This is a genomic window from Bacteroidota bacterium (assembly GCA_016711505.1).
In the GTDB taxonomy this organism is placed as follows: domain Bacteria; phylum Bacteroidota; class Bacteroidia; order AKYH767-A; family 2013-40CM-41-45; genus JADKIH01.
In genome coordinates this window covers 403,700-519,042 of record JADJSV010000003.1, presented here as the reverse complement: position 1 = coordinate 519,042, position 115,343 = coordinate 403,700, and the positions used below count along the sequence as shown (strand labels likewise).

The window sequence follows — 115,343 nt, the reverse complement described above, 5'->3', positions numbered from 1 at the left end:
AGTTTCACGAAGTCAGAAGACTTACTTGATCACATTTACAATGAGCTGATGAAGAAGGAAAGTCCGGACTATTTTAAATTTATAGATGCGTTGGACGCTACGGATTTGGAATAAATACTATGTACGAGTTAACGTTAATGATAATATTATGCCAACCCAAAAAAAGACAAACGACCTTACTGAGTGTGAGCGATTAAAGCTTAAATTGGCTTATTCACATTTATATTATTATCGGAACCTAATAAAAGGCACCAACTTGTTTGAGGAGGATGGGTCCATTATACTCCAAAGCAAGGACGGCACAAATGAGACTAAACACGAGGGCCGTACGCTGATAACAGATACACTCAATTACTTCGCGGATAAAGACAATTCGTACTTCTACATGAAATGCGCTAGTCTAAAGAAAGTGCTGGTCGATTATGACATACGATATAGTAATATCAGGACGATGAGCTAAAACACACGAGTAAGAAATTAAATATAAAAAAAGTGATGTTCCGCAGAGGCTGAACTTGAGTTGTTCTACGTGCACAAATATAATTACCGTATCAAAATTCGAGAGAAAAGGATACATGTAAAAGCTTCTGATCAGAAGTCTGCGTCGCAACATATTTCCACATGCGTGTATAAAGAACAAACTTTACGGTATGCTAGAGGATAAAATGGTTCAGATTAATATACCGGTTACATTATACGATCAGATAGAAATGTGGCGATCGGAACTGACTTATGATTACCAGTTAGTAAACCTCGATACGGAGACATTTATTAATTTGTTGTTGGCACGGGCTCACATGGATGTAGCTATTATGCTGTGGAATCCGACAGAGGGCGTAATTGCGTTAAAAGATTTTAAAAGGATGGATTAAATAAAAGAATGTTGGATTGAAGTTTTGGTTTTGTTTTTATTAAGACCTGGATGGTATGTTCAGGTCTTTTTAAACTCTCCCTGCATATTAAATTACACCTTCATAAATTACCTCTACAAAGATTTGGCAATACTTGATAACTATACTTCAACAATTGACTTATTGATTTTAAAATTGAGGAAGGTTCTTGTCCCTCTTTAACATTGATATTGCCAACTTTGCAACATGAATTTCTGTTTCCAATGTCTTTTCTTTGTCTGATAGAAATGTTATTATTTCGTCTTTGCTCCAAATGAAACCAGTGATTAATATTTCATTGAATAATTTAGTTGAAATCAATTCTACTTTTTCCCCCGCAGCAAAACCAAGAATTGTTTCCTTAAAATATTTTCAGCAATGTTTTCATCTATTTCAGTAAACTCTTTTTCAAAAGCAATAAAGTCAAATTTTTTCTTGCACTATTTGATATTGTTTTTAATATTAAATATTCTGCGCCTTCCATGTTAGTGATATTATTAATGAACATTCTTTGTAAATAATAGAGATTGCTTATAAAGTTATCTTTAATATTAGTTGATCAATGGTGAAACTCCGTTTGGCATCAACTAACGATAAAAAAGACAGCGTTTTTTCATCAGTTATAAAATGTAATCGTTTTCATCATTAAAGTATACATTAAAGTGTAATCCATTATAATCATTTTTTCTTAATGTTTTGGCACGTACCCTTCTTGGAAATATTTTCATAAGTAATTTTTTATAGGACTCTTGAAAATATTTAACTCATCTATAATAATCCCTAGTTTTTCTTATCGATAGATAAAAGTAAAAGTGTCCGACTTGTTAAAATTGTTTCAATTGATTTTGCCAACTATCAGTTGCCAAAAATTTCTGAAACTCAATAATTTTATCTTTTGGTAATCTAATAGCTTTTTGTTTAATAATTTATTTTCATAATCATGAATAATAGTTTTCAATGTTATCCCCATATCAGCAACATAGAATCTTTCATACATAACTCTAAAATTGTATATGTAAGATAAGTTCACCGATCTTCTTGTATGTGTTATAAAATCATCAAATCCATTTTTCTAATTCTTGTAACATTTGGAGCAATCGAAATAGTAAAAAAACTTCTTTCAATGGTAAATTGTTTTCCATCAATTTACACAAATGAAATATAACTGAAGTTGTTGCTCTGGATAAAAATATTTCCGGATTTAACAATAAAAGTTTTTTAACCGCATTTTGAACCATATTGAAATCTGCCGGGTTTTCCTTTAATCTTGATGACATTTCAATAACCGTTAGTGGAGAAATAAAAACCTTTAACTTCTTTTTATCTAATTGTTCAACAATCAAGTCGAAAGATGATTTCAAAATTTTACCACCAAAATATAACGCCTTGGATTCCAATAAAGATTGTTCATGGCTTTTAAGTTAATACGGGGTAAACAAAATTTAAAAAAAGTATTCCACACCAATATTGGTACCCAATTCATCCCCTTAAAATAGGGAAACGTAAACTGAAAAAAAAAACGCCTGAAAGCCTTATCAATCAAGGCCTCCAGCGTTGTACTCCGGGCGGGAATCGAACCCGCACTCCCTCAACGGGAACAGGATTTTAAGTCCTGCGTGTCTACCAGTTCCACCACCAGAGCATACTCAAACTAAAGATAGAACTATTCTTAAAAACAAAAAACTCTCTCAAAAGAGAGAGTTTTGGAGCAGAAGACCGGGCTCGAACCGGCCACCCCGACCTTGGCAAGGTCGTGCTCTACCAAATGAGCTACTTCTGCTGGTTTTCCAATATTTTACTATTGGGAGGGCAAAGGTAAAGATTTTTCTTTTTTTACAAAATTTTCAAACTAATTTCTGACTCTAAAAATCAAACAGTTGACTAAAAATCCATGGTTTTTGAATGAAATTTTAAGATTTTAAGATTCCTTCCTGCTTTCTACCATAATCCAATCCTGGACTTGAGTCTTTTATATATTTATATAAGTCAATCCTTATGCCCGGTCAGGATTTTATAGACGCAAAAACCATATCCTCCAAAAACTTTATCACTTTCCTGTCATCCTTCACATTGCCAAAATCAGTCAGCATGGGAAGGTTGCGCATAAAAAAGTTCTGATAATGTGCCATCTCAATGATACTGCTTGCAAGTGAACGCGGATATTTATATTTAGGGTTATACTCAAGAATAGCTGCAGCTACCGTCCCACAAAGATCTTTGTAAGGTTTAAATAATTGCTGCTTATTATCGTCAGTTACATTTCTTGTGAGGTATGCTTTTGATCCTTCCATTCTGACGATCTGGTGCAATAAACGTTCGTCAATATGCTTGGTCTCTATTTCATCCTTGACATCAGTTGCAAGTATCTCAATTATTTTTTTTAGTTTAACTTCAGGTGATTCAATGTTATTAGTGTGAACCATTACCTTAAACTCCAGCCAGCTCCAATACCAGGAAACAATATAAATAAGCAACCTGTGTTTATTTTCAAAATACCTGTATATACCAGCCTCTGTTGTACCTATTTTTTCTGCAAGTTTTTTAAATGTGAACGACTCAAAGCCTGTTTTATGGATCAGTATTATACTATTTTTTATGATCTCCCTGCCGAGTTCTGTTTCTTCCGGATCACGTAGAAACAAGTTATTATTCATTTTTATATTCAATGACAGTTCCATGAATTCAATTGTCTTAGTCTGATTTTCCTAGCGCCCCAAAGATAAAAATATTTTATGATAGTATTACTATCTTTTATAATATTATTACTATCTTTGGCGCAAAATCAGTTTACAGCAATAGTACAAAAAGCAATAAAAGGTAAATGAAATAGGTTTCGTCTTCATGTCATTGGGAGAAGCATATTAAATGTATTGGTGTAGATCATTGCAGGAATAATCATAATAAGTACATATGGAGTTAGCAGAAAAATTTCTTGACTTTTTTTTACACCTCGATAAGCATTTGCTTACCATAGTGACTGATTACAAAAACTGGACTTACCTGATACTATTTTTGATTATTTTTTGCGAAACAGGTTTTGTGATCACACCATTTCTGCCGGGAGATTCACTTCTCTTTACTGCAGGCGCAATTGCTGCATTGGGAGTATTGAACATCTGGTTATTAGTCGTTTTACTTTGTGTAGCTGCGATCTTAGGGGACAGTGTTAATTATGGCATTGGGAAATTTCTTGGATCAAAAGTTTTTGAAAAGAACTTCCGGTTCATTAATCAGAAACATTTGCTCAAAGCAAGATCATTTTATGAAAAGCATGGCGGTAAAACGATAATAATCGCGCGGTTTGTTCCAATTGTCAGAACCTTTGCTCCGTTTGTAGCAGGTGTTACACGAATGAACTATTCAAGTTTTATCCTCTACAACATTGTAGGTGGAATCGTCTGGGTTTTGACTTGCTCTTTTGCCGGATATTTTTTTGGCAACATACCTGTAGTCAAGGAGAATTTTTCAATCGTAATAATTTCCATCATCATTGTTTCCATTGTGCCTATTATAATTGAGTTCATCAGAAACCGATATTCAAAAAATAAGCAATGACAACTGAAATTTACTTCTGGATTGGATTTGTAGTCTTCCTGGCATTGATGCTTGCAATTGATCTGGGAATTTTCCATCGAAAATCGCATACAGTTACATTCAAGGAATCACTTGGCTGGACACTTGTCTGGATAATGCTTGCGATGATGTTTGCCGCAATTGTATATTTCTGGAAAGGATCAGAAAAAGCAATCGAGTTCATTACAGGTTATGTAATTGAATTATCATTGAGTGTAGATAATCTGTTCATCTTCATTCTGGTTTTTTCTTACTTCCATGTACCTCAACAATATCAGCACAAGATATTGTTTTGGGGAATATTGGGAGCCCTCGTCATGAGAGTAATTTTTATTTTCGCCGGAGTAGCCCTAATCAGCAAATTTCACTGGATCATTTATGTATTTGGCGCAATCATCATCATTTCCGGAATTAAAATGCTCTTTCAGAAAGATAAAAAGATTGAACCGGAGAAAAACCCTCTCATCCGCTTTGTCAAGAAAATGATACCTGTAACACATGAATATCATGGCGACAGTTTCTTTATTAAACTCAAGAATGGAGCTTGGGCGGCAACACCACTTTTCATTGTCTTAGTATTTATCGAAATAACTGATTTGATTTTTGCAATTGACTCAATACCTGCCATCTTAGCGATCACTACAGACACATTCATTGTTTTCACTTCAAATGCCTTTGCCATTCTAGGATTACGTTCTCTTTACTTTGCACTGGCAGGCATGCTAAACCTCTTTCGTTTTCTTCACATCGGATTATCCCTGGTACTAATATTCATCGGACTGAAAATGGTTCTATCAGATATTTATAAGGTTCCAATTGAATACGCTTTACTAATAGTACTAAGCATACTTCTCACAAGTATTAGTGCATCACTCATCTTAAAAAAGAAAAAAGTAGCTTAATGGAAAATATCAGAGAATTTTTTGAAATACTTCTCGATTCAGAAAGACTGATTGCATATGGAGGATTAACACTTCTGTTATTGATCATCTTTGCTGAAACTGGCCTGTTTTTCGGATTCATTTTTCCGGGCGATGCGCTATTGATCACAGCGGGATTGTTATGCAGCACTGATTCTTTTGATGTAAATATTTTCCTATTGCTTACCAGTGTATCCGTAGTTGCTATTCTGGGAAATATGACCGGTTATGCAACCGGCAGATATTTTGGCAAAAAACTATTTGCAAAAGAAGACTCTCTGTTCTTTAAAAAGAAGCATTTAGAAATTACAAAAAACTATTTTATGAAATATGGAGGAGCTGCATTGATCATGGGACGTTTTTTGCCTATTGTCAGAACCTTCGCCCCAATAATGGCAGGTGCTTCAGAAATTAGTTTTATAAAATTTACTTTTTACAATATCATAGGCGGGGTAATATGGGTATGGTCTCTGATTCCAATTGGATTTCTACTTGGCAGAAAATTCCCCCTGCTTGTGAATGAAGTTGAATATATTTTTCTGTTTGTTGCCGTCATAACTTCTGTCATTTTTCTATTAGGCTACTTTAAACAAAAAAGAAGTATTAAGACTGCAGAAAATCATGAGCCTGAAAATCCGGAAATAAAATATACAGAACAGGCAAAACAAAAATCGAAACTTGATCACAATAAAACAAAAGAGAAACAAATTATTGTGGAATTCACTTGGTTTTACTTCAGTTGCCTTAGGCATAATAGGATATCTAATTCCGTTAATGCCGGGAATTGTTTTTTTTCTGATTTCAATTTATTGTTTCTCCCGTGGAAGTAAAAAATTTCTGTTTCGTCTGGCTCGTCATAAACACGTGGGACAACCAATCCGGGATTTCAGTAAAAAGAGAGGTATTACACTCCGTCATAAAGGTATACTTACCGTTTCTGTAATTCCTGCAATTCTATTCAGCGCAATTGTTGTTGCCAATGCTTTATGGCTAAAAATTTCAATCTGCGCTATTGCAATTTTGGCACTACTCATTATCTGGAGTTTCAAAACGAAAGAACATATGGATAAAATTAAAACGAACTGAGTAAAAAATCAATAAATAAATTAATAATGTGGAATCTCCACATGAAACTCAGTTCCTTTTCCGACTTCACTGACGATATTAATAGTTCCCATCAGTTTGGTAACACACTCCTTTACTATATATAATCCGAGACCGGAGCCAATAGAATCTTTTTGATACCCGGTAAAACATATCGAAAACTTTTGTCTGCGATGCTTTATCAATTCCGATCCCATTATCCTTCACAACAATTCTTGTCTTTTTCGAATCCGAAACTGCTTCCACTAAAACATATGGATCAGATGATTTCGGATCAGAATATCTGATAGCATTTGAAATAAGGTTATTCAGGATTATACTTAAACGACTTTTATCTGTATTTAAAATGTCAGGACAATTTACTTTCATTTCCAGCCTTACTTCCCTCCTGTCTTTGCCCATGTATTTCAGATTCTTTTTGATTTCATTCAAAATGGAATTCAAATCGATAGGTTCTTTAGAAACTTCAACCCGTGAATTTCTGGAATAGTCGAGTATGTCCAATATAAATCCATCCAGTTTTTTAATACTGCCTTGAATCATACTTACATTTTCAATAACAAATTCGTCTTTCGATTCGTCAATAACAATTTCTGCAACACCTGCCATTGAACTTAATGGAGCTCTCAGATCATGCGATACACTATAAACAAATTTATCCAGCTCTGAATTTGTCTTAAGTAATTCCTTATTCTGAAAAATAAGTTTATTTTGTGCTTCATTCAAATGCTGATCACTTGATCGTAATTTGTCCCTCATTGCAATAAGTGCCTTGCCCAAATTATCATCATCACTGAGTGGAACGAATGCTGAATCAAAGTTCCTTTTTCCTATGTCTTCAGCAAACAATGCTGCAGAGTTTAACTTTACAGAAAGGGCATTTACTGAATTGATCATCGCTCCTATTTCATCCTTACTATTATGTGATAAAACATTTTTCACAATACCTTTTCCCAGTAGATCTACAATCTTTATAATTCCATTTATAGGTCTGATAATACTTCTCATCATAAAAGCAGAAAGAAATATTGATAGGCTAACAATGATTACTGCCAGAATAATCATCAATGTGCCCATCATCATGATAGCATCTGACTGTTCATTTTCTGCAACCGACTTTATTTGATTATTACTAGCGATTACACCATCCAGTTTTTCTAAGATCGTATCAATTGGAGGAATGATCTCATTTTCTACCAAGCTTTCAGCTGTAAACTTTTTCACAGGATCATCATAGTCTTCAAACTTGCTCAGAAGATTCATGATCTTGTATTGATCGATCAAAACTTTTTCAAATTGAATGAACACCTGATCCAGATCAGATTTACCTCTTTTTTCATCCCATAAAATCGATTCAAGCTTCAATTTTTTACGGATCAATGGGTAGTCCTTCGATTGAATAATTGAAAGTTCTTTCTTGTAATCTTCATTTGACCTTAGATAGACCCAGTTGATAGAAAATTCCCGTGAAAGAATAATCATCAATTTAAAATTATTCAATTCTTCAATGGACGGGTCAATGTTTTCGGAGATCAATGTGGAAAGTTTCCTGTTGTGATCCACAGTCCAGAAAATGATAATTCCATTGACGAGAAAAATAGAAACAAGTAAATAAAAGGACAGATTAATTTTTTTCTTAATACTACTTCGCATTTAAATTTCCTTTAAACTAAAATTTGAAATTAACACCTGCCATAATCCTTAACAAATCTTCCGGTTGTCCATAAAACAGATCCGAGTCCGGCTTTTTAAGATCCATTAGAAACCCTACACTTCGATAGTGCACATTCAGTACATTTGAAGCATTTGCAAAAAATGAAAATTGCCTGCTTACATTATACCTGGCTGATATATTGAGTAAAGTATATCCGGGAATACTTTGTCTTTGCAACAAACCGTTAACTGTGTCAGCAATTCCATTTATTGATTGTTCAGTCATGAAAATTGCTCTGGGCGCAATTGTGAATTTCCCTAAACTACACTCTATCCCTGCGTGAACAATAAATTTCGAAACAAAATCTACTTTCGCATCCGGTGTTAATTCATCCTCTTCCCTCAAAGCACTTTGAATAATGCCATCTGTATAACTGACACTTGCAAATGAATTCAACTTGGCTTTAGAGACTGTAGTTTTCCAGTTCAGCTGTATACTTCCACCATAGTTTTCTTGTCGTCCCTGATTAACATATACTTCAATATAATCGACAGGAAAAGCAAAAAACTGATTATTGTAAAGGTGAGTGCTCGAATTATCATCGGCAAATCCAAGAAGATTATACAATGCGGTATAATAACCATCCACTGTTAAACTTAAATTATTCGTAAAATACTGTTTGATGCTTAATTCATATGTTCGCGATGTGATCGGTTTAAGATTAGGGTTTGGCAGATGCAAAAAATAGGATGAATAAGTCTTTCCCGAATCTGCAGTTACAAAAGATCCCCATTGCGCGTAACTGGAAGATACGGAAGGTGCCAGATAAGCAGATCCGAACATTACTTTAATTGTTGTTTTATTAAATGGTTTGTAAACACCACTAATTCTTGGGTTTAAAGTATTTCCATATCTGGTGTTATAATCATATCTCGCTCCGAGGGAGAAAATGAGTTTTTTAACAGGTGAATATTGTGCCTGTAAAAAAGAGCCTGTATTTGAATAACGAAGGAAGAAAAAATGTGCAGGTATACCATTAGGGCTATAGTAATTCTTTGTACCCAGATAACTTGATTGAATTGCAGCATTTGGATTTACAGGGTCTTGAAGGTCTCCACTATAGGGCACAACAGAAAACAATTCATAACTTATTCCACCGGTTAAATTAATTCTTGGAGAAATTTCAAAATTAAGTTGCTCTTCTCCTTTTATTGAAGTGGATGATTCATATTTATAAGCCGGCTCAAATCCTGTATACAGATTTCTATAATTTGACTTGGGATCAAGCACAAAATTACTGGCAGTTAAAGATGAAACAGTATTCAATTGTCCAAAACTTTTCTTGTATGATGCATTGACTACATCGATTCCTTGCTTAATTGCTGCTTCTTTGTTGTAAAGAGCGTTATTGACATTACTCCCATATGCAGAAGGCGTCGTAGTTGAATTCCTGAAATAAGATAATGTAAAATCAGAACTATGAATTGCAGCATAAATATTGTATGCTGACATCGGAGCTTCAAAATTTGCTGAAACCGGAGCAATCGGAGTTACCGGACCAAACACAGTATTTATAGTACCGCTTTCATATGATGATGAATTGGTTTGCGGGTCATTGTTAAATGTTTTATTGAGATCCGGTTGTTTATCATAATAGTACTGTCCGGATATGATCATACTTACCTCATCAGATAATTTTTTTGTGATCATTAACTGATTATTGGTATAGCCATAATTTCCATTCAAAGATGAACCTTCAACAGAAATTTCATCTTTAGCGCTTTTTTGGGTAATGATATTGATAACACCTGAAACAGCATTTGCTCCATACAGAGCAGAAGCCGGCCCATAAACGATTTCAATTTGTTCAACCAGGTTTACAGGATAATTTTCCATGATAGGTAAAGCTTCATCAATTGGAGAAGATATTCGTACACCGTCAAGCAGGATAATGAATTTGTCCTGTCCTTGAACGCCCCTGACTGTAAAACTACTTCTGATACCGGAATATACTTTATCATCGATCTTTATATCAGGCAGATCATACAGTACATCTAACAATGATTGATATCCTCGAATTTTTATTTGCGCTTTGGTGACAACCACAATCGTTGCTGCAGCCATTTCAAGTTCTTCCGATGCTTTACTCACAGTAGTAACTTTTATACTTAGCAATTCTTTCAGGCTGAGATTCTCCAACACATGCGAACTATCTGATTGAGCTGAACAAACAGAATTACCTGCAGTCAATATTAAGACACAGCCACTACAGATCATTGTGCCAATCATTTTCAAAATTCCTTCCATCTTTATTTTCATTTAACTATAGTACCCAGTGCAAGCAATTCGTTTGCAATTTTCAGATTTCGTTTAATTATATTCCCGGTATTAAATTCAAGTTTTGTCTTATCATCTTCCACGACAAAATTTATACATGCTCCTTTTGATGACAATCCTTCTTCCTCTGTAACTATCAATACCGATAAACTCTCAGTCATTGCCAAAACTCTTTTCAATGAAGAACTTTTTGCTTCAGAAATGAAAAGTAAATTACACACATAAGAAGATTCGGATGAAGTAAATGGTTTGACAACAATTTTATGGTAACCTAAAGATTTACCTGCTGTTACTTTTTTAAGTTCATCCACAATAGTAGAATTACCCAATACTCCAATAACAAAATCTGAATTGCTGTTAAATTCAGGCCAGTTAACATACTTAGTAAAATGATATATAATATTTGCACGAACGGAATAGCCGACATCTTGTGCCATTCCATTATAAAGAGGAAAAATACCAATAAAGAAAATCATGAATAATCTAAAGATTATCCGATAAAAAGAACACACCATATTTCACACACAGTTATTGTCTGTTATGAAACTTATACCATGTCCATTGCATTTAGTTTGTAGCAATTCAACTTGAAGAATCGTAGTCGTTACACCTACAAATTTTCAAAAATTACATTTGATCTGACAAATCTTACAATAAAGCTGTAATGATATGACCATAGTCATCTCTGATGTCCATTACCGAAAACAAACGATTCAGTAACCACTAAAAAAAAGCAGGAATTATAAGATCAATTCCACCGGATCATCTCCGAAAATATCTCATTCAGATTCTCCTCAAGTTGCTTTGCACGGGGAATAAGTACGCGGTCTTCAACTAGTCCGTGAACGAGCAGGTCTTTTTCAAATGATTCAAGTTGGGTAATAAGAATGCGATAAAGAGTTTTGCTGGTCTCGTGAGTTTCTGTGCTGACGAGTGTTTCGCGCATTTTAGCAAGATCAAGTTCAACGTCGTCGTGAGCATTAAGGATCTTGTCCATGGAGTTGTCTTTAGTAGTCACAAAATAATCCTGAACGTTGATCTCGTGCTTTTCAAATTTCAACAAAGATTTAATGTATGGAAGCATAAAACTTTCCTCTGCTTTGATGTGAGTTGCCAGACGGGATTTGTATTCCAGAAAGAAGCTATTTAAAGCGAGTAATAGCGGATGACTTTTATCGTACGACTTAATAAGTAAGTCGATTGTCTGCTCAATTTCATGCAGGCGTTTCGATAGATAATAAGTATGTGTTCGTTCAATATAGTCAAGGATTGTAACCAATGAGAACTGATCATAATCTCTGGAATTAAAATTTGATTCATCTTCAAATGTGCGCAGTAAAACGAAAATGAAATCAAGGTCGATGTTCAGACTTTTCAGTTCACCATATGAATGAAGCAGACCTGTTTTGTCGCTGGATTTATAGCGCGCAAGAATTTGTTGAATCGGTAAATTAGAATCCATTGATGCATTTTTTATCAGACGTCAAATCGATTACGTCATTCTGTGAAGAAATAAAGGTATTGCATTTTGGGTATTGGAATCAAGGGGTTTCCAGAAAAGATTTTAACATAATTTTCAAAATTTTTAAATGTTAATGTTTTGAAATAGCCCAAATCCTAAAATCGAAGCGCAAATCCGCAATCCGAATTCCGCAATCCGAAATAATTTTAATTTCGGATTGCGGATTTCGGATTGCGGATTTCGGATTTCGGATTGCGGATTTAATGCCTTGTAGGAAACTTTCCTGCTGTTTTGAAAGATCAATACGACTTAGAAACTAAAATCAGAACGCTTTTCGAAGCATCTCAGCATATTCATTTGGCAGTGGACTATCCTCAATTGCATTTGCAGCTTTTTCAATATCGTAATCGAAGCGGCAAAATTCGACGTGAATTGAATCACTTTTATTAACTGAAGAATTCTCGTCAATCGTTAGCATAACATAACAACCTTTCGTATTCTCATCTTTCGGTTTTCCGACAGAACCGATGTTGATCGCATGTCTGAATCTGCTTTTATTTTCAATCTCAGTGGATAGTATCCGATGATATGGTTTATGCGTGTGACCAAAGCACATAATGTCAGCATCTGCCTGCTCCATGATACGGTTTAAACTTTTTTCATCGCGATCTTCGAAAAGATATTCATTGATCTTACGCGGACTTCCGTGCACAAGCAGTAAATTAAGCTTGTCGTTGTTCAATTGAAATTCTAATCTGATATGTGCGGGTAATTCTCTTAAATACTGCCGTTGTTCATTCTTGACGATCTCATTAGTGTAAGCAATAGACACCTTTCCCAATTCTTTTTCTGAATCTGTTTTGTAAGCACATCCACAATCATCACTAGATCTTCCAATACCAAAATCATAATTTCCGGCTATCGTTGGAATTTTTCGTTGCCTGATAATATCGATCACTTCATTGGGCCAGATATTGTAACCTACCAGATCGCCCAGACAATAAATTGCATCAGGTTTCTTGGCATCAATGTTTTGCAAACAAGCTTCCAATGCAGGGAGATTAGCATGTACATCGATGAAGAGTGCTATTTTCATTCTATCCTATTTGAGTTATCATTTTTCTGACAATTGCTTTTGCTCAGCAAACATTTTTACCTGAGCTTTGATCTTTTCCCGTACTTCTCTGACCTTTACCATTTTTTCCTCATGACTACCTGTAAAGGTTGAAGGATCATCGAAAGACCAATCGATCATTTCGGCCATACTTGGAAAGATAGGACATTGTTCCTGAGCTGCAATATTACAAACACGGATCACATAATGAAAGATTTGTCCGGCTTTAAAAAGATCAAATACTGCTTTTGTTGGATTAGAAGAGATGTCAATTCCATCCTCATGCAATGCTTCTATTACAAGAGGATTAATAGGCGCAGGTTTAAAGCCTGCGCTTTCAACTTCAAAATTGTCACCTCCGAACTTTTTCAGATAAGCTTCTGCCATCTGACTGCGAGCGGAATTGTGCATACACAGAAACAATACTCTTTTCTTCATCTGATTCGATTTAAATTATCTGCTTTATTTAATTCAAAAGATCAATTACAACAACCGGGTGGACAACATGGTTGATCTTTTTTTTCTTTCTCACCATAAACTGTTATGCTGAATATCCCTACACCACTTTCTTTGTAGGTTTTAATATCAGATTCCGATAAATATTCTTTAAGGATATCATCAGGAAGTAAGATTGCTTTTTGCTTTTGAATAGTTACATTTTTAAAACCTGCATCATGTATAGCTTTGAGGTATACATCTTTCTGAATTGCTCCGGAAATACAACCGGCGTACATTTCTGCAACATTCATCAGAGTCTTTGGCAAAGCACCTTCAAGCACTACATCAGAGATACTGAAATGTCCGCCAGGTTTAAGTACACGGAATACTTCGCTGTAGGCTTTTACCTTATCAGGAACCAGATTCAAAACACAATTACTAACCACGACATCAGCAACATTAGAAGTTACCGGTAAGTTTTCAATATCACCCTGACGGAATTCAATGTTATGATATCCGAGTTTCTCTGCATTAATCCGTGCTTTATCGATCATAGCCGGAGTGAAATCGATACCAATAACTTTTCCGGTATCACCTGTTTCCTGACGAGCAACAAAGCAATCGTTTCCTGCTCCTGAACCCAGATCGATGACCACATTTCCTTTAGCGATCTTTGCAAACTGAGTAGGCAATCCACATCCAAGTCCAAGATCTGCTTCCGGATTATAACCTTCCAATTTTGAATAGTCATCGGACATAATATTATATACATCCGTTGAGCAGCATGTAGAACCACAACATGATGATTCATTCTGATCCTTCTCTTGCAGTGCGATCTGTGAATACTGTTGTTTCACAAGTTCTTTAATTTGTTCGGGGGTTTTGTTTTCCATAGCTAACGTAATATTACGATTAATAAAGTTAAATTTTTTTAGCAACAATTTTTCTTAACAACTAACTTATCAAACAGTGCATTCAGATATTGCTTAGCCTGAAGCCACTCTTTTTCATTTATACAATAACAAGTTTTTACTCCTTCAATATCTCCCTGGATCAATCCGGCAGACTTCAATTCTTTCAAGTGCTGAGACACGGTTGACTGAGACAAAGGTAATTCATCCACTATATCACCACAGATACATGAGTTCTTTTTTAAAAGAACTTCAATGATCGCTACACGGGCAGGATGTGCCAGTGCTTTGGCATATTGAGCAACTTTGTTGTCTCTTACCGTAAATTCTTCTGTTTTTGAAATTCCCATTACATCGCAATATTACGATTTATATTAACTTCATCCAAAAATTTTTTTCATTATTTCTAAGCACTTCATTTCCTCTAAATAAGTCATTAAAACATGTTATTTAAACTCGGGCAATATTTACCCCATCAAAAATCTGACAGATTTTCCCTTATTATTTATGCTTAAAGATTCGCATTTCATAAACAAAACGATCAAAATAACGTATAAAAGAGGTGGGCAATTGTATGCTATAAATCATCTTATAAAAAAGAATTTTCCAAATGAAACTACCTAAAATAAAAAACACTATGACTTCATTTCAGTTAACCCAACTAAACAATGAGTTGGAAAAACAGAATGAAATGCAGACAAAGCGTGAATATGAATTACTCATTCTGAATAGTGAACTAGCTTACCAAAACGAACAAAAAGAAAAACGTGCAGCAGAATTAGTTATCGCCAACATAGAATTAGCATACCAGAATTCTGAGAAAGAAAAACGAGCTGCAGAATTAATTCTGGCAAATATCGAACTAGCCTACCAAAATAAAGAAAAAGAGGCGCGTGCCGCTGAGCTATTTCTTGCAAATGAGGAGTTACTTTTTCAGAACAATGAAAAAGAAAAGAGAGCAGCAGAATTGATTATAGCAAATAAAAAATTAGAATTCGAAAATAGCGAAAAAGTAAAACGCAGTTCCGAATTGCAATTAGCAAATGATGAACTGGCAGTCCAGAATAAAGAAAGAACACTTAAGGCTATAGAATTATCTGAGTTAAATTTAAAGCTTCAAAAAGCTGAAGTTCAACGTGAGAAATTAATCAAGGAAATGATAAATCGTAATTGCGATCTGGAGCAGTTTACATTTATGGTTTCGCACAATTTGCGGGCACCAACTGCAAATATTATTGGTATCGCTGATTTTTTAAATGAGGACGGAATTTCTGAGACTGATCAAAAAGAATACTTAAATCACCTCACTACTTCTGTAATACAATTAGACAATATAATCCGGGATTTAAATAAAATTCTACAAATCAAACGAAATTCCGGAAATAGAAATGAACGGATCAATTTAACAACACTGGTCAATGAAATATTTCTGAGTATTGGGGAATTAATTGACAGTAATCAGGTGAGAATTAAGCCTGACTTCTCAGAAGCAGAAAATATTATGTCTGTAAAACCATATATTCATAGTATCTTTTTCAACCTTATAATTAATAGTATTAAGTATAAAAAAACCAATGAACCACCACTAATTCATATTAAAAGCCATATCGTAGAAAATAAAATAATTATTTCATTTTTAGACAATGGTATCGGAATTGATTTGAAAAAACATGGAAAATATTTGTTTGGATTATATAAGAGGTTTCATACACAGGTAGAGGGAAAAGGAATGGGACTTTTCATGGTAAAAACACAGGTAGAATTACTTGGAGGGAATATTAAAGTGCTGAGTAAAATCAATGAAGGAACAGAATTCTTAATAGAATTAGACTATAAGCCTTGAAAATGAAAAAAATCATTTTAATCGACGATGACGTACAAAACATATCACTTTCAAAACTGATCCTATCAAGGTTGTTAGGCAAAGAGATAGAGATTATTGATTTTACCGATCCTGAAATTGGAATTAAGTTCTTACATGATCATTTCAGCAATACTCAAACTAATAATCCTGCAACTCTATTTCTGGACATAAATATGGGTTCTATGGATGCCTGGCAGTTCCTTGAAAAATTTGAAACATTTTCTCAAAGAATTAAAGAACAAATAAATATTTATATTCTTTCCTCATCAATAAATCAGGAAGAAATTGATTTATCCAAGACTAATAGAAACGTTATTGATTTTATTGAAAAACCTCTTAATAAAAAATCCATTAGCAAAGTCTTCGCTTAGAATGCAAAAAACGAAACACCTTTTTCAAAGTGCTTCGCTTCCTAATTATGCCTAAAAACTGATACTATTATTTGAGAGGTGTTCGACTTTGAGTTTTTTAAAACATAGAGCGCATCGAGGGAAAAAAGGGAGGAAAAGGAGATCTTTTGTTTCTCCCTTTTTTTCTTTGTGGACTCTGCGTTAATTTTTCAGAAATAATCAATTTATCCTATAATCATTTTATTTTTTTCTGGAATACCGAATACTCCAGACAACATTCCAGGTCTTCCCTTCATCTCTTGTCAGTTCCCAGCTCCAGTCAAAGCTATCAGGAGTAATATTATAGAACCGCATCTTATTATAACCTACTCCACCTTTCTTTAAAATCTGTGGTGCTGTAAAGAGCAGCATTTCATTGTTCTCAAACTTTCCTGTTAATGCAAAGTATGAACCTTGATTGTCAACCCATGTTTGCTGCCATAATTTTAAAACAGGGTTATACATTGACCAGCTTTCGCCTCTGTATTTCTGATTCGGGTCATAAAACTTTTCATGAATAACACAGCCATCAAAATCATGTTCGATCTTGTTGGTAGCATGCATTGTATCACTGTACGTCAAATCCCATTCGCCTACCCAGAAATCAAACTGCTTACTTTCAGGTGTTGAACACGGTTTTACATTTTGTGCATTCATTGCAGCAACAAGAAGAAAAAGAAATATTGTAACAACATTTTTCTTCATTAGAAATTATTGTTGCGTTAATGTTCTCGGACGCGGTTGTCCATCACGGGTCAGTCCATAGAAATCCAGAACATAACTTCCGGCAGTTCCTGTTTTCTCGCCTTCACCATGTACTTCAACACCAAGAGATGGATGAATTTTCTGAGATGGAATATATAAGCCCGTTCCAAAATCAACAAAATACAATGGAATTGGAATTGTAAACGTTCCGTACAGATCATCGCATGTAAATAACCGGTCTGCGACTTTTGCCACATTTACAACTCTTCCATTTGCCTGCGAATAGGTACCGGTATAATCTTCTAAAGGAACAGCAGCATCATAAACTACAATGACTCTGTTCTTAGTCGTTTCAAAACCGTTTGAATTACTTGCAGAAAATGTTACATAATAAACTCCCGGAGTTGAAAGATCAACTTCAGCAGTGCTACCGATAAGATCGGATTGTGCTCCTGTAATATCATCTGTCAGAGTTGCACCTGCATCGGTATAGGTAGAACCGGTTGCCAGAAAAATTACGGTATCACCCGGAGCGCCTTTTAAAGTGATCATCGGATAACTTACGCTTACTACTTTTGAAACTTCAGCAGTATCCTCCTTTTTACAGGCACCAAGGATTGAAATCACCGCAATTGTGAGAATTAATATATTTTTTTTCATAGTGTTTATCTGGTTAAAATCGTTAGTTGACATCCCACCATACTTTCGCAGTGATGTCAGGTTGAGCCGGTGTATTCTGATTTGTCTGTATTTCTGAATTCGGATAAGGCAATCTCTGCGGATAACTTCCCGGAGCGATAAGACTGGTAAGAGATACAGTAAAGAAATCAGGATATCCTGTTCTCCTCCAATCATTCCATCCTTCTATCGATTGATTTCCGCAATTAGCAACCCACTTCTCAGTGATGATTGCTTTTACTTTATCGTCCTGACTACCTGCTGCAGGAAAAGCAATCTGCGGCAATGCATAATAATCAGATGCATCTGTCTCAGAAAATTCCCAACGTAGAAATGAAGAAGTAATACCTGCTTCATACAAAGCCTGAGCATCATCTGCTATCCATCCGCGTGCTGCTGCTTCACTAAGCAGAAAATATGTTTCAGACGCAGACATGAAAACTGCAGCGGCATCACCACCGGCAATTAAATCACTTGGCTGAGAGAAATCATTAGGAGTAGCATCAGAAGGGAAAGTTGGAGTCTTTCCATCTCCCTGATCGATGCCTGCATGTGAGCCGGCATTAGGACCTGTCGTTGCGGGAGTAAAAAAAGCATCGATACGAAGATCACCATTAGCAATCATGTAATTCAAAATTGTATTACTGGCCATAATATTTTGTCTGCCCAGATTTATGAATTCAGTATACAATGGATGTTCATATCCTACGGAATTAACGAAATGCATTTCTGCATCCATACCGTCTTCCAGAAATATTGCTCCATTAGTATACAGAGAGCTAATACCTGCCTGCGCTACGCCGGGACGAACCTCTGATTGGCGCATATAGATTCTTAGCTTAAGTGAATTTGCAAAACGCTCCCACAATTCCATATCGCCATGATAAATAAAATCATCAGCTCCCGGAACAAATGCGCTTGCATCATAATCTATATTTGAAATTCCTTTATCGATCATTACGATCAATCCATCATAAATAGATTGCTGTGAATCGAAATGCGGGGCAATGTTATTCAAGCCTTGCAATGCTTCTGAATATGGAATGTCACCATGCAGATCGGTTAGTACATGGAATACATACGCTTCCATTATATATGCAATGGCTGTGTAATTAGGTTTATTCTCAGAGATACCTTTTTCGCTGAGTACTTTGAAGTCTTCAAGTACATCAGAATACAATTCCACCCACTGTCTGTCAAAAGTCGTATTCGGAATCTGATACTGATCATAGATGTTATATTGATTTCCGGTTGAACCTTGCGTCCAGTATTGAGCCCAGAATCCAGTGATAACCTGATAAGTTCCACCCGTTATAAATGCGGTGTGAGCGATTGCCGGTGGAAGGATCAATTCACTTGTTACATCAATAGGATTATTCGGATCGGTATTTACGTCGAGAAAATCCTTCTTGCATGAATTCATCGTAAGCATTGCTGCAATGACGATCAAACCTGTATATATTTTAATGTTTTTCATAGTTTTCATTTTTGATTTGATTAAAAAGTAAATCTTACCATGCCACCAAAACTTCTTACAGAAGGTAAAGCGCCATAATCATAGCCCTGAACATTTCCTGTACCGAATGAACTAACTTCAGGATCCAGATAGATATTCTCTTCAGGAGTACTGATCCAGAGATTTCTTCCGTACGCTGTTAAAGTGATTTCACCGAAAGGAGTTTTGCTCATCCAACGTTTCGGTAAGACATAAGATATATTTAACTCACGAAGTTTAACATAAGAACCATCCAATAAATTCTCACCATGCACATTTGTAAGTGCAGCACCGGAGTTAGCAAAGTATGTAAATGGATCTGCTTCTACCGTGTTCTCACCATAGGAACCATCAGGATTCAAAACAACACTGTTTGGAATAATAAAAGGTTCTCTGTTATTATAAGTTGTAGCCGGATCAGTACCGGTAAAGATCATCGTACTGCGGGTTCTTGAATAAAGTAATCCGCCTTGTTTGATATCAAATGTGAAAGAGAAGCTCCAGCTCTTATAAGTAAAAGCATTGTTGATACCCATTGTATAGTCAGGCAGAACAGTTCCTGCTAGCTGATCATTCGGATCTGTAATTGGAAGTCCGGTATTCGGATCACAAACGACATGACCTTCAGGATCACGCATGAAAGATGTTACCAACAACTGTCCCCATGGTTTATCAATAGCAGCAACCAGATCGGCACCGACAAATGTGGTTCCATTTCCAATTGAGATCTGACTTAAACCACCGTATAACTTTTCAACATTATTCGTATTCTTAGAATAGTTAACTGACAATGTCCATTTAAAATTCTTATTCACAACAGGAACAACTTTCAAAAGCATTTCAATTCCTTTGTTGGTCATTGTTGCAGCATTCACAAATTGAGCACGGTATCCAATTGTTGCAGGAAGCTGAATTGGGATGATCTGATCTTCGCTTCTGTTGGTATAATAATTAAAATTGAATCCCACTCGGTCATTCAAGAATGAAAGCTCTGTTCCGATCTCGAATGCAGTTGTAAATTCAGGTGTCAGATTTGGATTGGCAAGTGTGTTTCCTTTTGTAAATCCCGGAATTCCATCGTAAGGAAATTCAATCTGCACACCCTGGTGTCCGTCTGTAATTGTATAAGCTGGATTACTTGTATTTGGAGCTGTAAAGACTTCACTCAAACTGTAAGCCGGAGCATCTTTCCCAACCCGTGCATAACTCAAAGCTATCTTTCCGAATGATAAAACTTTATTGCTTAGCTTAAATGCATCTGTAAAGACAAATGACAAATTTGCGCTTGGATAAAAATAACTATTGTTATCAATCGGAAGAGTTGATGAATGATCGTTCCTTCCCGTTAATTCCAGAAATAAGAAATTCTTATAGTCAAAAGCAAGAGAACCATACACTCCCCACAGTCTGCGAATATTTAAAGCATTTGCAGTTGTAGTATTTCCATTTACACCACTAAGATTATAAAAATTAGGAATGATCAATTGTGGCGCAGTTGAGATCAAGGAAGTATTTCTTCTCTCATTTACGTTTTGCCCCAGGATAAAACTAAATTTCAAATCTTTGTTAATAGACCGTTTGATAGTTGCAGTGAGATCCGAGTTAATTTCCCGTCCGGTCAATTCTGATGCCTGATAAAAGCCGGGGTAATCAATACTACCATCTGCGAATCGTGGTGATGCCGGATTTGTCTTAGCTATTGCGTGGATCTCTTCTCTGTTGTCTGCATAAAAATCTGTCCCTAGTCTGTAATCGAACGTAAGCCATTCAAGCGGCTTGTAATTCAACTGTACATTTCCGATCAGGTGATCAACAGCATTTTCATATGAGTTCTCATTCAGAGTATACCATGGATTGTTTGTATACGGACTATAATAACCATCAAGGTCATTGAATTTATTTTTATAATCTTTTAATTCTAGCAAACTGATATCGCGTGGAGTTTGTATGATATTCTCCCATGGCGACAAGGCAGTATTCTGTCCCTGAATCGAAAGGTCTCCATTTGATTTGGAATAGATCACCGATGCAGAACTGGAAACATGATTTGATAATTCAGTGCTGGCAGAAACTTTAAAACTATAGCGGTTGTATTCCGTTCCGGGAATGATACCGGTTTGTTTTACATTTCCGAATGAAAAATAGTAAGCAGTTTTATCCTGATTTCCTGCAAGAGAAAAATTGTTTGTATAAGTATGTCCAATGTCGAAGAATTCTCTGACATTATCTTCCAGTCCAACATAAGGCTTTACTCTTTGTTCGCCATCAATAGCATAACCCCACGGACGAACGACACCATCAAATGGTGCACCCCAGCTTGTATTCTCACGAAGGTCATGTAAGAAGAATGGTAAACCTTGACCGAACTGATTTTGGAATTCCGGTAACTTCAGTGGTGTTTCGAAAGTCATTCCGCTTGAGAATGTCATCGACAGATTTTTTCCGGAACCTTTTAATGCTTTTCCGGATTTAGTAGTGATCATGACTGCACCATTCGATGCACGAGATCCGTATAATGCTGCAGCAGCCGGACCTTTTAATATAGAAATTGATTCAATGTCTTCCGGATTGATATCATTGGCACGATTCCCGGCATCTACTTGTCTGTTCAGTTCATCGCCTGTTTGAAAGTTATCATCCTGAATAGGAATTCCATCAACAACCATGAGTGGTCTGTTGTCTCCTAATAAAGAAGAACCACCTCGAATGATAATTCGTGATGAAGACCCTACTCCACCTGAAGCACTGGTAATTTGTACACCTGCTACTTTTCCTTGTAAAGAATTTACCAGACTGCGTTCTTCACCTTTGGTAAGATCACTTCCTGTAACAGTAGAGACACCATATCCAACGCTTCGCTTTTCTCTTTCGATTGCATTAGCGGTGACGACGATCTCATTCAGCTTTTTAATATCTGTTTCCAGAACAGGATTAATGGAAGTTGAAGTTCCGATAACAATTTCCTGCGAAGTAAATCCCACACCTGAAAAGACAAGTGTAGTTCCACTTGCCGGGACAGTGATGGAATAATTTCCGTCAATATCAGAAATGGCACCGGTCGAAGTTCCTTTTACAATAACAGAAACACCGGGCAAGTGTCTGTCCATCGTCTTTAGAAGTAATTTTCCCTGTTATGACCCGGTCCTGTGCAAAAAGAATTCCGGTAGCCATTAAGAGGGCAAAAAGTAGTGAAGTAAATTTCCTGCTCATATCTTTTCTATTATTTTTAAAGTGAAATAATGATTGATAGAGATTTCTTTAAGCGAACAGTTCAGGTATCAACAACATCAAAATTCTGTAACAATAATTTAAGGAATTCTTGTTTAACCAAAACTATGAGAAGTAAGATACGATCATCCGGTGATGTTGTTTATGAATGACGAACTGTCCGCTCAAATGAAATCTTTGTTTACCAAATCATACACTCAGTATGATGGTATAAAAGAATAAAATTTTGATGAAATCTTTCACCACATGTAAATGTGGTTTGATGTAGTAAATTAAAAGTGAATGCTACATCAATATGTAGTAAGATAAAATTTGAAAATAGAAATAAATGATTTGAAGGTGGTGCAATAATTTCTCTTTTGGCAGGAGCAATAAATATTTTCCAGAAAATAAATTCTCACCCAAACTTTTTCACCTTAGCAAACGCCTCCGGAAGAGAATGCACTTCAAGTTTCTTGTAAATATTTTTTATATGAAATCGCACAGTATCGTGAGAGATAAAAAGTAATTCGGCAACCATTTTGTAACTGTTGCCTTTGCTCAATAATGTGAGTACCTCCTGCTCTCTTTCGGTAAGAGAAGAGACAATGAAATTCCTGAATGAGCCAACAACCATTCTTGCAATACGCGGGCTCATTGGTGAGCCACCTTTGCTAACATCACGGATTGCATCAAGGATCTGTTCAGGAGTAGTGTTTTTTGTTATGTATCCACAAGCTCCGGCACAAAGTGAATCGAAAACGGTTTTGTCTTCAGCAAATACTGTGAGCATAATGATGTCAGTTTTTGGAAGGGATCGCTTTATCTTTTTCACAGCTTCAATCCCTGAAATCCCGGGCAGATTGATGTCCATCAGAATCACATCCGGTAAAAGTGTTTCAACATTCTTCACAGCACTTTCAGCATCTGAAAATGCACCGATGCAGATAAATTCATCGTCATGTTCTTTAAGTGCGATCTGAAGACCTTCTCTCAAGTCTGAACTATCATCTACGATTACAACCTTTATCATCTTCTTATTAATTTGTGAGTGGCACTGATAATTCTATAATTGTTCCTTTGCCGGTTGAACTTATTTTCAGATCTCCGTTAATTAATCCGGACCGTTTATACACATTCTTTAAACCATTTCCATACTGACTGGCTTCAGTTGTTATACCAGATCCGTCGTCTGTTACAATCAATGTATAATGGTTATTCTCTCTGATAGCATTCAAAGAAACTGTCGTTGCTTTCGAATGCTTAAAACTATTGTTCATCACTTCCTTGAAAATAAGAAGTACGTGACGCTTTTGTTCAAATGGAATAGTATCGTTTTTAAATGCAGGGTTATCATCCATAGAAATAAAGCGGAAATCAGTCTGATCAAATAATGACTCGCCGAATTCCCGGAGTTGCTTATAAAGATCATATAACGAATCTTTCTCAGGGTCCATTGCCCATAGAAGATCACGCATAGTATGATACAAAGCTCCTGTTGTGCCGGTGATCTTATCAAGATAGCCTTTCAACTCAGACTGGTCAGGATTCAATTTTCGTTTCATGATCTCACTGAACCATGAAATGGTAGTGAGTTTGTGTCCCAATTCATCATGGAAATCCGCTGCCGTATCTGTCCTGATCTTTTCAATGGCGGCAAGTTGTTTCATTTTGAATTTTAACCGATACACATGCATCAGCCACAATATTGATCCTACGACAAATACTAAAGCCAGATAAAACCAGATGGTTTTGTAAAATGGCGGACTTATACAAATAATAATTTTTTCTCCTGTTGAATTGAATATTCCATCTTCATTTGACCCAATCACGCGGAATACAAATTCTCCGGGAGGTAAATTAGAAAAAATAACTTTATTCGTTGTACCAAGATTCGTCCACTCTTTCTGATACCCTTCAAGCATATATGCATATTGGTTCTTTGCGGGATTAGAAAATTGCAAGGCAACAAATTCTATGCTGAATGAATTGTTATAATGCTTCAGTTCCACTTTTCCATCAAGACTCAGAGCTTGCTGAGCATCACTTCCCAGGATCTGAAATTTTGTAATTGCTAAATGCGGCTTAACTGTATCTGTCCTGATTTCCCATGGCTTGAATGAAGTATAACCATTCACTCCGCCGAAGAACAGTTCACCCGACTCAGAAATGAAACCGGCGCCCGCATTGAATTCATTACTTTGTAAACCATCATGCAGATCATAGTTAAAAAATCTATTCGACACTTTATCGAATTTTGTCAATCCCCCATTAGTACTGAACCAGATAGAATTCCGGATGCTATCGACCTGCACGGTATAAATAGCATTGTTTTTCATTCCATTTTTTCTGGAAAAATTTCTTAACGTATAATTACTTTCAGAAATGAATTTAAGATTCGTCAATCCATTTGCTGTTGCAATCCATATAGAATTATCCGGATCTGATGTCAGATTGTAAACATTATCACATCTCATTGAGGTAGTATCATCAGGCTGGTAACGAATTATAAAAGGATTCAGATAGTTGTACTTATTGTTGCTGTATTTAAAGACTAATAATCCCTGTGAAGTTCCAACAAATAAATTATTGTTGTTGTCTTTCACCATTGATGAGATGACCACCTTATCGCTCAATTTCAATTCATCAAGTGAAATGATCAATTTCGATTCATCTGATTGCGGATCAAATTGAAAAACTTTTCTTGGCACTACAACAAACATTTGCCCATTTACATCCATGTACAGGTCACGAACACCAACAGTTGGAACACTTTTATTTACAACTACCTTCCGGAAACCAGGTTTTAATGAATATGGTTTTTCTATTTTAAATAATCCGGAAGAAGTCCCGGTCCAGAGATTTCCTGATCTGTCTTTCAAAAGATGATTAATATAATCACTGGCCCATATATCATCTGAAGAAGTATTAACTGAAAACAACTGACTTTTTCCTGAAGAAAGATTTTTCCGGATCAATCCTGAAGTTGTACCAATCCATAAGATAGACGAATCCTTCAGGAGACTATAAACAAAAGGCACATCTAATTGATCTTTCAAATCGTCGGAATAGAAATTTTTTGTAACAGGCACAAGTTTGGTCAGACCGTTTGCTTCACTTCCCAACCAGGCTATTCCCTTATTGATCTTGTCTTCTTTCAAAGAGATGATCGCTCCAACTGAAAATGAATTTCGTGAAATGATATTTTCCGGGTGAATAATATTTCCTTTATCAGGAATCATCTTATCAGTATTCAGTCTGAAAACTCCTTCGGAGCAACCTAACCATAAGTAATTATCAGAAAACAAAGTCGCACAATTCACATAAATTTGTTTTTCCTTGCTGTCAGATAATTTATACGAAATAAATTTTTCGTGAACAGGATCAAAGATTGAAATTCCGGTTTTTGTAACTGCTATTAAGTTGCCATTTTTATCTTTAACAATATCACAGATGTAATTATTTCCTATTCCGTTTTCAGAAGTAAAAACTTTTATCGAATTGTTTTGCTGATTGCCATTTGAGACAGTAGTAAGTCTGCACAATCCCTTCTTCGTTCCAATCCACAATACACCGGGCTTTTCAGAAAAAATTACAGAAGTATTCCTCAGCAAACTATCGTTACCTACATTAATTGATTCAAAAAAGAGTGAATCATTTCCTTGTGCATTTTTAGTCTCAAACAAACGATTCAACCCAAGAGAAGTTCCAACCCAGATCGTACCATCAGCATCTTCACAAATTGTAAAAACAGAGTTATCGTTGATCGAACCTTTCCTTGCACTTTCGGAAAAAGTAGTAAATGATTTAGTCGTTCTGTTGAAAAGGCTCAGACCGGAATTCATTGTACCGACCCAAAGTCTGTTCTTCGAATCACAGAAAACTGTCATGACATTACTGGAAGGAATCGACGCCGAATCGAACGGTTGATTATAATAAGTCTCGAAAGAATTTCCATCATACTTATTCAATCCATCCTGTGTGGCTACCCATAAAAATCCGGGCGAATCCTGCGCAATTCCATAAACTGTACTTTGGGAGAGTCCTTGAGCCAGTGAAATTCTGACCGAACGATAGATCTGACCATCAGATCCGGAAGACATAAATAGCAGGAACAAAACTAAAAAAGGCTTCAAAACAGCTAAAATCCATTCTTTAGATGGTATTCTACTCCTCGATATTCCGAGCTGACAGTTCATTGATGTTCATTATCTATTTTAAGCAAGATAATAAAATCAAAGATAGAATTTACTACATCAAAATGTGGGCAATTCGATAGTTCAAAGTTTAAAGTTCAAAGTTGGTTGGCTTCGTAGGTAGCTACGAAGTCAACTTTGAACTTTGAACTTTGAACATTGAACTTATTTAGAAACTATTTGATCACGGATACTTTTTTTGTAACAAACTTTTTATCAGAAGTACTAAGTATAAATGAATAAAGTCCCGGAGACAGTTCAACTGTTTTAATTTCATTTGATGGAACAAAACTATTTTTCACGATCGCTCTTCCTGTCATATCATAAACATCCAGAAAATAACTTACAGGTAATTTACTGATGTTAACTTTTCCGGTTGAAGGAACAGGATAAACGCTTACAAGAGTACCGCCGATCTGATCAACAGAATTACAAACATCAACAACATACGTTACAGAATCATTTCCTGTCATTCCACTTCCATCGACAACTGTTACACCTACAGTGAAGGTATCAGCAGCAGTAGTTGGAATGATGAGATATTGTCCGACAGAACCATCTGTCCATACATAACTCTGATACCCTGCACCTGCATCAATAATAACCACATCATTCACACATACTAAAGAATCATTGCCAAGATTATATGCAAGTTGCAATGAATCATAAGTTGCAAAGTATGTCGAATCATTGATTGGTGTTGTAATAGTCTGAGTCAATGGACCGTTATTGTTCCACGAAGTGAATAAAAGCTGATTACCACTATATTGTTGTGCGTATGGAGCTGAGATCATTCTATACATACCTTCTACACTTAATACAGAGTAAGGAGTTGTGAAGGGTTGTCCATCGAGTTGAAGGGAAAGTCCGGAAGGTTGAGAATTTAGTGTGATCATAGATGTTCTAGGCAATAGATCAACAAAAGAAGAATCGATCATTCCTTCTGAATCCTGAACTATCATATATAACCTATAGAATACATTAGCAGATTTTTCTCCGGTGTTAGGAATTGTAAATGATCCTGAACCTGTACCACCTGAAACTGTTGGTCCCGGATGAATGTGCGTATCATGATGAAAAACCAAGAGCCATTGAAAAGTAGAGGCTGCGAGAGTTCCATCTTCAGGATCGCTTGCAGTTCCACTGAAATTAATTACTTCACCGGCTGAATAAAAAGAATTTGTAAGTGGGGAGATGATAGTAGCTGAAGGAGGTTGATTAGCAGTTACAGTTAAATGAGCGATGACGCTGGTATCAGATCCGAATGTATTTGAAACAACTAACCGATAGTCTCCCGAATCTGCGAAAGCAACATTCGAAATTGTGTAATCAGGTAATATTGCTCCAACAACAGGAACATTATTATGCAACCATTGATAATTTAATGTTGCAGCACCACTAGCAGTAGCAGAAAAAGTGACAGGATAATTCAGTGAAATCGTTCTGCTCTGTGGCTGATTTAAAACTGCCGGAGCCTGATTTACAGAATAATCTATTTTATATAACGCTTCGTCATTACGTGATAAGTAATAAAGATTTCCATCGATTCCTGTAGCAATTCCAACAGAGTATGCAGCGATATTTGAGGCGAAAGTAGTTCGTGTTGGCGGATTGGTAAGTGAGATCATATCGATCCAGTTACCGCAATAATCAATATAATAATATTTATCCTGATACAATGCCGGATAATCAGTAGACACCGGATTGAAAAAGGTACCGCCTGTTATAGCGCAGCCTTGTCCGGATGCTGTACCATGGATATAATTATAATATGGATTAACGAAATTGGTATCAGTGCTGACACCTTCTGCAGCAGGCCATCCGAAATTATTGCCACCTGTTGTTGCATCGTTTATTTCTTCATAGGTGATCTCACCTACATCGTTGATAAATAATTTTCCAGTACCGGGTTGAAATGAAAATGTAAATGGATTTCTTAAACCATATGACCAGACGCGTTGTCTTTTTCCTGGACCGGTAAAAGGATTATTTACAGGAACAGAACCATCGGGATTTACACGAAGTATTTTTCCAAGATAACTGTCCAGATCCTGCGACTTATATGAACGACCATTTTCGCCGGCTGCTATATACAAAGTTCCATCCGGTCCAAAATCCAGGTGACCACCACCATGATAATTGGCAATTAGAGTATCTAATTCAATAACTGTTACTTCGCTTCCGGGAATTACAGTGTCACCGCTTGCAGTAAATCTGCTGACACGATTAAATAAACCGCTGGCAATAGTATAGCAAACGTATATATATTGGTTAGAAGCAAAATTTGGGTCTAAAGCCACACCCAGTAATCCTCTTTCTCCGTCAATATTTACACTTAATGACAGAAAGGGTTGGGTTAATAAAGTATCATTTTTCACCACACGTAACAATCCATTTTGCTGGGCAACGAAGAATCTTCCATCAGGAGCAATTGCCATTGTGGTTGGGGCAGTAATTCCGCCTGCGACCAATACCTGACTGAAACCAACAGGTAATGTCACTACTGCCTGAGCAGGGTTTGAACATAAGAATAGGGATAGTATCGCAGTTACTATCATTTGTTTTGTAAATTTCATGAGAAGTTGAAGGGATTTTAAACCGTACTATATTTAGGTAATACTATTAATTAATTTCCATATGATCTTTAAAATCCTATGCCAATCCACGGGAAATAGGTTTAAAGCCACCATTTTGAGGCGAAATTAAGAAAACGTCTTTAAATGAATTTGGTAGTTCTGATTAAGATTTTAATAAATTAGCAAGTAAAAAATATTTTAGCCCTCAGGCAACGTTTTTTTGATGAGATGCATTATATAAGTACATGACCACATTCGACGAAAATTTTGTTCTCCAATGCAAATCGGGTGACAAGAAAGCACAGAAGATGCTTTTTGAAAGAATGTATGCACCTATGTTCAGAGTCTGTATGCGATACTTATCACAACATGCGGATGCAGAGGATTGCCTGATGTTGGGTTTTATGAAAGTCTTTAAAAATATTGAGTTGTTTCAATTTAATGGAGAAAGCAGTTTGTCGGTATGGATCAGAAAGATCATGGTAAATGAAGCACTGATGTTTATCCGACAAAAAAAGAATCTGATGTTTGTTGTAGAAGAAACTACAACCGATGTACCAATGGAAGCAGAGATCATAAACTCAATGGAAGCTGAAGAATTAAACTATCATATTATGCAATTACCTTCCGGATACCGGACAGTTTTCAATCTGAATGTTATTGAAGGTTATGATCATAAGGAAATTGCATCATTACTAAACATCAGTGAAGTTACCAGTCGTTCGCAGTTGGCAAAAGCAAAAAGAAAATTACGAATCATGATCAGTCAAACAACAAGCAGCTATGGAGAACAAGGAGAATAAACTTATTGCAGACAAGATCAATTCACTTGATAAACTACCGCAAGGATATAACCCCAATCTGGATGCGAAATGGGCTTTGCTTCAGTCAGAAGAAAAGGAACAACCGGTACTTACATTGTTTCTGAAACAAAACTGGCGCACGATAGCTGCCGTAATTCTGATTCTGTTCCTGAGTTCTGCACTCTGGATATCAAAATTCAGTAGTTCCACCAACGAAATTTCTACGCAACCAATACATGAAATTGCACTTCCGGCACCGGTTCATCAAAATTTGCCTTTGGCAGAATCTCAAAAGCCAATTGAAAAACAAATTGTTGAAATTAAAAATCTTCAGAAACGACCAGGAAAAAAAATAAATTCAAAGGTTAGGCAGGAAGAGATCAGTATCGAAAAACAAATTCCGGTTCAGGATAAAAATATAGAAATCCAATTGCCGGTAGAAGAAAAGGCTTTAGCTACGTCAGAGATCAAAAGATCAAAACAAAGATATGTTCAAATGGATTTTGATGATGCAGTTGTAAAGGATAGCAATAAAAATACTTTTGCTCAAGGGTTTCAGTTCCGCTTAGGAATAAAAAACCTTCAGCCAACCAATCAAAACTCAGACAACAATACGAATTTCAAATTGAAACGTAATTTCTAAATAATCAAAATAAAATCTTACTATGAAAAAAATACTGCTGATCGCTTTATGGGCTTGCCTTGCCAATTTACAGGATTCAAAAGCGCAATATTATCTGGATGAAGATAAAGCTGAATGGAACAGCAAAGAAAAAGATACTATAAGAATCAATCCGTCAGAAGAAATAACTATTATTCTTATTGGTAAAAATAAGACCGGCTTGCTCAGATACGAAAACGCAGATTCTTTGATACAATTATTTCTTGCAGATATGGATAAAGCAATTAAAAGTTCAGTTTATCCTGCCGGATCCAGACTTACATATTACTTTGTAAGTGCCAATGGCAAACGAAGGTTAAAGGCTGAAAGTACAGACTATGCAGAACAGTCTGTTGACATACAAAAAGAAAAATGGTCATTGACGAACGAACTTCAACCATATGAATATATTATTTACGCTTTTGAAAATAATTACGAGATGCATATTTATCTCAAAGACCCGGCATTACTTCCTTCACTTTCACAGATCAAAATCAGTGATGCATTAGCAGCAGCAATAGAGAACAAAAAAATCATCAAGCAAAGTACACGTATAGAAGTTGAGAAAAAAAATGAACACTGGACGATCAAAGATCATGGTCGCGACAAGACTGACTTTCTTGAGTTGTCGCCATCATTCGGCTTAAGTTTAATTGGCAGCAGATGGAGCCCGATGGCAGCATTTAATTTAAGTCTGATATTTGACAACAAATATGCAATTCCATTCCTCAAGACGGGAGTCAGTTATAGTATCAATTCATTCGCAGACTGGTCGTCGGAAAAATTTACAAATCTGAATATGGTAGCATCTTATGATTTCAAGATCATGACCAATATCTCCGGCTCCCGGGCAAAATGGGTTGGCTTACAGGCTGGTTTTACGAAATCCTATGAAAAGTCAGGACCATTACACAACAAATTTAAAACCGGATTTGTTGTCGAAGATTCGGGATCATTCGGATTTAGTCTGGATGTTATTTACCTGAAGAATCAGAAATCTATATATGGGTTGACGGTGAAGATGCCTTTTTAATAATAAATAACTTTTACTTACTCGCGAAAAAACCGAAAGGGTCCTTCCAGGACCTTTTCGGTTTCTAAGCTTTACTGTTTCATTTTTATAATCAGGAAATAAAATTTTAGTTTTCTAATCGCACAGTAATACACTTGACCTCTTTTATTTTCCTCTATACAAAACAATCTTCACCTCATGCGTCGCTCCGTCATCCACCAATGCGATCTTATTATTTTCAAAATCGATATTGTTTTCCTTTACTGTCATTGCGCCTACTCCGCTATCCTGAGTAAACGAAATATTGTATACGGATGATTTATATCGATAATGAATTTTAAAAGATCCCCATTCAGCAGGAACACATGGAACAAAAGAAAGTTTGTCGCCTTCTTTTCTGAGTCCGAAGAAATGATCTGTGATCAATTGATTCATCCATCCTGCAGAACCTGTGTACCATGTCCAGCCACCATGACCTTGATGTGGTGACACTGCATAGACATCACCGGCCATTACATATGGTTCGACTTTGTATGTTGCAATCTCTTCAGGAGTACGTCCATGATTTATCGGATTGATCATTTTAAATAACTCCCATGCTTTTTCAGAATCTCCAAGCTTAGTAAATGCAATGATCATCCAGATAGCAGCATGCGAATATTGTCCGCCGTTCTCACGAACACCTGCTACATAACCTTTGATGTAGCCCGGATTGGTAACAGACTTATCAAATGCAGGATCTAACAGACAAATAATATTATCTTTCTTATTCACTAATCTGGCATAAGCAGAATTCATGGCAGTCAATGCACGGGTTTTATCTGCAACACCGGAAATAACAGACCAACTTTGAGAAAGTGAATCGATCTGACATTCATCGTTGAGATGAGATCCAAGTGGAGTTCCATCGTCGAAGTAGGCACGACGGTACCATTCGCCATCCCATGCATTCTTCTCAATGTTGACTTTTAATTTTTCAGCTTCATCTTTACACTGTTCAGCAAAACCTAAATCCTGATGACGTTCAGCGACCTCAATAAAATTCATACAGATATCGTAGATAAAGAATCCAAGCCAGACGCTTTCGCCTTTTCCATGTTTACCAACCTGGTCCATTCCATCGTTCCAGTCACCACTTCCGATTAATGGAAGTCCATGCTCTCCATATCTGAATCCATATTGAATTGCTTTTACACAATGATCATAAAGCGAAGCTCTCTGCATTGATTGAATTGGAAGATCATAGTAAGACTCTTCTTCATGATTTAAATGACGGCCTTCAAGATATGAGATCATTTCATCAAGGATCTTATCATCTCCCGTTTGTCTGATATACCGGATAGTCACATAAGGCAACCAAAGGAAATCGTCAGAACAACGGGTCCGGACACCACGACCTGTAGGTGGATGCCACCAATGCTGTACATCGCCTTCTTTAAATTGACGTGATGCAGCAAGAAGAATTTGTTCACGGGCCAGTTCAGGTTGAGCGTGCAATAATGAAAGCACATCCTGCAACTGATCTCTGAATCCGAATGCACCACCGGATTGATAGTAACCACTTCTTCCCCATAAACGAGACGACAACGTCTGATATGTGATCCAATAGTTGGCTATGATATTGGTTGCATCATCAGGAGTTTGAACCTGCATTGCTTCAAGAGTTTTCTTCCAGAAGTCACGAACCTTTTGCAAAGCAGTAGCAGCTTTATCACTTCCTTTGAAATTCTTCACAAGATTAAGAGCATCATTTATATCAGTTCCTGTTCCCAGTCGGAAAATGATTTCTTTTTCTTCTCCTTCATCCAATTCGAAATTTATCTGAATAGCAGCACATGGATCATAACCAGCTCCTAATTTTCCTGATAGCTTAACTTTACTCATAGCATCAGGATTTTGCAGCGATTGATTTCTTCCTATGAATTCAGCTCTGTCAGCCGTAAACGTTTTCTTGCGCTCGTCGACATCAAAGAAAGTTACACGACCAGGGAATTCTGTATTGTATGGATTTTTAGCAATGAGTGCACCTGTAACAGAATCCATTTCACTGAAAATGTGCATTGCATTTTTCGGACGCATATCTCCCATTACCCATTCAGTATATCCTGTAGCAGAAAGTTTACGTGGCCGGCCTGATGCATTTTTAATTTTCAGCACAGTAAATTTCACTGCACTTTCAATATCCACATACACCCACATTTCTGACTGGATACCATCTTCCTGATATTCAAAAACGCTATAACCCATTCCATGACGAACAGTATAGGACGAATTTCCCGGACGAGGCAAAAGAGTTGTAGACCAGAATCTGCCTGACTCTTCATCACGCAAATAAAATACTTCACCACCAATATCACTTATCGGATCATTATTCCATGGAGTCAATCGATATTCATGTGCATTTTCAGCCCATGTATAAGCCTGGCCGCTTTCAGAAACTACAGTTCCAAATTTAGGATTAGCAATTACATTCGACCATGGTGCAGGAGTTCTCAGTTTACTATTGACAGAAATAATATATTCACTTCCGTCCTGAGAAAAACCGCCGAGACCATTGAAGAATTTAAGGTCTTTCGGCTGAGTGATGACGCTACTCTGAGTATCAGGCGGAATAGTTGTAACGAGTGCCGGAATATTTAATTTAGCAGCAGCTTTACGGTCCAGATGTTCTTCTAATGTACCTTCTTCGTCACTTAAAATAACACGTGCAACAGTCTGGAATAAAATTCTGTCTTCATTGGAGATCTGATCAGATGCTCTGACAAAAATTCCTCCCGGTTTATCTGCAACTTCAGCAGCAATAAGTGCCTGAATCTGATTTTGCAACAACTGACGATAGCCGCCATGATCTTCATTCCAGATCACAAGATCTACTTTCAATCCTTTTAGCTGCCAGTAATTATGTGCTTGAATTAATTGCTTTACCAATTGAACATTTTCCTGGTTCTCAACTTTCAAAAGTACAATTGGAAGGTCTCCGGAAATTGAATAGCCCCAGAGTCCTGATTGTCCTCGTTGATTTTTAATAAGTATTGCCGGATTTGCTCTAAGGAATGAGTTAGCAAAAATTACTGAGCTCGCTAATCTGCTATAGAGTTGAGTGTCGGCTTCAGTTGCATTGATGTGTCGCAGCACAACTTGATTATGCGTCCATGCTAATTCAAAGATCCTGTCTTTGTGATGATGATCCTGATATTTTTCAATCAATGACTGACAAATTTCTTTAGTATCACCTATACCAATAATAAAATCAATTGAAACAATTTGTCTTGGGCGTAAAGTAATTCTATATCTGATCGCAACAACAGGATCAAGTACCGAACCTTCACTTCCGGATAATGGACCCCGATTTTGCATTGCAGAAGGATTGGCAGGAGTATTCCCACGACCAACAAATTTATTTCTGCTTGTCTCATAAGAAACCTGTTCCACTTGTACCCCTTCGGCACACATCATATGGAACATGTATGGCGGATGCTCACTTACAGAACGTGGTCGACGTGTACAGATAATTGCATTATTTGCTTTCTGTATTTCAGTCTGTACAAATAAATTACTGTATGCAGGCGCCATTGCATCGGAAGCTGCAGAAGCCAAAACAACTTCAGAGTAACTTGTGATCTCAAGTGTTCTGACCTGATCTGAATGATTTGAAAGATTAAGTCTTCGCATTTCAATATCATCTTCCGGCGAAACTACAATTTCGGTATGTGTTTCGATACGGTTCAATGAACCTCTGAAGTCAGCACGGCTTTGAGAGAATGCTACCTCATAGTTTTTTACTTTGCGTAAACTAGGTTGAAAAGTTGCAGACCAGAAAACATCATTGTCAAGATCTCTGATGTAACAGAAATTTCCCCAATTGTCACAAGTAGCATCTTCACGCCATCTTGTAACAGCAAGATCTTTCCAACGGCTGTATCCACCACCGGAATTAGTTACCATCACATGATATCTTCCATTCGACAATAACTGTACTTCCGGTACCGGAGTATTCGGCGTTTTTAATACACGTACCGCTGAACCGTCTTTTGCAAAATTCTTTTCAGTAGAAGGTGCAGTATGTGCGTAATAAGAAGTTGCTTTAGGAATTCTTTCCTGTAAAAGTAAAAGACTTGCTTTAAAACGAGGTTCAGCTTCAAAACGTCTTTGCATTGGCTGATTCAAAAGCAAATATGAGAATGAAAGTAAACTCATACCCTGATGATGCGCCATGTAAGAATAAATGATTGCATTTGTTTGTCCACGTGGCAAACGCGCCGGAGTGTAATCAATCGCTTCATAAAATCCGAAGTCACCTTCAAATCCTTCACTCGTCATCAGTTCAAGATTCTTACACGACTTCTCAGGTTCTACCATCAATGCCATTGCAGTTGCATACGGAGCAATTACCAATTCTTCGCCTAAGCCTCGTTTCAATCCAAGTCCGGGAGTTCCAAAAGCATGATACTGATAATTAGAATTTACATCAGTAAGATTATAACCGGATTCAGAATTTCCCCAAGGCACACCTCTTTGGTTACCATATTCAATTTGTCTTGCAACGGAAGTTTTATAAGTCCTGTCTAATAATGTGTTCTCATAATTAGGCATTACAAGTAACGGCATTAAATACTCGAACATTGAACCACTCCATGAAAGCAATACAGGCTTACGCCCCGGATTAGAAACTAATCGACCTAATGCAAACCAACTCTCTTCAGGGATTTTTCCTTGTGCAATCCCAACGAAAGTTGCAAGTCTGCTTTCAGATGCAAGTAGATCATAAAAGCTTGGATCGAGTTGATACTCGTCAGGCTTATATCCGATTGTAAAGAGTTGTTTTGATTTGTCGTAAAGAAAATCCCATTCAATATTTGATAGCTCATCACATTCAAAGATCTGATCATCGATCATAGAAATTCTTGCATCAGCAAGATTTCCTGATTCTTCCAATGCAATCAGGAATGTATCAAACCATGCATTTTCTTCAGCAGTAGCTTCTGCCCGCTTACCTTTAATTTCTCTTGGCAAGTAAATAGAGATCTTGGAAATTTCTACAAGTGAAGGGTTTTTAATCTGGATCAGGTTCTTTAAATTTTCAGGTGCAGATTCCAGAAGATACCATGGCTTCAATACTTGCATGTTCTCTAATATTCCTGAGATCTGATCTAACAATATTTTTTTCCACCATACACCATAAGGATTACCTGTAAAATTTATTCCCGACAACGCTTGTTCCAATTTGTCAGAAAGATCATTCAAGCGAAGCATGTTCTCATAAACAGAAAGTTCTTCCGATTGTGAAGCATTGTCAACAGCATCTCTGAATTCATTGAACTTATCTTTATCACCGGCTTCAATTCTTTCCAGCAAGACTAATAATGTATCTCTTAATCCTACATAGACTTTCGAATCAAAAGTTTTCTGGTCAAGTATTTCAAGAAAGCCCTGACGAAGAGTAAGTAAATGTCCGACAAGGTTACCATTATCAACTGTTGAAATATACTTCGGAATCAATGGGTCAAGCGAAACTGTATCATACCAGTTATAAAGATGTCCATTGTGTTTCGGTAAAATGTTCAAAGTATCAAATGTGTGCTGAGTTCTTGCAAGCATCCTGCTGACAGACATATATCCGAAATCAACTGCTGTGAGATTTGATAACAAATACAATCCGATATTTGTAGGCGATGTTCTATGTGCAATTACAGGAGTTGGCTTTTCCTGAAAATTATCAGGTGGTAACCAATTATCTTCTTCTGTCACATACTTCTCGAAAAATCCCCAGGTCTTTCTCGATAGTACTCTCAAATATAAAATCTGATCGTTTGAAAGAGCACTAGATTGTCTGGAAATAGGCCTGCTCATCCACCATGTCACGAGAGGTGCAGACATCCATAATAGTAAAATTGGAATTGCAACAGCAATTCTGTTTGGATCAGAAGAAAACAGGAAATAAAATATTCCCAAAGCCAATGCAGGTTCAAACCACATTGAACTGAATGAAGCAGCAAGACTGGCAGGGTTCATTCGTTCTTCAACTGAGGAAGGATTCCATTCCAAAAGTTTCTTATGAGAGATTACCATTCTCCATGTGGTTCTGAGAATAGCAATTAAAGTATAATACGCTTCATAGGGCAAACAGATCAGAGTGAAAATTATTTGTACAAATACTCCACTTGCATTCAGACTGAATAAAATAATATGCTGAGTAAAAACAATATCTTTCTGTCGTTTGAATAATTGCCACACTGATGAAATCACAACAGGCATAACAATTACACTTGATATTACGATAGTCCAGAATAATGGATGATCCAGAACAAGCCATGCAATCAACATAAATATTGTCAAAGCAATTGGCACCAGACTCCGTCTTATGTTATCGAAAATTTTCCATCTTGATAGAGCTGAAAGCGTATTTCTTCTCCAACGGTGCTTTACATTCGGAACAAAAGGAGAAAAGAATGCTGCAATTTGCCAGTCACCACGGATCCATCTCATTCTTCTTTTAACATCCGCTCTGTATGTAGTTGGATATTTTTCGAAGAGTTGAACATCACTGATCAAACCTGACCTTGTATAACAACCTTCAATAAGATCATGACTTAAGATCCTGTTCTCAGGGAATTTTCCACCTAATGCTTTTTCAAAAATATCTACATCATAAATTCCTTTTCCAATAAACGAACCTTCGAAAAACAGATCCTGATATACATCAGAAGATGCTCTTGTATACGGATCTATTCCCGGCTCATTGCCATGTAACTTTGCAAAGTTAGAAGCTGTAATATCAGGCAAACTTACTGCAACCCGTGGTTGAAGAATTCCATATCCCTGAGTTACTCTCTGTTTTCTTTCATTGTATAAAGCACGATTGAGCGGATGGGCCATCGAAGCGATAAGTTTCCATGCTGCTCCGCGAGGTAGCTGTGTATCTGCATCAAGAGTGATAACATACTTTATATCAAGAAGAGTATCGGTTTTTCCGACCATCAATGAAAAACGATCATAGCCTTGTCCACGGAGAATAGCATTTAACTCAGCAAGTTTTCCACGCTTTCTTTCATAACCCATCCAGATCTTCTCATCATTGTTCCATCTTCTTGGGCGATGAAATAAGAAGAACATTTCATTTTCGCTGAATCCGTATTTGACATTCAGTTCTTCAATTCCTCTCTTGACCTGATCCAGCATCTTTTGATCAGTTGGCAATACTTCTGATTTTGCATCTGTAAAATCGGTCAGTAAACCGAACTGCAAATTCTTATCCATATTTGCCAGATACCTTACTTCCAAAGCTTCTACAAGTTCATCAATGTCTTTAGAATTAGTTAACATTGATGGAATGATCACCAGCGTATGAAATTCTTCAGGTATACCTTCTGAGAAATCCATTCTTGGCAATAGTCTTGGTTTGACTAATAACGTCGAAAGGAAATTTATAAGAGTAATCACAAGTTGACTAAAACTTATGAACGAAATTCCAAGAATTAGCAACATCATTAGTTTGCCTATCTGTTCATCACGAATCAGATAAAATACTCCGGCAGTTAAAACTGTTGTTGCAAGAAAGATCGATGACAGGTATAAAAATAAAGCACGTCGACGAACTTTAAACCGGAAATTATTAAAAAACGTTTGCGGAATTTTCGCAGCACGTCTGGTCTCCATGAGACCTTTTCCGATCAGATAATAACCAACATGTGCTTGTCTGTCGTCTTTGGAATAACTGGCAGCTCTTTCATTAGCAAGATTAAGAACGATCTGAGTAACTTCTTCTTCTGACAACCTTGATCGTTGGGCAACATGTTCAACAACGTGACGAAACTGATCACGCGTTGTAAAATCCATATTGGAATAAACTCCTGCAGGATCCTTCCGGAGTATTTGTTCAACTACACTGTGTACTTCAACAAAATCACGCCAGTCCATTGCACTTAACAAACGCAAACTGTCAATGCTGTTTTTTACAGAGACCTGATCTGCTGCCTGCTTTTGATTTTCAGACGAGATCAATTCTATGCTTGTCAAGCCATTTTCTGTTAAACGTTGTTCGATCCAGGAAAGTGCAAGTGCAAGTCCGGGACCTTTACCACTCAACTGTCGGGTCAATTCAGCAATGAACGGACTCACAAGCGGTGGTTTTGAACGGGTCATATCAGCAATTGTAATGATAAGATCCCGCGGTTCGTTTTCAGCAGTTTCAATAAGTCGTTTCGCCCATTGATCAGCAAGATTTCTGTCAATTCTGTCGATCGCAATCTTAGCAGAAACACGGCGCAGGTTTTCTATCAATGCAAGACGAAGCATGATCGGTATTGCCCAAAGTTCACCTAATTTTAGTTTTGCTACCGATTGATAGGATCTTAAAAAACTACTAAGGCTTTCTATATCGATCCGGCCATCGCTATGTGAAATGATCTGCAAAGCAATATCATAAACGCGAGTAAGTCCGGCGGCTCTTTTGTTCGCCAGCTTTGGTAAGTTCTCACTATAGCCTTTTGGTAAATGTCTTTTCGCAGTACGGATCTGTTCTTCGATCAGATAAAAATTATCGACCAGCCATTCACCTGCAGGAGTGATCTGCGAATCCGCAGATTCATCTTCTGTAAGCAATGTCTGAACTTCGAATAATGTTTTTTCATTATCAGCCAAACGACGTAATACAAGGTCTTTGCCTTTTTCAGAACTTAAACGATGGGTTTCGGCAAGGGTCTTTCCATACTTCTCCATCTGTCCGGAAGTAAAAAGTTCGGACCGGAGTGGTTCTTCATTGGTGTAAATACGTTTATTGGCATTTTCCTGAAAATATGTACGCATTTGCGCTAAAATATCTTCAGCTGTTCTACTTATTTGCTTCATAATACTGTGTACGACAGAAAAACTGTCAGTTTAACTTTAACGGCTATAAAGTTACCTGAAATGCGCAAGGATAATCCTGAAATCTGATTAACTTTTCACAGTGAAATTGTTGGTTTCTTGAGAAAAAGATGAAAGTTATTCTATAACAAATTTCTGAACAAACGATTCACCTGATTGAGAATTAATTTCAACAAAATAATTTCCTTTAGCAAGAAAAGGCATTAATCTGTCAGTAGACCAGAGAAAAGTATGTCTTCCTGCTGTTTCATAGCTTTTATGAGGCTGAGAAACTAAAGCCCCATTTGCATTATAAATAGCGATTTCAATCTCAGAACTATGTTGCAATTCATAGGATATGCTGAGGGACTGACCGAAATCTATAGGATTTGGAAATACTGATAACAACGAACTGTTAGAAGCCTGACTGATTTCAGTAGAAATAAAATTATCGAGATGAATAATTTCCGAATTCAGGATCTGCGAATGATTTTCCGTAGTATCCTGATCGTATGCAACATAAGCAACAGCATGCATAAAGGAAGTATTCCATGATGGCTGCGTAACAAAATTCATTGTCTGTGTATAAATGGTTCCCAAAGAAATCATCGAAGGAATTGCACCACCAATTCCCCATGTTCCTCCTACTGCTTTTCTCACAACAGAATTATGTTTCCAGTATAAAAGGGGATCGTTTCCATTTTCAACATTTGACGAATAATTAGTTTGTTCTAAAATTCCTGTTGCAGGAATACTGTCTTCAATCAGTAAAATATTTATTTTCATTGGAATTCCGCTTTCCGGCAAAGAATAAAATTCAACATTTACATCAGCAGAATAAGAAGAACCATTTCTTGTCATATTGCTGAATGAAACAGAAGCAATTGCAGGAATACTCTCTTGATCAAAATAATTACTTAACCATAATGTTTGAAACGGATTATATGGATAATTCTGTATTCTATTCCGGTTGAACAAAGCAGTTGGATAGCTGTTCACACCGAATCGTAATTGGAAATTATAATTTTCAGGAATAGTTAATGAATCCAGACGATGCCATGCAAGTTGAATACATTCCTGTGGAAATAACGAGTAGATCGTTTCACCTCTTAAAGTACCTTCAGGACAACCACCGCACCAGGTGCCCGTAAATTCTTCAAGCATAATTCTCTTTGCAGGCTGAGCCTTTGCTATGAAGAGACAACAGAAAAAAATAACACAAATGGAGATAGAGTGCTTCATCACAATGGTTTTATAATTATTATTTTATACATGAAGATTCACCTCTAAAAGTAATAATTTTTCCCATACTATCAGAAGATATTCATAATACGAATATTACTTCGTATCTTTACGAACACAATCGTTTATCAATTGAAACCTCACCAATCCTATTCAGATAAAGAGCTCCTGATCTCAAGGTTTGCAAATGCACTATCGCATCCTGTAAGGGTAGCTATCATTCAATTGCTTTTGAAACAATCAAGTTGTTATCATGGTGATATGGCAAGTGAGTTACCTATAGCCAATAGTACGCTTTCTCAACATTTAAAAGTTTTAAAAGATTCCGGTCTAATTGAAGGTGAAATTACTCCACCGAAGACGAAATATTGTATCCATCGCGAAAACTGGGCTTTGGCAAAAGGTCTTTTGATTGGTTTTTTTGACTAGTTGTCAATTTAAGATTATTCGTATATTTACGAACTGTTTTAAAAACAACCTTCCACAATACACAAAGAACGTATGCAACCAAAATTAAAATTTCTCGACAGATATCTGACATTATGGATCTTTCTCGCAATGATTCTTGGTGTTGGAATAGGATACATTTATCCGGGAATCTCTGATGTAATGAATACATTTTCTGTTGGGGCAACGAACATTCCTTTAGCAATTGGGTTAATTCTGATGATGTATCCGCCATTGGCAAAAGTGGACTACTCTCTTCTACCGAAAGCTCTTCAGGACAAGAAACTAATTTCATTGTCATTAGTTCTTAACTGGATCATCGGACCATTGCTGATGTTTGCACTTGCAATAATTTTTCTGAAAGACGAGCCTGAGTACATGACCGGATTAATTCTCATAGGACTTGCCAGATGCATTGCTATGGTCATAGTATGGAATGATCTTGCAGGCGGTAGCAGGGAATATGCAGCATTACTGGTTGCATTGAACAGCATTTTCCAGGTCTTTACTTATAGTTTTTACACGTGGCTCTTCATAAATGTATTACCCGAAAAGTTTGGACTTCATGGTTTCAATATGAATATTTCGATGAATGAAGTTGCACAAAGTGTTTTCATATATCTGGGAATTCCATTCATTGCAGGTTTTTTAAGCAGACATTATCTGATAAAATACAAAGGCAAAGACTGGTACAACTACAGATTCATTCCAAAAATTTCTCCAATAACATTATATGCACTACTCTTCACAATTGTTTTGATGTTCAGTTTGAAAGGTGATGCAATTCTACAATTACCAATGGATGTATTAAAAATTGCAGTACCTCTGATCATCTATTTTATCCTGATGTTTTTCATTAGTTTTTTCATTGGCAAATGGATGCAAGTTCCTTACGATAAAAATACATCCGTTGCATTTACTGCAACCGGTAATAATTTCGAACTTGCAATTGCAGTTTCAATTGCTGTTTTTGGAATTCACTCTCCGCAAGCCTTTGTTGGGGTGATTGGTCCATTGGTGGAAGTTCCTGTTCTTATACTTTTGGTCAGGGCGGCTTTAGGGATGAAGTATCGAGCAAGTGAAAAGTGAAAAGTGAAAAGTGAAAAGTGAAAAGTGAAAAGTGAAAAGTGAAAAGTGAAAAGTGAAAAAAAAAAAGAAAAAGAAGAAAAAGAAAAAAGAAAAAAAAAAAAAAATATTAAATAGGTTGGCTTTCTGATAATATAACGAAATTTTTAAAGGGTTTAAAGGGTTTAAGGTGTGATGGTACACTTTAAACGCTTTAAACCCCTTAAACAACTGAAACCCCTTTAAGCTTAAACTCTACTCCAAAATCTGAGTAAACACTTTTTCATCAAGATTGGCAGTATCACCAAGATATAGCCAACGGATAGACTTTGTATATTTTTTAAAGGCTGCATTAATATCCTCAAGTTTCAACTTCTGTACTTCATCTAAAACCTTTGTAGCAGTTTTCCAGGTACTCAGATTTTCATTGTCACCAATCGTTACAGCTAATGCACTGTTAGTTTCCAGATTCATATAGTACTTGGTAAGGTATTGCTCCTTTTTATCAGTCAACTCTTTCGCATCAAATCCATTTTTACGGATCTTCTTAACTTCATCTGTCATCACCTGAACTGATTGTCCGGGATCAGTAGTTGAAACATACATTGCGCTGTATGGATTTTTTTGTCCGGCAACATATGAATAAGGTGCATACGATAAATTTCTTTTGGTACGGATCTCCAGAAATAAACGATCGCTGAGGATCTGGATAGCAATTTTCATTGCCATATAGTCTGCAGAACCAGGAGCAGGACAATCCATTATCCCTTTAATATAATTTGTCGCAAGTTTTCTGTCTTCTTTAAACAGAGAAGAAGAAGAAAAATCAGGGCGTTTATCTGTTGAAGCAACTGCAGGAGCTGATCCCATCGGAATTCCTTTCAGCATACTCACCTTTGCTTTGATATCCTCTTCGCTAAGGTTTCCTACAACTACTACAAACAATTTATTTTTCGCAACCAATGAGCTGTAATATTTCTTCAGATCGTTAACAGTTAATTTCGTCAATGAAGCTTCAGTACCTGCAACCATTTTATTATAGTTCGTTCCCTTATATACTTCAACATTGATCAGATCATCAATATGCGAATCCGGATCACTTTCAGCTTGTTTGAGGTTGTTAATAGCCTCTTCTTTTTTATTGTTAAAAGTATTATCGTCAAAGGCAGGATGCATGACCATATCAGCAAAGATGTCCCATGACTGATCCCATTTACTCTTAAGACAATTCATTGTAACTGTACTATTGTCCTGTCCGCTCCCGGCATTCACAGTTGTTCCCATTGCTTCGAGAGTAGAGTGAAATTTATCCCGAGGATATTTCTCAGAACCTGATTGAGCAAGTACTCCCATTGTCAGTGATTCTATTCCTTCCTGCTCTTTAGAATAATTTGTAGTACCGCCCTTGACATAAAGTGCAATACTGATGATGTCCTTTGTTGAAGGCTTATAGATCACTTTAATTCCATCCACCATCATTTCCTTAACGCCCATATCCTGTTTTTTAACAGGACGTTTTTTAATTTCATTTTGTGCAGATAACTGAATCGCTACTGCAACAAAAAGAAGAGTGATTATATAGTTTAATTTTTTCATTTTAATTTCCTGTTTCTTAAGAATAAATTATTTCTGATCAAAAATTGTTTCATCTACATTCAAAGCAGTCTTCATTTCCGGGCTGATTAATAATCCCCATGCTGAAGGTTGCCCTTTGATATATTTTCTGACATAATCTTTAATATCCTGACGGGTAACTTTTTTCAGATTTGAAACATAATTAGTGTAATAATCAACACTCGCTGAAGACCACCAATATGTAATTGTATGTATGTATTCAGATGTTTTTTCTTTTCCAAAACCTTCACCTATCTCTAATTGGCTCTTAGCAGTTTCCAATTGCTCATCTGTAAAGTAATCATCAGTATCCCACATAGCCATATGATCCTGAAGTACCTTTACTGCTTCTTTTATCTTAGCAGGATTAGGAACAACGATTATCTGTATCGGGCCGGTATATTTGCAAGTCTGATAACCGACATTTAATTGAAATGCTAGTCCGCCTTCAACAAGTGCTTTCTGCAATTTAGAATTTGTCTGACTAAGTATAAATGAAAATACATCTGCAGCATAAGTTGATTTAATATCATTTCTTGTATCGGGTCCGTGCATACCGGCAGCAATGAAAGGAGCTTTGGCATTTTCATTTACGACAATAAAGTTGTTTTGTCCCACCATTGGATACATTTCCGGTATTGGCCAGCGTTTGAAAATATCAGTTGTGGTAGGTTTCCAGCTCCCGAAGATAGATTCTGCCATTGCGAAAACTTCATCGTGGTTTACATCACCGGCAATACATAGCAGTGAATTATTCGGATGATAAAATTTATTCTGAATCACTTTCATCTTTTCAGGAGTAGCTGTCTGAATGATAAAGTGGTCGCCGATAGGATTTTTTCTACAGAAGTGATCACCCCACATTTTGTAACCAAGTTCCTGCACTAAAAAGAATACCGGATTCGATTCATTTCTCTGGAATTCACCATCAACTACAACATTTTCCTTTTTCATTTCTTCCTGACTGAACAGCGGATAACGAATTGCCGAGTTGATAAATTCAAGTCCCGGTTTCAGGTTATAATTTCCCAGAGTAACGTAATAATTCACTCGCTCGTTAGAAGTTGTTCCATTGAATACGACTCCAAGTTCTTTTACTCGTCCCAGAAATTGCTCTTGCGAAGGATAATCTTTATTTGCCTTGAAGAACATATGTTCATACAAATGCGAAAGACCATTGTACTCCGGCGGTTCTGTATAACTTCCGTTACGGACACAAATTTCAATTGTAGCTAAAGGGACAGAAGCATCCTCAATAACCAGTACTTCCAGGCCATTATTTAATTTCTTTGAAAAGAAATTGGAAGGAAGAGTAGATTCTGCTGCTGATAATTGAAATGCACATCCAATTAACAATGCAGCAAGTAATGAGCGGATAGGTCGTTTCATAAACAGGCTGATTTTTTATCGAAAGCAAGTTATATTTTGTTTATGAATGGCACGTCATCTTAACAAACTTTAAGAATATCAGTTACGATAAAAAGGCTTGAAAATTTGATGAAAATTTGAGTTTAATGGAACAACTTACTGAAGATTGTATGTATAGCCTACCCCAAAAACCACATCATTTAAAGTTTCCTCCAGATTTTGCTGGTACATAAAAAAAGCATTCAACTGATGAATCAGGTTGAATTCATAATCAAATCCACATTCATACCTGAATCGATTGATGTTATAACCTTCTGAATTAGGAACTCTGATCTGAAAATACATTTCAGTGGCGACATAAGGGGTATACCTTTCTCCAACATCAAACTTAAAGACCGCTTTTGTCCGCGAAACATATTCAGGAATTTTTCCTGTTTCGCTTGAATATACGTCTTTTATTTGTGACTGTATTCGTTCACGGAGATTAACTGTGACTTTGCTGAATTTGAATTTATACTTCAGATCAACATACCCACGATGCCGGCTTGAAAAATATTTTAGTTCATTTTTCGCAATGAATCTGTAGTTAATTGAAGCACTGAAGTCCTTCGAAAACTTATATTCAAATCCGGCTTCACCTAACCATGAATCATTTGTGAGCAAATTTCTATTTTGCCTTTCCTGAAAAGCAATTTCAACAGATGATCTGGTAGTAAACTTATGTTTTAATGCAACCGATGTCCAGAAACTCAGGTCATGGTCGAGTGAATTAGCAGTGAAACTAAAACCAATAAAACATACCAGTAAATAAAACGGGAGTTTGCGATTCATAGTAATATTGAAATCAGAATTCGTAGGTATACTTCTTTACATCCAGAAGCTTGTCTTTCGGATCCATCGTTTTCTTTTCTACCTTCAATCCCCTTTTGTCATAAATAATAAAAGCCTTACGGATCAATTCTCCCTTAACATTAAAAGTTAGTTCTATTGTCCGGTCACCATTTGCATTATAAGTGTACATCTCTCTTTCTACGAGTTTGCCATTTCCATCATAGCGATTTTCTTCTGTCTTAACTCCATCAGAATTATAGGTCGACACTCTCCGTTTTTTTAAGACAGACTTCTCATCAAATATTTTCTCTTCGATAAGGTCACCTTTCTTATTAAAAACATAGGCTTCATGCGATTTAACTTTTCCCTCCTTATCATACTCTATTTTCTCTGTGACTTCACCATTCGGCGCATATCTTTCAAAAACTTCCGGGATAATCGTCTGACCATCCGGTTTCATTACCGTTGTAACAACCTTGATCGCTTTGATCTTATTCTTGATAACATCCTTTTTGCTCTGAGCATTCACAAAGGTGCTCATCAGTGATAACAGGATCAACAAAATAATTTTCATCATTGATTATTTTTAAGGATATAAATTACCGGAGAGGTTGTTTCATCACCATTACTTCCAATTTCGACATCAACAAACGATGGAACATCGCGACTCTCAGGATTTAGATTTCCATTAAATGCTCCGGTAGAATCATCTGAATAGGCAAAAAGTCTGTATTTGCCTTTTTGAAGAAATTCAAATTTAAAACTCCCATCGAAGCTGGATTTATAGTCGTCATCATAAGCGCTGCTTTCAGCACCATAAATAATATAGACATCTTCATCGCTTGCCGGAACAGTATCTACAACTGTCTGGAATGAAGCATCAAATTGTATCTGATAAACTTTCCCTGAGATACGTGAAGTTCCTCCTTCTCCTGCTTCTTTTTCACAGGAAGAAAATGCAACAGACACCAGTGCAATAAGCACGGGAATCCTGAAATTAAATTTTATCATATTTTTTCTTGAAATAATTAATCAAATTTATCCGGAGAAATTTTGATCAATGTTGCCGGTCCTGTTTTACCTTCATTCGACAAATAGATCATTCCTTCAGAATCCATAGTTATCCCTTCAGTTTTTGCAAACAATGTTGGGTCAAGCGGAAGGAGCTTAGCAGGACTTCCATTTGAATCTGAAATCAAAACGTATTTATTTCGTGCATCCGTCAGATAGATCTTTCCTGAAACCGGATGAACAAAAATTTCAGAAGGTATCAAAGCTTCTTTTTTGGTAACAACTGAATTGAAGATCTGATCATTTAATTTAATTGAATACACCGGATTTCCGGAAAACTGCTTTGTCACCAGATCGAAAGCATAAATATTTTTTACTGTCCTGTTTGCTGAATCAAACAAACGTGGCGCGATCAGCAATCTGTTATTCTTTTGATCAAGACACAAGCCTTCAAAATTCTGAAAGCCCTGGGGCAATTTCAGGAAATGAACAGTGATCTTCCGTGTAGTTTCAAAGTTACTGATACAGGTTAATTGGCCGTCACTTCTTAAAACATAAATATCATCGCCTACAATAGATATCCCTTCAAAGTCGCCCGGACCGCCAAACTGAATTGAGTCAACAATCATCTTCTTTGCCAAATCATAAAAGAATACCGTTCCGATTTCATCCTGGACACACGCAACGACATTATTTTCATGCATTGCAATTCCACTGACTTCTCTCAAAACAGGAGGCAGATCCCATTTTGTAATAATACTGGACAGCCCACCTCCATACGATGATTTTACAATTGATTTCTTTTCCCTCACAAACACCTTCCTGGATTCAATCGTTCCGGAATCATCAATCCAAAGATGCACTCTGTCTTTTACAGACGATGCAATCAATTTATATTGGACATGTTCATTTGACCAAAGTAAAAAAGCCTGAGTGATCTTGAATTTAGAATACTCTTTATTGAAAGACTTCACTACTGCATCAGGGATTTCCGATATCAATACTTCCTTGTCCTCAGAAAGAACTATTCCTGATGGTGAAAATAGGACTTCCACTTCTCTTCCATTAATTGTGAATTCTGCTTCATAATTTTCTTTTTCCTGTTCCCATTGAACAAGAGAAGCAGCAGGATAAAGTTCTTTCAGTTTTGAAGAAACAATAGAAGGAGGTTCAATTGACAAAACATTTCCTGCTATAATGCTAAAAGCACCAAAACATAAAATAGAAATTAAAGAGATCTTGAATATTGATTTCATTCGCAGTTTTTTTGACACAACATGGATGTTGTTGATTATTGACTGCAAAACTACCCTTCAAATTTGAAGCAAATTTGAAGCTATTTTTTCAATGTAAATCTGTGAAAGCCAGCATCGTACGAATATTCAATTTTCAGGTCAAAAGCATTTGCGATCTTTTTTACCAAAGACAGACCAATACCTTGAGAAACAGAAGAATTTCCTGCATAAAAGAATCTTCTGAAAATCATTTCAGGATCAAATGAAAAAGGAATACCGGAATTTAATATTGAAAGTTCCCGATCAGAAGAAACAATTTTCACTTCGCCATCTGCTTCAGTATAACGTAATACATTAGACAAGAGATTTCTGATCAATATTTCTGCCAGATAGGGATGAATAGTGCAAATGAAATCTGAATCAGAGTTGATACTAATTTTAAGGTTTTTCAATTCAAGCTCCTCATGCATTGATTCGGCTAATAACTTTGTAGTCAAGAATAGATTTACTTTCTCTGTTGTAACAAATTCATGGTTCTCAATTTTTGTAAGAAGCAAAAGCGATTGGACCAATTTCGATAATCGGTGAGTAGTTTCATAGGAAGAAACAATCAATTCAGCGTCGGCTTCTTTCAATTCACTACTTTGCATCAGTAATTCTAGTTTGTTTTTGATAATGGCAAGAGGAGTCTGAATTTCATGTGACGCATTCTGATTGAATTCTTTTATATTTTTATAATCAGAAATGATCCTATTACTTAATTCCATCAATTCCGAATTCAATTGATTGAATTCAGTCGTATTGCTTTCTGAAAAGCGTAAAGGAACTAATGCATTGAGAGAATATTTCCGGAGCTCTGCAAGTGTTTTATAAAATGGATTGAAGATCCGATTTAAAATAACATAATTCAGGATGACAGATATAAAAATGAAAGCGAGATAAGCGTAGAACATGGCCAAAGCAATTTGTTCCGCAAGATCTTCAACATCTATTAAAGACTTTCGCAATGTGACAGCATAGATCTTATCATCCTTGCTTACACTAAACCGCCATTGTCTGAAATGTTGCTCTCCTTCAAATTCATGGAGCATACTCGTGTCCTTTCTTTCGGTTTTGAAAACTGAAGGGGCCGGTGTTGATTCAATGAAAAAATTTACACCATTGTATTTTACATTAAGGGAATCAGAATTTGCAAGAATACGTTCAAGGTCTCTTTTCTCATCGCGTAATTGTTCATCAAGTTCTTCATAAACTTCATCTTTGAAAACAAAATAGAAAAATAGTCCTCCGAATGAAAATACGAAGAGCGAAATTACAAGGTAGTATACAGATACACGATTTAATAATTTCATGAGCATACTATTTTATACCCCAGACCATAAACAGTGTTTACCGGATCAACTCCACCGGCATCGGTGATCTTTCTTCGAAGGTTTTTTATATGCGTATAAATAAATCCAAACGAATCAGCCTGATCGATACTATCACCCCATAGGTGTTCCGCTATTGCTTCCTTTGTAAATACCTTTTCTTTTCCGGAAATCAAATAGATCAGGATTTCATATTCTTTTTGAGTCAGGATAATTTCCTCTTCGTTGACGAATAATTTTTTACTCGCAATATCCACTCGCAAAGATCCGCAATTTATAAGATCTGAACCTTTGAAATACTTTCTTCGGATCAATGCTTTTAATCGGGCATTTAATTCAGAAAGATGAAATGGTTTAGTGAGATAATCGTCCGATCCCTTTGCCAGGCCTAATACTCTGTCATCGATGGAATTTTTAGCAGAAACTATGATAATACCCGTTTCCGTATTTATCATTTTTATCTCGTCAATCAAAAGTAAACCGCTTTTATCAGGAAGTGTGATATCAATTACAATACAATCATATTGATAAGTAGAAATCAGTTGACTTGCTGTTTCGTAATCAGGAGCAATTTCACAGACAAATCCTTCCAAAGACAAGTAATTTTTCATTGAACTCAATAATTCGAGTTCATCTTCAACGATGAGGATTTTCATAATGAATAAAAATAAGAATAAAGAATATCCGACAAATTTAACTATTCGGCATGTAACTGACTAAAAAAATCACCACTGTCCGATAAATATCAAACTCTGTAATTTAAGTTGAAAAATATAACTTAAATCAAGTGCTCGCAGAACAAATTATTAGCAAGCCTCCACAGGTCTTTGACACACATCTATTTTAATCAAAGATAAAGCAGCTATTGTGCGTGGAGTCCACGCGCTGCGCGAAATCATTTGAAAAGTTGAATCAGGGATGTAACCAATAATCGAAGATTTCAAATGATTTGGTGCGCGTGGTGGCCTTTTTTTGTTTCTTTTTTTGGCCAAACAAAAAAAGAAAAATTGAAAGTAACGGTTTGAATTCGGGAAATTACATTCAAATGAAAATATTTATATCGGACAGAATTAAAAAAATATCATTTATCATTCTTTTGCTGTTCTTTTTTCCTGAAATAAGAACGCAGAAAGATGCTGTGTTTTAATCCTTCGAGGTCTTCATCCAGCTTTTTGGAAGCGGATTCAATATTACTCAAGGCTTTCCGCAAGTCCTTTGTCATTAATGAATCTGCCAGCAAACTATTCATTACACCTTTACCATTATTGATCTGATCTGTTATAAGAGTGACATCGTTTGTGATCTGAGAAAATTTTTCACTTCCATTCTTTATATTTAAAATTGCTTGCCGCAGATCATTTGACAGAACTGAATCATTAAGCATGACACCAAAGACACCTTTTCCCGAATTGGCATCTTTCGTAATATCCGAAAGCTGACCTGAGGTTTCGACTAAATTCCGGCTGACATATTGAATATTCCGCAAAGTTTTTTCAACATCACCTGCAAGCATTGTATCCATTAATATTGTATACAATGTACCGCGGCTTCTGTTTACGTTGTCAGTAATTTCTTTCAGGTTTTTAGTAATCGTAGAAATATTATTATTTGTGTTATCCAGAGTTCGCAGCATCTCCTCTGTATTTACAATTTTGATAGAACGGATCACACTTAGATTTTCGACCAAAGGTACATCAGAACTTCCCGGAGCAATACTGACAAGTTTATTTCCCATCAAGCCATCGGTACCAATAGATGCAATTGAATTTGCACGGATATACTTTTTAAAGTTATCATCGATCAGCATATCCACTTTAATTGTTGAATCATTTGCGAACTCTATTTTATCGACTGTTCCTACATCAATTCCTGAATACCTCACATTATTTCCTACAGCAAGGCCGTTGACATCAGAAAACTCACAAGAAAGTATGAATGTCTTACCGAACATACTTTTGCTTTTTCCGATGGAATATAATCCAAAAATAAGCAATGCCGCTCCTGCAATTACGAAAACTCCAAGTCGGATGTTTCTATAGATCTCTTTGTTCATAGCTATTCAAAAAAAGGATGGGTTTGAGGATCATTGAAATTTTTCACTTCTTCAAATGTTCCCTGTTTATAATTTACACCATTTACAATTACTGAAAGCCGGTTTGCTGTCAGACGAGCACAGTGCATATCATGCGAAATAATTATTGCAGAAGTATTGTATTTTTTCTGAACATTCAACATAAGGTTGATGATCTCGCCGGAAGTTATCGGATCCAATCCTGTAGTTGGTTCATCATACAACATGATCTCAGGATGGAGGATCAATGATCTGGCAAGGCCGATACGTTTTCTCATTCCTCCGGAAAGTTCTGATGGCATCAGATCAATTGCATTTGCCAGGCCAACATCGTTAAGTGTTTCTTTCACTAAGCTTAGAACTTCATCCTTTGACTTATGCTTTCCATGTCTTCTGAGTGCGAATTCAAGATTCTCTCTTACAGTCATGCTATCATAGAGTGCGCTACTCTGGAAAACGAATCCTATTCTTGCGCGTAATTCATCCAACTCATGTTGTGTAAGACTTGAGATCTCCTTATTGAATACTTTAACAGACCCTGCATCATACGGAAGGAGGCCAATTATACATTTTATAAGAACAGATTTTCCACATCCGGATTTTCCTAAAACAGCTACACTTTCACCACGTTTGACAGTGAGATTGTAATCAGTGAGTACATGATTATTTCCAAATGATTTATAGAGTCCGGAAACTTCGATCACCGGTTCACCATATCCTTCGGAGGTTTTATTAGATATCTGTTTTGCTTGTTCCATTATAAAAATCCGAAGAATTCTGTTATTTGTACAGCAACAAGGTCAATAAGGAATACCAGTAAAGAAGCAATGACAACTGATGAATTCGCTGATCTTCCAACACCTTCAGTTCCTTTATTTGAGTTATAGCCCTTATAACAACCGATAAGTCCAATTGCAAATCCGAAAAAGAAAGATTTTACAAATGCAGGAATAATATCGCTGAATGCCAGACTGTCAAAAACCTGTTTAAAAAAGAAAGTGAGGCTTACAGAACCCCGAATATTAATGGCCAGATAAGAGCCATACAATGCAACAGCATCTCCGATAATAATCAGAATTGGTATCGTTAATGTTGTACTCAATATTCGAGTAACAACAATATACTTAAAAGGATTTGTACCACTAACTTCCATTGCATCGATCTGCTCAGTGACTTTCATTGAACCAAGTTCTGCACCGATACCGGAACCAATTTTTCCAGCACAAATTAACGCTATCACAACGGGACCAATCTCTCTGATGATACTAATACCTACCATTGAAGGAAGCCATGCTTCAGCTCCGAACTCAACAAGAGTGGGTCTGGATTGAAGAGTGAGTACCAAACCGATAATAAATGAAGTTATAGCGACAAGTGATAAAGACCGATAACCGATTTCAAAAGATTGTCTGAACAATTCTTTTGATTCAAAAGGTGCTCTGAATGCTTGCTTAAAAAACTTGCCTGCAAATCTTGAAATAGCCCCGGCTTCACTAAGAAAATCGACCATGCTTTTTGGCAAGCGATCGAAGATAGTAACCTTAGGGGGTTGCGGGTTGTATTTTGGCTGAATGACATTCATCATACAAACATAATCGTATTTTTAATATGTTGAATATGAAATGAATCAACAGGAAATATGACGTTTATCAGAGTAAAAAGTGGATAAAAGTAGATTTTTTTCAGCCACCGTAAAATTCATATGCTTTTTTTGAAAGTTCTTCACGATGATCAGGATGGGCAATTGAAATAAGTGCTTTTGCTCTTTGTGCCAGATTTTTCCCATACAGATCTACAATTCCGAATTCTGTAGCAACGAAATGAACATGCGCTCTGGTTGTAACAACTCCTGCTCCCTGCTTAAGAAAAGGTACTATTTTAGATTCCCCTTTGGAGGTAACAGATGAAATTGCGATGATTGGTTTTCCGCCTTCACTTAAAGAAGCACCTCTGATAAAATCCATCTGTCCACCCACTCCACTTATAATTCTGTTACCGATAGAATCTGAACAAACTTGTCCACTCAGATCGATCTCAACTGCACTATTGATTGCCGTCATTTTATCATTCTTACGGATCACAGACGTATCATTTACATATGATACATCAAGCATAGCAACCATCGGATTATCATTTATAAAGTCATACAATTTACGTGTACCCATTGCAAAGGCACTTACAATTTTACCGGTATGTTTCTTTTTCAACCGGCCATTGATAACACCCTTTTCTACCAAAGGCAGAATACCATCAGAAAACATTTCAGTATGGATACCAAGATCTTTATGATTATTTAAACATTGAAGTACTGCATTAGGAATTCCTCCAATACCCATTTGCAAAGTTGCACCATCCTCAATTATTTCTGCAATATTTTTCCCAATTGCTAATTCAGTTTCACTAAGATGAGATTGTTTTAATTCATAAAGATCATGCTCGTGAAAAACGGCAGCCGCGATTTTACTTATATGTATTTGTCCGTCGCCATGTGAACGTGGCATCTTAGGATTGACCAGAGCAATAATTTTTAAAGCAACATCCGTTGCTGCTTTAGCAATATCAACTGATACACCTAATGAGCAATAACCATGTTGATCAGGTGGAGAGACTTGAATGAGAGCAGTATCGAGAGGCATTACACCTTTACGGAACAAGGACGGAATTTCGCTGAGAAAAACGGGAACATACTGTACATTTGAACTGTTGACGAAGGGACGTAGGTTTGCACCAATGAAAAAACTGTTTGTATGAAACGAATTCCTGAATCCGGGATTCGAATAATTTGTTTCGCCTTCTGTATGAATATGAACAAATTCAATGCCCGATAAATTTCCGGTATTCAAAGCCAGAGTATCTATCAATAAGTTTGGAGTTGCTGCTCCACCATGTACAAAAACTCTTTCATTGTTTTTGATTAATCTGATAGCATCTTCAGCTGATTGATAATTGATCATAAATATATTCAGTCCAACAAATGAAATTAAAACTTAGAAATTATTTCGGCAAGATGTTGTTCGTTCACAACACCTGATTGCCTCCATTTAATTTCTCCTTTGACAAAGAGCAAAAGTGTAGGTACACTTTGTATTTGATATAAATTTGCAACAGCTGGATTTTTATCAATATCGACTTTCAGTATTCGTGCCGAATTTCCAACCTTCTTTGAGAGATTCTGTAAAATCGGCTCCATCATTTTGCAGGGACCACACCACGTTGCAGAAAAATCTACAAGTGTCGGAACTTCTGAATTAATTATATCATTAAATTTTGACATGACTTAAGCTTTATGTATTTGAGACCACTTTAAAACTAATTGCTTTTCTTCTTCTGTTAAATTTTTCGGTACTACTACTTTCATCTTTACATATGCATCGCCCCGCACTTCCGGCTTATTATAAAAAGGCATTCCCAGTCCGTTCAGGCGAAAGATCTTCCCGCTGTCAGTTCCCGCAGGTATAGGAATTTTCACAGTTTTATTAAAAATTTTGATCTCACTTTTACCACCGAGTAATGCTGTAAATAAATCAAGCGATTCTTCAAAGTGGAGATCATTTCCTTTTACTTCATAGATTGGATGTTTACTAAGGTTAAATGTTATATGCAGATCGCCGGCTTCACCGCCATTTCTGCCGGGTGAACCTTTGCCTTTCATACGAAGAACCATTCCATCATAAATTCCCGGCTTCAGATTCATATTGATCTTTTGGCCATTCAGGACGATCTGTTTTGTGGCACCATTGTAAGCATCTTCAAGGGTTAAAGCCATTTCGGCTTGTTGATCCTGTCCATTCATCTTTCGGTTTGAAGTCTGCCCGGGACCACGTCCATTACCTCCTTTACTCCCAAAAATCGACTCAAAAAAATCTGAGAAATCACCGGACCCGCCAAAGAAATCACCGCCTTGTCCCCTGCTTTGTCTTTGTTGTCCCTGACCTGACCATTTTCCCCAATCAAAATTTCCATCGCCACCGCCTTGTTGGTATGAATTCCAGTTTGCTCCCAGATCATCATACTTCTTACGTTTCTCAGGGTCACCCAGAACTTCATTGGCCTCATTTACTTCTTTGAACTTTTCTTCTGCCTTTTTATCACCGGAATTTTTGTCCGGATGATATTTCACTGCGAGTTTTCTGAATGCCTTTTTTATTTCATCCTGAGATGCAGTCTTTGCAACACCTAATACCTTATAATAATCTTTATAATCCATAATTTCAAAACACTTTCTAAGAGAATAAAGTTAATCATTTTTTTTAAGGGATAGACTGATAATAATCCTTGTTTTTAGTGCTGCTAGTTCTGCGAAATCCTAGAAAAAAAAATTAAGCCCGATTTTTTCTCCCGCAGATCTCCCAGATCCCGCGGATTTTCCGCAGATTTTTTGCAGATTTTTCTAAAACCATATTCTTTAAAAAGAACTCATAAATTATTTAAAAAAGTGGCGTCAAAAACAAGTTGTGTTTTTTTTCAATTAAAAAAAACTAAATGAATTTGGAATTGTTCACAAATCAAATCAGTAAATTCTCTAACGCTAAAAAATTAACCGATGAAAAAACAATTCCAAAACTTATTTGTTGCCATGCTTTTTACCATGGGAACAATTGACGCATTCAGCCAGGCTGAAATTCAAATCATTCATAATTCTGCGGATCCTGCAGCTGATACAGTCGATGTTTATGTAAACGGAACATTGACTCTTGACAATTTTGCTTTCAGAACTGCTACATCATTTCTGCCTGTTCCTTCAGGAACTTTACTTGATATCGGTGTTGCACCCGGAAACAGTACGAGCGTAAATGATACATTGAAAAATTTCCCTGTGACTTTAATGGCCGGGCAACGGTATGTAGCCGTTGCTAATGGTGTACTTGACCCAATGAATTTTGCAATGAATCCTGATGCGCAATCAACAGCATTTACATTATTCATCCGGGACAATGTGAAAAATGTTGCAGACTCATTGACTTTAGTTGATTTCATTGCGGTTCATGGTTCATCAGACGCACCGACAGTAGATGTGATAGCAAGAAATGTAGCGACGTTAATTGACAACGTAACCTATGGCGGGATTTCAAATTACTTGTCAGTACCACCAGCAAGCTATATTTTAGATGTTACACCGGGAGCCGGTACTCCCATCGTTGCATCCTTTGAAGCAGATCTTTCCGGTTTAGCGGGTGGAAGTGCTGTCGTTTTCGCTTCCGGATTTCTTGATCCATCATCAAATCAGAATGGATCTTCATTTGGATTGTTTGCTGCACTTGCAAATGGAACCGTTGTAGAATTTCCGGCTATCAGCACGGCACGTTTACAGGTCATTCACAATGCTGCTGATCCTGCAGCTACAACAGTTGATGTTTATGTGAACGGCAATTTATTACTTGACAATTTTGAATTCAGAACTGCAACTCCATTTATTGATGTGCCTGCTGACGTTTTATTAAACATTGGTGTTGCACCGGGAACAAGTACATCTGCTTCAGATACATTAAAGAATTTTGAAGTAACACTTGCAAATGGTGGAACATATCTGGCAGTTGCAAATGGTGTATTGAACCCGGCGTCTTTTGATCCAAACCCGGATGGAAGTTCAACTGCATTTACTTTGTTTCTGCAAGACCAAATGCAAGAGCAAGCCGTAAATCCAACCAATGTTGATTTCCGTGCTGTTCATGGGTCAAGTGATGCACCAACAGTAGATGTTATTGCAAGAAATGTAGCAACTTTGATTGACAATGTTACTTACGGTGGAATTTCAAATTACTTGTCAGTTCCTCCGGCTAGTTATATTTTAGATGTAACTCCTGGAGCAGGAACTCCAATAGTTGCATCTTTTGAAGCTGACCTTTCCGGTCTTGCTGGTGGAAGTGCAGTTGTTTTTGCATCAGGATTTCTTAATCCGGCTTCCAATCAAAATGGACCTGTTTTCGGACTTTATGCTGCACTTGCAAACGGAACAGTTGTGGCATTTCCGGCAATTAGTACAGCACGATTGCAAGTTATACACAATGCTGCTGACCCTGCAGCTTCTTCAGTTGATGTGTATGTAAATGGTGCTTTGCTACTCGACAACTTTGAATTCAGAACTGCCACTCCATTCATCGATGTACCTGCAGGTGTTTTGTTAAATATCGGTGTAGCTCCGGGAACCAGCACTTCTGCGTCAGATACATTAAAGAATTTTGAAGTTACCCTTGCAAATGGCGGAACATATCTTGCAATTGCAAATGGGGTTTTGAATCCCGCATCATTTGATCTAAACCCTGACGCAGCTTCAACTGCATTCACATTGTTTTTACAAGATCAAATGCTTGAACAATCAGTAAATCCAACTGATATTGATCTTCGTGTTGTGCATGGTGCTAGTGATGCTCCAACAGTTGATGTTGTTGTTGGTGGAAATGTTCTGGTCGACAATGCATCCTATTCTAATATAACGCCATACTTATCGGTACCAGCCGGAGATTATATACTTGACATTACTCCCGGCAGTGACAACACAACTATTGTTGCTAGCTTCAATGCCCCTCTATCAACATTAGGAGGAAAATCGGCAGTAGTTCTTGCATCAGGTTTTTTAAGTCCTGCTACAAATCAAAACGGTGCTGCTTTTGGTTTATTAGCTGTACTTGCTGATGGAACTGCCATTCTGCTAAACAATACAACATCTGTATTAGAAAATAACGCAGCAAACTTCAAATTGTATCCAAATCCTGCAAACAATTATGTACAAATTGAACCTGAATTTTCAGGCACTGAATATGTGGTTAGTATTACGAATGGTATTGGTCAGTTGGTAAAGACAGAAACAATTAACAATAACAGCAATACTATTTCCGTAGAAGGACTTAGTAAAGGAATTTATACGGTCGCAGTTCAGGATAATAACTCAAGAACAGTGTCTAAATTGATAATAGATTAAGAATTTCACAATCATCTTTTGAAAGAAATGCCTGTATAATCTGCAGGCATTTCTTTTTTGAATGCAATTCCTATTATGATTTATATCAGTAAACAACAAATGTGTAATATTTTCACACAATCTAAAATTTGTGCAAGCAACAATAGTCTACTCTTGCTGTATACAACTTTGAAATAATAATTTTCAAAATTATCATCAAAATTAGCACCTACTAAATAAAGATCCCTGTCTTTTGTACACAGAGGCTTTGACATCACACAATGTTAAAGATTGGAAGTAAAAACAATCGAACAAAGAATGTGAATCCACTCACTGAAATAATTCATTCAGGAATGTCAAACAAAGCAAAACACTGTGAACAAAACTTTAGGACATCAGATAGCTAATTATCTGAATACGGATCCGGTAATACACCCAAAGTCATTTCAGGCATTTATAGAAGCAATCAGCAAAACCTACGATCAACTTGAAAAAGATCGCAGGGAAGTTGAAATTGCCATGTCTTTATAAAAGAGTAATGATAATAGATGACACCTATGTAGATCGGTATATTGCAGAAAGAAATCTTCTTAAATATGAATTTGCAGAAGAAGTTATTGTAAAAGAATCAGCTGATGAAGCATTGGCATATTTAAAATCAATTGGCCAAAATGATGAATTGATTCCTGAGTTGATATTTCTGGATATCAGAATGCCGGATATTGATGGATTTGGATTCTTAAAAGAATATGAAACATTATCTCCTTATATAAAATCTCATTGCATAATAATTATGCTTTCAACTTCACTGAATCCTGAAGATCATAACCTTGCAGCCAGCAGTCCATATGTAAGAGAGTTTATCAACAAGCCACTCGACAGAACTAAAATTGAAGAATTGCGGAACGCTTTTGATATTGTTAAAACGGGAAGTTGAAAAAAATGTATCTTGCGCACAAATTTGAATTCAATTCAGTAAGTAAGATTAAATGTCAGATCACAAGCATTATTTAATTCACAAACCATTTGGCTTCTTAAGCCAGTTTGCATGCGATCTCAAGAAAAAAAAGTTACTGGGACAACTAGGTGAATTTCCGGAGGGGATAATGGCTATTGGGCGATTAGACGAAGACAGTGAAGGGTTGTTGTTGCTAACCACAGATGGTAAAGTCAGCGAAAATGTCCGCAGTAAAAAAGTTGAAAAGGAATATTACGCTCAGGTTGATGGTCAGATCACCGATGAAGCAATTTTAAAATTAACCGAAGGTGTTGAAATTGGAATCAGAGACGTAAAATATCAGACGCTACCATGTAAAGCTTTTAGACTGAATACTGATCCGGGATTTCCGCCACGTACAAGAAAAATCCGCGACGACAGACACGGACCTACAAGTTGGGTTTCGATTATTCTTACTGAAGGTAAAAACAGACAGGTAAGAAAAATGACTGCTGCTGCAGGTTTTCCAACATTACGATTAGTAAGAGTAAGAGTTGGTGAAAATAAGTTAGGTGATTTAAAAGCCGGAGAAATCAGAGAAGTTGACAGCTTTTTATAGAGATTAATTTTTATTTGACTTTGTAGTGTATACCCCAATACCGAACCTTGTCTACATCTTTTAATTCTGATTTCAGATCATTTTTCACAATTGAAAAACTGTTATCGATTTCAGGTTTGTAACTTTTCAAGACAAGATCAATGATCTGCTTGTCCTCTTTTGATCCATAGTACAATCCTACTGTTTCTAAAACGATACTTTTGTCGTTGTAACTTCCATAAGAAAGTGAATTGAAATAAATATTTGCAAATATTTCAACCTTACTTTTAAAAGGAGAATCATCAGCGTAATTCAATTTGGAATATAAACATTTTTCATTGTACGGATTAGCATGAGCGCTGCCGAAACTCATCAAATTATGATTCTCTGAAACGGAAATTCCAGACTTCAATAATTCAAGCATTCTGCTGAAGTAGGCTTTATCACGGACATCCGGTTTTTCATGCGACTGAAGTGCCGCTAATACAAAATTCGCTTCTTTCAATTTACTTTTCAGGACCGGGTCAGCTTGATTTATACTTAGCTTTTGAATGTACTTCTTGAAAGTGTAAAAATCAGCTTCTTCTAATCCTTGTACTTTTATTCCATAGATAAAAGATTTAATAACACTTTGATCAATGTTAGCAGCTTCGAGAACTTTTTTCAATTCATCGAAATACAATTTAAATGACTCCAATCTTCCCCCTGGTTTTCCCTGATCATATTCAAAATCTGTTCCAATGAACCGAATATTTTTCTTCAGCTTTCTCAATGAAAAATAAAACTCAATTTTATAAGGATCGTTTCTGAGAATAGAATCAACCAGGATCCTGTTTTTTCCGGAAACATATTGATTAATAAAATAAGTAAGAGTAAATGGGGCTTCAAGAAAAACATTCAATGTATCAGAGGCCGTAAAATTTGCGGAGATCTTTGATATGACTGCCTGATGTTCTGCATAATTTGTTCTGACTTCATGGCATTCGGTCATGAACAATAGCCTTCCTTTCAGTGAATCGATTGCCGGTGTGAATGCTTCAGTATCGACTGTTTGAGCAGTAACGGGTCCTGTCATCGATAAAAAGAAAACAAAGCTCAATAATAAATGTGTGACATTTAAAGATCTGTGCATGGTGTAATATGAAATTCTGAATTGCAGGGTGCGTTAAAACCTGTAATTAGCAATCTAATCACAATGACAAATAAAATGACTCAATATTCACTATTTTCTTACATCATTCCATTCGTCACCGGGAAATGATCATTTTTATTACTGCCCGGCCTTCTTTCCCTGAGATATGCAGGTAATAAGCCCGATTTGATAAATCGGACCAATTAAATACATTGGTATTAAAGCCATCATTCGTTTTCCATTCTGTATTCGTAACTAATTTTCCTGTCACATCGAAACAATCCAACTTCAGCATGCCTGCGCCTGTACCCTGATAGTCGACAGAAAAATTACCTTCATTAGGATTCGGAAATACACTGCATGCAATACCTGTATTTGAAACTGTATTTACATTCGTCACCAGTTGAACTGCACGCAAAACTGAACCGATTGCATTTACTTTTCCATTGCCCCATGTATTATTCCCGCCCACAGGAATTATGCCGGTGAAATTATCTTTGATAGCTGTCAAAGTATAAATATCTTTAATTTCCTGCGGGGATAAATCAGGTTTTACCTGTAACAGAAGTGATGTGATTCCCGAAACTGCCGGCGAAGACATCGATGTACCGCTTAACATTCCGTAAGGGTAATCATGATTGTTTGAAGAATCATGAAATTTATTGATCACATACAAATAACTATTACCTGTGGTCATAAATGAACTATCATAAGAACTGATTGCAGAACCAACAGTCATACCCGGACCGGCAATATCAGGTTTAACCCGTCCGTCAGATGTAGGTCCATGACTGGAGAAAGGAACAAGATTTCCTTTAGCAACATAAGGTGCATAAGTATAAGGATCTCCAAGTATATTGGTCCATTGAATCTTTGAAGCATAGGCACCTACACTTATAGCAGAAATGGTGCTTGCGATATCCGAAACTGTGAGTTCGAAATCACCACTTACAACATTTGGCTTATTATAGCCTTTGAATGCTCCATAATATCCGGAAGTATTTGAAACAAAACTGTTCCACATATTGACTCTTCCATCAGTTGCAGTAATTGCGATCAGAATGGAGTCTGTAGCTCTGTTATCGAAGTCAACGAAGATTCTCGGCTTGCCATTGAACTCACTTGCAGCAGTAACTATTGTAACGGAACAAGTATCATTATTGGAATCAAGAAGGTGTAAAGTATGAACACTATCGTCAAGGCAAATAATACCTGTCGAAGAAATAATTGAATTATTTAACAAAGAAATATTCAGGCAAAATGATTTACCTGCTTCGCCCCAGATGTCAACCCATGTTTTTTGTCCTTCCGGGCTATCAGCAATAGAAAGAAAAGTTTGCACAATAGTATCTGATGGCGAAAATTGTTTCTGAATATGAATTGAATCTTCGCCATTATTTCCTGCTGAGCAAACAAAAATTCTTCCGGGGCCGGTTAGATTATCCAATGCCTGACTAAACAAACCGGTGCCATCATGCGGACCAAGCGGGCTACCCCAGCTTAAATTTACGACAGCAGGTTTACTTACTGAAGTTGCATAATCAAAAATATATTGAATCCCATCAATCATATCAGATACACCGGTATTGATCCATTGATCTTTTGTTGGAGTAATACCTACCATTACAAGATCAGTTTTATATCCAACACCTCTGAATCTGCGGTGAGTCATCGGACTGCGGTAACCTGACCCGGCACAAATTCCTGCAACATGTGTTCCATGTGTTGCGTTGATAGCATCCGTTCCGATATTCCACAATGCAACTGAATCTGTTTCTTCTGTTCCATAAGTATATCCGGCAGGAGCGGTTCCGGAATTGTCTTTTTGTAACCACACTTTTTTTATTCTGTAATTCACTCCGGTTGTATCAAAAAATGCAGGATGTTTAAAATCGAATCCAACATCTACAACACCCATTACTACCCCATCTCCATTGTAACGCATGGGTAGTGAATAACCATTATGAACAGAATCCACCCGGGTATCTATTCTTGCATTGTCGAGTGTAGGATAAACAGGTTCGTCGATTTGAATATAATTCACACCGGACAATTTTGTAAAGGCCACAAACTTTTCATACGGAATCTGAACTGTTCTGATAAATCCTGCCTTGGTTCCCACAATTACTTCATAACTGTTAAATTGAGCTTCATCAAATACCGGGAGAATTTTAACAATTGCACTGATATAAATTCTGTTACCAATATTTTTATATACATATTTCGAAGATGGAATAAACTTTTCACCATTTGATTCAATCTCCTTCAGTAATATTCTGGTAAATGGAGAGAGTTTTGCTGAATTATTTTGTGACAAGGCAGTTGTGACAATAATGCAACACTGGATTAAGAGTAGTAATTTCTTCATAGTGGTTTTGAGAATAAGAAGTAAAAATAGATTTTTTTATGGAATGGCAATAGGTTTTTTTATTTGCGAATACAATGAATTAATCCTAATTTGACCCCACAAACTAACTTTATGAGCGCACTCGGAAAACATCCTAAGGGATTGCCTTATCTATTTTTGACAGAAATGTGGGAACGTTTTGGTTACTATCTGATGATAGGAATTTTTGTTCTTTACATGACCGATTTTGAAAAAGGCGGATTAAATTTTGACAGAGAACAGGCTGCTGATATTTTTGGGACTTTTATTGCGCTGGAATTATTTAACTCCATTTATCGGAGGTTTACTTGCAGACAGATTACTTGGCTATCGTAGATCTATAATTTTAGGAGGCTCACTAATGGGGCTGGGGTATTTATGCTTAGCAATTAGTGGAATGGGCGCATTTTATACTGCAATGGTGTTGATCATTCTTGGAAATGGTTTTTTCAAACCAAATATCACTACCATTTTAGGAAGTTTATATTCGGAAGGGTCTTATAAACCATTAAAAGATAGCGGATACAATATCTTTTATATGGGTATCAATGTTGGAGCATTTATCTGCAATTTCTTTGCAGCGTTTTTAAGAAATACCTATGGTTGGTCAGAAGCATTTGCTGCTGCCGGAATTGGAATGTTTATCGGAGTTGCCATTTTCATAATGGGAAACAAACATTACAAACATGTTGATATTATTAAGCCTGCTTCAAAAGAAGATACTCCTGTAATTAAAGTATTGTATCAGGTTTTGCTTCCGGCAATTATAATTGGGATCGGCGGGTGGCTGATACCGGGCAATATTTTCGGAAGCGATAGTTCCGATGCATTTTTACTCGGTTCAATTCCTGTTGTGTCTTTCTATGGTTCACTTTATTTCCGCGCATCCGAGAAAGAGAAAAAACCGATCGGAGCACTGCTTTCAATTTTCGCAGTAGTTGTTATTTTCTGGGCTGTATTCAAACAAAATGGAACAGCATTGACAACATGGGCGCAGTACTACACTAATCGCGAAACTCCACAGATTATTGAGCCCATCACTTCTGCTTTAAAACTGAATGAAACAGTTGTATATAAACAAGACAGTACTTATATTCTGAATCATCAGTTTCAAAAAATAAAAGATGAAGCCGGTAATCCCATTCGTGGAATGGCATACCCTGCCTATTTTAAAAATGACGATGTATCTCAATTAAAAGAAGGTGATGAAAAGAAATTAGTTTCCACTGAACTCTTCCAGAGTATAAATCCATTTTTCGTAGTTGCATTAACACCATTAGTGATCGCCTTCTTCAGTTTTTTAAGAAGCAGGCGAAAGGAACCTACCACTCCCGGAAAAATTTGTCTCGGATTATTTGTAAGTGGACTTTCAACCTTGATAATGGTCGTTGCTGTTTATGTGTGTGGAGATGGCGATATCAAATCAAGTTCATGGTGGCTGATTTCTTCATATGGCATAATTACAATTGGCGAATTATTTTTGAGTCCTATGGGTCTCAGTCTGGTTTCCAAATTGTCTCCACCACGGATTACAGCAATGATGATGGGTGGATGGAGCCTTGCAACTTCATTAGGAAACAAACTCAGTGGTATCCTGGCAAAGATGTGGGACACATACGATGACAAAGCAAATTATTTCCTTGTCAATTTTGCGCTATTGATGTTTGCAACACTGATGCTTGCGTTGATGTTAAAAAGATTGAATAAGATATTTAAGGAATACGGCGCTTAGAAAAAGAGCGCAGTTACTTTTTCTTGCTTTTTACAACTGAAGCAGGAAGTTCAATATGAAAAACTGTTTTTTCAGGGGTTGACACAAAGTCAATTTTTCCGCCATGTGCGGTAACGATATCAAAACTTAATGAAAGTCCCAGACCGGTTCCTTCGCCTGCAGGTTTTGTCGTATAAAAAGGCTGGAAGATCTTTTCTCTGATACTTGAATCCACACCGTGCCCATTATCGGTTACATATAAATTCACCTTATCATTGATCAACCGGGATTCAATTTTGACTTTTGCAGTATAATTTTCTTTATTCTCCAAAGCAAGTACTGCTTTTTCATTTGTTGAATAAAAAGAATTATCCAGTAAGTTAACGATCAGTCTGAATATATCGTGCTTTACTAATTCAATCAATGGGATTTTTTTATCAAGGTCTTTTTCTAATTCAAACTTAAAATCCGGAAGCCGGGTTTTTATTGAATATACAGCAACCTTTATGGCTTCTTCGCAAATTGAATTGACATCACCTTGCTCCATGTGGCGACGTTCATTACGATGATGTTTGAGCATGCTTTTAAGAATAGCCTCTGCCCTTTTTCCATGGTGATTTATCTTTTCACTGATCTGAGAAAGATCTTTCAGTGCTTCATCGTCTGATGAAAACTTTTTATCGTGTTTTAATTCATCGATCAGTTCCATCGACAACTCTGAAAAGTTAGTAACGAAATTTAAAGGGTTCTGAATTTCATGAGCAATATCTGAGATCAATTCACCAAGCGAAGCCAGTTTAGCTTGCCGGATGATCATCACCTGTGAATGACGAAGTTCTTCAAGTGCATCAGAAAGTTCGTTGTTTCTTTTCTCTAGTTCTTCTGTGCGTGCTTTGACTAATTCCGTTAATTCATTTTCTCGTTTACGATATTGATTAAGCAAAACTTCATTTTGATTCCGCAAACGGTTACTCAATGTTGAGATCAGATATTTGAAGATGTCAGGATAATTTTTCATGACATCATAAAAATCTTCTCTGCTTAACACACCCATCTGACATTCGGTAAGTGTTGAAACAGACATTGAACGTGTACTGTTATCGATCAATGCCATTTCACCGAATACAGCACCGGCTGAGAGTTCGGTTAGTGTTAAATGCTGGTCGTGAATTTTTACTTTTCCTGAAAGGATGATGTACATAGAATCACCTTCATCCCCTTTATTGATCACCTCATAGTTCAAACCCATTTCCACGATCGTCAGCTTCTTACAGAGAGCTTCAACGACATTTCGGGGCAAATCCTCAAAAAAGGGAGAATTTACCAATGAATCTAACAGATTTTGTGGTGAAATGAATGCCATATCAATTTGATCGACTAAAGGTGGTAAAAATAGAGGAAATAATCAAATTTCAGGTTTACCCTAGCTTTACAGAGGTCATTGTAAGAGAGCCCCCGACAGCATTATCATTGAAGAAAGAAACTTCCTCGTCCTTCTCATGAAGCGCCAGGGTGTAGATCAAAGGATAATAATGGTCGGGTGTTGGAATCGCCAGCAAAGCAGCTTTTCCAATGTTCTGCCAATTGATCAAAGCAGCATGATCACGTTCAAGTATTTTCTTTTTGAAATAAGCATTCATCTCCAATGCCCAATCGAAACCATAGTCTGTGTCGTTGAGTCGTTTGAAATCCACCATTCCCAGATTATGCACCATATTGCCACTGCCGATTATCAGAACTCCTTTCCGACGAAGACTACTAAGTTGCTTCGCCAGGTCATAATGATATTGTGCAGGTTGATGATAATCGATACTCAATTGCAGCACGGGAATTTTTGCATCCGGATACATTTGTCTGACGACAGACCACGTTCCATGATCCAATCCCCAATCATGATCCAATCCGACATTAGTTGAAGAAATTATTTTTTTAGTCTCTGCCGCTAAAGCCGGATCACCGGGAGCAGGATACTGAACATCAAACAAAGCTTGTGGAAATCCACCAAAGTCGTGAATAGTTTTTGGCTTTTCCATTGCAGTAACGTGTGTCCCATTAGTGAGCCAATGGGCCGATATACAAAGCACAGCTTTAGGAACGGGAATTTCTTTCGCAAGACGCAACCATGTTTGCGAATATTTATTTGTTTCAATTCCATTCATTGGTGAACCATGTCCCACAAACAAAGCAGGCATTCCTTTGTCTGTCTTTTCCAATGAATCTGCAAGTGTTTTTAAAGAACCTAGTGTCATGAGTGCTGATGCTCCGCTTAGTAGTTTGATGAAATTTTTTCTGTCCATTTACTTAGTGAATAGTAATTCGTAAGTGGTAATTAGCACCACAAACATATTTTCAGATAATTATTTTGATTTGAGAATAAGCATCATCATTTTTCATTCTTTTCCAATCAACCGAAGCGCTTCTCTCCTGCTAAGTGGTTTCAATTCATTTTCCTTTACAAAACCGATCACCCATTTTGGATTTGTTTTGCTATACTCTCTCAGTGCCCAACCGATTGCTTTCTGAAGAAAGAATTCTTTTGAGGATGAATTTTCAAGAATCCGTTTTGTCAGGAAATCCAGATCAGTTTTATCTTTGAAAGTTAATTGAAAAATTATACACACTCGCCGTTTCCAGAAATTTTCTGATTCCCACCACACTTTGAGATCCGTTTTATATTGTTGTTTATGAAATAAATAATAAGGACCGATTACTTTGGAACAAATTGTATCAATAGAATCCCACCACTGATTGTTTTCAACCAGAAAATTTAGAAAATCAAAACTCAATTCGGGGATCAATTTCCTTTTTTTTGCAAGAATATCCAGAGCCAGATAATGATATTCTCTGAATTTCAGTTTCCACAATTTTCTTACAATTGCTTCAAGTGTTTTAGCATCATTAATAGGGAACAGCGGTAAAAGTTCTTTTTGAATTTCATTTCTTTCGGGTCTACTCAACCCCAGGAATTCAAATTGATCTTTCATATACGCTTTCATTTGAGGCGCGCGTTCAGTCGTAGAATGCGATTCAAAAGAATGCTGAACTTTTTCAATAAATTTCTGAATAGACATTAAAAGAATTTGCTGCAAAAATAATTAAAATTTCAGCTGTATTCGCATTTTCAATCCAATCAAATGCCGTACTTGCCTTTGAGTATAACATCTTCAAAAATACCATGCTGCATGGCATATTTGAGAACCCCGATTGCACTTTTACTATTTGTTTTTTTCATGACCTCTATTCTGCATTCATCGATTGTACGAACGGAAAGGTTCATAAGTGCAGCAATTTCCTTTGAAGTTTTTTCGTGGCTGATTAAAAATATTACTTCCGTAAGACGCTCATCCGAATACTTGAAAGCTTCTGCATTTCCGGATTTCAACTCCACAACACGATCCACAATAAAATCAGCAACTTCTTTTGAAAAATAAGTCCGGCCTTTGATAACATTTTTAATAGCCTGAATAATTTCTGTCTTATCGCTGTTCTTTAATAAATAACCTGACGCTCCTTTGGAGATCATCTCATTAATATATCGTTCTTCGCCAAACATGGAAAGCGCAATTATTTTTACATCAGGAAAACGACTCCGGATTATTTCTGTCGCCTGCACTCCATTCATAGGAACCATTTTAATATCCATAAGAACTACATCATATAGTTCTGATTCAAGTAAGCGAATGACTTCAGACCCGTCGGATGCCTGAGTTATCTTTGAGATAAAGTCATGTCTTTTGAGGACGACATTTAAACCATCCCTGAATATTGGATGATCATCTGCAATAATAAGTTTTATAGATTCATTCATAATTTTTTGTTTACCACAGGAAATATAAATTCATACTTCGCCCCTGTTGTAAAGTCATCTGAAAAATTTTTTATCACACCGTTTAGTAAATTCACCCTGTTTCTGATATTTGTCTGGCCCATACTTTTGGTTGAATCCACTTTTTCATCTGCTCTTCCGTCATCAGAATATGCAAGTAAAATTGACTGATTATTATAGACCAGCGAAATCCGGATGTTCTCGCAATTGGAATGCTTTACAGAATTGTTTAACATTTCTCTGATGATCCTGTAAAAATTGATCTCCTGACTAGCCAGCAATTTATATTCTTTCAAATCAAAATCAAAATTTATATTCACTCTTTTCAATGACGAGACCATACTTATATTATCTCTGAGTGATTGCTCCAATCCAAATTTAACAATAAGTTGTGAAGACAGATTCCTTGCAACAGCTCTCACATTGTTGATTGCCTGATTCAGATAACCGTCAATTGTAATCAGCGACTCTTTTGTTTCTTCTCTGTCAGCATCGGATAAAGCAGATACTTGTAATTTGATAGCAGATAACATTGGGCCGATATCATCATGAAGATCTTCAGCTATTCTATTTTGTTCATTTTCCTGAGTACTGATAATAGCATCTTTGACATCGCTCTCCGCTTTTTGGCGAACACGATAATTTTTAACCATGATAGCAAGAAAAAATATCAGCAGGCAGAGTATGACAATTACTACTAAGGTTAAGAACCAATAAATTTCATTTGTGCTTTCAAGCATAGGAATCCCTTTATAAACATTATTGCTGATAGTGCATTTACTAGAAGTAAAACGTTATTTACAATTGGTTTCAGTTCACGAGTATGAAGAACGTAGGCTTGCATTACTTGTGTAAATGCAGTAATCGTTATATTTACAAGTAATCCGCCCACAATCCAGAACTTAATATTTTTAAGCATATCTATTTTGCTTTGAACTGCAAGTTTATATGCTGTCAGAAAAGATAATGGAATGAGAATAAAATTCCTGAGATACTTATCGATAGTTACTGAATAATCAATATTCTTTCCCGTAAAAAAATGAGCCCAGGAGTATAAATTTATAAACAAGAAAATGAGAATTATTACGCGGATTATTTTATTGGGAATCCACATATAGAATAATAAAGAAAGTACTGCATATTCAATTACCTGATAGGCCATTGACGCAGAAATGTTATGAATACCATTCCTTGAAGTGATTATTAGTCCGAGTTGAAATGCAAAAGAAAAAAGCAGAAAGATCCAATAAATCTTTATTTCTTTTTCCATTTTCGAATGCACGAGTCTGCCATAATAAAAAATGGGTAGGACCGGTAACATAGTCACAATCTCAAATAGCAGTCGATATTGCTTCATAAAATAAAAACCTTGGATGCTGCGCCACCCAAGGTATTAAAATTATAAAATGTAAACAAAGCGGGTCAAGAATTTAAAATGTTGGGTTCACTGCAATCAATTGGACATGGAGTGGAATTATCCATGCAATTGTAATCGGGTCCAATCTGATCATTTCCACTTTCATTGACTCCAACAATTACCAGACAGGGCAATTTATCAGCATTCAATGCAAAATATGCTCTTATTCCTTTGCAACCGGGTTGATCCAATAATGTTTGAATTGAATCTCTGCTGTAACAATTTGCAATTATAGATCCGGCCGGAACCGATTCACGATATTTAGCTGTCATCACTGCACCTTGTTCAAAGGTTATTTTGTTGTTTTCATCTCCATTTAATGTCATATAATCTTCTTGAATTTGATTCAAAGTAAAGTAAGCTTTATCGAACCTGCAAGGAAGTTTCCCGAGTGTAACATGCCGCGTTACACGGACATTGGGAATTTGAGCCAAAAAGTCGATTTCATGGGTAAAAATACCGTAGAACTACTGCTAAAATACCGTAGTCTTCCCGGTCGGAAAATGGCTTTTTTTTAGGAAAATCGTAGTTGGTTACTTGTAATTCGAAAATCGAGATATCGTAATCACTACTATCAGAAATAATTATTTTCATATGAAAGTAATTTCCAAAATTCAATCCATTACTTTCAATTTTTCTTTTTTTGTTTGGCCAAAAAAAGAAACAAAAAAAGGCCACCACCCGCACCAAATCATTTGAAATCTTCGATTATTGGTTACATCCCTGATTCAACTTTTCAAATGATTTCGCGCAGCGGGTGGACTCCACGCACAAACACTGCTTTATCTCTGATTCAAAAAGATGTATGTCAACAAAATGTGGGGCTTGCCAGGAATTCATTCTGCGAACAGTTGATTTAAAATATAATTTTCGACCTAAATTACAAAGTTTCATTTTTATCGGAAAGTTGTGATTACTAATTACGAATTTCGAAGCACAAACTACTTGCCACCAACCAACTTTCTGATCTCATTCAACTTTGTGAGTGCCTGCATCGGTGTAAGGTTGTCAATATCGATATTGACGATCTCTTCGCGGATCTGTTCAAGAACGGGATCGTCCAATTTGAAAAAGCTGAGTTGCAGATCTGAAGGTGCAGATATTTTTTTTGTAGTGCCGGGTTCTGAACGAGACGCTTCGAGATGCTTTAGCATTTCCTGTGCTCTGTGAACTACTTTTGAAGGTATACCTGCCATCTTTGCAACATGAATTCCAAAAGAATGTTCGCTACCACCTTGCACAAGTTTTCGTAAGAAGACAACTGTATGTGCAAGTTCTTTTACTGTTACGTGGAAGTTTCTGATCCGGGGCATTGATGCCGCCATTTCATTGAGCTCATGATAGTGAGTAGCAAATAATGTTTTCGGTTTTGCCTGAGAATTTTCATGTAAGTATTCTGCAATTGCCCAGGCTATACTGATACCGTCATAGGTTGAAGTACCTCTTCCGATTTCATCAAGCAGGATCAGACTTCTGTCAGAAATATTATGCAGAATACTCGCTGTCTCATTCATCTCAACCATAAAGGTTGATTCACCACTTGAAATATTATCACTGGCTCCTACCCTTGTAAAGATCTTATCAACGATTCCTATTTCCGCAGAAGATGCCGGAACAAAACTTCCGGTCTGCGCAAGTAATGTGATCAAAGCTGTCTGACGAAGAATCGCTGACTTTCCGGACATGTTTGGTCCGGTGATCATCAGGATCTGTTGCGAATCCGGATCAAGATAAATATCGTTGGCAATAAATTTTTCCCCTTGAGGCAATTGCTTTTCAATTACAGGATGGCGACCATTACGGATATCAATAATTTTTCCTTCACTGATCTTTGGTCGGACGTAATTATTTTTTTGCGCTGTGTCTGCAAAAGATTGCAGACAATCTACTTTTGCAATAAGTGAAGCATTCAACTGAATAGGTTGTATATATTCAAGAATTGCCTGAACCAATTCACTGAAAAGTTTTGTCTCCAGTGACAGAATTTTATCCTCCGCACCGAGAATTTTCTCTTCGTAAACTTTCAGTTCTTCAGTGATATAACTCTCTGCATTAGTAAGCGTTTGTTTTCTTGTCCATTCGGCCGGTACTTTATCCTTGTGTGTATGAGTTACCTCTAAAAAATAACCGAACACATTATTAAAACCAACCTTCAAGGAAGAGATCCCTGTTTTTTCTGCTTCTCTTTGCTGAACTTTCAGTAAATAATCTTTACCATTAAGCGAGATGTTTCTCAACTCATCCAGTTCATCGGAAACTCCTTCATTGATAACTCCACCTTTGTTGACCATTACAGGTGCATCAGGATGCAGTTCCTTTGCTATGCGTTCTTTGATCAGCTGACAAGAGTTCAGTTGATCAGCGATCATCCTGATGGCAGTGTTATCAGAATTCATACAAGTGTCACGGATCGAGTTCACCATTTCAAGTGAACGCCGCAACTGCTGTACTTCACGAGGGGAGATCTTTCCCAGTGCAACTTTTGAGATCAACCGCTCGAGGTCACCAACTTGTTTCAGATGATTTGAGATGATAGCAGAAAATTCAGGATGATCAAGAAAATAACTGACAGCATGCTGTCTTTCTTCAATAACGGTTTTATCTTTCAACGGAAGCAGCAACCATCTTTTCAGCAGGCGGCTTCCCATAGGTGTAAGTGTCTGATCAATTACATCGATAAGCGCAACAGCATTTTCGTTGCTGCTATCGATCAGTTCAAGATTTCTGATCGTAAATTTATCGAGCCAAACGTACAGGTCTTCTTCAATCCGTGAGATGCCACTGATATGTTTCAATTGTTCCTGACGTGTATCGGAAACATAATACAATGCCGCACCTGCAGCAATGATAGCCGCCGGCATCTCGTGGATTCCAAATCCTTTCAGAGATATCGTACCGAAATGTTTTAGTAATAATTCATTTGCATAATCTTCCTGAAAGATCCATTCGTCGAGACTGAAATTATAAAACCGCGATCCATATCTTTCATTAAAATCCTTTTTGAAGGATTTAGAGTAAATGATTTCATTCGGATTGAAATTCTGAAGAAGTTTTTCAATGTAAGCAAGGTTTCCCTCTGCTACCAGAAATTCTCCGGTACTGATATCTATAAATGCAATGCCTGTTGATTTACCATCAAAATGTAAAGCAGCAAGAAAATTATTTTTTTTGTGATCAAGAATTTTATCGTTGTAAGAAACGCCCGGACTTACAAGTTCAGTCACTCCGCGTTTTACGATCTTCTTCGTAAGTTTTGGATCTTCAAGTTGATCGCAGATAGCTACACGCAAACCTGCACGTACCAATCGCGGTAAATAGGTATCAAGCGAATGATGTGGAAATCCGGCAAGTTCAACATAAGTTGCGCTTCCATTAGCTCTTTTGGTGAGAACAATTCCAAGGATACCTGAAGCTTTTACAGCATCTTCACCGAATGTTTCATAGAAGTCCCCTACGCGAAATAAAAGCAGCGCTTCAGGATATTTCGCTTTAATGCTGAAATATTGTTTCATTAGCGGAGTTTCAACAACTCCTGATTTTGTTTCTTCCTTCAACAAGTTTTTGCTTATTTGCACTAATTATTCTTTCCATGCGCAAGATACAAAATGATGAGTTGGGTAGACTCACTGTTGATGATTTTAAGTCAGCCGAAAAACGCCCAATCGTACTCATCCTGGATGATGTCAGAAGCCTGAACAACATTGGCTCTGCCTTCCGGACAGCAGATGCATTTCGTTGCCAATCAATCTATTTGTGTGGGATTACAGCAACACCGCCGCACAGGGAAATTCATAAAACTGCATTGGGAGCAGAAGATTCTGTCGACTGGAAATATGAAAAAGACGTGGTTACCGCTATTGAAATTCTGAAAAAAGACGGTTATACAATCATCGGTATTGAACAAGCAGAAGGAGGAATTATGCTGAATGAATTCCGTCAGGATTCAACCAAAAAATATGCTTTCATTTTCGGACATGAAATAAATGGTGTCAGCGAAGCAGCTCTCGCACTCTGTGATCACGCCATAGAAATTCCCCAAAGCGGAACCAAACATGCGATCAATATCTCGGTGTGTGTTGGGATTGTGGTTTGGGAATTTTGTCGGAAGTGGTGAGTAGTAAGTGGTAAGTAGTGAGTAGCACTTCCTACATATAGCAAGTGCTGTATTTCAATCAAGATTTAGTCTGTTTAACGGTGAATAGAAGTACTAGAGTTCAACGAAGTAAGCAGTGCTACTCACCACTTACTACTTACTTCTTACCATTTACTTTCTGCTATCAATCGAAAAATCCACACGACGGTTAATATAAGTCTTATCCGTAAGCGGGATTCTGTTACCCATCGTTTCAGTTGTTAATCTATCCGGATCAATTTTATAATTCTTAACAAGATATTTCTTAACTGCTTCAGCGCGACGCATACCAAGTTTCTCATTATAAACAATGCTTCCAATCTTATCACAATTTCCTGAGATAATAAATTTCAGCTCAGGGTTATTTTTCATTACCAAAGAGATCTCAGCCAGACTTTCTTCAAAGACTTTATTGATTTCATCACTATCCCAGGCAAAGAAAATTGAAGGAAGATAACCATCTACATTTCTGAAAGGAGCTTTACTTCCATCAGCAGATCCATCTCCCGGAATTGTAATTCCTGATTGGTTCACTAATGTTCCTTTTGGAGTGTTTGGCTCCATATCCTGCGGATCAGGAACTCCATCACCATCACTATCGATCTCTTTACCGGATGCATCAACTTTTGCATACTTAGCTGAGAAAGGTTCTGCATCATTAATATCAGGAATACCATCAAGATCGGTATCCACTGCCGTACCATCACCATAAACTTTTACACCTTCAGGAGTATCAGGTTCTTTGTCGAAAAGATCTGCTACTCCATCTTTATCTGTATCCATTGACATCAGATCAACTTTATCTTTCATATCATAAAGATCTGTGTAAACACTTTGCAGTGGATTGAACCATTCTGCCATGTGATCTTTGCCACCGATATGAAAAGTAAGTCCTGCACTCAAATAAGAATAATCATCATCTTCAGATAATAATTTATCCCATCCGTCCATGCGGTCACTGTTTGTTGTTCTTAAGCTATATTCTAAATTCAAGGAAAAATGTTTTGCAATTCTGTATTTAGCACCAACAGAAAATGGGATGATCAACTCTGTTGTTGGAGCAAAATCCCTGATCTCAAATGCTTGTTGATATTGGGAGTAAATTCCGGTCAATTCAGTTCTTCCGCTATCTATTGAAACATAAGGAGTGTAATTAATAGCACCGATACCAATTGCACCGTAGATAGCAAGATTCGGAGTTCTCTTTAAGAAAGCAACATTACCAAGTTGAAAATAAGCATTGATGGTAAGGTCATAATGTACGTCAGTATGATATTGATACTGCGGTTTATTAGAATCAACTCCACTCATTTTGCCGGTAATGAATCTACCCTGGAAGGCAAAAGAATGCGTCAGGAATTTTGTAACATCCAGTCCGAATGCAAGCTCACGCTTAACATTGTCAGCTGTAAATGTAGAAGCAGCAATATCCGTATTTGGATATGTGATTCCGATATGTCCCCCGATATCCCAGGTATTGAAATTTTTAATGTACGGCATCCTGTCACGCTTAATGCGTACCTGTGTACTATCATTTGTTGCTCCGGATTGAGCTGAAAGACTTTCAGCGCTGCCGATTACAAGCAGTGACATGAGAATGGTAAATAGTTTCATTTTGCAGTAGGTTGTGTTCATGTACGAAAGCCGCTATTCACAAGGGCTCCACGTTATGCAAATTTAAGAAAGCATTAGCTAAAAGCAAGTCAATTTGGTAAACGGATTCAAGAAACCGGCTCTAATAATACCCTGTGAATACCGGGTGTATAGTCCATTTCCAGCAGATCAAGGATCTTTTGATAGTCTTTGTCATTTTTTACAAAGTCTACATTATTCGTATCGATCACTAAAATTGGAAAACCATCCTGCTGTTTGAAAAATTCCCAGTAGCCTTTTTCCAGGTTCTCCAGATAATCGCTACTGATATTTTGCTCGTAATCACGACCTCTGCTTTTGATGTTACTTCTTAACTTTTCTATGTCTTTATGCAGATAAACCAGCAGGTCCGGCTTTGGCAAATGAGGATTTATAATATGGAAAAGTCGCTGATAAAGTTGATTTTCATCGTTTTTAAGAGTAATATTTGCAAAGATGAGCGATTTGCTTAACAGATAATCTGAAATCGTTTGCTGTCTGAAAAGTTCAGGCGAAGCCAATTCATCTTTCAATTGCTGATACCGGTCCGCTAAAAAAGAAAGTTCAAGTGGAAAGGCATATCGCTGCGGTTGCTCATAAAATAAAGGCAGAAAAGGATTGTCCGCAAAACGCTCCAGGATTAACCGGGTATTAAAATCGGCAGATAACCGTCCGGCAAGAGAAGTTTTTCCGGTTCCGATATTGCCTTCGACTACGATATAATCATATTTTAACTTTTTGGCCATAGTAGCATTTTGCTCCGCGAAAATCGCTTTTAAATCCGATCATTCTCCATTTTCATGAAGAAAAACTTCTGAATTATCGGTCGTTTTGGCAAGTAATTCAGCATTAGTCTGATGAAATATAGGGTGCTCGAAATCCGGCAGAACCTCAGTTAGCGGGATCAATGTAAACCGACGATCCTGAATAAATGGATGCGGAATGATTAGTCCGGGCTCATTGACAATATTGTTTCCAAAGTACAGTATATCCAGATCGATCAGTCGTGGCGCCCATTTTATCGTTCTCACCCGCCCCATTTCCTTTTCAATATCCAGTAGCTCGCTAAGTAATTTGTACGGTGACAATGTAGTCCGGACAACAACAACTTTATTCAGAAAATCATTTTGTTCTGTGTTTCCCCATGGTGCAGTACGGTAGGTACCGGATTCGGCCTCTATCATACCTATCCGTTCAATGATGTTTTTCCGTGCAAGGCTCAAATTCTGCATTCTGTCATTCAGATTCGTCCCTAAAAGTAATATCGCCTGCATCATTAATTTTTTTCAAACCTACTTCAAATCTTATGAAAGACAAAGCAATTAATTTAACTTTGCGCCTCTCTAACTAAAGTATATGAAACAGTTCTTCAAATTCATGCTGGCCTCTGTTGCCGGCTTCTTTATTGCTGGATTTTTAATCATCATTTTCATCATCACAATTGTAAGTAGTATGATTGGTGGATTGAAAGAAAACGATAAAGTTAAAATCAGTGAACATTCCGTTCTTCAGATAAATCTGGAAGGTCCGATCAAGGAAAGAACTCCTAAAAATCCGATCGAAGATATCGGTCTGACAGGCATTTCAATCAACAAAGGTTTAGGACTTGATGATATTCTCAAAAGTATTGAAGCAGCAAAAACTGATTCAAAGATCGATGGACTTTTTATCAATTTAAATTCTTTACAGACAGGAATTGCGACTGTTGAAGAAATCAGAAATGCATTGCTTGATTTTAAAACATCAAAGAAATTTATTTACGCTTACAGCGAAAGTTATTCGCAAGGGGAATATTATCTCGCATCTCTTGCAGATAAGATCTATTTATATCCTGAAGGCGATATTGATTTCAGAGGATTCAGAGCTGAATTAATGTTTCTGAAAGGAACTCTGGAAAAACTGGAATTGCAACCGGAAGTTATCCGTCACGGGAAATTTAAAAGTGCTATTGAGCCTTTTATCCTTGACAAAATGAGTCCGGAGAATCGTGAACAAACTCAAAAATTTATTTCCAGTCTGTGGAATCAGTTTGTAAAAGATATTGCAGAGTCACGAAAACTAAGTAGTGAAGAAGTTCAAAAAGTTGCTGATAATCTGGGTGCCCGCAGCGGACAGGATGCACTTGATGCAAAATTCGTAGATCAGTTAGCATACTATGATGAAGTACTTGATGATCTGAAAAAGAAAACCAATTTAGACAGTGACGACAAGGTAAAATTTGTTGACTTGAAAAAATATTCTCACTCACTTCCTGCTATTAAAGAATTCTCTGCGAAAAAAATTGCAGTAGTTTATGCAAATGGTGAGATCGTAAGTGGTAAAGGAAGTGATGATCAGATGGGATCAGAGAAAATTGCAGAAGCGATCCGTAAGGCAAGACTTGACACAACGATCAAAGCAATTGTACTGAGAGTAAATTCTCCGGGAGGAAGTGCATTGGCATCGGATGTGATCTGGAGAGAAACTATACTTGCAAAAAAAGCGAAACCATTAGTAGTTTCAATGGGTGACTATGCAGCATCAGGCGGATATTACATTGCATGTGCTGCAGATAAGATCGTAGCTCAACCGACAACTATTACAGGCTCGATCGGAGTATTCGGACTTTTATTCAATGCACAAAAAATGTTCAACAACAAACTCGGAATTACTTTTGATTCTGTGCGTACAGGAAAATATGCAAACATTGGAAGTACATTCTATCCTATGACAACAGAAGAGCGTGCAATTATTCAGGAAAGTGTTGAAAAGATCTACGACACATTTATTACGCATGTTTCCGAAGGAAGGAAGATGGACAAATCAGCTGTTGACAGTGTCGGACAAGGGCGGGTATGGAGTGGTACTGATGCAAAAGCTTTGGGATTAGTAGACGAGATCGGCGGTCTGGATGCAGCAATTGAGATTGCTGCAAAGCTTGCAAAACTGGATAAACACAGAACGATTTCCTTACCGGAACAAAAAGATTTCATGAAGCAAATAATGGAAGATTTTGGTGAAGAAGCGAAGATCTCTGCTGTAAAAAATGAACTTGGAGCAGCTTATACTTATTATAATGAAGTCGAATCACTTGTCAATATGGAAGGTGTTCAGGCTCGGCTACCATTTTCAATAACGATACGTTGATTGCCGGATGAATATTTCCAATCGTCAGATTGCAAAAGCTTTTCGGCTGGCTTCTCAGTTGATGGAATTGCATTCGGAGAATCCTTTTAAGATTCGTTCATTACAAAATGCTGCATTCAAGATCGACAAACTGAATGCGCCCTTATCATCAATGGATGCTGTTGAAATGGCATCGATTGAAGGGATTGGAAAAGGTTTGCAAAGTAAAATCAGCGATTACCTTAACAGACAAAGTTTTTCTGATCTCGACGAACTGGTTTCCAGAACTCCACATGGTGTAATTGACATGCTCGGCATTAAAGGCATCGGGCCAAAGAAGGTCCTACAACTCTGGAAGGAAATGGAGATCGAATCAGTTGGAGAATTGCTTTATGCATGCAATGAAAACAGACTGGTAACTCTGAAAGGTTTTGGAGAAAAGACACAAAAGCTGATCCGGGACTCAATTGAATTCAGAATTTCAAATTCAAAAAATTGTTTATATCCGATAGCAGAATTTGTTTCCGAAGAAATCATTAAAGAATACAAAACAGTTTTTCCGAATGCAGAAATTCTGATTTCCGGACAAACACGAAGGAAATGCGAGATCATTACATCGATTGAATTCGTAACTGATTCCAGTGAAAATGAATTTCAAAAATATATTTCAGGCTCTGAACTTTTCAAAGAACAACAACCTGCGTTCAGCGATGAAAATAAAAATGGGATCTCCATTCGGAAGGCAACATTAATTTTTCAGGAAACTATTCCAGTCGTATTCTATTTGTGTTCTGAAGAACTTATTCAGAACATACTATTCATCACGACTGCTTCCGGATCTCACTTAGAAAAACTTGAGACCGGTTATCAGATCGATCTGACCACAACATTTTATTCTGAAGAAGAAATTTACGAATCCGCAGGTCTCCCCTATTTCATTCCTGAACTGCGTGAAGGATTGATCGAATTCGACCTGTTGAATAAAAATGATTTTGATGATCTCATTGAAGAAACGGATCTGAAAGGGATACTCCATAATCATTCAACATACAGTGACGGGAACGACACTTTGAAAGACATGGCAGTTTATTGCAAGGAACTTGGTTATGAATATCTGGGGATTTGTGATCATAGCAAGAGTGCCTTTTATGCAAATGGACTTAGTGAAGAAAAAATTATTTTACAACATGCAGAAATTGACAAGCTGAATAAAACTCTTGCTCCTTTCCGGATCTTAAAAGGAATCGAGTCCGATATTTTATCGAGCGGAGAACTCGATTATTCAGAAGATGTATTGAAGTCGTTTGATTTTATTGTTGCTTCCATTCATTCCAATTTAAGAATGGAAGAACCAAAAGCTACAGCAAGACTTATCAAAGCAATTGAAAATCCATACACAACTATTCTTGGGCATCCGACAGGAAGATTACTTCTATCGCGCCCCGGGTATCCGATCGATCATAAGAAAATCATTGATGCATGTGCTGCGAATAATGTCGTCATTGAATTGAATGCAAATCCATATCGGTTAGATATCGACTGGAGATGGATTCAATATGCATTAGAAAAAAATGTAATGATCTCAATCAATCCCGATGCACACAGAAAAGAAGGTTATCATGATATGCATTTTGGTGTTGGTGTTGCACGCAAAGGTGGATTGACCCGGGCAATGACATTTAATGCGCTTTCTCTGGAGGAGGTTTTGGAGAAATTTTAATACGGAATTACAAATTCTTTGCCGCCGGATTCTCAGTCTTAGATTGAGTCAACGGTGGACCATCAGCCGGTGGAGTTTGTTGATTGTATTCATTTTGTGCAGGCGATTCCGTATCCGTTTTAGAAATAATATTCTCCGGTTTTTTTGCAGGGGAAGGTGTATCACTTGCAGCATTCCGGACTTCGTTTTCGATCCCTGACATAGCGTCTTTGAATTCACGCATTCCTTTACCCAGGCCTTTTGCAAGTTCCGGAATTCTCTTTGAACCAAAGAAAAGAAGTACGACTAGCAGGATTACAAATATTTCGCCTCCGCCAAGATTCAGGAAAAGCAATTTTGAAAGTATCATTGTTCTATTTTTCTGTAAATGTAAGGTCTTTTTTTGCTGTAATCATGAAATACCCATTATGAATTGTTCTACTTTTGTTTTTCACTAAAAAAACATGGAAACAGTCCTGATTATAATTGCCATTCTACTTTGTATTGTAGGATTTATAGGAAGTATTGTTCCCGGTTTACCGGGTCATCCTTTGAATTATCTTGCTATGTGGTGTATGGTATGGGCAAATCGTCCATTTGCCACAAGTACCTTGATCGTTTTTGGAATATTGACCGTAATCGTTTTAGCACTTGATTATTTAATTCCTCTGTGGACAGGAAAAAAATTCGGCGCTACTCGTCAGGGAATAATTGGCAGTATGATCGGCATGGTAGTCGGAATTGTATTCACTCCGATCGGCATGTTGCTGGGAACGTTTCTTGGAGCAATGATTGGCGATATGATGGCCGGGAAAACAACATCACAAGCGACACGTTCGGGTATTGCAACTTTTATGGGAACCATCATCAGCATAGGTTTTAAAGTTGCATTAAGCGGGATCATGACATTTATGATCATCTACAAACTTGTAGTTCATGCCTGATTTTTCAGAACATCAATCCAAATGAAAAAGCCATATCAAAGGAGAGTTTACTGAATTTTTATTGTTTCACCTTTGTCTCTGAAAACCGGATTCTTAAGTATGGGATCAGAATTGCCGGTAAGGTATTGCACACCGAAAGCAAAATCATAAGTAATATCATTCTTAGCACCGGTCTCCACATAAGCTCTTGCGCCTAAGTGCAGACCAATGGGAATAAGTATATCAACTTGTTTCAGTTCACCCAGTACAGACATATCTGCTGACTGTGGTCCGTAACCATAGTAAAAACTTTTAACATCGATAATACTTTTCATGTGATAATATCCAATCGATTCTTCAAAGAAAAATCCATCATCTCTGATGCTTTTAAAAAAAAATCTTGTTGAATAATAAAATCCATACCAGCTGAGATCTCTGAAATAATCAACTCTTGCTGATTCTGTTATTCCATTTTGATCAACTACATCGATGTCGAAACTTGATGTATTATCAAAATCCGGATCATGCGGAGGTACGAAACCATAATAAGACCGATAGTTGAGACCGATTGTAATTTTTTCACCTAATTCATGATGGTAGCCCAAACCCCATGTCATAAATCGTTTATACTTTACACCTATTCCATCAAAGCCCAGATATTCAACTTTTACGTCCTGCGCAAAGGACTCATTGCAAAAAAATAATGTACAAATAAGAAGAAGAAATTTTTTCATTTATTTCAGTTAATAAAAAAGCCCGGACTAAGCCGGGCTTCTTTGTGTTGAAATTTTATTCCTTATTTACCGGCAAGATCTTTTTTTGCAAGATCAACTACAACCGGAGTAGCGATACAAATTGAAGAGTAAGTACCGATGACGATACCGATCAACAATGCAAATGTAAATCCTCTGATAACCTCTCCACCAAAAATAAATATGGCAAGGAGAACAAAGAAGATCGTTAATGAAGTATTGATCGTACGACTTAAAGTTGAGTTAAGGGCATCATTGATTACTTTCTTCTGATCATGAGCGTGGTGATGTACGCCAACGAATTCACGGATACGGTCAAATACAACGACTGTATCAGTCATTGAATAACCCATTACCGTTAAGATCGCCGCAATGAAAGCCTGATCGATCTCAAGTGAGAAAGGCAGGATTCCGTTGAAGATAGCATAGAATGAAAGTACAACGAGAACGTCATGCAATAAGGCAATAACGGCACCGAGACCAAACTGCCAGCGACGGAAACGAATGAAGATGTAAAGGAACATCATTCCGCAGGAAATTAAGATTGCCCATACTGCAGATGACTTGATATCATCGGCGATCGTTGGTCCTACTTTTTGCGAGCTTAATATTTTATAACCTCCATCACCTTGAACTGTTTTCAAACCTGAATTTAAAAGTTCACTTACTTTTACTTCAGCTTCAGGCGACTGGTCTTCGATCATATAACTTGTCGTGATCTTAACCTGATTATTTCCACCGAAAGTTTTTACCTCAGGAGATTTTGTAAGCGGACCTTTTAATGCATCAATTACCTGAATCGTTTCAACGTTCTTTTCGAAACGAACAACATAAGTACGACCACCTTCAAAGTCAACGCCAAAGTTCAGACCTTTCATAAAGAAAGCTGCTAAACCAATTGCGATGATCGTTCCGGAGATCATATAGTATGTTTTACGTTTTTCAACGAAGTTGATATGAATATTCTTGAACATTCCTTTTGTAGTCTTGTTCCAGAATCTGATCTCTTTGTTTTTAGCAAACATCCAGTCGAATATCAGACGAGTGATAAAGATGGCACAGAACAATGAAGTTAAGATACCAATGATCAACGTTGTTGCAAAACCTTGAATTGGTCCTGAACCGAAGATGTAAAGAATGATACCAAGGATCAACGTTGTAACGTTGGAGTCAATGATAGATGAATAGGCATGCTTGAAACCATCGCTTACTGCAAGTCGCATTCCTTTACCGAGTGTTAACTCTTCACGGACACGTTCGAAGATCAGGATGTTTGCATCCACAGACATACCAATAGTAAGTACGATACCGGCAATTCCCGGTAAGGTCAGTACTGCACCGAGTGATGCAAGAATTCCCATTACAAAGAATACGTTTGCAAAAAGTGCAATGTCAGCTACAAGTCCGGCGTTGTTATAATACGCCACCATAAATACAAGTACGAGTAAAAGTGCGATCACAAATGATAACAAACCTGAACCGATCGCTTCATTACCTAATGTTGGTCCGACAACTGTATCTTCAACGATACGTGCAGGAGCAGGAAGTTTACCTACTTTAAGAATATTTGCAAGATCTTCTGCTTCATCAAGAGTAAACTGCCCTGTGATACTTGAGTTACCACCTGCGATCTCCTGAATTACATTCGGATAAGAGTAAACATAATCATCAAGAACAACTGCAATTGATTTCTCAACGTTGTCATGCGTAAGGCGTTTCCATACACGGGCACCTTCAGCATTCATGCTCATTGAAATTTCCCAGTTGTCAGTGAACTGACCTTTTTGTTTACGTGCATCAACGATAGCAGCACCATCTAATGGAGCAAGGTGATCACGGACCGGCATACGGATAGCAACCAATTGAACGACTTTACCTTCTTTATCAATTGGCTTAACAGACCACAATGCTTTAAATTCACGTGGGAATTTAGAACGCACTGCGTCCATTTTCATGATCTCATTTGCACGGGCAGTATCTTTTGTAAGAGAAGAACCGATAACCGGACCTTTACGAAGTTCAGTTTGATTCGCTTCATTCTGCTGAATAGCCGGAGCTAATACAGCGAACAAAGGATTTTCTCTTGCGAAATCCTGGAAAGATTTATCTGCTGCTGCAGAAGAATCAGTTTTAGTAGTATCACCATCTTTATTTCCCAACTGACTCATCAATGATGATGTCGTGTCTTTTGCAGTATCTACAGTTGCAACCGGAGCTACAGCATTTGTATCAGGATTAATAATTGTTGTATCACCTGAAAGTGCAGTAGCAGCAGAATCTGTTTTTACAGAACCTTTCAATAGATTATTTACCTGTTCAAGAACCGGATAAATATCTTTGTTATCATATGTTTCCCAGAATTCAAGTTTTGCAGTTCCCTGAAGAAGTTTACGTACACGTTCCGGTTCTTTGATACCCGGCAATTCGACAAGGATACGGTTGTTACCTAATTTCTGAACGTTAGGTTGAGTCACACCGAATTTGTCGATACGGGTTTTAAGGATCTGGTAAGTACGGTCAAAAGCAGCATCTGCTTCTTTTTGAATTACCGCTTCTACTTCAGCATTCGTCGAATTGAAATTGATTCGATCAGAAAGTTCCTTCGTACCAAAGATGGCAGCAAGTTTAGCGTTCTGGTCTAGTTTATTAAATTCTTTAACGAATAATTTTACGAAATTCTCTGAGCTGTTTGTCTGTGCTACCTGAGCATTCTCAATCGCCTTGTTAAACGTTGCATCAGTACTGAAGTTTGACATTGCGCGGATGAGATCGACAAGGGAAACTTCCATTGTCACGTTCATCCCGCCTTTTAAGTCAAGTCCAAGATTGATTTCATTGTCTTTACACTTCTTGTAAGTAAATCCTAAAAGAGGATACACCGGTTGTGTGTTGATAGAGTCGATATAACTCTTTTCTTTTGCCGGGTCGCCAGCTGCGAATTCTTTCGCATCCTTTTCGACATTTCTTGTAACAAGTGTAAAACTAAGTTGATAGAGGCAGACAAGTGCCAGCAGGATCGCAAATAGCTTTACTGCACCTTTACTTTGCATGGGTAATGAGTAAGTTTAGAATGAACTAATTGATTGTTAATTTTTAAGAGCGTGCAAAGATAGAATATCACGCTTAATTTCCAATTTTGGAGCGTTTTAATATGAATAAGTTTGCAGATTAAAGTTGGCTTCACAACTCTCTAGTAATCAAGACTTCAAAAGCGGCAGATTTGCTCCGATCAGGGAAATCCAATGAATGCAAATGAAAACTGTGAATTAAACCTCAGAGATTCAAAGTGAAAAAGCGCTTATGACAAAAAGCAAAAAGGCATAAAAAAGTATGACGCCTATTTTAGAATAGCCTGTACTGACTGATTCATCCAGATGAATCGATTCTGAAACTTTGAAAGGAATTGAATTTGTTTTGTAGTTATTTCTCATAAAAATTGTGCGTTTTCCCCTTTGAATCTTTGTGCGTGAGAGTGTTTTTATTTTATTTTAAGACAACATTTAGTATTTCCAGTCCTGTTTCCGATTTTCTCAAAACATAAAACAAGAGTAGTCCGCTAAAGAATAATTGAAATAGCAAAAAAGTAATTCCGAAGAATTTACTGCTGCGCCCTGGAGAATTGGTAGATTTGTAAAGTTCTGACATTCAAATGGTTTTGGTGCAATATAGTGTTGGTTTCACCTTGAATGTTTGTAAATTGGCCTAGAATCTTACAACCTTTAAAATAGAATCAGGTCAAAGGTCAAGGTTCAAAGGTCAATAGCTGTGATTGACCTTTGAACCTTGACCTTTGACCCGGTACAATTTCCGAAATCAGAGGCAAAACTTTAACCTTTATCCGAAAATCCGTACCTTGCGACCGCAAAATCTACGAAGAATGGCATTTGATTTAGAAATGATTAAAGCGGTTTATTCCGGAATGGCGGGAAGAATCAGCACGGCACGGAGAGTTGTCGGACGTCCACTAACTTTAACAGAGAAGATCCTTTATTCTCACCTTACAGAAGGTGAAGTAAGGCAAGCTTATGAGCGAGGGCGTTCGTATGTGGAATTTAATCCTGACCGTGTTGCCATGCAAGATGCAACTGCTCAGATGGCGCTTCTGCAGTTTATGCAAGCAGGCCGGCCGTCAGTAGCTGTCCCGTCGACTGTGCATTGTGATCACCTGATCCAGGCAAAGACCGGAGCTGTTGAAGATTTAAATACAGCCTTAGATAAAAACAAAGAAGTATACGATTTCCTTGCATCCGTTTCGAATAAATATGGAATTGGTTTCTGGAAGCCAGGAGCAGGAATTATTCACCAGGTGATAATTGAGAATTACGCATTCCCCGGTGGAATGATGATCGGTACTGATTCACATACTGTAAATGCCGGCGGATTAGGAATGATTGCAATTGGAGTTGGTGGTGCTGATGCATGTGATGTAATGGCAGGATTGCCATGGGAATTAAAATTTCCTAAACTGATCGGTGTGAAACTGACAGGAAAGATGAATGGCTGGACTTCTGCGAAAGACATCATTCTGAAAGTTGCAGGCATTCTTACTGTTAAAGGTGGTACAGATAAAATTTTAGAATACTTCGGTCCGGGAGCAGAGAGTTTAAGTTGTACAGGAAAAGGCACAATCTGTAATATGGGTGCTGAGATCGGTGCTACGACTTCTGTATTCTGCTATGATAAAAAAATGGCTGAGTATCTACAGGGAACTGAAAGAGCTGACATCGCTGCTGCTGCTGATAAAGTTTCAGAACATTTGCGTGGAGATAAAGAAGTTTATGACAGTCCTGAGAAATATTTTGATGAAGTGATCGAGATCAATCTATCCGAACTTGAACCGCATGTAAACGGGCCATTCACTCCGGATCTTGCATGGCCGATCTCAAAATTCGCTGCTGCTGTTAAAGAAAATAACTGGCCATCTGAATTAGAAGTAGGTTTGATAGGCTCTTGTACAAATTCATCATACGAAGATATTTCGCGTGCTGCTTCCTTAGCACAACAAGCTGTCGATGCAAACTTAAAAACGAAATCAGAATTTACGATCACACCGGGATCAGAACTTGTCCGCTACACTGTAGAACGCGATGGTTTTCTGGGAACGTTTGAAAAAATGGGTGGTGTTGTTTTAGCAAATGCATGTGGACCATGTATCGGGCAATGGGCACGTCATACGAATGATCCGAATAAAAAGAATTCGATCATAACTTCTTTCAACAGAAATTTTGCCAAGCGTAATGACGGCAATCCGAATACACATGCATTCGTAGCTTCGCCGGAGATCGTAACTGCAATGGCAATTGCCGGCGACCTTTGTTTCAATCCGTTAACAGATACACTTACTACTCCAACCGGAGAAAAATTTAAATTCAAAGAACCTCAGGGCGACGAACTACCTTCAAAAGGTTTTGCTGTCGAAGATGCGGGTTATCAAAAACCTGCTGCCGATGGCAGTAATGTAAAAGTGATCGTCTCCCCTACTTCGGAGCGTTTGCAATTGCTGGATCCTTTTTCTGCATGGGAAGGAACAGATCTTACAGGACTGAAATTACTTATTAAAGTAAAAGGAAAATGTACAACTGATCACATCTCTATGGCCGGTCCATGGTTAAAATTCCGTGGTCATCTTGATAACATTTCAAACAATATGCTGATTGGTGCGATCAATTCTTTCAACGACAAATCTGATTCCGTTAAAAATCAGCTTACCGGTGATTACAATGGCGTACCACAAGTACAAAGAGCTTATAAAGCTGCAAAAGTCGGCTCTATCGTAGTCGGAGATGAAAATTACGGTGAAGGATCATCACGTGAACATGCTGCAATGGAACCACGTCATCTTGGAGTCCGAGCTATTCTTGTAAAATCATTTGCAAGGATCCATGAAACTAATCTGAAAAAACAAGGAATGCTTGCATTGACCTTTGCTGACAAATCGGATTACGACAAGATCAAGGAAGATGACACTTTTGACATCAAAGGTTTAACATCATTCGCACCCGGCAAACAACTCACTATCGTTCTGAATCACTGTGATGGAACAAGTGAGGAATTCAAAGTGAATCAATCTTATAATGAAAATCAGATCGAATGGTTCAAGGCCGGCGGGGCATTGAATATTATTCGCTCTCAGATAGCATAATTTTAAAGACCGGTAATTACTTCACCGGTCTTTTTTTTAAAATACCAACTCAGAATTTACTTTCATGGAGAAAGCAGTTTTAATTGAAGCAATAAAGGAAAATGCAAAATACTTTCTGGAAGAAGCAGGAGAATTTTTTCCATTTGCTGTATGTGTAAATGACGAAGACCAGTTTGTTCCGATCTATCTAGACGATGAAGAAGAATTTGAAGACGATGAAAGCATGATCGAGGAACTGAAATTCTGCGTTTCAAAAGCGATCGAAGAGGAATCATTTACTATTGGAGCAATTGCATTCGATACAATAGTTACTCTAAGTGATACGGAACAAAATGCAATCAGAGTTCTATTCTTAAAGGAAAACAATGAAATAACTGCTGCTGATTTTATATACTCAATTAAAAACAAGAAATTGAATTTTTCGTAGTGTTTTTCGCAGTAATCCGGCTTTAATTTCTCTTCTAATATTCGGAAAAATAATATAACTTCGCCTAAACCCCTCCGATTTGAAATGACTTTTTCTTCCGGTAAACATATTGTTATTATAGGCGGCGGCTTTTGCGGTATTATGACCGCTGTAAATCTTTTGATAAAAGCAGAAAGTCCTTTAAACATAACTTTGTTTAACTATGAATATCCTGAAGGACGAGGAATCGCCTATAAAACTTACACAGATAATCATGTACTGAATGTTCCCTGTCAGAACATGAGTGCTTTCTCTGATCAACCGGATCATTTTCTGAATTGGTGTAAATTGAATTCAGGAAATGCAGTTGATATAGAAGAATTGCCGGGCAAATTTCTTCCGAGAAATTTATATGGAAATTATCTTGACTCCGTTTTTCAGGAATCTCTGAAAAACAAATCTGATCATGTCAATTTCCGGATGATAAAAGAAGAAGTAACTGATATTGATAAAATCGGAGAATCGTATTTTATAACGAGCAGTTCCGGATTAAAGATCGAGTCTGACAAGATCGTTCTGGCAACCGGAAATCATGCGCCATCGCATCCACCCCTAGCCGGAACAGAATTCCATTCCAACAAAAGATATTTTGCAAATCCGTGGAAGGAGGACTCTATCAGCAATATCGATTCTACAGAACCAATTCTGATCGTTGGGACAGGATTAACAATGGTCGATGTTGTATTAGGATTGGAAGAAAAACAATTTAGCGGAAAAATTGTAGCGCTTTCACCCAACGGTTTCAATATACTTGCTCACAAGAAGCATCATCCGCAAAGATATATACTCGATGAGCTAGCGCCTCCATTTGATTTGAACAAACTTTTCAAATTATTTTACAAGCATGTACGTGAAGCGCATCTGCGGGGCGAATCCGGAGAGACCGTTGTAGATGCTGTACGTTCTCAGACGCAAGTGATCTGGCAACAACTTTCTCTCGAAGACAAGAAACGATTCATGGCGCATCTTAGACACCTTTGGGGTGTTGCCAGGCACAGACTTCCGGGAGAAATACATGCAAAGATACAGTCAATGATTTCGAACAAAACTTTACAGGTAATGGCGGGAAGGATTTCAGGGATCGATGAATCAAGCGAATGTCTGGAAGTAAAAATTGCTTTAAGAGGAAGTGAGAATTCGGAAACTATTAAAGTGCAAAGAATAATTAATTGTACAGGGCCTTTGACCGATATAACAAAATTTCAAAGCAAACTTTATTCAAACTTACTTCGAAAAAAAATTATTCGACCAGACGATATGAAACTTGGAGTCGATGCAACAGCAGAAGGCCGGATCATTGATGAAAAAGGAAATGAAAGCAATTCTATATTTACGCTTGGTTCACTTCTGAAGGGCAAACTTTGGGAAAGCACTGCTGTTCCTGAGTTAAGAAAACAGGCAGAAATACTTGCTAAACTTTTGCTTACCAAATAAAGTTTTGATTCGTTCGTTTTTATAAATCCGAAATCGGTTTCCTTTCGTTTATTATAAAAAATAAATTACATGAAAAATTCAATTCTGATATTATTGTGTTTATGCGCACAACTATTTTCACTTGAGGCACAAGACCGAACAATTGAAATCAAAAAAGTTGTTAAGTCGAAAGAAGAATGGAAAAAACAACTTACTGCGGAACAATTTAATGTTACACGGGAAGCAGGAACAGAAAGAGCTTATTCCGGAACTTACTGGGACAACCACAAAACCGGAACTTACTACTGCATCTGTTGCAATCTTCCTCTATTCAGTTCAGCAACTAAATTTGAATCAGGCACAGGATGGCCAAGTTTTTATCAGCCATTGAAAAAAGCGTATGTGATTGAACATGTCGATAATTCACTGGGAATTGCACGTACAGAAGTTGTATGTGCGCAATGCAATGCGCATCTGGGTCATGTATTCAACGACGGACCTGAGCCCACAGGATTAAGATATTGCATGAATTCAGTTGCGTTGAAATTCGTCGCCGGCAAATAATAAATTTAGTGTGAAACAATAAATTTTCTACTTACAGAATTCTCACCGGAAATTAATTGCATCATGTAAATTCCATCGTGCAGACTGGAAATATCAATTTGCGATTCGATTGACCTCACTGTACTTTTAAAAACGATCTTTCCTGCAATATCATAGATTTTGATCGCTGAATTTTGCAATGAAACGAGATTGAAAAAACGCAGATTTAACTTTTCATTTGCAGGATTTGGCGATAATGTAAACGATGGTTTTATTTTCACCGGTTCAGAAATACCGATCCCTGAATTCGATTGATACCGGACTTCTACACCGCCGGTCGACTGACCAATAACAAGATCTGTTAATCCATCTCCATTCAGATCTCCACCACTAACTGTAATATTAAATTTTAGTCTGTCACTTTCAGAATTATCAAAAGCAAAACCCTTCAAATGAAAACATCCGCTGATATTTGCATCTATACTATCATAACTATATATCAGACCATTTTCATTTGCAACGAGGAGTCTTTTACTTCCCAGACTATCATAAAAGAACGGAACGGTATATCCATCGACAAATGACGGTCTATGAATTTCGATGCAGCCAAGTGTATCGTTAGTCGGTGCTGCATCAAAAAATGCTGAAGAAGTTGATCCGATATTTTTATACAAATTAATATATCCGTTTTGTTCACCAATGATCAGATCATTTAATCCATCGTTATTGAGATCATAGATCTGAGGAGTAGAATATTTTCCTACATCAATAGACATATAGTAAAAAGCTACGAAAGAAAAATCAGATACATTTCCGGCTCCACCGTTATTAATGAAATACGCTAATCTTCCATCTTCGTTTCCAACGATCATATCCTTATCGCCATCACCATCCAGGTCGCCGAATGCCGGATATACAGGTGAAACAAAATTGTACTGACTGATTGTAGCAACATCAGAGTCGATCAATTCAAAGGCCGGTAACGATGCTGTTCCGGTATTCCTGTAATATCTGATTCCGGTTTTATTAGACAGGGTAGCATTTACAAATTCATCAAATCCCAACATCAGATCAAGCAGTCCATCATTATCATAATCATATAAAACGGGAGCAGCATTTTCACCAGCCTCTATCATACCCTTCTGCAAAAACGATTTTGTAGTAAATTCAAAAACAGGATGCGCAGTAGTCCCATCGTTACGGTAGAACCACATCCCTTCATGATTCTCATTGAAATTCGGAACAACTAGTAAGTCTTTGATACCATCATTGTCAATATCCATATAGGAATGATAATGAAATCCATCAAAGATAGCAGACACATCATACGAAGGAAAGATCGTGTCTTGCGAACCCATATCTGCTGTAACATTAGAACCATCATTGATCACAAGCAAAGAATTATAAGATGCAACATCACCAATGAGAATATCCTTATCATTATCGCCATCGATATCTATCAGTAACATTGCAGAGACAGTATCATCCTGTGGAGCAGCTTCACTTTGTTCGTATACAGGTTTCTCAAATTTATGAGAGGTGGTATCAACTCTTCCTTCACGGCAAGGACAATGAAAACAACCAACCTGATTTGCTCCGCCTACAAGAAGAGCGAAACTCCCCCAACATCCGGTAGCATATTCAAAGTCGAGAGAATCACAATTTCCATAACGTTCCATTGAATAATTCTTATGGAAGATAAAACGTGCATCTGCTATTGAGTTGTAACCGATAATATCCATATCGCCATCGCCATCAATATCACTTAAACCCGGCTGAGACACACCGCTGGCAAAAATATTCTGACGTAAGGTCTGATATTTTTCATCGAGGTAATCATCAACCAATGTCCATTGCAAGCCGGTTGCAATTGTAAAATCATTTCGATAAACAGCCATTGCAGAGAGTGCGACCGGCGAAAGTGTAAAAAGATCTTCTCTGCCATCGCAATTGTAGTCGTACATCAAAACCCATTGTCTGATCTCCGGAAATTTGTTATTGTATTCGGGAGCATAATCCCAAGCCAGATTGTAATTCGTATTTCCATTATTCAAATAGACTGTATTTCTCGAATTGAACTTATCGTAAATAAAAATATCCTTTTTCCCATCTCCATTCACATCAACTTCATTGACAGCGGGAAAATTGATGCCACCTGACCATGGATTCAGCAACTGAGTACCATTTTCTACGACATTTATAGTATCAACCCGATTGAAGAATTGACTTTTCACCTGCATTGCACTGGTCAGGATCAAGAGGACTATTAAAAATTTTCTCATATTCCAAAGATAGTCAATCATCCATTTCCGAATGGAAAATATTTTCATAAATTGCGGTTCGTTATTCGTTATTCGTTAAAAAGATGCCCTCATTCGACATAGTAAGTAAAATAGACATCCAGAAATTCGACAATGCCATTAATGTGGCGGTGAAGGAGATCAGTACGCGGTACGATTTCAATCAATCAAAGACGAAGGTTGAATTTGACAAAAAAACTTTGATGGTTCATGTACTGACAGAAAACGATATGCGCATGAAAGCTGTGGAAGGAATAATTATTGGTCGTGTAATAAAACAAGGAATAGCTGCGCAGGTATTGGATTTCGGGAAAGAACTTTACGCTTCAGGCAATATGGTGAAGAAGGATATTAATCTGAAGCAGGGAATAGATAAAGAAACAGCAAAGAAAGTCGTTAAGATAATCAAGGAAACCGAAAAAAAGTGCAGGCATCTATAATGGACGAACAAGTTCGCGTTACCGGAAAGAAAATTGATGATCTTCAGGAATTAATTTCCATACTTGAAAAATCCGATGTAGGAATGCCATTACAATTTGAAAATTTTCGCAGTTGAAAATTGCAACTGAAGAAACAAAAAAACGCAAGCCCACATTAATGTGAAAACAATTTTAAAATATTTCTCTCTTCTTATTTTTTTCACCATTGTTTCCAAAAGTGTATTTGCACAGGATAAGATCGTTAAAGTAAACAACGACACACTTCGTGTAAAGATCATGCAGATAACTCTTGATAAAATAAAATTCCGCTACCATGGAATGAAGTCAGGACAGGTTCTGGAAATTCCAAAAAATCAGGTAAAGCAGATCATTTATGAAAATGGATCTTCACTAACAATCGTCTATAATCTTTTTGATGTTTCAAAAGATCTAATGATCAAGGACAGATTCCGGGCAGTTAAAATTGACATTTGTGCCCCGCTCTTAAATCACATTACTGTTGCATACGAACATAAATTGCGACTCGGAATGAACTTCGAGGTCAAAGGCGGCTACATTGGGTGGCGGGTCAACAAGACACTTGACAAAACAGAAGGATTCATTGGTAAAGTCAGTCTTCGTTTTTTGAAAAACACAAATACCATTCGGAAAGGATTGAAGTACATCCACCCAATGAAAGGAAGCTACATAAAACCCGAAATCGCTTTTTCGCGATATACATCAATTGAAGAAGGTCACAAAATCAATTTTTCAAATATCTATGCCAGCATTAATTTCGGACGACAGTACATTCTTGGCAATGTAATCTGTCTTGATTTCTTCGGCGGTGCCGGTGTAGGATATCAATTGAATTCACGCGGAGCAAATTCTTCAAATCAAGCTAAAGGCGACGATTTCAGTTATTGTTATTCGCATTTATATTTTGGGAAAAAGCTGCCGATTATTTTGACTGGTGGGTTGATGATGGGCTATGTATTCTAGACTAAAAGAAATGCACTGACCTAACCGCATTATAGTATGAAAAACTAAGGTTATTGTATGAAAAACTACGACCTCCTAATCACCGCCCCGGCTTCACTCTCAAACGCACCCATCAACTTTTCCATCGTTTTATCGATCTGTTTATCTGTGAGTGTTTGTTGATCATCGAGTAATATGAAAGAAACGGCCAATGATTTTTTTCCGGCTTCTATTTTTTCGCCTTGATACAGATCGAATAAAGAAACTTCTTTCAATAGTTTTCTTTCCGACTTGTAAGCGATCTCTTCTATTTTGGAGAATGGAATTGCCACATCAAGCATCATTGAAAGATCTCTTTTTACAGCAGGGAATTTTGACACTTCCTGATATTGAACAGGTTTCTTTTTTGCTTTCTTTATGACGAGATCCCAATTGACTGAACATGAAAAAACATCTGCCAGATCATATTTTTTCAAAATAGAATTTTTCACTGCACCAATTTCTGCAAGTACTTTTGTTCCTGCAAAATATGTAAGTCCATAATTTAATGCAGGATGTTCTGATTCTTTTATAGTAAGTTCCGATGCTTTAATTCCGCATAGAGACAGTACATTTACTAAAATTGATTTCACAAAAAAGAAATCAGAATTTGTTGCAGGTCCTTGCCAGGAAACTTCCTGCTTTTTTCCGCAGGCTAATATTGACAAACAATAAGATTCAGAATATCCGCTTTCAGTTTTTGAATAAATTTTTCCGAATTCAAACATCTTCTGATCGGCTTGTTTCCGGTTTCTGTTGTATTCAAGTATTTCTAATCCGGTCATTAACAGATCCTGACGTAAAACACCTAAATCCTGACTTAGCGGATTCAAAATCTTTACAGACTTCTCTTCACTCCAGCCGGGAGCAAAATTATAATCTTGTTTCGTCAGCGAGTTCGTCAGGATTTCATTGAATCCCTGCGCCGCTAAATAATCTGCGATCTTGTTCTGAATTTGTTCTCTGTCAAATTCAACTATTGCAGGAAGAGAAATGCTTTGTTTTTTCGGAAGTGGAATTCTATCATAACCATAGACGCGGAGAATCTCTTCTATCACATCAACCGGACGAAGCACATCCACTTTAAATGCCGGGATCTGCAGATTCAGACTTTCAGAATCGGAAGAAACGATCTTGATTCCAAGTGAAAGTAAAATTGTTGAGATCACATTTCTGTCGATCACTTCACCGGAAAACTGATCGATGTAAGAATATTTAATATTGAAATCGACTTCCGGTTTCTTTTCAGGATAGATATCAATAACCGGCGAAGCAATTTTTCCTCCGCAAACCTCCTGCAAAAGTAAAGCTGCACGCTTCATTGCATACATTGTGATCTCGGAATCAGTTCCGCGTTCAAAGCGAAAACTTGCATCTGTTTTTAATCCGTGTTGCTTGCTTGTTTTACGAATACTTGCTGCATCGAAGTATGCGCTTTCCAGAAAAACTGTTTTTGTTGATTCAGTAATTCCAGAATCAATTCCTCCGAATACACCTGCAATACACATTGGTTTTTCAGAGTTGCAGATCATCAGATTTCCTTCATGCAATGTCCGTTCAACTTTATCAAGTGTAACAAACTTCTCTCCTTCTTTCGCCTGACGGACAACAACTTTTTTTCCGGAAATTTTATCTGCATCAAATGCATGTAACGGTTGTCCGGTTTCATGCAAAATATAATTTGTGATATCGACAACGTTATTAATTGGATTTACACCAATTGACAACAAACGATTTTTCAACCATTCCGGTGATTGACTTACAGAAATATTTGTGATAGTAATTGCAGTATATCGCGGACAAGCAGAACTGTCTTCAACGACAACTTCTATCATGCGCTCATTTCCTGCAGTGAAATTATCAACTGAAGGCATTTCAACTTTAGAGTCCTTTTCAATTTTCTTCGTCTGAATAGATTTTTCTGTATTGATCAATGCAGAAAGATCTCTTGCAACACCAAGGTGCGAAGCAGCATCAGCACGATTAGGAGTAAGTCCTATTTCGATAACTGAATCATTTTCCAGTTTGAAAAAATCGCTTGCCTTTGTTCCTATAACAGAATCTTCCGGCAAAATTAGAATTCCTGCATGAGAAGTTCCTAATCCGATCTCATCTTCTGCGCAGATCATTCCTTCAGAAACTTCACCACGGATTTTAGATTTCTTTATTTCAAAAGGTTCACCTGTAACCGGATGAACAGTAGTTCCAACAACTGCAACAATTACTTTTTGTCCGGCCGCAACATTCGGCGCACCGCAAACAATTTGCAAAGGTGTTTCACCACCGACATTCACAGTTGTCAGACTTAATTTATCAGCATTCGGATGTTTTGCGCAAGTCAGAACCTGACCCACAAAAAGTCCTTTCAACCCACCTTTGACAGATTCAAAAGATTCTACGTTTTCTACTTCCAGTCCCCCTGCTGTAAGCATGACAGCAGCCTGATCCACAGTCAAATCCGTTTTCACGAATTCTTTTAACCAATTGTACGAAATTTTCATAATTTAAGCCTAATCAGCCGCAATATTAGTGAATAATTCGTTATTCGTTATCAAGAGATTCTTCCCCATTCTCCTGACTTCCTGATTTGTTCCTGCAAGTGCAATCTGGTTCCTGAATTTTCCGGTGAGGTGAGATTCGGATCCCTCTTTAGCATTTCAATAGCAATATCGCGAGTACGCTGCACCAAAGCCGCATCCCGAGAAAGATCAGCTAACTTCAAATCAAGTAAACCGCTTTGTCGTGTACCTTCAGCATCGCCCGGACCACGGAGTTTGAGATCTGTTTCTGCAATTTTAAAACCATCGTTTGTTTCACACATTGTTGCAATTCGCAGGCGTGAATCTTTTCCGAGTTTAGAACTCGTCATTAAGATACAATACGATTGCTCTGCTCCTCTTCCAACTCTTCCGCGCAACTGATGTAATTGTGAAAGACCAAATCGTTCGGCGTTTTCAATGATCATTACAGACGCATTCGGTACATTCACTCCTACTTCGATCACAGTAGTTGCAACCATGATCTGTGTTTCACCTTTGACGAATCGTTGCATTTCAAAATCTTTGTCCTTCGGTTTCATTCTACCATGAACAATGCTGACATGATATTGCGGAGCAGGGAAATCTCTGCAAATAGATTCGAAGCCCGCCATCAGATTATTCAGATCGATCTTTTCCGATTCATCGATCAAAGGATATACGATATAGACTTGTCTGCCTGCTGCAATTTCTTTTTTCAAAAACGCCCAGACTTGCAATCGATTTGTATCATATTTATGAATTGTCCTGATCGGTTTTCTTCCCGGAGGTAATTCATCGATCACGGAAACATCGAGATCACCGTAAAGTGTCATCGCAAGAGTTCGCGGAATTGGAGTTGCAGTCATGACCAGTACATGCGGAACGATCTCATTTTTTTTCCACAATCGTGAACGTTGTTCAACACCGAAACGATGCTGTTCATCGATAACCACAAAACCTAAATTTTTGAATTTTACTTTATCTTCGATCAAAGCATGTGTACCAACTAAAATATTGATCTCACCGTTTTCAAGTTGCTCATGGATCTTTCTTCTTGCAGCAGTCCGCGTCGAACCTGTGAGCAAAGCAATATTCAGATTCATATTTTTCAAAAAAGCTGCAATTGATTCAGCATGTTGATTTGCCAGAATTTCCGTCGGCGCCATAATGCAAGCCTGATATCCATTTCCGATGGCAATCAGCATACACATGAGTGCAACCATTGTTTTTCCCGAACCAACATCACCCTGAAGCAATCGATTCATTTGTTTGCCCGAGCCGCAATCTGTGCGGATCTCTTTGATCACTTTTTTCTGAGCATTGGTTAATTCGAAAGGAAGATGATTATGAAAAAATTCATTGAAATAATCTCCGACTTTATCGAAACGAACTCCACGAATTTTTTCCGTTCGCAGAAGTTTCATATGCAACAACCGCATCTGAAGAAAGAATAGTTCCTCAAATTTGATCCTTGTTTCTGCTTTCTCCTGATGTGCTACTGATTCAGGAAAGTGTATAGCAGAGTAAGTTTGATGCCGGTTAAAAAATTTGTATTCATTCAAAACATGTTGCGGCAACGTTTCCGAAAGTTCTTTTGGTAAAATGCTGTGTAAATTTTTCTGGAGACGCAACAGACCTTTACTATCCAGACCTTTCAGTTTCAATTTTTCAGTAGTGCTGTAAACCGGTTGCATAACGGAAGAAATGGTTTGTTGCGCTTCTGCACTGAGTTCAAGTTCAGGATGAACTATATTGATCGCTCCATTAAATTCTGTTGGTTTTCCAAAAAGCACATATTCGGTATTCAATTTCAGATTGGCAGTGATCCACTTTATCCCTTGAAACCAACGCAGTTCCAGAAAACCGGTTTTGTCTTCAAAGCGGCCTGCAAGATATTTCCTCCGTTTTTCACCTCTGACAATGAGGCTTGTTATTGTACCTTTGATTTGAATATACGGCAAATTGGCATTCGCTTCCTTAACGGTATAGAACTTGGTACGGTCGACATATCGAAACGGAAAATGATGCAGCAAGTCTCCTTGCGTAAAAATGCCGAGTTCTTTCCTGAGGATTTCGGCTTTCATCGGTCCGACTCCTTTTAGAAATTCGATCTTGGTATGAAAGAAATCGTAATTCATAATCAAGGCGAAAGTAATGAATTAGGTTAAATCAGTTGTTCATTAAAAGCGGTGAATTGTTTATGGAAAAAAATAAGGGCAAAAATGAATTGATCAGATCAGCAGCATTTCCATTGTTGTTTACAGTTCTGATCTGGTTAATTGAATTTGGCGCGCATCTTAGCGGAGTCAGGTTGATCAATTTAGGGATACTACCCAGAACAACAGAAGGATTAATTGGGATAATAACTTCTCCATTCATTCATGGTGATCTTGATCACATTTTGTCGAATACTGCTCCACTACTGATTGTCGGTACGGGCATGATCTATTTTTATAAAGAACTTGCTTACCGCGTGATGGCAGCGATATGGCTGATGACAGGATTTTGGGTCTGGATGTTTGCCCGTCCTGAATGGCACATTGGTGCAAGCGGACTCATTTATGGCTTTGTTTGCTTTTTATTTTTCAGTGGGATTTTCAGAAGAGATACGCGATTAACAGCAATCTCATTATTGGTTACTTTTTTATACGGAAGCCTTGTTTGGGGCATTTTTCCGATCAATCAAATTGTTTCCTGGGAGAGTCATTTATTCGGATCAGTAGCCGGACTTTTCACTGCTTATTACTATAGATCAGATGGCCCGGTCAAACCAAAAGCTCAATGGGAAATAGATGAGGAAAATGAATTGCTGAATCCGACAACTACCAATGAAACAGAAGTTGAATTTGTTAATGAAGAACCGGTTGTTCCTGAAATAAAAATCAACTATACATTGGTTGAAAAACCTTCTGAACCTACTGAAAACAAAGGTGGCTAGTCATTATTTTTCTCTATGAAATTGAATAACTTTTTAACAATGAAGTGTGTTAAGAATGTTTGAAAATGAGGGAACATTTTTTTATAGAGTTCGTATTTTAGTAACAGTCTAAAATAGCAACTAAATAAATCCAAAATAAACCTTAATCAAACAATGAGAAAACAATTTACTCTTCTGCAGATCTTTAGGACTTGCATGATGGTGTTGACAATTGGAATCGGAACTGTGGCCAATGCCCAGACCGATGCCGGTGTTTCTGCAATCGTCAGTCCTTCGAATCTAACCTGTCAGGGAACACAACCTGTTACTGCAGTAATTCAAAACTATGGTGCCGCAGGAATTACCTCCGCACTTGTCAACTGGACAGTGAACGGAATTGCTCAGGCTCCATTTAATTACAATGGACTTCTGTTTACCGGTGAAACAGACACTGTGACTATCGGCAATTATGCCTTCGGTTTCGGAACGAATACACTGGATGTCCGCACAGCTTCTCCAAACGGTGGTGCTGATGCTGATTCTTCCAATGACTCAACAGCGGTTACAGTTGTTGTGCAAATGAATGGATCTTACACGATTGGCGGTACGACTCCTGATTTTGCGGAATTCAACGATGCCGTTGCAGCTTTAAGCACTTATGGTGTTTGCGGACCGGTAGTTTTCAATATGAGAGCCGGAACAGATACGATGCAAAGTGTGATCAACGAGATCATCGGAGCTGATTCTACAAACAGAATCACTTTTCAGTCTGAAAATGGTGACAGTACATCTGTTGTTTTAACCTACCCTTCAGTTGATTCTTTGAATCCAACAAATTATCTGATCCGCTTAGACGGAGCTGATTACATTACATTTAACAAGATCACGCTTGCTCGTTCAGGAATTCTGTCGTATGGTCGTGTTCTTGAGTTGATGAATAATGCCTCTCACATCACTGTTTCAAATTGCAGATTGTCAGGTTCAACTAATCCGACTAACAACTCACTTGCTGCTTTGATCTATTCAGGATCTTCATCTCCGACGAATGACAGTTCATTGATGATCATGAACAACCATTTACTGAATGGTTCAATCGGTGTTTACATGAATGGTATCAACACTATTCAGCTTGAGCTTGACAATGTTATTTCAGATAACATTTTCGAAAATCAATATTCAAAAGGAATCCAGGCAAGTAACATTGGTGTTGTAAATATCAACAGAAATCAATTTACTACAACATCAAACAACATTGCTTACGCAGGTATTTATCTTGATCGTAGTCAGAGAAATCATCACATCACCAAAAACAAAATGACAAGCATTCCGGGAACAGGTATCTACATGGTAGACTGTACAGGATTAGCAGGAATTCATGGAGTTGTGTCGAACAATTTCATTTTATGTACTGATTCAGCAGGACTATCAATAAATAATGGAGATTATCAGGACATCGTGCACAACACAATTGTGATGCGTGGTGCGAATCCAACATACTCGGCTTTGTTTGCAAGAGGAAACGGAACAGGAAAAACAGTTCGTAACAACATCCTGAACAATACAGGTGGGGGTTATGCTTATGTTGTTTCTGATTCTGCTGTGAATGGAATCACTATTTCTAATCACAACAATCTTTTTGTTACAGGTTCAAATGTTGGTGTATTTGATGGTGTTGTAACTCCAACATTGAACGACTGGATCTCTGCATCAGAGAGAGATTCCAATTCCGTTCAGGTAAATCCGAATTTCGTTACTCCAACTGATCTGCATGCAACTTCAATTGCAATGGAAGATCTTGGTAAAAAACTTGCCAACGTGAATGATGATATCGACGGCGAACTTCGTAGCGCAAATGCTCCTGATATCGGTGCCGATGAATATTCTGCAGCACAACGTAACGTTGGTGTTCAGGCTTTGTTAAGTCCGGTAGACAGTGTTTGCGGTGACTCGCTTACTCCGGTTACTGTAGTAGTAACCAATACAGGTGCTCTTCAGGAAAACAATTTTGCTGTAACAACTATCTTCAGCGGAGTTGCTGATGATACATTAACGTTTACAATTACAACACCTATACTTCCGGGCGAATCAGATACAATTACCTATGCAGCAACAGTTGATCTTACTGCAGGTGGTACTTTGAATGTGATGAGTTATACTTCGTTAGGGGTCGATGATGTACATGCGAATGACACATTAACGGCATCGTATACTGTTGGCGTACCTCCTGTAGGACCGGTAGCAGTGGACATATCACGTTGTGGCCCGGGTGCCGTAACACTTACAGCAACATCTGCCGATTCACTGATCTGGTTCGATGCTCCGGTTGGCGGAACTTATCTTGCTTCAGGTGCATCTTACACTACTGATACATTAAATGCATCAACATTATTTTATGTTGCTGCTTACGGATTCTGTGAAGGAGTTCGTACTTCTGTACAAGCTGTTATCAATCCACTTCCTGTAATTACATTAGGAAATGACACATCGATTTTAGATGGAGATAGCATTGACTTTGATGCAGGTATTGGATTTACATCTTACCTTTGGTCAAATGGTGCAACAACACAATTAATTAACGTAAATACTCCGGGATGTTATTCTGTAGTAGTTTCAAATTCGTTTGGTTGTACTGCTACAGATGAAATTTGTCTGGCAGTGATTTTACCATTTGATGCTGGTGTTACTGCAATCGTGAATCCACTGGATCAGGACTGCTCAAGCGCAACAACAGATGTTTCAATTGTTGTAACTAATCTTGGTTCAAGTGCTGCTTCAAACATTCCTGTTGATGTTACAATTACAGGAACTGTAACGGCTAATTTCACTGATACAATTGCAGGTCCGATGAATCCGGGTGATACAATAGTTCTTTCAATGGGAACTATCAACACGGTTACAGGTGGAACATATACAATTACTGCATATACATCATATGCAAGCGATCAGAATACCGGTAATGATACAACAACAAGTACGGTTGATATCAATATCGCTCCGGCTGCTCCTGCAGGTGTTGGAACATCACGTTGTGGCGAAGGAAGTGTAATTCTGAATGCTTCAGGAACAAACACAATTGCATGGTACGATGCACCAACAGGTGGCAACTTACTATTCATTGGCGACACCTACTCTATTCCAAGCCTTTCTACTACTACAATCTTCTATGCACAGGATGGCAACATCTGCAATACTCAGCCGAGAGCTGCTGTAACTGCGACTATCAATGCATTACCTAATGTTAATCTGGGTAACGATACAACAGTAACAGATTCACTTATTCTTGATGCAGGTGCAGGATTCGTTCAGTACTTATGGAATACAAGTGAAACAACTCAAACGATAGAAGTTGATTCTACAGGAACGATCATTGTTGCTGTAATTGATGGAAACGGTTGTATCAATTCAGATACAGTTGAAGTAACGATCATCGTTGGTTTAACAGACAATCAGATCGCAAGCGGAATGATGATCTATCCGAATCCGACAGCTTCGAAACTGAATATCAATTTAGGAAAAACTGTAAATGCAATTATTACATTGACTGACATTCAAGGCCAGATCCTGATGACAGACAAAGTGAATAATGCATCAGATGCAGTACGTACTTATGATGTAACGACTTATGCAAAAGGAATCTACTTCCTGAATATTACTTCAGGTGGGCAGACTTCTACTAGTAAGGTGATTGTTCACTAGATGTTCGTAATTCGAATTTCGTAATTCGAATCGCGAAAAAAAAAGGGCTACCAAAAGGTGGCCCTTTTTTTTTGTACATTTAATTTCAAAATATTGTACAGTTACCGTTAAATACAAAAAGTATTTTATAAGAATCGATTTCATTTACAAATCTCGAACAACGATAAATATCCACAACTCTCACAAATTAAAAACCAAAAAACATGTCCTTCGACCAATACCACGAACCACCCAACGAACTTTCACAACAGACAAGAACTTTTGCGAGAATGATGCTATCACTGATAGAAGAAGCCGAAGCAATTGACTGGTACGAACAACGTATTTCCGTAGAGAAAGACAAGGAGGCAAAAGCCATTATGCAAAATGCACAACAGGAAGAATTCAAACATTTCGGAATGGATCTGGAATTTCTCCTCCGCAAAAAGCCTGAATGGCGGAAGGTATTAAAGGCGATTCTTTTTACAAAAGGAGATATTGTGAAGCTGGAAAAGGAGAAGAAAGGTGAATAAGTTGGCCCTTGTGAAATATTCATAAAAAAAGGGTTTAAGATGTAGCACACACCTTAAACCCTTTTGATACTTTAAATTTTTTAAATCTAAATCGAAGCCTGACCCAAAAGCACAACCGGATTTTCCAGCAAGCCTTTGAAAGTACGCAGGAATTCTGAACCTGTTGCTCCATCGACTACTCGGTGATCGCAACTCAAGGTTACTTTCATAACATTTCCGACAACGATCTGATTGTTTTTAACAACCGGCTTTTGCTGAATTCCGCCGACGGCAAGAATGCAGGCATCGGGTGGATTAATGATGGCTGTGAATTCATCTATACCAAACATTCCCAGATTAGAAATTGTAAATGTATTTCCCTCCCACTCGGCCGGCTGGAGTTTTTTATCTTTTGCTTTTTGTGCAAGCGTTTTTACTTCTGCATTGATTTCGCGGAGCGTTTTTGAATCAGCAAAACGAACGACAGGTACAAGCAAGCCTTCTTCTACAGCTACGGCTACACCAATATGAACATGATGATTGACACGGATCTTATCGCCCAGCCACGAAGAATTTACTTTCGGATGCTGACTTAATGCCGCTGCTGCAGCTTTCACAACGAAATCATTGAAGGAAACTTTTGATCCGGTTACAGCATTGATGCTTTCTCTTGCAGATATAGTATTATCCATGTCAATCTCTATCGTCAGATAAAAATGCGGCGCGGTAAATTTACTTTCTGCCAGACGTTTTGCAATCGTCTTACGCATTTGTGAAACTGCAACTTCATCGAAACTTTCTTCTGTCACAGCATTTGAAAAAGCATTTGCGCTTTGAACAGCCATTCCGGGTTTGAACCAATCGATATCGCGTTTCACGATACGACCTGAATCTCCTGAGCCCATTACTTTAGAAAGATCAACACCTTTTTCATTTGCTAGTCGACGAGCAAGTGGTGAGGCTTTCATTCTATCGTCAGTACTTCCATTAACCGTTGCCGCTGGTTTAGGTGCAGGAGCTGGTGTAGATTTAGCAACAGGAGCTGCTTCTTGTTTTGCAGCGGGTGCCGGAGCAGTTTTCGCTTCTGCTTTCGGCGCTGCTTTTTCTTCTGACTTTGCAGGCGCTTCCGTTTTCGGTGTTGCCTCTTCAGCAGGTGCTGCGCTCTTTGAAGTTTCAGTTGCGAGCAAGTCCTTATAATCTTCACCGGCTTTTCCTAAAATAGCCAGGATACCGTCTACCGGTGCAGCCTTTCCTTCTTCGACTCCACGATACAACAAAACACCTTCCTGATATGATTCGAATTCCATCGTTGCCTTATCGGTTTCGATCTCAGCAACCAACTCCCCTGATTTCACAGGATCACCAACATTTTTATGCCACTTCGCTACAACTCCTTCAGTCATAGTATCACTCATTTTCGGCATGCGGACTATTTCGGCCATCTTTATATTAGTTAGAAATTACTTTTAAATTTAATTCAAGAATTTTACTACGTTCTATTAACAATTTGTTGAAGGTTGCAGGTTTTCAGGTTCCAGGTTCTATGTTTAAAACCAACCTGAAACCTGCAAACCTGAAACCTTTAACAATTTCAATTAATCCATAATATACGGATAATCCTTCTGCACATACACATCAATGTATAATTCAGATGGATCCGGGTATGGAGATTCTTCGGAGAATTTTACGCAATCTTCTACTTCATCACGAACTTTGTTATTGATGATCTCAATCTCTGCTGATGTTGCATATTTATTATCCTGAATTGTTTTTAAAACAATTTCAACCGGATCTTTTGCTTTGTATGATTCTACTTCTTCTTTCGTACGATACTTTGCAGGATCACTCATTGAATGCCCTTTGTAACGATACGTATTCATCTCTAACAATGTTGGACCATCACCTTTACGTGCACGTTCAACAGCTTTTTCCATGGCATCATGAACAGCTTCCACTTCCATTCCATCAACCGGTTCAGAAGGGATGTCGTATGCCAATCCTAATTTATAAAGCTCAGTTACATTGCTGGAACGTCCAACAGAAGTACCCATAGCATAATTGTTATTTTCAATCACAAAGATCACCGGAAGTTTCCATGTCATTGCCATGTTGAATGCTTCATGAAAAGGCACCTTGACGAACAGCGCCATCGCCCATGTAACATACAGTCACATTTTTATTGCCGTTGAACTTATCAGCAAATGCAATTCCGGCACCCAGAGGAATTTGTCCGCCGACAATACCATGTCCTCCGAAAAACTTCGCTTTCGCATCAAACATATGCATTGATCCGCCTTTGCCTTTAGAACAACCGGTTGCTTTACCATAAAGTTCGGCCATCACTGCGCGTGCAGAAACTCCTTTAGCCAAAGCATGTGCATGATCTCTGTAAGCAGTGATCATATTATCTTCCGGTTTCAGAACCGACATTGCACCGGCAACGACAGCTTCCTGTCCTATATATAAGTGACAAAATCCTTTTATTTTTTGCATTCCATAAAGTTGTCCGGCGCGCTCTTCAAATTTGCGCATCAGCAACATGCTTTCATACCACTGGAGATAATGTTCTTTCTTGAATTTACTTTTGGCCATATTCGATTTTATTCAAAGGCAAAGATATATTTTCCTTTCTATGTTTTTGGTAAAATTGAAGGTTCGGCGGCTGTAAACAAAGGCATTCACAAGATTGAATTAAATCATTTTGACAATTGGCAATTTTTCAAGCCAATCACGCAATATATTGTTGATTTTTAACAACTTAAAATGATTGATTCCGAATCATGCAAATTTACAGCAAATCATGTTCGACCCCTCCGGGGTCGTTGTGGTGCTTGACTATCATTTCTACAAATATGCGACCCTTTCAGGGTCGAGCTGTACAACCATTTTTAACTTATTATGCGAACCCTTCAGGGTCGAACTACACAACCATTTTTATGTGAACACTTCTGGGTCGAACTACACAACATTATGCGTACCCTTCAGGGTCGAGCTGTACAACCATTTTTACTTATTATGCGAACCCTTCAAGGTCGAGCTGTACAACCATTTTGAACTTATTATGCGAACCCTTCAGGGTCGAACTACACAACCATTTTTAACTTATTATGCGAACCCTTCAGGGTCTAGCAGCACAACAATTTTTCAGTCATAAAAACTAATTCTAAATAGAGTCAGAAACACTAATGATAAAATTTGAAAGTTGCCGCTTCAATAAATTTGCAAAATTCCCGAGCATGAAAGGGTCACATTTTTGTAGATATAACATCCTTGGGTATAATTTCTGCAAAGATGCGATCGCTTCCGTATCGGACCGATTGACCATTTTTCCAACATGATAAACTTATTCCTAATAGAGTCTGAAACATTAATGATTCAATTTGAATGTTGCCGCTTCAATAAATTTGCAAAATTCCCGAGCATGAAAGGGTCACATTTTTGTAGATAAAACATCCTTGGGTATCATTTCTGCAAAGATGCGATCGCTTCAGTATCGCACCGATTGACCATTTTCCCAACATGATAAACTTATTCCTAATAGAGTCTGAAACATTAATGATTCAATTTGAATGTTGCCGCTTCAATAAATTTGCAAAATTCCCGAGCATGAAAAGGTCACATTTTTGTAGATATAACATCCTTGGGTATCATTTCTGCAAAGATGCGATCGCTTCAGTATCGCACCGATTGACCATTTTTCCATCATGACAAACTAATTCCTAATAGAGTCTGAAACATTAATGATTCCATTTGAATGTTACCGCTTCAATAAATTTGCAAAATGCCCGGGCATGAAAGGGTCGCATATTTGTAGATATTAGATAACACCACACCGACCCCGGAGGGGTCGCATATTGGTAGGAATTAGATACAAACACACCGAACCGACCCCGGAGGGGTCGAACATGAATTAGTAAAGGTTTTCAATTAAAAATCAAATTATTAAAGTTTTCAAATTAAAACGTGATCTGATTATCATATTTCTGCCTTGAAATTGAATTGTTTAAAATCTATCTTCTATTGGTATAATTACGTGATATTCAATTCAATAATTTGCTTAATTCCCTGTGGGTTTAATACAGCAGACAAGACCTGCATCATCTCCCCTCATCTAATAAAATCCTCTATATTCGCATTCACAAAATTAGTCCATGAAAAAGATACAAATGGTTGACCTTGTGGGTCAGTATGAAAAGATACAGGCAGAAGTTGATAATGCAGTCTTGAGCACAATCCGCTCTTGTATGTTCATCAATGGTCCGGAGGTAAAATCGTTTCAATCTGAACTGGAAGCTTACCTGAATATAAAGCATGTGATTCCATGTGCCAATGGAACCGATGCACTTCAGATCGCAATGATGGCTTTGAATCTTGAGCCCGGCGATGAAGTGATCACGGCAAATTTCACTTATGTGGCCACGGCTGAAGTGATCGCATTACTGAAATTGAAACCGGTATTGGTAGATGTTCTTCCGGGAACTTTTCTGATCGATCCCAAAGCAATTGAAGCTGCAATAACTCCGAAAACAAAAGTCATCGTTCCGGTACATTTGTTTGGACAGGTTGCTGATATGGATGCCATCATGGACATTGCAAAAAAACATAACCTGTATGTGATCGAAGATAACGCTCAGGCAATTGGTGCAGATTATCATTCCAAGTCAGGAAAAACTCAGAAGGCAGGTACGATCGGACATATAGCAGCAACATCATTTTTCCCTTCGAAAAATCTTGGTTGTTATGGAGATGGTGGCGCTATTTTTACAAATGATGATGCCATTGCAAAGAAAATCAGAATGATTGCAAACCATGGTCAATCAGTATTATATTATCATGATGAAATTGGTGTAAACTCCAGACTTGACAGTATTCAAGCGGCAGTGTTGAGAATAAAACTTCGTCACCTCGATGAGTATGCAGCAGCACGCAGAAATGTTGCTGATTATTATGACAAAGCTTTTGCCAATCATAAAAATATTGTAACACCTGAGCGAACAAAATTATCGAATCACGTCTTTCATCAATACACACTTATATTGAAAGATGCAAGTCGTGATAAATTGCGCGAGTATCTTGCATCAAAAGAAATTCCGGCAATGATCTATTATCCGGTTCCACTTCATTTACAAAAAGCTTATCGTGATCCGCGATATAAAGAAGGTGATTTTCCTGTGACTGAAAAATTATGCGCAAGCGTCATTGCATTACCAATTCACACAGAAATGAATGAAGAAACACTTTCATACATTACAAAGAATGTATTGGAGTTTTTCAATATTTAATAAAGACCATCACACCATTTTTTATATTTAAACCTTAAAATAGTTTTATGAAAATAGCAGTTGTAGGTACAGGATACGTTGGATTAGTAACAGGAACTTGTTTTGCTGAAACAGGAAATCAGGTAACCTGTATTGATATTGACAAAGCTAAAGTGGAACGAATGCAGAGAGGTGAAATTCCGATTTACGAACCACATCTTGATCTGTTGTTTGAGAGAAATATTGAACAAGGTCGCCTGCATTTTACCACCGACCTGAAAAAAGGAATTGAAGATGCAAAAATTATTTTCCTTGCTTTGCCTACTCCGCCCGGTGAAAATGGATCTGCAGACTTGAAATATATTTTACAAGTGGCCGAACAACTAGGGCATCTGCTAACGAAATATACCATTGTCATCAACAAAAGCACAGTTCCTGTTGGAACCGCCGAAAAAGTAAGAGAAACGATCTCAAAAAACTGCACGACTGAATTCGATGTAGTCTCAAATCCTGAATTTTTAAGAGAAGGTTTTGCAGTAGATGATTTTATGAAGCCAGATCGTGTAGTGATCGGAACCCAATCTGATCGTGCAAAAAAAATGATGACAGAATTGTACGGGCCTTTCGTTCGTCAGGGAAATCCGGTTTATTTCATGGACGAAAGATCAGCTGAATTAACAAAATATGCAGCCAATGCTTTCCTTGCTACGAAGATCACATTCATGAATGAGATCGCTAACCTTTGTGAACGTGTCGGAGCAAATGTTGATTCTGTAAGAATTGGAATTGGTACCGATGAAAGAATAGGAAAAAGATTTCTGTTTGCAGGAATTGGTTATGGCGGAAGTTGTTTTCCAAAAGATGTGATGGCGCTACACCATACTGCTGAAGAACATAATTATCAGTTCTCAATTCTGAAATCAGTGATGTCAGTTAATGAGAAACAAAAGATATCTATAATTAAAAAGATCACCGATCATTTTAACGGTGACCTGAAAGGTAAAAAAGTAGCACTCTGGGGTCTGGCTTTCAAACCTGACACAGATGATATTCGTGAAGCACCTTCTCTTTATATCATAGAGGAATTGCTCAAACTGGGAGCGCAAGTTATTGCTTATGATCCTGAAGCAATGAAAAATGTAAAAGCGATTCTTGGCGATAAGATTTCTTATGGAAAAGATCCTTATGAAATTCTTTCCGGAGCTGATATGCTCTTGATTGCTACAGAGTGGTCTGTTTTCAGAACTCCTGAATTTGAAAAAATTGAAAAATCACTTCGCAACAAACTTATATTCGACGGAAGAAATCTCTATGACCTTCAGCAGATGAAAGATTTAGGATTTACTTATTATAGTGTTGGAAGAAATAAAATAAACTGATCGATTGCAATGAAAAATAAAAAAGTCCTGATCACAGGAGCTGCCGGATTTTTAGGCTCACACTTATGTGACCGCTTTATCAAAGAAGGCTATGATGTAATTGGAATGGACAATCTCATTACCGGTGATCTGAAAAATATTGAACATCTTTTTAAGTTAAAAGAATTTGAATTTTTCAATCACGACGTTTCCAAGTATGTACATGTTCCGGGTGAACTGGATTATATTTTACATTTCGCTTCACCTGCAAGTCCGATCGATTATTTAAAAATTCCGATTCAGACTTTAAAGGTAAGTTCACTTGGAACGCACAACTTACTAGGATTAGCAAAAGCCAAAGGTGCGAGAATACTTGTAGCATCAACATCAGAAGTGTATGGTGACCCATTGGTTCATCCTCAAAAGGAAGACTACTGGGGCAATGTGAATCCTATTGGTCCGCGCGGAGTTTATGATGAGGCGAAGCGTTTTCAGGAAGCAATTACGATGGCTTATCATACTTACCATAATCTCGAAACACGGATTGTAAGAATATTCAATACCTATGGGCCGAGAATGCGTTTGAATGATGGACGTGTGTTACCTGCATTTATCGGGCAAGCATTACGTGGTGAAGATCTGACTGTGTTCGGAGATGGAAGTCAGACACGTTCTTTTTGCTATGTTGATGATCTGATAGAGGGAATTTATCGTTTGCTTCACAGTGATTATCAGTATCCGGTAAACATTGGGAATCCGGACGAGATCACTATTATGGATTTTGCTCAGGAGATCATCAAACTCACAGGTACAAATCAGAAGATCATTTCGAAGCCATTGCCACAGGATGATCCTAAGCAGCGTCAGCCGGATATTACTCTGGCTAGATCTGTATTAGGCTGGGAACCAAAGGTTCACCGTGCTGAAGGTTTGCGCCGGACTTATGAATATTTCAAAGGATTATCGAAAGAAGAGCTGTACAATTCAGCCCATCGTTTTTCATGATTTTCTCCTGAATAATCGGGTAGACATTCGTATATTCGTGCAAAATCGTATTCTTTAACATCTATGGAAAATAGCTATTTTGTACATCCTTCAGCAATAATTGATGAAGGTGCAAAAATCGGAGATGGTTCGAAGATCTGGCATTTCAGTCATATAATGAGTAATTGTCAGATCGGCGAAAACTGTAACATCGGACAAAACGTTGTCATCTCACCTGAAGTTGTTCTAGGCAAAAATGTAAAAGTGCAGAACAACGTTTCAATTTTTACAGGTGTTGTTTGTGAAGATGATGTTTTTCTTGGACCAAGTATGGTCTTTACAAATGTCAATAATCCACGTTCAGCAATCGTCAGAAGAAATCAATATCTGAAAACGAATGTCGGCAAAGGTGCAACCATCGGAGCAAACGCTACCGTTGTCTGCGGACATAACATCGGAGAGTATGCATTCATTGGTGCCGGTGCTGTGGTTACAAAAGATATTCCTCCTTATGCATTAGTAGTAGGCAACCCGGCCAAACAAACCGGATGGATGAGCGAATACGGACACAAACTAAAATTCGATGCAAATGGAATTGCTGTTTGTCCGGAAAGTAAACAAGAATATAAGCTTACAGGAAATAAAGTTCGCCGGGTAAAATAATTTATGAGTTCAGAAAAGAAAATACGATTTGGAATAATTGGTGCAGGACACATTGGTAAGCGCCATGCTGAAATGATCCGACGAAACCCGGAAGTTGAACTTGTTGCCATGTGCGACATCAAACCAATGGAAACTCTGGGATTGATAGATCTTGATGTTCCTTTTTTCAATTCTGTTGATGCAATGCTGGATTCAGGAATTGACTTCGATGTGATCAGTATTTGTACACCGAACGGACTTCACGCCGAACATACATTAAAAGCACTTGATCGTAAAAAACATGTAGTCATAGAAAAACCTATGGCATTGAACGTAGCTGATTGCGAAAAAATTATTTTCAAAGGGCTACAGGTTTCAAAACATATTTTCTGTGTAATGCAGAATCGATATTCTCCACCCTCACTTTGGATAAAAGAAGTGATCGAAAGTCAGGTGATCGGAGAAATATTTTTAGTACAACTGAATTGCTATTGGAATCGTGATGAACGATATTACAATGGCAAAAACTGGAAAGGTTCTGCTGATCTTGATGGAGGAACATTGTTTACTCAGTTCTCGCATTTCATAGATATCATGTACTGGCTTTTTGGAGACATTACAAATATCAATGCAAAATTCAGCGACTTCACACATAAAAAAACTACTGCCTTCGAAGATTCCGGAATGGTGAATTTTAATTTCATCAACGGCGGATTAGGTTGCATCAACTACTCTACTGCTGTCTGGGATGCAAATCTGGAAAGCAGCATAACTATCATCGGAGAAAAAGGAAGTGTAAAGATCGGTGGTCAGTATATGAATGAAGTTGAATATTGTCATATAGAAAATTACACTATGCCTAAACTCGCTCCGGTTAACCCTGCGAATGATTACGGCAATTATAAAGGCTCTGCAGCAAATCATCATTACATCATAG

At 37.4% G+C, this 115,343-nt stretch carries 86 protein-coding genes, 2 tRNA genes and 4 pseudogenes (2 of these 92 running past the window's edge); 36 read left to right on the top strand and 56 right to left on the bottom strand.

Annotated elements, in window-relative coordinates; genetic code table 11:
* Both IPL24_08120 and IPL24_08115 read left to right on the top strand, forming a co-directional pair.
* On the top strand, positions 1-114 hold the end of the coding sequence (locus IPL24_08120) for a hypothetical protein (protein ID MBK8363644.1). The gene continues 441 nt to the left of window position 1, outside the view; 114 of the gene's 555 nt are visible here — the last part of the coding sequence; the start codon falls outside the window, past its left edge; its stop codon occupies positions 112-114.
* Between the two features lie 536 nt (positions 115-650).
* On the top strand, positions 651-872 hold the full coding sequence (locus tag IPL24_08115; protein ID MBK8363643.1) for a hypothetical protein: 222 nt from the start codon (positions 651-653) through the stop codon (positions 870-872).
* Positions 873-1,948: 1,076 nt separating this feature from the next.
* On the opposite strand, the gene IPL24_08110 is transcribed toward IPL24_08115, so the two are convergent.
* The 4 genes from IPL24_08110 to IPL24_08095 form a co-directional block, all read right to left on the bottom strand.
* Complete coding sequence (locus tag IPL24_08110; GenBank protein MBK8363642.1) at positions 1,949-2,287, bottom strand: hypothetical protein; 339 nt, start codon at positions 2,285-2,287, stop codon at positions 1,949-1,951.
* Between the two features lie 160 nt (positions 2,288-2,447).
* Positions 2,448-2,532 (bottom strand) — tRNA-Leu (locus IPL24_08105).
* Positions 2,533-2,594: 62 nt separating this feature from the next.
* Positions 2,595-2,670 (bottom strand) — tRNA-Gly (locus tag IPL24_08100).
* Between the two features lie 223 nt (positions 2,671-2,893).
* A complete protein-coding gene (locus IPL24_08095) occupies positions 2,894-3,568 on the bottom strand; it encodes a TetR/AcrR family transcriptional regulator (GenBank protein MBK8363641.1) in 675 nt (224 codons plus the stop codon).
* A gap of 232 nt (positions 3,569-3,800) precedes the next feature.
* On the opposite strand from IPL24_08095, the gene IPL24_08090 reads away from it, so the two are divergent.
* From IPL24_08090 to IPL24_08075, 4 genes and pseudogenes are all read left to right on the top strand, one after another.
* A complete protein-coding gene (locus tag IPL24_08090) occupies positions 3,801-4,445 on the top strand; it encodes a DedA family protein (protein MBK8363640.1) in 645 nt (214 codons plus the stop codon).
* Entirely contained in the window at positions 4,442-5,365 is a 924-nt protein-coding gene (locus IPL24_08085) for a TerC family protein (protein ID MBK8363639.1), read from the top strand. Before IPL24_08090 ends, IPL24_08085 begins: the two co-directional genes overlap by 4 nt.
* A pseudogene (locus IPL24_08080) lies at positions 5,365-5,946 on the top strand (VTT domain-containing protein). The gene IPL24_08085 and the pseudogene IPL24_08080 overlap by 1 nt, the downstream one beginning before the upstream one ends.
* Before the next feature lie 148 nt (positions 5,947-6,094).
* Positions 6,095-6,469, top strand: coding sequence for a YbaN family protein (locus IPL24_08075; GenBank protein ID MBK8363638.1), 375 nt, complete (start codon positions 6,095-6,097; stop codon positions 6,467-6,469).
* A 78-nt stretch (positions 6,470-6,547) separates the two neighbouring features.
* Here IPL24_08075 and IPL24_08070 read toward each other — a convergent pair whose 3' ends face one another.
* The 8 genes from IPL24_08070 to IPL24_08035 all read right to left on the bottom strand — a co-directional run bounded on the left by IPL24_08070 (position 6,548) and on the right by IPL24_08035 (position 14,753).
* Positions 6,548-8,140: a hypothetical protein gene (locus tag IPL24_08070; protein ID MBK8363637.1), complete on the bottom strand. Its 1,593-nt coding sequence runs from the start codon at positions 8,138-8,140 to the stop codon at positions 6,548-6,550.
* Positions 8,141-8,156: 16 nt separating this feature from the next.
* Positions 8,157-10,430, bottom strand: coding sequence for a TonB-dependent receptor (locus IPL24_08065; GenBank protein MBK8363636.1), 2,274 nt, complete (start codon positions 10,428-10,430; stop codon positions 8,157-8,159).
* A gap of 26 nt (positions 10,431-10,456) precedes the next feature.
* Positions 10,457-10,915, bottom strand: a complete 459-nt coding sequence (locus IPL24_08060; GenBank protein MBK8363635.1) for a YfiR family protein — start codon at positions 10,913-10,915, stop codon at positions 10,457-10,459.
* A 311-nt stretch (positions 10,916-11,226) separates the two neighbouring features.
* On the bottom strand, positions 11,227-11,940 hold the full coding sequence (locus IPL24_08055; GenBank protein ID MBK8363634.1) for a hypothetical protein: 714 nt from the start codon (positions 11,938-11,940) through the stop codon (positions 11,227-11,229).
* A 322-nt stretch (positions 11,941-12,262) separates the two neighbouring features.
* Positions 12,263-13,036 carry a metallophosphoesterase family protein gene (locus IPL24_08050; GenBank protein ID MBK8363633.1) on the bottom strand — a complete coding sequence of 258 codons (774 nt, stop codon included), beginning with the start codon at positions 13,034-13,036 and terminating at the stop codon, positions 12,263-12,265.
* Between the two features lie 18 nt (positions 13,037-13,054).
* Positions 13,055-13,492, bottom strand: a complete 438-nt coding sequence (locus IPL24_08045; protein ID MBK8363632.1) for an arsenate reductase ArsC — start codon at positions 13,490-13,492, stop codon at positions 13,055-13,057.
* 41 nt (positions 13,493-13,533) lie between these two features.
* Positions 13,534-14,385: an arsenite methyltransferase gene (locus IPL24_08040; GenBank protein ID MBK8363631.1), complete on the bottom strand. Its 852-nt coding sequence runs from the start codon at positions 14,383-14,385 to the stop codon at positions 13,534-13,536.
* 38 nt (positions 14,386-14,423) lie between these two features.
* Positions 14,424-14,753: a winged helix-turn-helix transcriptional regulator gene (locus IPL24_08035; GenBank protein MBK8363630.1), complete on the bottom strand. Its 330-nt coding sequence runs from the start codon at positions 14,751-14,753 to the stop codon at positions 14,424-14,426.
* A 260-nt stretch (positions 14,754-15,013) separates the two neighbouring features.
* On the opposite strand from IPL24_08035, the gene IPL24_08030 reads away from it, so the two are divergent.
* Entirely contained in the window at positions 15,014-16,246 is a 1,233-nt protein-coding gene (locus tag IPL24_08030) for a hypothetical protein (protein MBK8363629.1), read from the top strand.
* Positions 16,247-16,248: 2 nt separating this feature from the next.
* Positions 16,249-16,638, top strand: coding sequence for a response regulator (locus IPL24_08025; protein ID MBK8363628.1), 390 nt, complete (start codon positions 16,249-16,251; stop codon positions 16,636-16,638).
* 219 nt (positions 16,639-16,857) lie between these two features.
* On the opposite strand, the gene IPL24_08020 is transcribed toward IPL24_08025, so the two are convergent.
* The 7 genes from IPL24_08020 to IPL24_07990 all read right to left on the bottom strand — a co-directional run bounded on the left by IPL24_08020 (position 16,858) and on the right by IPL24_07990 (position 29,513).
* Entirely contained in the window at positions 16,858-17,361 is a 504-nt protein-coding gene (locus IPL24_08020; GenBank protein ID MBK8363627.1) for a hypothetical protein, read from the bottom strand.
* A gap of 6 nt (positions 17,362-17,367) precedes the next feature.
* Entirely contained in the window at positions 17,368-18,021 is a 654-nt protein-coding gene (locus IPL24_08015) for a DUF5011 domain-containing protein (protein MBK8363626.1), read from the bottom strand.
* A 22-nt stretch (positions 18,022-18,043) separates the two neighbouring features.
* Positions 18,044-19,516 carry a SusD/RagB family nutrient-binding outer membrane lipoprotein gene (locus IPL24_08010; GenBank protein MBK8363625.1) on the bottom strand — a complete coding sequence of 491 codons (1,473 nt, stop codon included), beginning with the start codon at positions 19,514-19,516 and terminating at the stop codon, positions 18,044-18,046.
* A gap of 20 nt (positions 19,517-19,536) precedes the next feature.
* Positions 19,537-22,641: a SusC/RagA family TonB-linked outer membrane protein gene (locus tag IPL24_08005; GenBank protein MBK8363624.1), complete on the bottom strand. Its 3,105-nt coding sequence runs from the start codon at positions 22,639-22,641 to the stop codon at positions 19,537-19,539.
* 518 nt (positions 22,642-23,159) lie between these two features.
* The gene (locus IPL24_08000) at positions 23,160-23,774 is read right to left on the bottom strand and encodes a response regulator transcription factor (GenBank protein ID MBK8363623.1); all 615 of its coding nucleotides are present in this window, start codon (positions 23,772-23,774) and stop codon (positions 23,160-23,162) included.
* Between the two features lie 7 nt (positions 23,775-23,781).
* Positions 23,782-26,940: a hypothetical protein gene (locus tag IPL24_07995; protein MBK8363622.1), complete on the bottom strand. Its 3,159-nt coding sequence runs from the start codon at positions 26,938-26,940 to the stop codon at positions 23,782-23,784.
* A gap of 173 nt (positions 26,941-27,113) precedes the next feature.
* On the bottom strand, positions 27,114-29,513 hold the full coding sequence (locus IPL24_07990) for a PQQ-dependent sugar dehydrogenase (GenBank protein ID MBK8363621.1): 2,400 nt from the start codon (positions 29,511-29,513) through the stop codon (positions 27,114-27,116).
* Positions 29,514-29,758: 245 nt separating this feature from the next.
* Between IPL24_07990 and IPL24_07985 the strand changes: the two genes are divergently transcribed.
* The 3 genes from IPL24_07985 to IPL24_07975 are packed head-to-tail and all read left to right on the top strand — an operon-like array spanning position 29,759 to position 32,010.
* A complete protein-coding gene (locus tag IPL24_07985) occupies positions 29,759-30,316 on the top strand; it encodes a sigma-70 family RNA polymerase sigma factor (GenBank protein MBK8363620.1) in 558 nt (185 codons plus the stop codon).
* Positions 30,297-30,959 (top strand): hypothetical protein, encoded by a 663-nt coding sequence (locus IPL24_07980; protein ID MBK8363619.1) that lies wholly within the window; start codon positions 30,297-30,299, stop codon positions 30,957-30,959. The genes IPL24_07985 and IPL24_07980 overlap by 20 nt, the downstream gene beginning before the upstream one ends.
* A 22-nt stretch (positions 30,960-30,981) precedes the next feature.
* Positions 30,982-32,010: a hypothetical protein gene (locus IPL24_07975; GenBank protein ID MBK8363618.1), complete on the top strand. Its 1,029-nt coding sequence runs from the start codon at positions 30,982-30,984 to the stop codon at positions 32,008-32,010.
* A 144-nt stretch (positions 32,011-32,154) separates the two neighbouring features.
* On the opposite strand, the gene IPL24_07970 is transcribed toward IPL24_07975, so the two are convergent.
* Entirely contained in the window at positions 32,155-40,836 is an 8,682-nt protein-coding gene (locus tag IPL24_07970) for a cyclic beta 1-2 glucan synthetase (protein ID MBK8363617.1), read from the bottom strand.
* A gap of 135 nt (positions 40,837-40,971) precedes the next feature.
* Positions 40,972-41,997, bottom strand: a complete 1,026-nt coding sequence (locus tag IPL24_07965) for an Omp28-related outer membrane protein (GenBank protein ID MBK8363616.1) — start codon at positions 41,995-41,997, stop codon at positions 40,972-40,974.
* A 210-nt stretch (positions 41,998-42,207) separates the two neighbouring features.
* On the opposite strand from IPL24_07965, the gene IPL24_07960 reads away from it, so the two are divergent.
* Entirely contained in the window at positions 42,208-42,504 is a 297-nt protein-coding gene (locus tag IPL24_07960; protein ID MBK8363615.1) for a winged helix-turn-helix transcriptional regulator, read from the top strand.
* 72 nt (positions 42,505-42,576) lie between these two features.
* The gene (arsB, locus tag IPL24_07955; protein ID MBK8363614.1) at positions 42,577-43,611 is read left to right on the top strand and encodes an ACR3 family arsenite efflux transporter; all 1,035 of its coding nucleotides are present in this window, start codon (positions 42,577-42,579) and stop codon (positions 43,609-43,611) included.
* Positions 43,612-43,842: 231 nt separating this feature from the next.
* Here arsB and IPL24_07950 read toward each other — a convergent pair whose 3' ends face one another.
* From IPL24_07950 to IPL24_07885, 14 genes are all read right to left on the bottom strand, one after another.
* The gene (locus IPL24_07950; protein MBK8363613.1) at positions 43,843-45,183 is read right to left on the bottom strand and encodes an insulinase family protein; all 1,341 of its coding nucleotides are present in this window, start codon (positions 45,181-45,183) and stop codon (positions 43,843-43,845) included.
* A 27-nt stretch (positions 45,184-45,210) separates the two neighbouring features.
* On the bottom strand, positions 45,211-46,590 hold the full coding sequence (locus IPL24_07945; protein MBK8363612.1) for an insulinase family protein: 1,380 nt from the start codon (positions 46,588-46,590) through the stop codon (positions 45,211-45,213).
* Positions 46,591-46,725: 135 nt separating this feature from the next.
* Complete coding sequence (locus IPL24_07940) at positions 46,726-47,400, bottom strand: DUF2490 domain-containing protein (protein MBK8363611.1); 675 nt, start codon at positions 47,398-47,400, stop codon at positions 46,726-46,728.
* Between the two features lie 13 nt (positions 47,401-47,413).
* Entirely contained in the window at positions 47,414-47,974 is a 561-nt protein-coding gene (locus IPL24_07935; protein ID MBK8363610.1) for a hypothetical protein, read from the bottom strand.
* Positions 47,974-48,411, bottom strand: a complete 438-nt coding sequence (locus tag IPL24_07930; protein MBK8363609.1) for a hypothetical protein — start codon at positions 48,409-48,411, stop codon at positions 47,974-47,976. The genes IPL24_07935 and IPL24_07930 overlap by 1 nt, the downstream gene beginning before the upstream one ends.
* Before the next feature lie 17 nt (positions 48,412-48,428).
* Positions 48,429-49,667 carry an SdiA-regulated domain-containing protein gene (locus tag IPL24_07925; protein ID MBK8363608.1) on the bottom strand — a complete coding sequence of 413 codons (1,239 nt, stop codon included), beginning with the start codon at positions 49,665-49,667 and terminating at the stop codon, positions 48,429-48,431.
* Positions 49,668-49,747: 80 nt separating this feature from the next.
* The gene (locus IPL24_07920) at positions 49,748-50,998 is read right to left on the bottom strand and encodes a hypothetical protein (GenBank protein MBK8363607.1); all 1,251 of its coding nucleotides are present in this window, start codon (positions 50,996-50,998) and stop codon (positions 49,748-49,750) included.
* The gene (locus IPL24_07915) at positions 50,995-51,672 is read right to left on the bottom strand and encodes a response regulator transcription factor (GenBank protein ID MBK8363606.1); all 678 of its coding nucleotides are present in this window, start codon (positions 51,670-51,672) and stop codon (positions 50,995-50,997) included. The genes IPL24_07920 and IPL24_07915 overlap by 4 nt, the downstream gene beginning before the upstream one ends.
* 425 nt (positions 51,673-52,097) lie before the next feature.
* Positions 52,098-53,069, bottom strand: a complete 972-nt coding sequence (locus tag IPL24_07910) for an MCE family protein (protein ID MBK8363605.1) — start codon at positions 53,067-53,069, stop codon at positions 52,098-52,100.
* 2 nt (positions 53,070-53,071) lie between these two features.
* The gene (locus IPL24_07905; GenBank protein ID MBK8363604.1) at positions 53,072-53,845 is read right to left on the bottom strand and encodes an ATP-binding cassette domain-containing protein; all 774 of its coding nucleotides are present in this window, start codon (positions 53,843-53,845) and stop codon (positions 53,072-53,074) included.
* Entirely contained in the window at positions 53,845-54,597 is a 753-nt protein-coding gene (locus IPL24_07900; protein ID MBK8363603.1) for an ABC transporter permease, read from the bottom strand. The genes IPL24_07905 and IPL24_07900 overlap by 1 nt, the downstream gene beginning before the upstream one ends.
* A gap of 172 nt (positions 54,598-54,769) precedes the next feature.
* Positions 54,770-56,041 carry an acetyl-CoA hydrolase/transferase family protein gene (locus IPL24_07895; GenBank protein ID MBK8363602.1) on the bottom strand — a complete coding sequence of 424 codons (1,272 nt, stop codon included), beginning with the start codon at positions 56,039-56,041 and terminating at the stop codon, positions 54,770-54,772.
* A 26-nt stretch (positions 56,042-56,067) separates the two neighbouring features.
* Positions 56,068-56,361 (bottom strand): thioredoxin, encoded by a 294-nt coding sequence (trxA, locus tag IPL24_07890; protein ID MBK8363601.1) that lies wholly within the window; start codon positions 56,359-56,361, stop codon positions 56,068-56,070.
* A 3-nt stretch (positions 56,362-56,364) separates the two neighbouring features.
* Positions 56,365-57,294, bottom strand: a complete 930-nt coding sequence (locus tag IPL24_07885; protein ID MBK8363600.1) for a DnaJ domain-containing protein — start codon at positions 57,292-57,294, stop codon at positions 56,365-56,367.
* Positions 57,295-57,630: 336 nt separating this feature from the next.
* On the opposite strand from IPL24_07885, the gene IPL24_07880 reads away from it, so the two are divergent.
* From IPL24_07880 to IPL24_07865, 4 genes are all read left to right on the top strand, one after another.
* A complete protein-coding gene (locus IPL24_07880) occupies positions 57,631-60,006 on the top strand; it encodes a DUF4397 domain-containing protein (GenBank protein ID MBK8363599.1) in 2,376 nt (791 codons plus the stop codon).
* 354 nt (positions 60,007-60,360) lie between these two features.
* Complete coding sequence (locus IPL24_07875) at positions 60,361-60,516, top strand: hypothetical protein (GenBank protein MBK8363598.1); 156 nt, start codon at positions 60,361-60,363, stop codon at positions 60,514-60,516.
* A gap of 7 nt (positions 60,517-60,523) precedes the next feature.
* On the top strand, positions 60,524-60,922 hold the full coding sequence (locus IPL24_07870; GenBank protein MBK8363597.1) for a response regulator: 399 nt from the start codon (positions 60,524-60,526) through the stop codon (positions 60,920-60,922).
* A 52-nt stretch (positions 60,923-60,974) separates the two neighbouring features.
* Positions 60,975-61,541, top strand: a complete 567-nt coding sequence (locus IPL24_07865; GenBank protein MBK8363596.1) for a pseudouridine synthase — start codon at positions 60,975-60,977, stop codon at positions 61,539-61,541.
* Between the two features lie 10 nt (positions 61,542-61,551).
* Here IPL24_07865 and IPL24_07860 read toward each other — a convergent pair whose 3' ends face one another.
* Both IPL24_07860 and IPL24_07855 read right to left on the bottom strand, forming a co-directional pair.
* A complete protein-coding gene (locus IPL24_07860; protein MBK8363595.1) occupies positions 61,552-62,619 on the bottom strand; it encodes a hypothetical protein in 1,068 nt (355 codons plus the stop codon).
* Between the two features lie 148 nt (positions 62,620-62,767).
* A complete protein-coding gene (locus IPL24_07855) occupies positions 62,768-65,020 on the bottom strand; it encodes a S8 family peptidase (GenBank protein MBK8363594.1) in 2,253 nt (750 codons plus the stop codon).
* Between the two features lie 165 nt (positions 65,021-65,185).
* Between IPL24_07855 and IPL24_07850 the strand changes: the two are divergent.
* Positions 65,186-66,770: pseudogene (locus tag IPL24_07850) on the top strand (peptide MFS transporter).
* Positions 66,771-66,783: 13 nt separating this feature from the next.
* Here the strand turns inward: IPL24_07850 and IPL24_07845 are convergent.
* The 8 genes from IPL24_07845 to mutS form a co-directional block, all read right to left on the bottom strand.
* The gene (locus tag IPL24_07845; protein ID MBK8363593.1) at positions 66,784-68,112 is read right to left on the bottom strand and encodes a cyclic nucleotide-binding domain-containing protein; all 1,329 of its coding nucleotides are present in this window, start codon (positions 68,110-68,112) and stop codon (positions 66,784-66,786) included.
* A gap of 55 nt (positions 68,113-68,167) precedes the next feature.
* The gene (gene ygiD / locus IPL24_07840; protein MBK8363592.1) at positions 68,168-69,046 is read right to left on the bottom strand and encodes a 4,5-DOPA dioxygenase extradiol; all 879 of its coding nucleotides are present in this window, start codon (positions 69,044-69,046) and stop codon (positions 68,168-68,170) included.
* Positions 69,047-69,139: 93 nt separating this feature from the next.
* Positions 69,140-69,820 carry a DNA alkylation repair protein gene (locus IPL24_07835; protein MBK8363591.1) on the bottom strand — a complete coding sequence of 227 codons (681 nt, stop codon included), beginning with the start codon at positions 69,818-69,820 and terminating at the stop codon, positions 69,140-69,142.
* Positions 69,821-69,879: 59 nt separating this feature from the next.
* Entirely contained in the window at positions 69,880-70,557 is a 678-nt protein-coding gene (locus IPL24_07830) for a response regulator transcription factor (protein MBK8363590.1), read from the bottom strand.
* Positions 70,554-71,315: a hypothetical protein gene (locus IPL24_07825; GenBank protein ID MBK8363589.1), complete on the bottom strand. Its 762-nt coding sequence runs from the start codon at positions 71,313-71,315 to the stop codon at positions 70,554-70,556. Before IPL24_07825 ends, IPL24_07830 begins: the two co-directional genes overlap by 4 nt.
* Positions 71,279-71,845, bottom strand: a complete 567-nt coding sequence (locus IPL24_07820) for a hypothetical protein (protein ID MBK8363588.1) — start codon at positions 71,843-71,845, stop codon at positions 71,279-71,281. Before IPL24_07820 ends, IPL24_07825 begins: the two co-directional genes overlap by 37 nt.
* 152 nt (positions 71,846-71,997) lie before the next feature.
* Positions 71,998-72,426: a hypothetical protein gene (locus IPL24_07815; GenBank protein ID MBK8363587.1), complete on the bottom strand. Its 429-nt coding sequence runs from the start codon at positions 72,424-72,426 to the stop codon at positions 71,998-72,000.
* A 507-nt stretch (positions 72,427-72,933) separates the two neighbouring features.
* A complete protein-coding gene (gene mutS / locus IPL24_07810; protein ID MBK8363586.1) occupies positions 72,934-75,504 on the bottom strand; it encodes a DNA mismatch repair protein MutS in 2,571 nt (856 codons plus the stop codon).
* Positions 75,505-75,581: 77 nt separating this feature from the next.
* Between mutS and IPL24_07805 the strand changes: the two genes are divergently transcribed.
* Complete coding sequence (locus IPL24_07805; protein MBK8363585.1) at positions 75,582-76,106, top strand: RNA methyltransferase; 525 nt, start codon at positions 75,582-75,584, stop codon at positions 76,104-76,106.
* Positions 76,107-76,256: 150 nt separating this feature from the next.
* Here IPL24_07805 and IPL24_07800 read toward each other — a convergent pair whose 3' ends face one another.
* From IPL24_07800 to folK, 3 genes are all read right to left on the bottom strand, one after another.
* Positions 76,257-77,738, bottom strand: a complete 1,482-nt coding sequence (locus IPL24_07800) for an OmpA family protein (GenBank protein ID MBK8363584.1) — start codon at positions 77,736-77,738, stop codon at positions 76,257-76,259.
* 107 nt (positions 77,739-77,845) lie between these two features.
* Positions 77,846-78,502, bottom strand: coding sequence for a deoxynucleoside kinase (locus tag IPL24_07795; GenBank protein MBK8363583.1), 657 nt, complete (start codon positions 78,500-78,502; stop codon positions 77,846-77,848).
* A gap of 39 nt (positions 78,503-78,541) precedes the next feature.
* A complete protein-coding gene (gene folK / locus IPL24_07790) occupies positions 78,542-79,033 on the bottom strand; it encodes a 2-amino-4-hydroxy-6-hydroxymethyldihydropteridine diphosphokinase (GenBank protein MBK8363582.1) in 492 nt (163 codons plus the stop codon).
* Positions 79,034-79,112: 79 nt separating this feature from the next.
* On the opposite strand from folK, the gene sppA reads away from it, so the two are divergent.
* Together sppA and IPL24_07780 are read left to right on the top strand one after the other, a co-directional pair.
* Positions 79,113-80,882 carry a signal peptide peptidase SppA gene (sppA, locus tag IPL24_07785; GenBank protein ID MBK8363581.1) on the top strand — a complete coding sequence of 590 codons (1,770 nt, stop codon included), beginning with the start codon at positions 79,113-79,115 and terminating at the stop codon, positions 80,880-80,882.
* Positions 80,883-80,895: 13 nt separating this feature from the next.
* Positions 80,896-82,581: a DNA polymerase/3'-5' exonuclease PolX gene (locus IPL24_07780; protein MBK8363580.1), complete on the top strand. Its 1,686-nt coding sequence runs from the start codon at positions 80,896-80,898 to the stop codon at positions 82,579-82,581.
* A 7-nt stretch (positions 82,582-82,588) separates the two neighbouring features.
* On the opposite strand, the gene IPL24_07775 is transcribed toward IPL24_07780, so the two are convergent.
* Complete coding sequence (locus tag IPL24_07775; GenBank protein MBK8363579.1) at positions 82,589-82,930, bottom strand: twin-arginine translocase TatA/TatE family subunit; 342 nt, start codon at positions 82,928-82,930, stop codon at positions 82,589-82,591.
* Positions 82,931-83,024: 94 nt separating this feature from the next.
* Between IPL24_07775 and IPL24_07770 the strand changes: the two genes are divergently transcribed.
* On the top strand, positions 83,025-83,504 hold the full coding sequence (locus tag IPL24_07770; GenBank protein ID MBK8363578.1) for a DUF456 domain-containing protein: 480 nt from the start codon (positions 83,025-83,027) through the stop codon (positions 83,502-83,504).
* Between the two features lie 47 nt (positions 83,505-83,551).
* Here the strand turns inward: IPL24_07770 and IPL24_07765 are convergent, their stop codons facing one another.
* Both IPL24_07765 and secDF read right to left on the bottom strand, forming a co-directional pair.
* The gene (locus tag IPL24_07765) at positions 83,552-84,217 is read right to left on the bottom strand and encodes a hypothetical protein (GenBank protein MBK8363577.1); all 666 of its coding nucleotides are present in this window, start codon (positions 84,215-84,217) and stop codon (positions 83,552-83,554) included.
* Positions 84,218-84,279: 62 nt separating this feature from the next.
* Positions 84,280-87,285, bottom strand: coding sequence for a protein translocase subunit SecDF (gene secDF / locus IPL24_07760; protein MBK8363576.1), 3,006 nt, complete (start codon positions 87,283-87,285; stop codon positions 84,280-84,282).
* Positions 87,286-88,112: 827 nt separating this feature from the next.
* On the opposite strand from secDF, the gene IPL24_07755 reads away from it, so the two are divergent.
* From IPL24_07755 to msrB, 4 genes are all read left to right on the top strand, one after another.
* Complete coding sequence (locus IPL24_07755) at positions 88,113-90,377, top strand: aconitate hydratase (protein MBK8363575.1); 2,265 nt, start codon at positions 88,113-88,115, stop codon at positions 90,375-90,377.
* A gap of 64 nt (positions 90,378-90,441) precedes the next feature.
* Positions 90,442-90,804, top strand: a complete 363-nt coding sequence (locus IPL24_07750) for a hypothetical protein (protein MBK8363574.1) — start codon at positions 90,442-90,444, stop codon at positions 90,802-90,804.
* Positions 90,805-90,888: 84 nt separating this feature from the next.
* Complete coding sequence (locus tag IPL24_07745; protein ID MBK8363573.1) at positions 90,889-92,277, top strand: FAD/NAD(P)-binding protein; 1,389 nt, start codon at positions 90,889-90,891, stop codon at positions 92,275-92,277.
* A 69-nt stretch (positions 92,278-92,346) separates the two neighbouring features.
* Positions 92,347-92,820, top strand: a complete 474-nt coding sequence (gene msrB / locus IPL24_07740; protein MBK8363572.1) for a peptide-methionine (R)-S-oxide reductase MsrB — start codon at positions 92,347-92,349, stop codon at positions 92,818-92,820.
* Between the two features lie 5 nt (positions 92,821-92,825).
* Here the strand turns inward: msrB and IPL24_07735 are convergent, their stop codons facing one another.
* A complete protein-coding gene (locus tag IPL24_07735) occupies positions 92,826-95,081 on the bottom strand; it encodes a VCBS repeat-containing protein (GenBank protein MBK8363571.1) in 2,256 nt (751 codons plus the stop codon).
* Between the two features lie 83 nt (positions 95,082-95,164).
* Here IPL24_07735 and IPL24_07730 point away from each other — a divergent pair.
* Positions 95,165-95,655 (top strand): annotated as a pseudogene (locus tag IPL24_07730) (YajQ family cyclic di-GMP-binding protein).
* 43 nt (positions 95,656-95,698) lie between these two features.
* On the top strand, positions 95,699-96,520 hold the full coding sequence (locus IPL24_07725; GenBank protein ID MBK8363570.1) for a hypothetical protein: 822 nt from the start codon (positions 95,699-95,701) through the stop codon (positions 96,518-96,520).
* Positions 96,521-96,585: 65 nt separating this feature from the next.
* Here the strand turns inward: IPL24_07725 and IPL24_07720 are convergent, their stop codons facing one another.
* Positions 96,586-99,039: a phenylalanine--tRNA ligase subunit beta gene (locus IPL24_07720; protein MBK8363569.1), complete on the bottom strand. Its 2,454-nt coding sequence runs from the start codon at positions 99,037-99,039 to the stop codon at positions 96,586-96,588.
* Between the two features lie 50 nt (positions 99,040-99,089).
* The gene (gene recG / locus IPL24_07715) at positions 99,090-101,195 is read right to left on the bottom strand and encodes an ATP-dependent DNA helicase RecG (protein MBK8363568.1); all 2,106 of its coding nucleotides are present in this window, start codon (positions 101,193-101,195) and stop codon (positions 99,090-99,092) included.
* Positions 101,196-101,257: 62 nt separating this feature from the next.
* On the opposite strand from recG, the gene IPL24_07710 reads away from it, so the two are divergent.
* From IPL24_07710 to IPL24_07700, 3 genes are all read left to right on the top strand, one after another.
* On the top strand, positions 101,258-101,995 hold the full coding sequence (locus tag IPL24_07710; GenBank protein MBK8363567.1) for a rhomboid family intramembrane serine protease: 738 nt from the start codon (positions 101,258-101,260) through the stop codon (positions 101,993-101,995).
* 153 nt (positions 101,996-102,148) lie between these two features.
* Positions 102,149-105,670: a T9SS type A sorting domain-containing protein gene (locus tag IPL24_07705; GenBank protein MBK8363566.1), complete on the top strand. Its 3,522-nt coding sequence runs from the start codon at positions 102,149-102,151 to the stop codon at positions 105,668-105,670.
* Between the two features lie 203 nt (positions 105,671-105,873).
* A complete protein-coding gene (locus IPL24_07700; protein ID MBK8363565.1) occupies positions 105,874-106,182 on the top strand; it encodes a hypothetical protein in 309 nt (102 codons plus the stop codon).
* An 86-nt stretch (positions 106,183-106,268) separates the two neighbouring features.
* Here IPL24_07700 and IPL24_07695 read toward each other — a convergent pair whose 3' ends face one another.
* Both IPL24_07695 and pdhA read right to left on the bottom strand, forming a co-directional pair.
* Positions 106,269-107,603, bottom strand: a complete 1,335-nt coding sequence (locus IPL24_07695; GenBank protein ID MBK8363564.1) for a pyruvate dehydrogenase complex dihydrolipoamide acetyltransferase — start codon at positions 107,601-107,603, stop codon at positions 106,269-106,271.
* A 153-nt stretch (positions 107,604-107,756) separates the two neighbouring features.
* Positions 107,757-108,753, bottom strand: a pseudogene (pdhA, locus tag IPL24_07690) (pyruvate dehydrogenase (acetyl-transferring) E1 component subunit alpha).
* Positions 108,754-110,312: 1,559 nt separating this feature from the next.
* Here pdhA and IPL24_07685 point away from each other — a divergent pair.
* The 5 genes from IPL24_07685 to IPL24_07665 form a co-directional block, all read left to right on the top strand.
* Positions 110,313-111,443 (top strand): DegT/DnrJ/EryC1/StrS family aminotransferase, encoded by a 1,131-nt coding sequence (locus tag IPL24_07685; GenBank protein ID MBK8363563.1) that lies wholly within the window; start codon positions 110,313-110,315, stop codon positions 111,441-111,443.
* 47 nt (positions 111,444-111,490) lie between these two features.
* Positions 111,491-112,801, top strand: coding sequence for a UDP-glucose/GDP-mannose dehydrogenase family protein (locus IPL24_07680; protein ID MBK8363562.1), 1,311 nt, complete (start codon positions 111,491-111,493; stop codon positions 112,799-112,801).
* Between the two features lie 9 nt (positions 112,802-112,810).
* The gene (locus IPL24_07675; protein ID MBK8363561.1) at positions 112,811-113,785 is read left to right on the top strand and encodes an SDR family oxidoreductase; all 975 of its coding nucleotides are present in this window, start codon (positions 112,811-112,813) and stop codon (positions 113,783-113,785) included.
* 63 nt (positions 113,786-113,848) lie between these two features.
* Positions 113,849-114,427 (top strand): N-acetyltransferase, encoded by a 579-nt coding sequence (locus tag IPL24_07670; protein MBK8363560.1) that lies wholly within the window; start codon positions 113,849-113,851, stop codon positions 114,425-114,427.
* Positions 114,428-114,430: 3 nt separating this feature from the next.
* Positions 114,431-115,343 carry the 5' portion of a Gfo/Idh/MocA family oxidoreductase gene (locus tag IPL24_07665; GenBank protein ID MBK8363559.1) on the top strand. It continues 128 nt past the right edge of the window, so 913 of the gene's 1,041 nt are visible here — the first part of the coding sequence; it begins with the start codon at positions 114,431-114,433; its stop codon lies off the right edge, out of view.

Bases quoted from the DNA above. Each gene is read 5' to 3' on its own strand.
- IPL24_08115 (MBK8363643.1), top strand. From the start codon at position 651: ATGCTAGAGGATAAAATGGTTCAGATTAATATACCGGTTACATTATAC.
- IPL24_08095 (MBK8363641.1), bottom strand. From the start codon at position 3,568: ATGGAACTGTCATTGAATATAAAAATGAATAATAACTTGTTTCTACGT.
- IPL24_08090 (MBK8363640.1), top strand. From the start codon at position 3,801: ATGGAGTTAGCAGAAAAATTTCTTGACTTTTTTTTACACCTCGATAAG.
- IPL24_08085 (MBK8363639.1), top strand. From the start codon at position 4,442: ATGACAACTGAAATTTACTTCTGGATTGGATTTGTAGTCTTCCTGGCA.
- IPL24_08070 (MBK8363637.1), bottom strand. From the start codon at position 8,140: ATGCGAAGTAGTATTAAGAAAAAAATTAATCTGTCCTTTTATTTACTT.
- IPL24_08065 (MBK8363636.1), bottom strand. From the start codon at position 10,430: ATGATTGGCACAATGATCTGTAGTGGCTGTGTCTTAATATTGACTGCA.
- IPL24_08060 (MBK8363635.1), bottom strand. From the start codon at position 10,915: ATGGCACAAGATGTCGGCTATTCCGTTCGTGCAAATATTATATATCAT.
- IPL24_08055 (MBK8363634.1), bottom strand. From the start codon at position 11,940: ATGGATTCTAATTTACCGATTCAACAAATTCTTGCGCGCTATAAATCC.
- IPL24_08050 (MBK8363633.1), bottom strand. From the start codon at position 13,036: ATGAAAATAGCACTCTTCATCGATGTACATGCTAATCTCCCTGCATTG.
- IPL24_08045 (MBK8363632.1), bottom strand. From the start codon at position 13,492: ATGAAGAAAAGAGTATTGTTTCTGTGTATGCACAATTCCGCTCGCAGT.
- IPL24_08040 (MBK8363631.1), bottom strand. From the start codon at position 14,385: ATGGAAAACAAAACCCCCGAACAAATTAAAGAACTTGTGAAACAACAG.
- IPL24_08035 (MBK8363630.1), bottom strand. From the start codon at position 14,753: ATGGGAATTTCAAAAACAGAAGAATTTACGGTAAGAGACAACAAAGTT.
- IPL24_08030 (MBK8363629.1), top strand. From the start codon at position 15,014: ATGAAACTACCTAAAATAAAAAACACTATGACTTCATTTCAGTTAACC.
- IPL24_08025 (MBK8363628.1), top strand. From the start codon at position 16,249: ATGAAAAAAATCATTTTAATCGACGATGACGTACAAAACATATCACTT.
- IPL24_08020 (MBK8363627.1), bottom strand. From the start codon at position 17,361: ATGAAGAAAAATGTTGTTACAATATTTCTTTTTCTTCTTGTTGCTGCA.
- IPL24_08015 (MBK8363626.1), bottom strand. From the start codon at position 18,021: ATGAAAAAAAATATATTAATTCTCACAATTGCGGTGATTTCAATCCTT.
- IPL24_08010 (MBK8363625.1), bottom strand. From the start codon at position 19,516: ATGAAAAACATTAAAATATATACAGGTTTGATCGTCATTGCAGCAATG.
- IPL24_08005 (MBK8363624.1), bottom strand. From the start codon at position 22,641: ATGGACAGACACTTGCCCGGTGTTTCTGTTATTGTAAAAGGAACTTCG.
- IPL24_08000 (MBK8363623.1), bottom strand. From the start codon at position 23,774: ATGATAAAGGTTGTAATCGTAGATGATAGTTCAGACTTGAGAGAAGGT.
- IPL24_07995 (MBK8363622.1), bottom strand. From the start codon at position 26,940: ATGAACTGTCAGCTCGGAATATCGAGGAGTAGAATACCATCTAAAGAA.
- IPL24_07990 (MBK8363621.1), bottom strand. From the start codon at position 29,513: ATGAAATTTACAAAACAAATGATAGTAACTGCGATACTATCCCTATTC.
- IPL24_07985 (MBK8363620.1), top strand. From the start codon at position 29,759: ATGACCACATTCGACGAAAATTTTGTTCTCCAATGCAAATCGGGTGAC.
- IPL24_07980 (MBK8363619.1), top strand. From the start codon at position 30,297: ATGGAGAACAAGGAGAATAAACTTATTGCAGACAAGATCAATTCACTT.
- IPL24_07975 (MBK8363618.1), top strand. From the start codon at position 30,982: ATGAAAAAAATACTGCTGATCGCTTTATGGGCTTGCCTTGCCAATTTA.
- IPL24_07970 (MBK8363617.1), bottom strand. From the start codon at position 40,836: ATGAAGCAAATAAGTAGAACAGCTGAAGATATTTTAGCGCAAATGCGT.
- IPL24_07965 (MBK8363616.1), bottom strand. From the start codon at position 41,997: ATGCTTGAAGAATTTACGGGCACCTGGTGCGGTGGTTGTCCTGAAGGT.
- arsB (MBK8363614.1), top strand. From the start codon at position 42,577: ATGCAACCAAAATTAAAATTTCTCGACAGATATCTGACATTATGGATC.
- IPL24_07950 (MBK8363613.1), bottom strand. From the start codon at position 45,183: ATGAAAAAATTAAACTATATAATCACTCTTCTTTTTGTTGCAGTAGCG.
- IPL24_07945 (MBK8363612.1), bottom strand. From the start codon at position 46,590: ATGAAACGACCTATCCGCTCATTACTTGCTGCATTGTTAATTGGATGT.
- IPL24_07940 (MBK8363611.1), bottom strand. From the start codon at position 47,400: ATGAATCGCAAACTCCCGTTTTATTTACTGGTATGTTTTATTGGTTTT.
- IPL24_07935 (MBK8363610.1), bottom strand. From the start codon at position 47,974: ATGAAAATTATTTTGTTGATCCTGTTATCACTGATGAGCACCTTTGTG.
- IPL24_07930 (MBK8363609.1), bottom strand. From the start codon at position 48,411: ATGATAAAATTTAATTTCAGGATTCCCGTGCTTATTGCACTGGTGTCT.
- IPL24_07925 (MBK8363608.1), bottom strand. From the start codon at position 49,667: ATGAAATCAATATTCAAGATCTCTTTAATTTCTATTTTATGTTTTGGT.
- IPL24_07920 (MBK8363607.1), bottom strand. From the start codon at position 50,998: ATGAAATTATTAAATCGTGTATCTGTATACTACCTTGTAATTTCGCTC.
- IPL24_07915 (MBK8363606.1), bottom strand. From the start codon at position 51,672: ATGAAAATCCTCATCGTTGAAGATGAACTCGAATTATTGAGTTCAATG.
- IPL24_07910 (MBK8363605.1), bottom strand. From the start codon at position 53,069: ATGAACAAAGAGATCTATAGAAACATCCGACTTGGAGTTTTCGTAATT.
- IPL24_07905 (MBK8363604.1), bottom strand. From the start codon at position 53,845: ATGGAACAAGCAAAACAGATATCTAATAAAACCTCCGAAGGATATGGT.
- IPL24_07900 (MBK8363603.1), bottom strand. From the start codon at position 54,597: ATGGTCGATTTTCTTAGTGAAGCCGGGGCTATTTCAAGATTTGCAGGC.
- IPL24_07895 (MBK8363602.1), bottom strand. From the start codon at position 56,041: ATGATCAATTATCAATCAGCTGAAGATGCTATCAGATTAATCAAAAAC.
- trxA (MBK8363601.1), bottom strand. From the start codon at position 56,361: ATGTCAAAATTTAATGATATAATTAATTCAGAAGTTCCGACACTTGTA.
- IPL24_07885 (MBK8363600.1), bottom strand. From the start codon at position 57,294: ATGGATTATAAAGATTATTATAAGGTATTAGGTGTTGCAAAGACTGCA.
- IPL24_07880 (MBK8363599.1), top strand. From the start codon at position 57,631: ATGAAAAAACAATTCCAAAACTTATTTGTTGCCATGCTTTTTACCATG.
- IPL24_07870 (MBK8363597.1), top strand. From the start codon at position 60,524: ATGATAATAGATGACACCTATGTAGATCGGTATATTGCAGAAAGAAAT.
- IPL24_07865 (MBK8363596.1), top strand. From the start codon at position 60,975: ATGTCAGATCACAAGCATTATTTAATTCACAAACCATTTGGCTTCTTA.
- IPL24_07855 (MBK8363594.1), bottom strand. From the start codon at position 65,020: ATGAAGAAATTACTACTCTTAATCCAGTGTTGCATTATTGTCACAACT.
- IPL24_07845 (MBK8363593.1), bottom strand. From the start codon at position 68,112: ATGGCATTCATTTCACCACAAAATCTGTTAGATTCATTGGTAAATTCT.
- ygiD (MBK8363592.1), bottom strand. From the start codon at position 69,046: ATGGACAGAAAAAATTTCATCAAACTACTAAGCGGAGCATCAGCACTC.
- IPL24_07835 (MBK8363591.1), bottom strand. From the start codon at position 69,820: ATGTCTATTCAGAAATTTATTGAAAAAGTTCAGCATTCTTTTGAATCG.
- IPL24_07830 (MBK8363590.1), bottom strand. From the start codon at position 70,557: ATGAATGAATCTATAAAACTTATTATTGCAGATGATCATCCAATATTC.
- IPL24_07825 (MBK8363589.1), bottom strand. From the start codon at position 71,315: ATGCTTGAAAGCACAAATGAAATTTATTGGTTCTTAACCTTAGTAGTA.
- IPL24_07820 (MBK8363588.1), bottom strand. From the start codon at position 71,845: ATGGAAAAAGAAATAAAGATTTATTGGATCTTTCTGCTTTTTTCTTTT.
- mutS (MBK8363586.1), bottom strand. From the start codon at position 75,504: ATGAAACAATATTTCAGCATTAAAGCGAAATATCCTGAAGCGCTGCTT.
- IPL24_07805 (MBK8363585.1), top strand. From the start codon at position 75,582: ATGCGCAAGATACAAAATGATGAGTTGGGTAGACTCACTGTTGATGAT.
- IPL24_07800 (MBK8363584.1), bottom strand. From the start codon at position 77,738: ATGAAACTATTTACCATTCTCATGTCACTGCTTGTAATCGGCAGCGCT.
- IPL24_07795 (MBK8363583.1), bottom strand. From the start codon at position 78,502: ATGGCCAAAAAGTTAAAATATGATTATATCGTAGTCGAAGGCAATATC.
- folK (MBK8363582.1), bottom strand. From the start codon at position 79,033: ATGATGCAGGCGATATTACTTTTAGGGACGAATCTGAATGACAGAATG.
- sppA (MBK8363581.1), top strand. From the start codon at position 79,113: ATGAAACAGTTCTTCAAATTCATGCTGGCCTCTGTTGCCGGCTTCTTT.
- IPL24_07775 (MBK8363579.1), bottom strand. From the start codon at position 82,930: ATGATACTTTCAAAATTGCTTTTCCTGAATCTTGGCGGAGGCGAAATA.
- IPL24_07770 (MBK8363578.1), top strand. From the start codon at position 83,025: ATGGAAACAGTCCTGATTATAATTGCCATTCTACTTTGTATTGTAGGA.
- IPL24_07765 (MBK8363577.1), bottom strand. From the start codon at position 84,217: ATGAAAAAATTTCTTCTTCTTATTTGTACATTATTTTTTTGCAATGAG.
- secDF (MBK8363576.1), bottom strand. From the start codon at position 87,285: ATGCAAAGTAAAGGTGCAGTAAAGCTATTTGCGATCCTGCTGGCACTT.
- IPL24_07755 (MBK8363575.1), top strand. From the start codon at position 88,113: ATGGCATTTGATTTAGAAATGATTAAAGCGGTTTATTCCGGAATGGCG.
- IPL24_07750 (MBK8363574.1), top strand. From the start codon at position 90,442: ATGGAGAAAGCAGTTTTAATTGAAGCAATAAAGGAAAATGCAAAATAC.
- IPL24_07745 (MBK8363573.1), top strand. From the start codon at position 90,889: ATGACTTTTTCTTCCGGTAAACATATTGTTATTATAGGCGGCGGCTTT.
- msrB (MBK8363572.1), top strand. From the start codon at position 92,347: ATGAAAAATTCAATTCTGATATTATTGTGTTTATGCGCACAACTATTT.
- IPL24_07735 (MBK8363571.1), bottom strand. From the start codon at position 95,081: ATGAGAAAATTTTTAATAGTCCTCTTGATCCTGACCAGTGCAATGCAG.
- IPL24_07720 (MBK8363569.1), bottom strand. From the start codon at position 99,039: ATGAAAATTTCGTACAATTGGTTAAAAGAATTCGTGAAAACGGATTTG.
- recG (MBK8363568.1), bottom strand. From the start codon at position 101,195: ATGAATTACGATTTCTTTCATACCAAGATCGAATTTCTAAAAGGAGTC.
- IPL24_07710 (MBK8363567.1), top strand. From the start codon at position 101,258: ATGGAAAAAAATAAGGGCAAAAATGAATTGATCAGATCAGCAGCATTT.
- IPL24_07705 (MBK8363566.1), top strand. From the start codon at position 102,149: ATGAGAAAACAATTTACTCTTCTGCAGATCTTTAGGACTTGCATGATG.
- IPL24_07700 (MBK8363565.1), top strand. From the start codon at position 105,874: ATGTCCTTCGACCAATACCACGAACCACCCAACGAACTTTCACAACAG.
- IPL24_07695 (MBK8363564.1), bottom strand. From the start codon at position 107,603: ATGGCCGAAATAGTCCGCATGCCGAAAATGAGTGATACTATGACTGAA.
- IPL24_07685 (MBK8363563.1), top strand. From the start codon at position 110,313: ATGAAAAAGATACAAATGGTTGACCTTGTGGGTCAGTATGAAAAGATA.
- IPL24_07680 (MBK8363562.1), top strand. From the start codon at position 111,491: ATGAAAATAGCAGTTGTAGGTACAGGATACGTTGGATTAGTAACAGGA.
- IPL24_07675 (MBK8363561.1), top strand. From the start codon at position 112,811: ATGAAAAATAAAAAAGTCCTGATCACAGGAGCTGCCGGATTTTTAGGC.
- IPL24_07670 (MBK8363560.1), top strand. From the start codon at position 113,849: ATGGAAAATAGCTATTTTGTACATCCTTCAGCAATAATTGATGAAGGT.